Here is a 115343-nt window from a genome sequence, read left to right as displayed (position 1 = left end):
CGTACAAATCTTCTTCATTCTCACGAATGATGACCACATCCATTTCTGGATGTTTAGTTTGAACAAATGGATGTAGACTACTGCATGGTCTAATATTAGAGTACAAGCCTAATGTTTTTCTCATCGTTACATTTAAGCTCTTGTAACCACCTCCTTGAGGCGTTGTGATTGGTGCTTTGAATAAAATTTTATTCTTTCTTATGGTTTCCCATGCATTGTCAGAAATTCCCGTGGTATGACCATTTAAATATTTCTTCTCACCTACCTCTATCTCTTCAAAAGTGATATCTGCTCCTGCGGCATTTAAAATACTTAATGTAGCATCCATAATTTCTGGACCTATCCCATCTCCTTTAGCTAATGTTACTGTTATCATCTTATTTGTTTAAATATTACATTGCAAAGATGTAAAGTTTTTTTCATATATTTTTATATATGTTTTTTATGTTATGTATAAATATATTTTATGTATAAATAAAAAAAGGAGCTATTAAATAGCTCCTTTTTTTTAAATATTAACACCGTTTATTTCAAGCTCTCCAAGCTAGATTTAATAGTATCTATTTTGGCTAAAGCATCAGCTTCTTTTTTCTTTTCTGATGCAACGACTTGTTTAGGTGCATTGTTTACAAAACGCTCATTAGATAGTTTCTTCTGAACAGAATTTAAAAAGCCTTCAGTATATATCAATTCATCTCTTAATTTCTTAATCTCTGCTTCTACATCAATACTTCCTTCCATAGGTATGAAGTACTCGTTAGATTTTACACGATAGGTTAAAGCACCTTCAACTGGCTCTTTCACATAATTGTAAGTATCAAGATTTCCTAGTTTTGAGATAACCTCGTCAAAAGTATCTGAAACATTTTCATTATTTACCACAGAAAATTGAATAGCATCTTTAGACGCTATATTTTTTTGTTTTCTAATGTTTCTTATACCAGAAATTACTTCAGAAGCAAATTCAAATTCAGCAATTAAACTCTTATTAACTGGTTTGATCTCTGGCCATTTAGCAACGATTAATGCTTCTTTTGGGGATCGCTCTTTGATAAAATGCCACAACTCTTCTGTTAAAAATGGCATAAATGGATGAACTACTTTTAATACATCCTCAAAAATTTTATAAACGCTTTCTAATGTTTTAGAGTCTATTGGTTTTTGATAAACTGGTTTTACCATTTCTAATAGCCAACCACAGAAATCATCCCAAACCAGTTTATAAATAGTCATTAATGCATCACTTAATCTATACTTACTAAAGTGATCTTCAATTTCGGCTAAATCATTTTGAAACTTTGACTCAAACCACTCAAGCGCTACTTTACTAGCATTTGGCTGACTTATACTTTGATCTATTTCCCAACCTTTAACCAGCCTTAACGCATTCCATATTTTATTGGCAAACTGTTTTCCTTGTTGACAAAGTGCTTCATCAAACATAAGATCGTTTCCAGCTGCTGAGCTTAATAACAATCCTACACGTACTCCTCCTGCACCGTATTCTTCTATCAGCTTTAGAGCATCAGGAGAATTTCCTAATTGCTTAGACATCTTTCTACGCTGCTTATCTCTAACTAAACCCGTAAGATATACATTTTCAAAAGGCCTTTGGTCTTTATATTCATATCCAGCTATAATCATTCTGGCAACCCAGAAAAATAAAATATCTGGCCCCGTAACCAAATCGTTGGTTGGGTAGTAGTATTTAATTTCTTCATTTTCAGGGTTACGAATACCATCAAATACACTTATTGGCCATAACCAAGATGAAAACCACGTATCTAAGGCATCAGAATCTTGTGTAAGATCACTTACGGTTAGATTAGAATTTTGTGTTTTATCTTTAGCCAGCTTTAAAGCTTTATCTATTGTTTCGGCAACAACAAAATCTTCTTTTCCATCTCCATAGTAATAAGCTGGAATTTGTTGTCCCCAAAGTAACTGACGTGATATATTCCAATCGCGTATATTTTCCATCCAATGTCTGTAGGTGTTTTCAAATTTCTTTGGGAATAACTTAACCTCTCTATTTGACAGTACAGCATCTATAGCAGGTTTAGCTAGGTCTTCCATCTTAAGAAACCATTGATCACTTAAACGTGGTTCTATAACTGCTTTGGTACGCTCAGACGTTCCAACCTTATTGATATGTTTTTCAATCTTAACTATAATTCCAGCTTCTTGAAGTTCTTTAACTATAGCTTTTCTAACTACAAAACGGTCTTGACCTTCATAATGCATTCCATAACTATTTAATGATGCGTCATCATTAAATATATCAACAACTTCCAGTTGATGTTTATCTCCTAATACTTTATCATTTTCATCGTGAGCTGGTGTTACTTTAAGACAACCCGTTCCAAACTCAACATCTACATATTCGTCTTCTATTATAGGAATTATTCGTTCACAAATAGGAACTATTGCCTTTTTCCCTTTTAAATGCTTAAAGCGATCATCATTTGGATTGATACAAATAGCTGTATCTCCAAATATAGTTTCTGGTCGTGTAGTGGCTATAGTTAATTTTTGATCACTTCCTTCAATTTTGTATTCTAAGTAATAAAGCAACCCTTGCTTTTCAACATGTATCACTTCTTCATCAGATAAGGTTGTTTTTGCTTCTGGATCCCAATTGACCATACGATATCCTCTGTATATCAATCCTTTATTGTATAAATCAACAAAAACTTTTATCACAGACTCACTCATATCGTCATCTAGGGTGAATTTGGTTCGATCCCAATCACAAGAACATCCAAGTTTTTTTAGTTGTTCTAGAATAACACCACCATAAGCTTCTGTCCAATCCCAAGCATGCTTCAAAAATTCTTCACGAGTAAGATTATTCTTATCAATACCTTCTGCTTTTAGCTTTGCAACTACTTTCGCCTCAGTAGCAATAGAAGCATGGTCTGTACCAGGCACCCAACAGGCATTTTTACCTTTCAAACGCGCACGGCGAATCAACACATCTTGAATGGTATTGTTTAACATATGTCCCATATGCAAAACTCCAGTGACATTTGGTGGAGGAATAACTATCGTGTATGGTTCTCTTTCATCTGGTACAGATTGAAAATACTTATGCTCCATCCAGTAATTATACCACTTACTTTCTACACTAGAAGCTGAATATTTTGTTGGTATGCTCATGTTTTGGTACTGTTTTTGTGTAACAACCTACAAAAGTACTTATATTTCTTTTTTTGCGAAATTAATGTGTAGATATTATTGAATGATTTTTCATAGGTGTTGTTAATATTAATGTAATACAACTAATTAATTTTGCAAACTGGTAAAAAGTAAGTAGTTTTGATTTGTATCAATTTAAAATTAAGATGATGAAAAATTTAATACTAATTTTATTTGTTGGCTTGTTGAGTCTTGGTGTAACAGCACAAGAGAAGGTTGCCAAAATTGAATTTAAAACGGATGTAATTGATTACGGTACTATTGAAAAAGGATCTGATGGTGTTAGAGTATTTGAATTTACAAATACTGGAAACGCACCATTAATTATTTCTAAAGTTAAATCTACATGTGGTTGTACTGTTCCAAAAAAACCAGATGGTCCGATTATGCCAGGTGAAACAGGTGAGATCTCTGTAAAGTACGATACTAACAGAGTTAACCCAATTAGAAAGACTATTACTGTTACGTCTAATGCTGAAACGCCTACTGTTGCTTTAAAAATTAAAGGATTAGTTGTAGATTCAAGCAAAAAAAGTGTTTTAGAGAAAACAGATAAAAGTGTAATGCAGCAATAAGTAAAAGCTTTTTTACAAAACAAAACAAAAAGAACTTCCAGATTATGGAAGTTCTTTTTGTTTAAATACATCTTCAAGTCTGAACTCAAACTGCATAATAGTTCCTTGTCTATCAACCTTTAGTTTTATGAGCTTTCCAATCTTTGACTTAAAGTAATTAATAACGTTTTCAAGTGCCAATAAATGGGTGTCTTTACCATTAATAGAGAGAATGATATCATTAATTTGAAGTCCTGCTTTTTCAGCTGGTGAACCTTCTCTTAGCTCGACTATAGTATAAGCTGGTTTTAATGAATATTTGAAATTAGTAACAATATCAATTTGCACACGTGAATTGTCTGTGCCAGAAGAATAGCCCATATTTTTATTGGCCTCTTTTTCTTTAACGACGATAACTCCATTTTGTTCTAATACAATTCCGCTTCTATTGTAATAAAAAGGAGTTTTGAAGTTTGAATTCTTTTTAAGTGTAAGTTTTGCATTTTTATAATCAACAATCAAGTTGAACCGCTTTAATAATTCACCCGAAATACTACCATTTCGCTCTTTGAATCGTTTAGCGTAGCTAATTGCACTTGAATCCGGAAAAGCCGTATTAACGTTGTCTAACCTGAAACTCTTCAACTTAAATGCCTCAATTTTAGAACGTTTACCAAACACATTCCCGCTAAGCCCTTTCCCAAGAAAGTCCTCGAAATAAATATCATTAAATGGAGTTAGACCTAAAGAATCATCTTCAAAAAGCCATAATGCGTCGCTACTTCCAGTATCAATTAAAAGTTTAACAGGAATAAATTGAGAATCTACCAATACCTCACCAGTTATATAAGGTTTATTCCTATAAAAGGATAAATCTAATGTTTCACATTTGTTACATTTTTTATACTTATATGTCTCTGGTTTGTGTAATTCTATATATTTAGAAGCATAGTTAATTTCTACAGTGAAGTTTTTAAATAAGTCATAACCTACAATACCATGAATTGGTGTTCCTAACCGTGGCGTAAAATTCAAACTACTGTCAAATACCACATAGATATCTTGATTGATATTTATAGCATTACCAACTCTAAAAAAATTGTTTTTTGATTTCATAGCCTCAACAGGTTCTCCACCTCCTAAACCCCTTAAAAATATTTTTTCTACATGACGAATTTGTAGAGAATCTACATTGGCCAAATTAAATAAGATAGGCTTACTTACGCCAGAATCTAAAACAAAGGAGAGCTTAACGCCATTTACTTCAACAGGTAAAATGATTAGATTCCCGATGAGTTTAAAATGAATTCTGTCACTATCACTTCTTGGCAAATTGAAGTTTGATTGTCCCAAACAATATGAAGAGATCATTAACAAAATTAGAATTACAGTAATCTTTTTTGACATGCTATGGATTATATCTAACAAACAATTTACAAATCTTTAACATAAGTATTATTTTTAGGTCTGTTTTTTAAATAAAATTTAAGATAATTTTCAGAACTTTACCTTCTAAATTTTTTCCTGATGCCAACAATTTCTCAAAAAGGGCAATTAATGCCTGAATCTCCAATACGTAAATTGGTCCCTTATGCTGAAAACGCATACAAACAAGGAAAAACCGTTTACCACTTAAACATTGGTCAACCAGATATTAAAACGCCACAAATTGCTTTAGATGCAGTGAAAGTTCACTCATTAGATATATTAGCATATACAAGGTCAGAAGGGTCTGAGGGTTATCGTAAAAAAATCGCAAACTATTACTTAAAAAATAACATCCATGTGGATCACGACGATATTATCGTTACCACAGGAGGTAGTGAGGCATTATTATTTGCTTTTGGCAGTATCATGGATACCGATGATGAAATTATAATTCCCGAGCCTTTTTATGCTAATTATAATGGCTTCTCAACGGCTTCTGGTGTGAATGTTGTTCCAGTTATTTCTAAAATAGAAGACAATTTTGCTTTGCCTCCTATAGAAGAGTTTGAAAAATTGATCACTTCAAAAACCAAAGCCATTCTTATTTGTAATCCAGGAAATCCAACTGGATATCTATATTCAAAAGAAGAAATTAAAAAACTGGCCTCAATTGTAAAAAAGCACGACCTGTTCTTAATTGCTGATGAAGTCTATAGAGAATTCGCCTATGATGGCGCCACCCATTATTCTATATTGCAAGAAAACGAGTTAGAAGATTATGCTATTGTAATTGATTCGGTATCTAAACGGTACAGCATGTGTGGCGCTCGTATTGGCTGTTTAGTCTCAAAAAACAAAGCGGTTATTAAAACGGCTTTAAAGTTTGCTCAAGCTAGGTTAAGTCCACCAACATTGGCTCAAATTGCCAGTGAAGCCGCTCTTGAAACACCTCAAAGCTACTTCGATGATGTCATTAAAGAATATGTAGAACGTAGAAATGTGTTAATAGAAGAACTTAACCAAATTGATGGTGTTAAAGTAGCTAACCCAAAAGGAGCTTTTTATTGCATTGCTCAACTTCCAATTAAAAATTCTGATGCATTTGCTCAATGGCTACTAGAATCCTTTGATGTAGATGGTGAGACCATTATGGTAGCTCCAGCTGCAGGATTCTATAGCTCACCTGGTGTTGGCCTAAATCAAATTAGAATTGCGTATGTTTTAAATGTAGATAGCTTAAAAAAAGCAGTTAATATTTTAAAACAAGCTCTTAAGGTATATAAAGATTAGTGCATATTAAAAATAATATATCGTTAAAACCTTTCAATACATTTGGAATTGATGTTAAAGCAAAGCAGTTTATCTCTGTTTCTACAACGGAGGAGTTAAAAACTATTTTCTCATCAAAAGATTTTCCAAATAAATTCATTTTAGGAGGCGGCAGTAATATGCTTCTCACTAAAGATATTGATGCACTCGTTGTTCATATAAACTTAAAAGGCAAACAAGTTATCTCAAAAACTGATACTAGTGTTTTAGTTGAAAGCCAAGCAGGTGAAAATTGGCATGACTTTGTACTTTGGACTTTAGATAATGGTTTTGGAGGTCTAGAGAATCTATCTCTCATTCCTGGTAATGTTGGCACGAGCCCAATTCAAAATATTGGTGCTTATGGTGTAGAGTTAAAAGACACATTCTATTCTTGCACAGCTTTAAATTTAGAAACCCTAGAAGCTGAAACGTTTACTAGTTCTGATTGTGAATTTGACTATCGTAACTCTGTTTTCAAACAACAGGCAAAAGGGAAATACATCATTACAAGTGTTATCTTTAAATTAACAACCAAAGATCATATACTGCATACTAATTATGGTGCAATTTCATCAGAACTAAAACAGATGAATATTGATAACCCAACAATTAATGACATTTCAAAAGCAGTTATTAACATAAGGGAAAGCAAACTCCCTAACCCAAAGGAAATTGGAAACTCAGGAAGCTTTTTCAAAAACCCAATCATCTCAAAAGATGCGTTTATAGAATTACAAAAAAACTTTCCAAATGCGCCACATTATATCATTTCTAAAAATGAGATTAAAATACCAGCTGGTTGGTTAATTGAGCATGCTGGTTTTAAAGGAAAAACCTTTGAGAACTACGGTGTTCATAAAAAACAGGCACTAGTTTTAGTTAATTATGGAAACGCTAAAGGCAAAGATATTTTAAAACTATCTCAACTAATTCAAATAACAGTATTGCGATTATTCGATATTAATATTGAAACTGAAGTGAATATTATATAAAAAAAGCCTCAATATTTTGAGGCTTCTGTTACTGTAGATTTTGAAAAAGCTATTAATCAATTTCTTAAAAAAGAAAGTATATGTCCTACAGAAATTTTTAAGTTTTTAGTGTAATTTTATATTGGTAAGTTTTAATTAACTTTACCAACTTATTTTATGTACGAATACATTAGTGTATTTAGATGTTTTAAATTCACTTTTTTTAAAATTTAACCTTTTGACCACTCCTTTAGAAAAACGAATAGTTGAATTACTTGCAAATGGCGACAAACAAGCCATTAATTTACTTTATGAAAATTATGCAGATAGTCTCTATGGCGTTATTCTGAAAGTAACTATTAACGAAGAAATTGCTCAAGATGCGCTTCAAGAAACTTTTGTAAAAGTTTGGAAAAACGCTAAAAAGTACGATTCAAAGAAAGCAAAATTATTTACTTGGCTATACCGTATTGCAAAGAATACGGCTATAGATAAATTAAGAAGTTTTAATAATAGATTTGAAAAAGAAGTCCAAATTGACAATTCTAACGTATATATCTTACCAACAGGTAGTTTAAATCAAGATGTTTTAGATTTAAAGTCGCATGTTGCAAGACTAGACGAGAAATATCAAATTGTATTAAAAGCCTTGTTTTTTGAAGGTATGACACAACAAGAAGCTAGTGAGGAATTAGATATTCCACTTGGCACCATCAAGTCTAGATTAAAAATTGGACTACGAGAACTCAAAAAAGTTTACGATCCAGAAACAAATTAAATATGGAAAAAAAATTACATACTTTTTTTCAGTCTGGTTTACTTGATAAGTATATACTAGATGAAACCTCTAGTTCAGAAAGCCTGAAAGTAGAGCATTATATAGATACTTATCCTGAAGTCAAGGAAGCGTATATAAAGCTACAAGGTAATCTTGAAATCTTAGCCAAAGTAAATGCTGTAGATGCTCCTATGTCTGTTCTAGACCGTATCAAAAGTGAATTAAATGTCGTAGAAAATCAATCAATAATTAGTATTGATAGAACACGACGCACAATGCCATGGTACAGTATTGCCGCAAGTATAGTTGCACTACTTTTTGCTGGTGGATATTATATGAAAAGTGAACAAAATAAAGTATTACTTGAGGAGAATCAAGTTGTCGTTGATGAAATCTTTGATCTTAGAAGTGATATTGAGGACAATAATAAAAAGCTAGACAATTTGATGCGTCAGTTCATGAAACTAAACAATCCTGAAACTGAAAAATATGTCATGAGAGGAAATGATCGCGCTAAAGACCTAAAAACAGTTGCTTACATCAATCCAGTTGATAAAACATCAATGATCGATGTTGTGTCTTTACCTCAGTTACCAAAAAATCAAACGTTTCAAATTTGGGCTGAAATGGAAGATAGAATGGTTAATCTTGGTATTCTGGATGCGTCTCAAAAGAATTTACAATCTATCCCTTACATGGAAAACGCACTTGGTTTAAGCATCACGATAGAACCTAAAGGCAATTACAATGAAGTATCTACTGATAGTGCTGTAGCTGAAATAGTACTAAAAAATAAAGCAAACAAGTAAGTAGACGATCTTAAAAATTAAATAAAAAGCCACTTTTGAACTATCAAAGTGGCTTTTTATTTAATTTTTAAGATCGTTATGATTTATCAAACAATGCTTTATGAATAAAACCAGCTACAATAGCACCTGCAATAGGAGCCAACCAAAACAACCATAATTGAGATGTAAATTCACCTCCAGCAAAAATAGCTTGACTAGTTGATCGAGCAGGATTAACCGATGTGTTGGAGATTGGAATACTAATTAAATGAATAAGCGTTAATGCTAAACCGATGGCAATTCCAGCAAAGCCTTTAGGTGCTTTTGGGTAAGTACTTCCTAGAATAACCAATAAGAAGAAAAGTGTCAGAATAAATTCTGCAATTAAAACAGACATCATACTGAAACCTCCAGGAGACAAATCACCATAACCATTAGCAGCAAAACCACCAATATCGACAAAATCAGACTTTCCTGAAACAATAAGATATAATACACTAGCTGCTGCTATAGCACCTATAACTTGAGCCAATATATAGCCCAATAAGTCTTTAGCGGGAAATTTTCCTCCAGCCCATAAACCAAGAGATACAGCTGGATTAAAATGTGCACCAGAAACATGTCCAACGGCATATGCCATGGTAAGAACAGTTAAACCAAAAGCCAGCGAAACGCCTACAAAGCCAATACCCAATTCTGGAAAAGCAGCTGCGAAAATTGCGCTACCACAACCTCCAAAAACCAGCCAAAATGTACCAAAAAACTCTGCAAATAATTTTTTCATAAGTAATAAATTGTTAGTTAGTAACTTAAATTTAAAGTAATTATATGTAAGACACTAAAATTGTTGAAAAGTCACGACGCTATTAATTAACACTTTAAGCTATAAATTATACGATAAAGCATTAGAAAATTATATCTTTGCAACATATTACTCTAGTTAAAACTGAATGAAACTCGTTATTATCACATTAATTCTTCTTGGTCTCGGTGTAGCTGGTATCGCTATAAAAATATGGGCAAAGAAAGACGGTAAATTTGCTGGCACTTGCGCGAGTCAAAACCCAATGCTTAACCAAGAAGGTGAAGCTTGTGGGTTTTGCGGCAAAACTCCAGATCAATTTGAAAACTGCAACGAACCTCAACACACATAAGGGTTAATGATTGTTTTAGAAGTTGTATTCTATACTTTCATAGTTATAGTTTGTATTCAAATTTTATTTTACAGTTTCATTTTTAGTAACTTCTCACGTTATAGATTATCTAGACCCAATTCAAAAAAAATTTCAGTTTCTGTAATTATTTGTGCTAAAAATGAAGCAAATAACTTAAACGCATTTTTACCATCTATCATAGCTCAAAAGTATCCCGATTTTGAAATTGTTTTAATCAATGACAATTCAAACGATAACACTTTAGAGGTGATGAAGTCTTTTGCAGAGAAACATCCAAATATTAAAATCGTTGACGTAAAGCCAATAGAAACGTTTTGGGGAAACAAAAAGTACGCATTAACATTAGGCATCAAAGCAGCTTCAAACGCTTTTTTGTTGTTTACTGATGCTGATTGTAAGCCCGTCTCAAAAAATTGGATTTACGAGATGAGTTCTCGCTTTTCAAATGAAAAATCTATAGTAATAGGTTATGGTGCTTATAACAAGGTAAAAGGTTCTTTTTTAAACAAACTTATTCGTTATGAAACATTCTTAACAGCAATTCAATACTTATCTTATGCAAAATTAGGACAACCATATATGGCAGTTGGACGCAATCTTGCCTATAGAAAAGAACTGTTTTTTAAAGCAAATGGCTTTATGAAACACATGCATATAAAATCTGGAGACGATGACCTATTTATAAATCAAATTGCCAATAAATCTAATACAACAATCTGTGTGACCAAAGATAGTTTTACAGAATCAATCCCGAAACAATCATTTAAAGAATGGTCTCTTCAAAAACGAAGACATATTAGTACGGCTCATCATTATAAATTCCAGCATCAATTCTTTCTTGGTCTATTTTACTTATCACAGTTTTTGTTTTGGGCATTAGCTATTTTTTTATTAGTATTCAATTACGAATGGAAAATTGTATTGGGGTTAATAATCTTAAGAGTTGTTATTCAATTTATTAACCTGCATGCAGCTTCTAAAAAACTCAATGAAAAAGATCTAGCTTTTCTAGCACCTTTAATTGAAGTCTTCTTAATTGCTTTTCAATTCTTTATATTTATAAAAAATATGCTATCAAAACCTAAGTATTGGAAGTAAAAGAAGCCATAAAAAAAGCAAAGGTCAACGATCAAATCGCATTTAACTTTTTGTTAGACAGCTTTTGGAATAGCGTGTATGGCTTTCAATTAAAACGTACCGAAAATGAAAATGATGCTGAAGATATTACTATACAAACATTTTCAAAAGCATTTGACAAAATTCATACCTTTAATGATAAATACGAGTTTAAAACTTGGTTGATCACAATTTCTAAAAACATACATATTGACTTAGTACGTAAGCGAAAATCAACTATATCTAATACGTTAAACAGAAATGAAGATGACGAATTTTACGCAATAATAGATGAATCGCCTTCTCCAGAAGACAAAATAATTACCGAACAAAACCTAGCTAAACTACTTAGAGATATTAAAAAGTTAAAACCACACTATCAAGAAGTTATCAATTTGAGATACTTTCAAGAATTGAGTTATAAAGAAATATCTCACCAACTTGATGAACCAATTAACAATGTAAAAGTTAAATTATTAAGAGCCAAAAAGTTATTAGCTGAGATCATTAAAAAGGAATAATTTAAATGTGAATTTTAGTCTAAAAAAAATTGGTCCTGGACTTCTCTTTGCTGGAGCAGCAATAGGTGTTTCTCATCTAGTACAATCAACTAGAGCGGGAGCAGATTTTGGCTTTGGACTTGTTTGGGCATTGCTTTTGGTTAATGTTTTTAAATACCCTTTTTTTCAATTTGGCCCTAGATACGCAATAGCTACAGGTGAGACGCTTTTAGATGGTTATAAAAAATTAGGCAAAAGTGTTTTGGTGGTTTATATTGTTTTGACATTCGCTACAATGTTTACCATTCAAACTGCAGTAACAATTGTTACAGCTGGATTGGCCTCATCATTATTTGGTGATTTCATTTCAACTCAAGCATGGACATTTATTATTCTAACTATTTGTTTTATTGTTCTGGTTATAGGTAAATATCGTTTTTTAGATAAGCTTATGAAGTTTATCATTATCATTCTTACCATAAGCACTATCGTAGCTACAGGATTTGCTCTTAAAAACCCTATTGAGTCACTAACCATTTCTCAGGTGTTTCCAAATGCTATGGAATTTGGTTTCTTAATCGCATTTATGGGCTGGATGCCTGCCCCTTTAGACATCTCTGTTTGGCACTCCCTTTGGGCAATAGAAAAACAAAAAGCAAACAAAAATTTTGATGTAAAATCATCGCTATTTGATTTCAATGTAGGTTACACCACAACAATCATTTTAGGTTTAGGTTTTTTGACCTTAGGCGCTTTAGTTATGTATCAAAGTGGCGAGAGTTTTAGCGGAAAAGCAAGTGTGTTCTCCAACCAACTTATTACAATGTATACTAAAAGCCTAGGTAATTGGTCTTATGTAGTAATAGGTGTTGCTGCATTCACTACAATGTTTAGCACCACACTTACTACATTAGATGCGTCGCCTAGAGCAATGTCTAAAAGTGTACAATTGCTCACAGTAAACAAATTAAAGTATGGTTATTTATTCTGGATTATCATTTTAATAACTGGCACAAGTATCATCTTTTTTTACTTCATCTCTGAAATGGGATTGCTTATTAAAATAGCAACCGTGCTTTCCTTTTTAACAGCACCATTCTATGCTATAATTAATTACAAACTCATCAGTAGTAAGCATACACCTAAAGAATGGCGACCAACACTAAAGATTCATGTTTTGAGTTGGTTAGGTATACTTTTCTTAATTGGGTTTAGTATCTGGTACCTCACTACATTATAACATTTTTTTATAATTATACTTCGTATCTTTGTATTCGAAATTTAAAAGAATGAATACAGACACAGCTTCAAATATAGTTACTGAACGTCAACCAAAACCTAAATGGCTTCGCGTTAAACTTCCTACTGGAAAAAAATACACTGAGCTAAGAAGTTTAGTAGATAAATACAACTTAAATACCATTTGCACCTCTGGTAGTTGTCCAAATATGGGTGAATGTTGGGGAGAAGGTACAGCAACATTTATGATTCTTGGGAACATCTGCACACGTTCATGTGGTTTTTGTGGTGTGAAAACTGGAAGACCTGAAACCTTGGATTGGGATGAGCCAGAAAAGGTAGCACGTTCAATTAAAATCATGAAAATAAAACACGCTGTTTTAACAAGTGTTGATAGGGATGACTTAAAAGATATGGGAAGTATTATGTGGAGTGAGACTGTGAAAGCTGTTAGACGCATGAATCCTGAAACCACGCTAGAAACTTTAATTCCAGATTTTCAAGGTATTGAACAGCATATTGATAGAATAATTGACGTTGCACCAGAAGTTGTATCACATAATATTGAAACCGTTAGACGCTTAACACGTGAAGTTCGTATTCAAGCAAAATACGATAGAAGCATGCACGTTCTTAAATATCTTAAGCAACAAGGGCAACGACGAACTAAATCTGGTATCATGCTTGGGTTAGGCGAAACTCGCGAAGAAGTTATTGAAACACTTCATGATTTGAGAGCAAATGAAGTTGATGTAGTAACCATTGGTCAATATTTACAGCCGAGTAAGAAACATTTACCTGTAAAACAGTTTATCCTACCTGACCAATTTGAAGAATATAAGCAAATAGGCTTAGATCTAGGTTTCCGCCATGTAGAAAGCAGCGCTCTTGTAAGATCTTCATATAAAGCACAAAAACACATCAATTAAATGATTAATGTAGCTATTAACGGATTTGGTCGTATTGGCAGGCGTGTTTTTAGACTTATTCAAGATCGAGATGATATTCAAGTAGTTGCCATAAACGATTTAGCAAATGCTAAAACACTAAGCCATTTATTAAAGTATGATAGTATACATGGTGTATTATCAAAAATAGTTACATACAACAATCATGGCATTGTCATAAATGACCTAACGATTCCTTTATTAAATGAAAATCACCCTAAAACTATAGATTGGAGTCCATTTAAAGTTGATTATGTAATTGAATCTACAGGAAAATTCAAAACTACTTCTAATTTAAAACACCATATTAAAAATGGAGCAAAACAAGTTATACTATCTGTTCCTCCAATTGAAGACAACATCAAAACTGTTGTTCTTGGTATAAATGATATTGAGGTAAAAGGTGATGAAAAAATCATCTCAAATGCATCATGTACAACAAACAATGCTGCACCAATGATAGCTGTTATTAACGACCTTTGCGGTGTTAAACAAGCCTATATAACTACAGTTCATTCGTATACTACAGATCAAAGCTTACACGATCAACCTCATAAAGATTTGCGAAGAGCTAGAGCAGCTGGACAATCTATTGTACCAACAACTACAGGTGCTGCAAAAGCATTAACAAAGATCTTTCCAAAGTTATCTAATGTGATCGGTGGTTGCGGTATTAGAGTGCCTGTTGCTAATGGATCATTAACCGATATCACTTTCAATGTTGAAAAAACAGTTAGTATAGATCAAATTAATGCTGCTTTCAAAACAGCATCTCAAAACCATTTAAAAGGAATTCTCGAGTATACCGAAGACCCAATAGTATCGATAGATATTGTAGGAAATATGCATTCTTGCATTTTTGATTCTCAAATGACATCAGTAATTGGGAACATGGTGAAGATTGTTGGTTGGTATGATAACGAAACAGGTTACGCATCAAGAATTTTAGATTTAATTTGCAATTTATCGATGAAATCACTACGTTTATCGAATAAATAATTATATTTGTCCAAATAAAGCGGCAAAGCATGTCCCAAATTAAGTACTACATAATTGCTTTTTTAATCAGCTTTTCTTCCTTGGTTTCAGCTCAAGTTGAATCTGAAGAAGATATAGATGTATTAAAGATGCGTATTGAAAACCTCATCACACAATCAAACTTTTACAGTGAAAGAGGTGATTACTTCAATGCTAAGGACGACCTCGAGAAAGCTTTAGCAATTGCAACAAAAATTAATGAAAGAGAAAGGGAAGGCGAGATTTATACGAAAATCGCTAAACTTCAATATACTGTAAATCAGTATGAAAATGCTTTAGTGTCTTTAACAAAAGCCGCAGAGATACAAAGAGAAACAAGCGATTATGGTAACTTGGCCATGACCTATAGTATTAGAGGTGTATTACACGCTAGTAAAAAAGAATACCCAACAGCTCTTGATTATTTCAATTCCGCTAAGACAAAATTTGAAGAGGAAGACCTTGAACAGTTCATTCCAGAGGTTACATTGAACGAGGCTAAAGTGAACTTAAAACTAAAAGATTACAAAGCTGCTAAATCGTTGTTAGAACAAACCATTATACTTTCAAAAAAATATGACCTTAAAAATGTATTATCAAGTGCACTTATATATAGTGGTAAAACCATTGATAAATTAGGAAATAATAAACTTGCCATTTCTATGACCAAAGAAGGGTTAGAAATAGCAAAGGAGAATGATCTTATTGAAAATATAAACGAAGCCTATCTTACGCTTAGTAACATTTATGAGAATGAAACAGACTACAAGTTGGCCCACAGCTTTCTTGCTAAACATGTGCATCTTTCTGATTCCATTTTAAATATCAAAAGAGAGAATTTATCTCCAGAAAAGAGGGTACAATATATAGATGCATATAATGCAGCAGATTACGAGAAATTAAAAACAATTATCGAAGAACAAGAATCTGAAAGCAGTTTAGCAAAGATTACCACTATATTAAGTATTGCATTAATTACAATTCTATCATTATTAACCTTAGCCTTATACAAAAACAATAACATTAGATTGAAATCTAATAATATGCTTCATGAGAAAAATGATGATCTCATTGAAGCCATGCGCAAAGCAGAACAAGCTTCAAAAACTAAAGCTAACTTTTTATCAACAGTTACTCACGAACTTAGAACGCCACTTTATGCTGTAACAGGGCTAACTAATATGCTCTTAGATGAAGATCCAAAAGAACACCAAATACCGCATTTGAAATCGTTGAAGTTTTCTGGTGACTACTTACTTACCTTCATTAACGATATCCTTCAAATCAATAAAATTGAGGCCAATAAAGTTGAGTTAGACCCAGTACTGTTTAATCTTAAGATGAAAGTTGAAAACGTAGTTTCAGCGCTTAACAATTCTGCATTAGACAATAACGTAATCATGCATTATGAGTACCAAAAAGATCTTCCACACACATTTATTGGCGATAACCTAAAGCTATCTCAAATATTGATCAATCTTATTGGTAATTCTATCAAATTTACCAAAGACGGAGATATTTGGGTAAGGGTGTACAGCATCTCTAAAAAAGGAAATGACCATGTACTTAGATTTGAGATTGAAGATAATGGCATTGGTATCTCTAAAGAAAAACAAGAAAACCTATTTGAGAGCTTCTCCCAAGGCTCTATACAAATCAATAGAAAATATGGTGGCACAGGACTCGGTCTTTCTATTGTTAAAGGTCTTATCGAAATATTAAAAGGAAAAATCTACTTAAAAAGTGAACTTGGAAAAGGAACAACATTCTTTTTCGAAATACCATTAACCTACGCTCCAGAAGAAGTTAAAATAGTAAAAGAGGATTACTCTAAAAACATTAGCAAATTGGACATTAGCAACATTAATATCTTGATTGTAGAAGACAACAAGATTAACCAAATGATTACCAAGAAAATCTTGAATAAGATGAATCTTGAATGCGAAATTGTAGATAACGGTGAAGCAGCAGTAGAGAAAGTGAAACAAAACAACTATGATGTTGTACTCATGGACATTCACATGCCAGGAATAAGTGGTTTAGAAGCTACAAAAATTATTAGAACCTTTGACAAAGAACTAACTATCTTTGCCCTTACAGCTGTAACGCTTGAAGATAAGATGCATGAGTTTGATGAAGCAGGATTTAATGATATTATTTCTAAACCTTTCAAGCAGGAGGATTTTGAGAAAAAACTTTATGACGTCCTTTCTAAAAATCAAAAAACCTCACCATCTGTTTAAGCTGAGGATATAAAGTTTCTTATAGTATTTTCAAAACGCTTTGGTGAATCAATTACAAACTCTATTGGTAAATAGAATAAATGCTTCTCTCCTTCAAAATAAGGATATAATCTCATATAATCTTTTTCTGTAGTCAAAATAAACGCCTTCTGTTTTAATGCCTTAATTTCAGAAAGAGAAAATACATGATGGTCCTTAAAATTTAAATGCTCAAATTCCAAAGCATTTGATTTCAAATAATCTAATAATGGTGTCGGATTTGCAATACCTGTTACTAATGTCACTTGTTTTTCTTTTAAAGAATTTAGTAAAAAGGCTTCACCCTCATTATAAATATACTTAGCATATTTAATTGAACTAAAATAAACGTGTTGGCGTGGTAATGCTTTTATTTTTTTTAAAATAAGCTCTTTTTCTGAAGACGTTATCGAAAGAGGACATTTAGTAACAATGATGGCATCTGCCCGTTTAGCTCCAGATTTTGGCTCTCTCAGGTTTCCTGTTGGCAATACGATATCATCACAATACAAATTGTTATATGCTGTTAATAAAATAGAGTAGCCTGCTTTTACTTTTCTATGTTGATATGCATCATCCAACAAGATAACATCGGGTTGCTCTTTCGCTATTAGTTTTGTTATACCATGTCGCCTATTTGCATCAACACTTATTACGACATTTTCAAATTTTTTATAAAACTGAAACGGTTCATCACCTATAGTCTTTGCAGATGCAGCCTCATTAGCAATAATAAAGCCTGACGATTCACGTTTATAACCTCTACTTAAAGTCGCAACTTTGTAATTGTCTTTTAACAACCTAATTAAATACTCAATAGTTGGTGTTTTACCAGTACCTCCAACACTTAAATTCCCGACACAAATAATTGGAAGCTCATACGTGTAAGAAGATTTCCAACCTAGGTCGTATAATTTGTTTCGTAACCAAGTCACTATATAGTAAATAGGTACAATCGGGAAAAGTATTTTTCTGAGCAGCTTCATTAGAACGAAGTTAATATTTTATATTTGTTTTTAAACTCAACACCAAAAATAAAATGATAGTTCAAGAGGTCATCAATTACTTAGAAGAATTAGCACCTATAGCTTATGCAGAAGACTTTGATAATGTAGGGCTTTTATTAGGAAATAAAAATGCTCAAGTTTCTGGCATCTTGGTAACGCTAGACACTTTAGAAACTGTAGTAGATGAAGCAATCGCTCAAAATTGTAATCTCATTGTTAGTTTTCACCCAATCGTATTTAAAGGTTTAAAAAAAATTACTGGTAAGACTTACGTAGAGCGAACTGTTTTAAAAGCAATAAAGAATGACATTGCCATTTATGCTGTTCATACTGCGTTAGATAATGCGCTTAAAGGCGTCAATGATATTATCTGCAACACTCTAGGTTTAAGTAATAAAAAGATCTTGATTCCGCAAAAGGGAACCATAAAAAAACTAACAACTTATATTCCATCAGCAAACGCTCAAGCATTACGAGCGCAACTATTTAAAGCTGGCGCTGGCAATATTGGAAATTACGATAATTGCAGTTTTAACTCTGAAGGTGTTGGAACATACAGAGGTAACGAAAATTCAAACCCTATACTGGGAAAAAAAGGTGAAGAACATCAAGAGTGTGAAACACAAATTTCTGTCACCTTCAACAAACACATAGAGTCAAAACTTTTAAATACTCTTTTTAAGTATCATCCTTACGAAGAAGTTGCATTTGAAGTTACTTCACTTGATAATTATAACCAAAATATAGGTATAGGTATGATTGGTGAATTAGAAAGCAAACAAGAAACAGAAGTCTTTCTTAATTTCGTAAAACAAAAAATGAATGTATCCTGTATAAAACATTCAAAATTAATTAAAGACAAGATTTCAAAGGTTGCTGTATTAGGTGGCTCTGGCAGCTTTGCTATTTCTGCCGCAAAAGCTTCAGGAGCCGATGTATTTATTACATCAGACCTTAAATATCATGATTTCTTTTCAGCTGAAAATGATATTATTTTGGCAGATATCGGACATTATGAAAGCGAACAATTCACAAAAAACTTTTTAGTAGACTATCTCTCAAAAAAAATTACTAATTTTGCAGTCGTTTTATCAACGACAAATACAAATCCGGTAAAGTATTTATAATTATGGCAAAAAAAGCTGAAGCATCTGTTGAAGATAGATTAAGAGCGTTATACGATCTACAATTAATCGACTCAAGAGTAGATGAAATTAGAAACCTAAGAGGAGAATTACCTTTAGAGGTTCAAGATCTAGAAGATGAAGTTGAAGGTTTGAATACAAGGCTTGAAAAACTAAGCACTAGTTTAGATCTTATCGATGACGAAATCAAAGGTAAGAAGAACTTAATTGAAGAAGCCAAAGCACTTATTAAAAAATATAGTGAGCAACAAAAAAATGTTAGAAATAACAGAGAGTACAATTCTTTAACAAAAGAGATCGAGTTCCAAGAGTTAGAAATTCAGTTGGCAGAAAAGCACATCAAAGAATTTAAGGTTCAAATTGAGCAGAAGAAAGAGGTGATTTCTGAAACTAAAGATAAACTTAAAGATCGCCAAACACACTTAAAACATAAGCGTGGTGAGTTAAATGAAATTTTAGCAGAAACTCAAAAAGAAGAAGATGCTTTACTTCAAAAGTCTGAAGATTTCCAAAAGAAATTAGATGAACGTTTAGTGAATGCTTACTTACGCATCAGGAATAATGTGAAAAATGGTCTAGCTGTTGTACCAATTGAAAGAGGCGCTTCTGGAGGTTCATTCTTTACGATTCCACCTCAAGTTCAAGTAGAAATTGCATCTCGAAAGAAAGTAATTACAGACGAACACAGTGGTAGAATTCTAGTTGATGCTCAATTAGCTGAAGAAGAAAAAGAAAAAATGAATAAACTATTTTCTAAACTTAACTAGTTATCATTTTTAATATATAATTAAAGCCTTCATATAATGAAGGCTTTTTATTTTAATATAATTTTCACAAACTTCATATTAAGGTTTCTCATCTTTTATCGACTTTAAGAAAAAGAAAAAATAAACCATGAAAACATTTATTACAACATTAGTTATTACACTTCTGTTTAGCTGCCAACATACAGCACAAATAAGCAAAGAACAACAACGTGTAATTAATTCTGAACCTATTGAAGTTCCCATAGAGAAAGGGAAAGCTCGAGCCTATTTTGCCAGTGGCTGTTTTTGGTGTGTAGAGGCCATATATGAAAGCGTAAAAGGTGTTGAAGAAGTCATTAATGGCTACTCTGGAGGTCATACAAAAAATCCAACTTATGAGTCAAGCAATACTGGAAGAACAGGTCATGCTGAAGCCGTTGAAATCATTTACGACCCAAATGCAGTAAGTTTTGCCACCTTAGTTGACATCTATTTTGCTTCACAAAACCCGACACAAGTTAATGGTCAAGGACCAGACCATGGCTCTCAGTACCGCTCAATCATCTTTTATCAAAATGATGTACAAAAGAGCATTATAGAAACTAAAAAAGCAAATTTAGCTCAAAAATTGAATGCAACTATTGCTGCTGAAATATATCCATTTCAGAAATTTTGGGTTGGTGAAGATTACCATCAAAATTATGAACGCTTACACCCTAATCAAAGCTATATAAAAAACGTATCCATACCAAGACTCAGACGCTTTCAAGCTAAAATGCCTGAAGTTTTAAAAGCTAATCATTAGACCTTTGTTGCTTTAATTTCAAAAATAAGTGGGTATAATTTATCCTTAGTTACATATTTGCCAGATTTGGTTTTTATCAAATCTGGCAAAACATTATAAGGGCTTTCGTCATACTCATTTAAATAATCAATTTGTAATCCAGCTTCAATAAGCGCATTAATAACTTCACTCAAACCGTGATTCCAGTCATATTCTTTGCTTGTCATTTTTGAATTTTGATTGGCGTAGGTTCCTTCATATTCTTCATAAATAACCTCTTCTTGCATGTAACCATATTTCATCAAAGGTTTCTTGCTTGAATAATCAAACATCCAAACAATAGGATGAAATTCAGCCATATAAAAAACACCTCCCTGTTTTAATCGCTCAGCAATCATCTTTCCCCAAGGTTTTAATTTTGGCAACCAACCTATCACGCCATAAGACGTAAATACGATATCAAAAGTGTCTTTTACAAATTTTGACGTGTCTAAAACATTACATTGTATAAACTCTGCATTAAGTTTAAGCTCTTGATTTAAAGATTTTGCAAGCACTATACCTTCATTGCTTAAATCTACTCCAACACATTTCGCTCCTGCTCTACTCCAACTTAAGGTATCCTGACCAAAATGACACTGCAAATGCAATAAAGATTTTCCTTTAACATCACCTAATGCTTTTAACTCATAAGACATCAAAGATGATTTTCCATTCTTAAAGGCCTCTAAATCATACATCTTACTTTTGGAGTGAATTTTTACTTTTTCATTCCATGTTAGTCTATTCACTTCAAAATATTCTTTGCTCACAGTTAAAAATTTAGACTCTAAAATAAACATTCTTACTTAACATTTCTTAAAGCTTTCAAAAACCTTATCAATAAGAATATCTAAAGACGTAATTTTGTAAAAAAACTAATCAATGATAAGACAATTAAACTTTCTGTACATACTTACAATAGCACTTGTAGGTTGTAAAACAGAAACAAAGCAAACAACTACAGAAACTCAAACAGTTTTAGAAGAAAACAAAGAAGTCACAACTGCAGAAAGAATTGCCCAAGCTCATGGTTATGACAATTGGAAATATATTGACTTAATTGATTTTACATTTAATGTTGATAGAGGTGATAGTCATTTTGAACGTTCATGGTCATGGTCACCTAAAACCAATACCGTACGCTTATCAACAACTGAAGATACAATAAAGTACAATAGAGCATCCGTTGACAGCCTATCTTTAAATGCAGACAAAGGTTTTATAAATGATAAGTATTGGTTACTAGTACCATTTCAACTGGTTTGGGATGAAGGCACTACTATTTCAAATCCAATTAAAAAAACTGCTCCTATTTCAAATGCCGAATTAAATATGATCACTTTAACTTATAGCGATGAAGGCGGTTACACGCCTGGTGATGCCTATGACATCTATTTTGATGATGAATACATCATTAGAGAATGGGTGTTTAGAGAAGGCAATAGCGAAAAACCGTCAATGACTACTACTTTTGAAAATTATCAAGATTTTGGCGGTATTAAAATTGCCAAAGACCACAAAATGACTGACGGTAATTTCAATTTGTACTTTACAAATATTGAAGTGAACTAAGTTTTAATTTGAGTAAAGTCTTAAAAAAATATTAAAGTTGATGATTTCCTGTAATTAAAAGATCCAACTCACGACATAAAGACGTATATATAACAAATATTCCGCATTAGCGTCCATATATATTCAAAGCGCTTCATCTCCATAGTTGAAGCGCTTTTTACTTACCCTACAAAACCATCTTTTACATGCGTGCCATCACAATAAGGCTTGTTATGAGATGCACCACACCTACAAAATGCAGTAGTTTTATTCTTGGTTTCTTCACCACCATCTTTATGTGTGACCTTAAGTGTTCCATACACCAATAGCGGCCCATCTTTTAAAACTTCGACCTTAGTTTCTAACCGCTCAGACTCTTTATTATCTGAAGCATTCATGTAATATCCTAAAGCACCAGATGGACAAGCTTTCACTTGATTAACTAATGCATCAGTAGATGCGGCATTGATCTTTATCCAAGGACGTTCCTTAGGTTGAAACACCTTTCCTAAGCCACGCACACAAATTCCAGAATGTATACATTTTTCAGCTTCCCATGTCACAGTTACTTCTCCATTAGTATATTCTTTTAGCTTTCCCATAATCTTATGTTTTTCTTAAAGATAATAAAAAAAGTGTTTTCTTTTTTTGGTAGAAAATGCAGGTTTCAACTGTTTCGTCCTAGCATAATTATTCTTATTTTTGTTTGATACCATAAAATCTATAATCTTGTCTAACTATAAATTAGGTCTTGAATATGCTCAGCAACAAGATCAAAACGATGAACTTTCATCATTTAGAGAACAGTTCCATATTCCTAAAGACAACTCAGGAAACGAACTTATCTATATGACTGGAAACTCACTAGGTTTGCAACCAAAAATCACAAAAAATTATATTGATCAAGAACTTGAAGACTGGGCAAAACTTGGTGTTGAAGGCCACACAGAAGGCAAAAATCCTTGGCTTCATTATCACGAATTCTTAACCAATACCATGGCACATATAGTGGGTGCTAAGCCACTTGAAGTAGTTGTAATGAATTCACTTACTGCCAACCTCCACTTTATGATGGTAAGTTTTTATCAACCCACAGCAAAGCGTTACAAAATACTAATTGAGGCTGATGCTTTTCCTAGTGATAAATACGCTGTTGAATCTCAGCTACGACATCATGGCTATGATGATAAAGAAGGCCTAATTTTATGGAAAGCAAGAGAAGGTGAAGAGTTAGTAAATTACGATGACCTAGAACACATTTTAAATACTCAAGGTGATGAGATTGCTTTAATTATGATTGGTGGTGTAAACTATTACACTGGTCAATTTTTTAATTTAAAACAGATCACACAATTGGGCCACAAAAAGGGTTGTGTTGTGGGTTTTGATTGCGCTCATGGTGCAGGAAATGTACAATTAAACTTGCACGATTCTGGAGCAGATTTTGCTGTTTGGTGTACGTATAAGTATTTAAATTCAGGACCAGGAAGCTTATCTGGAGCCTTCGTTCATGAACGCCACGCCAATCGAAAAGACTTAAATCGTTTTACAGGTTGGTGGTCGCATAATAAACAAACTCGTTTTAGAATGCGTGATGATTTTGATCAATTACAAGGCGCTGAAGGTTGGCAATTGAGCAACCCTCCAATTTTATCAATGGCAGCTATTAGAGCATCTCTTGATGTATTTGAAAAAGCAGGTTTTGAACGATTATGCCAAAAATCGAAACAACTTACTGGCTACTTTGAGTTCTTATTGAATGCACTTAATAAATCGGACATCAAGATTATCACACCTCACCATCCTGATGAACGTGGTTGTCAATTATCTATACAGGTAAAGAATGCTGATAAAAGCCTCCATCAAAAACTAACTCAAGTTGGTGTTGTAACAGATTGGAGAGAACCTGATGTTATTCGTTGTGCTCCTGTTCCCTTATATAATTCATATATGGATGTGTACGGTTTTGTAGAACGATTGAAACAAATTTTAAATTAAAATGCGCTGAAAGTTATTCAGTATTATTACTATATGAAACAACAAAACATACTGATTATTGGTGCTGGTCTTTGCGGAAGTTTATTAGCATTGCGTTTAGGTCAACGCGGCTATAATGTTTCCGTTTACGAAATGCGTCCTGACCTTCGTAAAACTGATATTTCTGCAGGTCGCTCTATTAATTTAGCCTTTTCAGATCGTGGTAATAAAGCTATGAAATTGGTAGGCATTGAAGATAAAGTTAAAGCGCTTTGCATCCCAATGAATGGTCGTATGCTCCATGACAAAGAAGGCAATTCATTTTTGTCTAATTACAGCGGAAGACCTCATGAACATATTAATTCTATTTCTCGAGGTGGTCTCAATGCATTATTACTAGATGAAGCTGAAACTCATGAAAATGTCACCATTTATTTTAATAAAAAATGTTTGTCAGTAGATTTTGAAAATACCACTGCCTTATTTGAAGACCATGAATCCAAAAATGAATTTGTTGAGGATGCTGACACAATTATTGCAACAGATGGCGCAGGTTCGGCATTACGCAGAAGTTACTATTTGGAACGCAAATTCTTATTTAGTTTTTCACAAGACTATCTAACTCATGGCTATAAAGAACTCACCATTTTACCAAATGAAGATGGTAGTTACAAAACCTATAAAAATGCTTTGCACATTTGGCCAAGAGGTGATTTCATGGTAATTGCTTTACCAAATTTAGATGGTAGTTTTACCGTGACTTTATTTTTGAGTTATGATGATGGCGAATACAATTTTAACAACCTTACTACACCAGAAATCGTTACCGAATTTTTCCAAAAAGAATTCCCTGATGCTCTAGAACTCATGCCAAACTTAGTCGATGATTTCTTTGAAAATCCTACTGCGCCTTTGGGAACCGTAAAATGTACTCCTTGGCACTACAAAGGAAATACTTTACTCATGGGAGATTCTGCTCACGCAATTGTCCCTTTTTACGGACAAGGAATGAACGCCTCTTTTGAAGATGTTGTAGTATTTGATGCAATTTTAGATCAATATGAAGGAGATTGGAATAAAGTTTTTGAAGTGTATGAAAACACTAGAAAAAAAGATACTGATGCTATTGCAGATCTTGCCATCGATAATTTTCATGAAATGAAAGACCATGTAGCTAACCCAATCTTTCAAGACAAACGAAAAATTGAAATGGTTTTAGAAAAAGAATTTCCTAACGAATATTCTTCCAAATATAGTTTAGTTACTTTCAACGAACACATTGGGTACCGTGAAGCTATGCTAAGAGGTCGTGCTCAAGATAAAGCCATATTAAACATGTTGACTGATGGTTTAATATCTCTATCAGACAACACAAGAGATATTTTAAATAAAGTAAAAAAAGAAACTGAAGCTATTCTTGAAGACGATAGAATTGCTGGATTACATTAAATTATGAGCGAAAAAACTGTAACACCAAGAGGCGCCTATCCTCACGTTAAACAAGTAGGTGACTTTATTTTTGTGTCTGGGACAAGTTCTCGTCGACCAGATAATACCATAGCTGGTGTAGACATTATTGATGAAATGGGAACCAAGCGTCTAAATATTGAAACACAAACGCGTGAGGTACTTAAAAATATTGAAAGCAATCTAGCTAAAGTTGGAGCCTCTCTAAAAGATGTCGTTGATGTCACTTCCTTTTTAGTAAATATGAACGATTTTGCTGGCTACAATAAAGCTTATGCTGAATTCTTCGATAAAGAAACTGGCCCAACAAGAACCACAGTAGCAGTGCATCAATTACCGCATCCAGATTTAGTGGTTGAAATTAAAGTGATGGCTTACAAAAAAACATAAATTAAAAATAACCCATTGAATGAAAGCATTATATTAATTAATCACTGTGACGCATTATAAAATGAATATACAGAACTACATAAACGGTAATTTTCATAAACCTATTCAAAACAATTGGATAGACAACTATAACCCTTCAAATGGTGAAGTTTACGGGCAAATACCCAACTCTAATAAAGACGATGTAGAAAAAGCTTACAATGCTGCCAAATCTGCTTTTAAACAGTGGTCACAAACCACTCTAGAAAAACGCAGTCGCATTCTCATTAAAATCTCTGAATTACTAGAAACTAACCTGCAACGTTTCGCTGAAGCAGAATCTAAAGACAATGGCAAACCTGTGTCATTAGCAAAAGCTGTAGATATCCCGAGAGCAGCAAGTAATTTCAGATTCTTTGGAAATGCCATCACACAATTTGCAAGTGAAAGCCACGAAAGTGTTGGTCAACAAGCCATTAATTATACCTTACGTCAACCCATTGGTGTTGTTGGTTGTATTTCTCCTTGGAACCTTCCACTCTATCTTTTTACTTGGAAGATTGCTCCAGCTTTGGCTGCTGGAAATTGTGTGGTTGCTAAACCAAGTGAAGTCACACCAATGACTGCGTATTTATTAGGCAAAATTTGTAATGAAGCTGGTTTACCAAAAGGTGTTTTAAATATTGTTCACGGTTTAGGAATTACAACTGGACAAGCCATTATTGAACATCCAGACATCAAAGCCATTTCATTTACTGGTGGCACTACAACTGGTTCTCATATCGCTAAAGTAGCCGCTCCAATGTTTAAGAAATTATCATTAGAGTTAGGTGGCAAAAACCCAAATATTATTTTTGGAGACTGTGACTATCAAGACATGCTTAATACAACGGTTCGTTCGTCGTTTGCTAATCAAGGTCAAATTTGTTTATGTGGAAGCCGAATCTTTATTGAAGCTCCCATCTATGAGAAATTCAAGACAGATTTTGTAGCAAAAGTCAAACAACTCAAAGTTGGTCATCCATCTCAAACCGAAACTAATATTGGTGCTTTAGTATCAAAACCACATTTAGAGAAGGTAAAAGAACACATTCAAATTGCTAAAAATGAAAATGGCACTGTTTTATGTGGCGGTAATGAAATTACAGTTGAAGGCTTTGAAAATGGTTATTACCTCGAACCCACCGTTATCGAAGTGCCTTCAGATGAATGTCGCGTTAATCAAGAAGAGATCTTCGGGCCTGTAGTAACTATCATGCCATTTCATACCGAAGAAGAAGTCTTAGAAATGGCAAACAAAGTAAAATATGGACTTTCGGCAACGCTGTGGACCAATAATTTGAAACGCACCATGCGTATGAGTCATCAACTTCAAGCAGGAATTGTTTGGGTGAACACTTGGATGATGCGAGATCTACGCACGCCTTTTGGAGGCGTGAAAGCTTCAGGCGTAGGTCGTGAAGGCGGTTTTGAAGCCTTACGCTTTTTTACTGAAGCTAAGAATGTTTGTATAAAATATTAATTGAAATGAATCTACAACTTAACAACAAATACGCATTAGTCTGTGGAAGTACTGCAGGCATTGGAAAAGCCACTGCTTTGGCTTTAGCAGAAGAAGGCACTATTGTTACCTTAATAGCAAGAAACGAAGATAAATTAAAAACTACCCTAGCTGAATTACCTCAACATAGAAACCATGATTATATTGTTGCCGATTTTTCTAACCCATTAGAATTAAGAGAGAAGGTGAACGACTATATTAACAAACACCATGGGTTTCACATTTTAGTAAATAATACTGGCGGCCCAAAAGGCGGCCCTGTTTTCTCTGCAAAAGTTGAAGAATTTGAAAATGCTTTTACCCAACATTTAAAATGTAATCATGTCTTAGTACAGGCTATTGTTCCTTTTATGAAAACCGAAGGTTATGGTCGTATAATCAATGTGATCTCCACATCAGTAAAGCAGCCATTAGATGGTTTAGGCGTAAGCAATACCATTAGAGGTGCAGTTGCCAATTGGAGTAAAACGCTTGCTAATGAGCTTGGCCAATTTGGAATAACAGTTAATAATGTACTTCCTGGTGCAACTGGAACAGAGCGATTAACTGAAATTATTAAAAATAAATCGGCTAAAACTGGTAAAACCGAAAATGAAGCCACTAACGCTATGAAAAGTGCTGTGCCAGCAAAACGTTTTGCCAAACCAGAAGAGCTGGCATATGCTATTACATTTTTAGCTAGTGAATGTGCCGCTTATATAAATGGAATTAACTTGCCTGTAGATGGCGGAAGAACAAAAAGTTTGTAACTTTATAACATCATCGAACGATAAATATTAGAACTCATGAGCAAATTATTTCCACCGATAAACTTTAAAGCTTGGATTGAAGAAAACCGACACCTCTTAAAACCACCAGTTGGCAACAAAGTCGTATGGAAAGATGGTGATTTTATTGTGATGGTTGTTGGAGGGCCAAATAGCAGAAAAGATTACCATTATAATGAAACCCCTGAGTTTTTCTATCAAGTAGAAGGTGATATTGTTTTAAAGGTAATAGATAAAGGAACACCAAAAGATATTCATATTAGAGAGGGCGAGATATTTTTATTACCACCAAAAGTGCCACATTCTCCTCAACGAGGTGCTAATACAGTTGGATTAGTTATTGAATACCCTAGAGAAGAAGGTATACAAGATGCACTATTATGGTTTTGTGAAAACTGCACAACAAAATTATATGAAGAAGATTTTACATTAGATAATATTGAAACTGATATGCCAGCAATATTCGACAAATATTATGGCGATAAAGATAAGCGCAGTTGCCCAAATTGCGGCGAAGTTATGCAACCACCAAAAAAAGTTCAATTAGAAGATTAGATCTGTATGAAAAAAAAACTTCGCATTAATGGTCATTCGCATCTACTTCCTTATCCAGAAGAGATTCCTGAATTTATGAAGAACAAAGGCATTTTTTGGGTTGATAAGGACCGTAAATTTATGCTACAAAAAGATTGGAATCGCCCTATAACAGACTCTAGTTTCTTTTTAAATGAAAAGTTAGCATGGATGGAACATTTCAAAATTGATCATGCTATAGTTTTAAACCTTTCGCAATTATATGGAAATGGTTTGCGTCTAGAAGAGATGAAACAAGCCTTGCGTTTTCAAAATGATTTTAACGCAAAAATTCAGAAAGAGAATCCGAGTAAATTCACAACTGGCTTTGTAGTGCATCCTGGTTTTGTTAGAGGTGCTTGCTGGGAAATTGAACGCTGTGTTGAAGAGTTAGGGATGCAACTTTTATGTTTACCAACTCATTATATGGATACTATTGGCACTTGGCGTTGTATTTTTGATGAAGAAAATGAGCCTATTTTTGAACTCGCAAACAAATACAACTTAGCTGTTGAAATTCATCCTTATGATGGTGAGAAATTTATAAAACTTGAAAACACTTCTTGGCGTTTTCATTTAATCTGGATGTTAGCGCAATGTGCTGATGCTTATCACTTTTTAACCTTGAATGGGTATTATGAAAAATATAAAAATATGCGTATCTGCTTTGCTCATGGCGGACAGTTGGCTCAAATTAATTTAGGAAGACGTATTCAAGGATTTGATGGCAGACCAGATTTGTTTGAAGGCAAAACACACCCTAGAAAAGCGGTTGGACATAAAAACATTTTCTTTGACACTTTAGTTCATGACACAGGTGGTCTTGAATTACTCATCAAGAATCAAGGGTCTAACCAAGTACTAATGGGATTAGACGATCCTTATCCGTTAGGCGAGATGGAAAGCGAACAACAAAGTTCTTATCCTGGCAAAATATTAGATCTTGCAATGGAGCGAAAAATCATAACCGAAACTGAGCGTGACGCTATTTGGGAAGATAACGTGATCCAATGGTTGTGCGGTGATGATGACAATGCAAAACAAAAATTAGTAGATAGGATTTTATCTTAAATAAAAAACCTTTCAATACTGTTTATAACAAGTTATTGAAAGGCTTTTAATACAATTTTATAATATTCTACAACCCAAGTTCGGAAACTCCTTGATCAAAAATTACATCAACGGGAATATTCGCATCGCTTAAGCGATCTAAATCTGCTTGTAATTCTGAAGTTATAACACCTTTATCAGCCACCAAACTTGCCACACCTTCGTAATCTCCATCGCCTTGAAGTGTTAGAATAAGGTTGGACAAATCTCTCATTGCAGTCTCCATCTTATCAAAATTTACTTTGTAAGTACCATCTTCATTTCTAGAAAATGCGCCCTTTTCTTTAAAGAAATTAAAACGGATCATGTTAGCTTTACCATGAGCTGATGAGGCTCCAAAACGAACAGAGCGGAAAATACCAGCCATAAAAGTGACCATATTATCTTTTAGGTTTTGTTCTAATTCACCTTTGGCATGCAACTGTTGGATCATGTATAGACCTAAAATATCTGCTTTACCTTCTTCTAAGGCACTTGCGTGTTCTTTCAATGCTGTTCTAACTGTGCCTTTACCATCAATAGTGTTTTTTATTCCTAAACCATGAGCTACTTCATGAAACATGGTATTAGCAAAAAAAGCATCAAATGTTATATGTTGACGCTGACTTTCGTCTATCAATTCTTCAGATATAGGCACTAAAATCTTATCAAATTTAGCTCGCATGGCATTTTTTAGTTGTAATCTACGTGTCCCTTTTTGCAATTGCACTTCTTCATCATTTGGCAAATTAATGGCTATTGTCTTACTTCCAGAATTGCAATCGCCTGCGTAATAAACAACATCATATGCATTGAGGTCACTATCGGTTCCTGGTGTTTCTTTTTTGTACGCTTCATCTACTGGCAATCCCAATTGGAGTTCTGGGAGATATGCGCTAAACTTTGCTAAACGCTGACTCCACTCTTGGTCTTTAATAAGCACATAACCTTCATGAGCCGCTTTGTTTCCAAAAAGTTGATCTTCATAGGTTTCTATAGGACCAATAACAATATCTAGTGTATTGGTTTTCATATCCATCCACGCCAAATCACTTGGTTGGTAATTATCATCGAGTAACGCCTGTGCTCTTAATTCTAAATAGGTTTTCAATCCAGAATCTTCAGCTAGTTTAGAAGCCTCTAACAATAAATTTGAAACTTCTTTTACTTCTTTCTCAAACTGCTTATGATAAGGAATTGAATACAATTTGCCGTTTTCATCACGACGTACAAAATTGTAGATACTAGACTTATCTTTAATGTCTGCAGTTTCAAATTCGTCTTTAGTCATATCTTTAGGGTAGAAATTTGCTCCAGCTGGTTTTTCATCTATGTCTTCTACAAAAGGTGAGTTTCCGTCTAACCTGTCCCAAGGCCCATAATTTATCTTTACAAACTTTTTAGTGGCCTCATCAGAAATAGATGCCAATAGTTCATCCTTATCACCATAAGCCTCGTACCAAAACAAATCGTTCATCTTATCTGCTGCTTTGATTAATAAAGGCAACATTTGACGCTCTTTTTCGGATAATTTAGATACATCTGAAGTTAATTTAAAACTTACATATTTACTAAGGTTCTTTTCCATTTTAGTCATTTTTGAGTCTTCAGTAACGACATTTACTTCTTTGTCTACTTTACATGAAGTTACTATTACCAAAAGCAATAGTATGGCTGCTATTTTTTTCATAAATTTTAATGAGTTGTTTTAAGTTTTTCAAAGTTAATTAAATAAAAGTTTTTTGTGGGCTGTGTGTTTATTTTTTCAAATATAATCTGTTAGTTGAAAAATTTTAAAAACACATCAGCAAATGGATCTTGACCTACTACAGTATAATAGAATAAAGCACCCAACCAACCATGAATTAAGCCGAGCACATATAAATTTTTAACTTTTAGGTATATATAACTGTAAAACAAAGCTAGAATAAAGGTGCCAATCATTAACCAATACGATGGATAATGGACTAAAGAAAATAGAATAGCAGTAATCAAAATTATATCTAGTTTATTGAGTTTTCTAGATTTTAGTGTGTTTAAATTACCAGTTACCAAACCAATAATTAAAAACTGTTGTATTGTTCCCCAAATGGGATACGTGATCAATAATGGTAACACATGCCAACTTACATTAATAGTTTTTTGAAAAAAACCGATAATTACAAACAATAGCAAAGAAACCAATGAGAAAGGTAGAATTAGTCTTAGTACATATTTGAAATTATCTGTACGAAATCCCAATCTTTTAAAACCAATTTATCGTTCTTATAACGATATCTAACGTAAGTGAACCAAATCAAAATAGAGACTACTACAAACACTAGTCTCAAATTGAGATAATCCATAAAAATGAATTTACCTATGCCTGTTAAAGCCACAGCAATAATCTCTAGTATTCGAACTTTATCAGAAACTGGCCTAACTAGATTAACATTTGAAAATTCTATTAAATATTTGGTGAGTTTAGACTTCATGGTGGTGTTATGATCTAAACCCCACAGACATAATATCTGTGAGGTTAAGGCTTATAGAGCCTTTCATTAAAACTAATTTTTAATCGTTAGTATTAGATGTCATTTCTTTGTCGATATATACAACATCTCTTGTGTTTTTTTGAACTGCAATAGCAGAGAAAAGGCTTAATGTAAATGACATTCCGTAGAATCCTTTTTCACTTAACTCTAGATCAGCATTCCAAAGTCCAATGATTAATAATACAATTGCGGCAATAGAAGTAAACCAACTAATACTATAATAGATTTCAGTGACCTGGATACCCTCTAATTTATCTCTAACTGCTTTTTGTACAGAAATGACAGAAAATAAACCAAATAGTAATATGGTAAAATAATATCCTTTTTCATTGAGCATCATATCGGCATTCCATAAGCCAATGCAGTAAGAAATCATACCAATGAACAAAGCTGTCCATGAAGCACCAATAAAAGCAGGTGTTGGTTTTTGGTTATATACTTTTTTTTCTTTCGCCTTTGCTTTTAATTTTTCTTCGTCTTTTAACGAAACTGTTGTTTGATAATTCATAATGTTTTGTTTTAATGATTACAGTACAAAAGTGAAAACATTTTGATTGTTACAAAACACATATTTCTAAAAAAACTGACGATAAAATACAATAAACTATTCATATAACATTTATATTTACTTAAACTAATACATATAAACTGACGAATTAATGAATAACTTAAACGCTATAGTATCGACACTTAGCCTTGAAGATGAGCAACGTTTTATTTCCTATTTAAAGAAAAAGAATAAACGTAATGACACAAAAAATATTCAGCTTTTTAAACTTTTAGCTCAAAATGAATTGTCTTCAAGTGAGATTTGCAAAAGACTATATAAAAACAATGGAAAATCTGCTTATCATGCCTTAAGAAAACGTTTATATAGAGCTTTAATTGATTTTATTGCTAACATCAATTTAGAAGAGGAAAGCTCTATAGACATGCAGCTTATAAAATACATTTTAGCATCAAGAACCTTTTTGATTAACAATCAAGCTAAAATAGCTTATTCAATTTTAGACAAAGCCGAAACTATAGCAATTGAACACTCCCTATTCACAATATTAAATGAGATATACCATACAAAGATTCAATATGCTTATTTAGAAGAAACAGTAGATATTGACACGCTAATTCATAAATTCAAAGCCAATCAAAAAAACCATTACTTAGAAGAAGAACTTAATATTGTATACGCCAAAATCAGACAAACATTAAACCAAATCTCATACGAAGGAAAAGTTGTGGATTTTCAAACCATTTTAAGACTAACCTTAGCAGAACATAATATCAGCATTAGTGATTCAATGTCGTTTAAATCATTATACCAATTGATGAGAATAGTTAGCATTTCAGCCTTTGTAACCAACGACTATTTACAGATTGAGCCGTTTCTTATTAACACATATTCTAATATTCAAATTCATAAGCTGAATAACAAGCAGTTATATTATCACATTGAGGTGATATATATGATTAGCAATACACTATTCAGAAATAAAAAATTTGAAGCCTCATTGCGTTATTTAGAACAAATGAAACAGTTGATGGAGAGACAACAACAGAAGTACTATAACACTTTTAAACTTAAACACGACTTACTTTTGGCATTAAACTTAAACTACCAAGGCAAACAGGATCAAGCCATATCATATCTTGAGAATTCTAAACAGCCAAAACATGGAGATATTGAATCTGTCTTAGACATCAATTTAAGTTTAGTAATGTTTTATATACAAAGTTCAAGATTCAAAGATGCCTTACGTGTTTTTTCAAAATTCTATCACACAGACAAGTATTACATTCAAAAAGCAGGAAAGGAATGGGTACTTAAAAAAAATCTAATAGAAATCATTCTCCACATTGAGCTTCAAAACATAGACCTAGTAGAATCTCGAATGTTGAGTTTTAAAAGAAATTACAGCATGTATCTTAAACAGATTGATCAAGAACGCGTACTCATTTATTTGAATCTTGTAGAAGATTACTATAAACGACCTGAATTAGTAACGACAAGTGAATTTAAAGATAAAGCCGAGAATTCATTTACATGGATTGAAGCAGAGCAAGAAGATATTTTTGTAATGAGCTTCTATGCCTGGTTAAAAAGCAAAATAGAACGCAAGCCACTTTACACTACAACACTTCAACTTATAGCGTTTGCATAAAAAAGTTAAGCAGAAGTTAAAAACCTCTATCTCTTAAACCTTTTCGTAGTCGAATAGTCTTAAATACATCAATTAAAATAAAACACATAGATTATGAAAAAATTAATGTTTATCGCTATTGCTTTAATCACTTTAAGCACCTTAGCTCAAGACAAAAGGCGTGAAGACTCAAATGAATTTCACAAACAAAAGGCATTCCATAAAGATTTAACTCCTGAAGAAATCGCAACATTGAAGACAAAGAAAATGACTCTACATTTAGATCTTACAGATGATCAACAATCGAAAGTCAAGGTGCTTGCGCTTAATGAAGCTAAGATTAGAAAGGAAAAAATGGAAGCTCACGAGAAAAAATCTAACACAGAAACCGCTCAAGACCTTTCCAAAGACGAGTATTACAAATTATTAAATGAAAAATTAGATCGTCAAATCGAGATAAAAAAACAAATGAAAGTAATACTTGATGACGAACAATACGAAAAATGGGAAAAGTCACTATCAGAAAAGAAATTTAGAAAACGTAAAAGAGGCTCAAAAGAAAAATCTAAAAAAGAACATTAAGCAGGTAGATTAGTTTAGTTTAGTTTTAAAAAGGCATTGGTTTTTGAATCAGTGCTTTTTTATTTGCCATTTTAAATTAAAAATTATTAATTTAGTGACTTAAATTACCTTTCAAAAAATCATGATGATGAAAAAATTAATTACTCTATGCGTTTTTACACTTGCCCTATTGTTTAGTTCTCAAGGACTAAATGCTCAAAGTAAAATAGAAATAAATGGTGCAGCTTCAGAAAAAGCTAAAGAACTACGAAGTGTTATTAAATTTAACAACACTCAATTAGAACAGGTTTATCAAGCATACAAAGTATACGAAACAACCTATCAAACTATTAACAACGATTTAGAAGCTAACAAAAAGTTATATGACAAAATCAATGTTGATTTAGACAATAGACTGAAAGAAATTTTTAATGAAGAGCAATATGATACTTATATCGCTATATATAGAAATGAGAATCAAAATCCTTAAATGAATACCACATATAAAAAAGCCTGTTTTATTAAAGCAGGCTTTTTTTATATCATAATGTTTCAGCCACTTTTCTAACAGCAGCTATTGTTTCATCAAGGTCTTTATAAGACAATGCATCAGTGATAAACCAAGTTTCAAAAGCACTAGGTGCAATATAAATACCTTCATTCAACATTCCATGAAAAAAATGTTTGAATGTATCGTTATTTCCTCTAGCTGAACTTTCAAAATCAACAACTGCTTCCTCAGCAAAATGTATAGAGATCATAGAACCTACTCTATTGATCGTGTGCTTGACTCCTAAATCATTTAGTGCTTCTGTACATCCTTTATGCAAATATTTGGTTTTTTTTGATAAACGGTCAAATAAGTCCTTTTGAGCATTAATAGCCTTCAGCATTGCTAGTCCTGCTGCCATCGCCAATGGATTACCACTCAAAGTACCTGCTTGATAAACACTCCCTAGAGGCGCCAAATGATTCATAATTTCATTTCGAGCTGCAAAAGCACCAACAGGCAAACCTCCACCTATTACTTTCCCAAAGCATACAATATCTGCATTAACGCCATATAACTCTTGACATCCACCTTTGGCAAGCCTAAAACCCGTCATAACCTCATCAAAAATCAACAAAATATTGTTGTTATCACATAAATCTCTAAGCGCACGTAGGAAATTATCCTTAGGAGGAATACAGCCCATATTCCCAGCCACTGGCTCCAAAATAACACATGCTATTTCATTTGAATTGGCCTCAATTAATGCTTTCACATGGTCAATATCATTATACCTTGCCAACAATGTATCTTTAGCAGTGCCTTGTGTTACACCAGGACTATTTGGACTACCAAAAGTAATAGCGCCACTTCCAGCTTGAATTAAAAACGCATCACTATGTCCATGATAACAACCTGCAAATTTTATCATCTTGTCTTTCTTTGTAAAACCTCTTGCTAAACGCACAGCGCTCATACAAGCTTCAGTGCCAGAGTTCACAAAGCGAATTTTATCAATATTTGGTACCATAGATACTGCCAACTCAGCAATATGTGTTTCAATCTCTGTAGGCATACCAAAAGAAGTGCCTTGTTTCGCTTTTTCTATAACAGCATCAACAACCGGTTCGTAGGCATGACCTAAAATCATTGGACCCCAAGAATTAATATAATCTATATACTTATTTCCATCTTCATCATAGATGTAAGCGCCTTTAGCAGATTTTGCAAAAATTGGAGTTCCTCCAACGGCTTTAAATGCTCTAACTGGAGAGTTCACACCACCTGGTATTACAGCTTCTGCCTGCTTGAACAGAGCACTGCTTCTTTTGTACAACATATTATTATTTTATAATGAGTATTTGACCAATAGACAAGTCATTACTTGTTAGGTTGTTTAAGCGCTTAATATTTTCTACCGTTGTATTATATAATTTAGATAAAGAATAGAGCGTATCTCCTTTGGCCACCTCATGATTATTTTGGTCTATGACTATTCTTTCTTTTGTTTGTCCTAAAACTTCATCATCAAAACGATACAGTTCAAAACGTTCTATTAGACTAATGAGCTTTTCAGGATATTTTCTATCTGTTGCATATCCAGCAGCTCTTAGTCCTTTGGCCCAAGCTTTATAATCATCTTCTTTTAGTTGGAATAATTTTGAATACCTGCCACGCGTGGTTAGAAACACTGAGTGATCTTCATAAGATGTCTTAGCATAGTTATATTTTCTGAAACACTCTTGAGACTTATCATCATCATGATAAATCTTAGCACCTGTCCAACCATGGCATTTAATTCCAAAATGATTGTTAGCTTCAACAGCCAAGCGGCCTTTACCTGATCCTGATTCTAAAATACCTTGTGCTAAGGTAATACTTGCTGGTATTTTATACTTTCGCATTTCTTCTTTAGCTATGACACTATAATTAGCTATATAAATCTCAGTTGCGTTAGCATACGAATTAGTTTTTGGAGTACTTGAAACTTCTCTTTTGGTTGTTTTAGGTGTTTCTGAGCGCGTAGAAATTTGCTCAGTTTTTTCTTTATCTCGCTTTTTTTTAGTTACAATTTTTCTTTTAGAACTACATCCAACAATTAAAAATGCAATCAAAAAAACAATACTAATATTCTTCATAAATTTTTAAACGATTATTGGCATATTTTGTTGTCTTAACTTCTCATTCATACCATCAATTCCTTGTAATCCACCTGTATGAATGGCTAAAATTTTTGACCCTTTTTTAAAATACCCTTTATCTAATAGGTCATAAATTCCAAACATCATTTTTCCAGTATAAATAGGATCTAAAGCTACTTTATGCCTAGATTTAAATTGATTTATAAAATGAACTAATTGCTCATTGATCTTAGCATAGCCTCCAAAATGATATTCTGAAATTAACTCCCAATTGGAATTATTTGCAAATTTAATGATTTCTTCTTGCAAAAAGTCTCCTTTTAACGCAGGAAAACCAATAATTTTTTGAGTATTGTAACTAGAGTTAATCAAACCCGAAATAGTACCACCAGTCCCTACGGGACAACAGATATAGTCAAATTTTTTATCAGCTACGGTTAAAATCTCTTCGCAGCCTTTTACAGCTAGAACATTAGTGCCTCCTTCAGGTATAAGGTAAAAATCTCCAAATTCATTGCGCAATTTCTCAATAAACAGTACATCAGTTTTGGTTCTATACTCATGTCTTGAAATAAATTTAAACGTCATACCACATTCCCTAGCGAAAGCTAATGTAGGGTTTAGTTTAGCACTATTAACTAACTCTTCACCTCTAATAACACCTATAGTCTCAAAGCCGTATTCTTTTCCTGCGTAAGCTACCGCTGCAATATGATTTGAAAAGGCGCCACCAAACGTCAATAAAACATTTTTTTTTAGCCGCTTAGCTTCCTTAAGATTATACTTTAATTTTCTAAGTTTATTCCCAGAAATGAATTCATGATTAAGATATTCTGGTTTTATAAACACATGATTATCAATAACAATAAGTGTTTTATCCATATTATATAACCGTTTAACAAAATTTTTAATAAATATTAAAAATTTTGTTAAAACTATGTATTTTTTATTACATTAGTCGGTAATTCAATCCCAATCATATTAGAACTTTTTCTGCTTATCACTTTGTCTTATGCACAAGCATAGCAAAGGAATGAAAACATTTTCTATTATGATTAAAAAATTACATTCTTCGAGTCTAACAATAACTCTATTACTTTGCTTTTTTAATACAGGATTAACTTGGTCTCAATCTGCTTCTAACTGCATTAATGATTATTCAGCACAGGTTAATAAACTTGAATCTGAAAGTTCCGCTATTGATGATATTGAAATCATTTTAGACTTTTCACAATCTGAACATAAGGAATCTGTTAGTTTGAAAATTGAAATTCAACCACTAAATGAATGCTGGAAACAATTAGAAGGTTCTGATAGATCTGAAAGTATAACTCAATCTATTAATGAGCTTAATAATTATCAGGGGAAATTAAGGTTGAAGTTTGATACTTATAATACTAAATGTTTCAAATGGCGCGCCATTATCAAAAACACAGATAATGGATGTGAAACCAGCTCTGAATGGGCATTTTCAAGCTTTTTGTAACCTTCAAAAAAAATATTGTGATGAGAAACATTACGCTACTATTAATATTTTGCTCTATAATTCAAAACAGCTATAGTCAAGGTACTTCGGTTACTACTGCAGAACCATTTTGCTCTGGAGGATCAGAATTGGTTTTTCCAAATATTTCAGGTCAACCAGATGCAACCGATGTAGGTTGTCTTGGTTCAATCCCTAATGCAGCCTATTATTATTTAACTGTTGACCAGCCAGGTGATTTGATATTTACTATTTCACAGGAAGATACAGGTGGTAATCCAATAGATGTTGATTTTATAGCTTGGGGGCCTTTTGCCAGCATTGCTGCTGCTGATGCTGCTATTACACTAACTGACTGTCCAACTTGTCCAAATAACACAACAAACCCAACTTTTTACCCTTATGCTCCAGATAATATAGTTGACTGTAGTTATGACATAGCTCCAACAGAATCGTTGACTATCCCTGGTGCTACATCTGGAGAAATATATGTTGTTTTAATAACCAACTTTAACGGTTCTGCTGGCACAATCTCTTTACAGCAAACAAGCGGAACAGGAACAACGAGCTGCAATGGGATACCTACATGTGGTGGAAATTACACTGATAGTGGTGGAGATACTGGCAGCTATTCAAATAATGAGAACAATACTACTACAATATACCCTTCTGTAACTGGTGGCATTGTTACTGTTAATTTTACCAGTTTTAACGTTGCTGCTGGAGATGTTTTAACAGTCTATAATGGGCCAACTGATGCTTCTCCAAGTTTAGGCACTGTAACTAGTGCACCTGCTTCATTCACATCCACTGATGCTTCAGGCGCTTTAACTTTTGTATTTACTAGTAATGCTTCAGGTGTTGCTGCAGGTTGGGAATCTGATGTTACTTGTACTATTCCTCCAACTTGTGGCTCTTCATTTTATGATAGTGGCGGATTATCTGGAAATTATTCAAATAACGAAAATCAAATTAGTACATTTTATCCGGACACACCTGGAGATGCGTTAACAATCAACTTTACGGCATTTGACCTTGAAAATAATTTTGATTACTTATATGTTTATAATGGACCTAATGTAACATCACCTATTCTTGATATTCTAACCGGGAATGCTGTAGCTCCTATCTCTTTCACCTCTACTGATCCTTCAGGCGCTTTGACATTTAGGTTTACAAGTGATTTTTCTAACGTGAATTCAGGTTGGGAATCAAACATAACATGCGCTCCTTATGTTCCTCCTGTTGTATGTGGATCTACATTTTATGACAGTGGAGGCGTAGCTTCAAATTACTTTAATAATGAAAATACAACAACAACATTGGTTCCGGATAACGCTAATGGGTATCCAGTAACCGTTACATTCACTAGCTTTGATTTAGAATCCTGTTGTGATTCATTAACCGTTTATGATGGTCCAGATGCTACGTCTCCAAGTTTGGGAACTTACACTGGAACCGGTATTCCTGGTCCATTTACCTCGAGTCATGCAAGTGGTGCGTTAACTTTTGTCTTTACTAGCGACATATCTATAACAGGTTCTGGTTGGTCTGCAGATATAACTTGTGTTGACCCATGCAACCTTATAATAACAGATACCATATATCCTTTAGGTGCAGACTCATGCAATCTAGATTACACAGAACTTACTACAAACGCACCAATACCTGGACCAACGAACACGGTTTTTCTAGAAGAATTTAATAGTGTAAATATGCCAGCAGGTTGGACCATTGTAAACGAAACTACTAATACAGAGTGGGTCATAGCTACAACCAACAATGCTGGTGGAATAGCGAACGAAGCTGTACTAGAGTGGAGTTCAGGGTTTGATATTGGAACATGGTCATTGACATCACCTTTAATAGATATTACAGGTGCGACAGGCTTAATGCTAGAATATAAACAAGAATTAGACCATTGGAGCAGTTTCTATCCATATTCATTATTCGTTGAAACCTCAACTGATAATACTGTTTGGACGGTTCAAAATTCGACGATTAACCCAACTAATGATATAGCAGCTAGCACAGTAAATATTGATATTTCTGCTTTAGATGGAAACACTTCTCTTTACATAAGATTTCGGTTTACTGGAGAGGCTTTTGGTATATTTTCGTGGTCTATTGATGATGTTTTAGTGACCTCAATTGGTGCAGGAGGAACCCCAGAAATTACTTGGACTCCTATAACTGGACTGTATACTGATGCTACTCTTACCACACCTTATGTAGCTGGTGATTTTGCAGGTACAGTATATGCCGCTCCAAATGGATTTATGACCTATCAAGCAGAAGATCAAAACAACTGTACAGATACGGCAGATGTTCAACATGATAAGAAAATATGGAATGGTTCTGATCCAGCTGATGGTACCAACTGGTATGTAGCAGATAATTGGACGCCTGTAGGCGTCCCAACAAACACCAATTGTGTGGTAATTCCTGATCCTGCTTCAAGCAATGGTAATTCACCAATTGCAGATATCATAAACTTAATTCCGCTTCCACCTCAGCCAGCTTTAGCTAGAAATTTAACTGTACAAGCCAACGGTTTTCTTGAAATCGAATCTGATACTAGTATTGAAGTTGTTGACTGGATCAATGTTAATGCCAACGGAACATTACTGTTAAGAGACAGTTCTAGCCTTATACAGATTACTGAAGGAGCTGCAAACACCAACAACAACACTGGAAACATAAATATGCAACGCTCTGTTAGTAACTTGAATGCAATCGACTATGTATATTGGTCGTCACCAGTTGAAAATTTTAACGTGGAACTTATATCGCCTAACACAGCACTTGGACTAATATGGAAATGGCTTCCCACACAAACAGCAGGTGGAGGCATTGGAAATCATGGCGATTGGAGAAATCCAGCAGCAAATGAACAAATGCCAGTAGGCGCAGGTTATATTGTTAGAGATTTAGGAGGAGCTACACTCATTCCTAATACACCTGCTCTTCCTACAAATACTACTGAATTCGTCGGAAGACCAAATAATGGTGTGTTAACCTATCCAATATCTAGAGGCACTCACTTAATTACTGATGGCGATTATACTGGAGATAATGGAGTTGTTAACGGAACAACACACCAAGATGACAATTGGAATCTTGTTGGAAACCCTTTTCCTTCAGCTATATCCTATGTTCAATTCATGAACGCAAATAGCACTATTATTGATGGAACTATTTATTTATGGACACATCAAAATGCACCTAGCGCAATTGCAAGTCCTTTCTATGAAAACTTCATATATAACTACAGCGATGATTATATCGATAATAATTATACAGGCTCAAACCCTCCAGGTTTCAATGGGAATATTGCATCAGGTCAAGCTTTCTTTGTACAAATGTTAGATACAGGTGGTACAACTGAAAACCTAACGTTCAATAATAGTATGAGAAGTTCTACAAATGACAATAGTCAATTCTATAGAAATTCAAGTTCAAATTCTAATACCATTGAACGACATAGAATATGGCTGGATCTAATTACTGCAAATGACCAAGCCACTTCTACTTTAGTCGGTTATGTTGAAGGAGCTACTAACCAAAAAGATCAACTTTTTGATGGTTACGATTTTGAAGGATATTATACTAGCTTTTATTCTATTATTGATAATGAGAAAATGGCCATTCAAGGTAGGGCTTTACCTTTTGTCGACACAGATACTGTTCCTATGGGAATTATAGTTTCTCAAGCAGGAAATTACTCTATAGCAATCAATACGTTAGATGGATTATTTGAAAGTACAGGTCAAGACATTTATATTGAAGATACTTATAACAACATTATTCATGATTTAAGACTTACACCATATAGCTTCACTACTGAAAGTGGTACATTTAATGATCGCTTTATTTTAAGATATACTAATGATACATTAAGCCTTAATCAAAATGAAATAGAAAAAGAGATAACTATCATAGCTCCTAATGGGAACTATATAAAAGTAAATTCTACCAGACATATTATTGATTCTGTTACAATCTATGATGTAATAGGAAGAACTCTATTTGATAAAGAAAATATTAATTCAAATGAAGTTATCATTGAAGACAATAACCTTTCTAATGGTACTTACATCGTTAAAGCGACTACAAGTAATGGATCATCAAAAACCCAAAAGGTAGTACTTAACCATTGATGTTTTTAGAGATATTTTATAAAACTCCAAAAAGGCCTAATTTTTAAATAATTAAGGTCTTTTTCTTTTAAATAAGCTTCTCGTTCAAAAGCTAAATTCTTATATGCAAGATACCAATTTCGATATCTAATCAAACGTATTAAAAACTCGATCGTATACCACAAATAAAACAAAATAATGAGTAATTCTAATTGTTGTCTAAGATGAATTTTCTCATGGTTAATCAATAAAGCGTTTTTTTTCAAATGTCTATATTTTAAAAACACAAACGGGAATAACGTAATTCCTATATATCCTTTTGGGACAATATATTTAGAGATCAAAATCATATTTTCAAGCATTCAAAAATCAATCCAATTTTACATTATCTTTGTAAGATATGAAGAAAATCATTCCTTTAGAAGCAGGCGATTATTATTTAACGCCTGAAGGCTATAGATGCTTCACTGAACAGTATCATTTAAAAAGAGGCTACTGCTGTGAAAGTGGTTGTAGACATTGCCCATATGGATTTAATAAAAACACATTAAAAAAAAAGTAATGCAAGCAATACGTTTATCATTCCAAGAGCAAATAAAAGAAGGAATACCAAGTATATTACCTCAGCCAAAACCTTTTGACCCTTCAATTAATCATGCACCAAATCGAAAAGATATTCTTAGTAATGAAGAAAAAAAATTAGCTCTAAAAAATGCATTGCGCTATTTTGATAAATCACATCATAACGAGTTGCTTCCTGAGTTCAAGAATGAACTAGAAACTTATGGAAGAATATACATGTATCGTTTTAGACCAGATTACAAAATGTATGCAAGACCTATTGATGAGTATCCAGCAAAGTCAAAACAAGCTGCTGCAATTATGCTAATGATTCAGAACAACTTAGACTATGCAGTTGCTCAACATCCACATGAATTAATTACTTATGGTGGAAATGGAGGTGTGTTTTCTAATTGGGCGCAATATCTATTAACTATGAAGTATCTGTCTGAAATGAATAATGATCAAACCTTAGTTATGTATTCTGGACATCCAATGGGATTATTTCCAAGCCATAAAGACGCTCCAAGAGTTGTAGTAACAAATGGTATGATGATACCTAATTATTCAAAACCCGATGATTGGGAAAAGTTTAATGCACTAGGTGTAACACAGTACGGTCAAATGACAGCTGGAAGTTATATGTACATTGGCCCACAAGGTATTGTACACGGCACAACAATAACCGTCTTGAATGGATTTAGAAAAATAAAAAAAGAGCCTAAGGGCGGATTGTTTCTTACTTCAGGATTGGGCGGAATGTCTGGTGCTCAACCCAAAGCTGGAAATATAGCTGGCTGCATTACTGTTTGTGCAGAAGTAAACCCTAAAATTGCTCAATTGCGTTTAGACCAAGGTTGGATAGATGAAAAAATCAATAATTTAGATGAATTAGTTAATCGTGTAAAAAAGGCTAAGGTAGAAAATGAAACCGTTTCTATAGCATATTTAGGTAATATAGTTAATGTTTGGGAAAAATTTCACAGAGAACAGATTCATGTCGATTTAGGAAGCGATCAAACATCACTTCACAATCCTTGGGCTGGTGGGTATTACCCAGTTGACATTTCATTTGAAGAAGCTAACGAGATGATGTCTAACAACCCAAAACTATTCAAGGAAAAAGTACAAAAAACTTTAAGGCGCCATGCTGCGGCTATAAACAAACATACTAAAAAAGGCACTTACTTTTTTGATTATGGCAATGCGTTTCTATTAGAAGCCTCTCGTGCAGGAGCAGATGTCATGGCAGAGAATGCTATAGATTTTAGATATCCAAGCTATGTTCAAGATATCATGGGACCTATGTGTTTTGATTATGGTTTTGGCCCTTTTCGTTGGGTTTGTGCTTCTGGAGATCCAGCTGATTTACAAAAAACTGATATGATTGCTTGTGATGTTCTAGAAGAAATAAGAAAAAATTCTCCCAAGGAAATTCAACAACAAATGGCTGATAATATCCAATGGATAAAAGGTGCACAAGAAAACAAATTAGTGGTCGGCTCGCAGGCAAGAATTTTATATGCAGATGCTGAAGGGCGAATGAAAATAGCAAAAGCGTTTAATGATGCTATAAAAGACAAGAATATTGGTCCAGTAATATTAGGTAGAGATCATCACGATGTTTCTGGCACAGATTCGCCATATCGTGAAACTAGTAATATTTATGATGGTTCACGCTATACTGCAGACATGGCAATTCATAATGTTATTGGAGATAGTTTCAGAGGTGCTACGTGGGTAAGCATACATAATGGTGGAGGTGTCGGCTGGGGCGAAGTCATTAATGGTGGATTTGGTATGGTTCTTGATGGTAGTATTGATGCCGAAAGACGCTTAAAATCTATGTTATTTTGGGATGTGAATAATGGCATCGCAAGGCGAAATTGGGCTAGAAATGAAGGTGCTATTTTCGCAATAAAACGTGCTATGGAAATCGAGCCTAACTTGAAAGTAACCCTACCTAATATGGTTGATGAAAATTTACTGAACTCATTATAATAAAAAAAGAAAAATACTATGAAAAAATTGCTAAACATTATACCTATTGTGCTTGTAGCTTTGGTATTAAACTCGTGCAGCTCTGTAAAAGTAGCTGCTGATTATGATAAGAATGCTGACTTTAAATCATACAAAACGTTTGCTTTCTTTAAAACAGGAATAGATAAAGCTGAAATAAGCGACCTTGATAAACGTAGAATTCTCCGTGCAATTGAAGGCGAACTCCTAGCAAAAGGTTTTACAAAATCTGAAAATCCTGATATTTTAATTAGCATATTTACCAAATCACAACAACGTGTCGATGTATATAACAATGCCTGGGGCTTTGGTGGCTGGGGCTGGGGAGGCTTTGGCCCTTGGGGTGGTTTTGGTCCTGGTTGGGGCTGGGGTTGGAACAACCAACCTATGGTGTCTACCAGATCTGAAGGAACTCTTTTTGTTGACTTAATTGATGCTAACAAAAAAGAATTGATATGGCAAGGAATGGGCACTGGCTTTATTTCTCAAAATGTAGAAAAAAAAGAGGCACGAATTAGGGAGTTTGTCTCTAAAATCATGGAAAAATATCCTCCAGAGATTAACCAATAAGAAGATATCATAAAAAAGCGTCAAGATTAATCTTGACGCTTTTTTTTAAATCAACCTCTAGTTTTAAGCTTCATATATAAAAGCTTATATTTGCCGACTTTTAAGTACAAGTATTATGATATTAGGTCAAAAAACTAGAAAAAACTTCACCCAAAATCCAAAAAATGATATTCTTTCAGGATTAACAGTAGCGCTAGCATTAGTACCAGAAGCTGTTGCTTTTGCATTTGTTGCTGGAGTAGACCCATTAGTCGGTCTTTATGGTGCTTTCATGATGGGTATAGTAACAGCGCTTTTTGGTGGTAGACCTGGAATGATTTCTGGAGCTACAGGAGCTATGGCAGTAGTAATGGTGCACCTAATTCAAAAAGGGAATCAAGTAGGTGTTAGCCTAGATACTCCAATTGAAAACCTAGGCCTTCAATGGTTATTCATTACGCTTCTTTTTGTAGGAGTCATTCAAATACTCGCAGGCATTTTCAAATTAGGTAAATTTGTTCGCCTTATTCCTCATCCAGTAATGATGGGATTTGTTAATGGATTAGCTATAGTTATTTTTCTTTCGCAACTAGGTTTATTTCCTAATGCTGTACCTAAAGATATATCGTTTTGGTCAAGTACATCAGAATGGCTTTCGGCATTATTTACCAATTCGACTTTCTGGAAAATGATGGGTTTTATTGGTTTAACCATGGCAATTATGTATGGCTTACCAAAACTAACTAAAAAGATTCCTGCAGCTTTAATAGCCATTATAGTTGTTGCATGTATTACTATTTTTGGTGGTATTGAAATGAGTACTGTTGGCTCATTTATTAAAGATGGTGGTGGCGAAGGCTTACAAGGTGGATTGCCTACATTCCAAGATCAAATCTTTAACCTTTTTGGAACCATATCTGGACATTGGGGCTTGATATTCTCTACAGCCTTCATCCTAGCTGCCGTGGGCTTAATTGAATCATTAATGACGCTAAATCTTATTGATGAAATGACAGAAACAAGAGGTAATGGAAATAGAGAATGTATAGCGCAAGGTAGTGCAAATATGCTTAATGGTCTTTTTGGAGGAATGGGAGGATGTGCAATGATTGGACAATCTATAATAAATGTTGATTCTGGAGGGCGTGGTCGTTTATCTGGTGCTGTAGCTGCAATTGCATTGTTATGTTTTGTGCTTTTTGGAGCCCCATTGATAGAGCAAATCCCAATCGCGGCACTGGTTGGTGTAATGTTTATGGTAGTTATTGGCACGTTTGCTTGGAGTAGTTTCAGAATAATTAGGAAAATTCCTTTGTCTGATGCCATAGTACTAATAGCCGTTTCTGCTATTACTGTATGGCAAGACCTAGCTATTGCTGTAATTGCAGGTGTAATTATTTCTGCTCTTGTATTTGCTTGGAAAAACGCTACGATGATTAGAGCTCGTAAACGTATTCAACCTAATGGGACTAAAACCTACGAAATTTGGGGACCACTTTTCTTTGGCTCAATTCAAAACTTTAATTCTAAGTTTGATGTAAAAAATGATCCGCAGCATGTTGAAATAGATTTTGTTGAGTCTCGCGTAAGTGATCACTCTGCTTTAGAAGCCATATTTAATATGGTTAACAAATATGAAATAGAAGGAAAGACGATTAAATTAAAGCACTTAAGTGAAGATTGTAAGCGATTAATGTATAAGGCTAGCCCAAAATTTAAGGAAGTAATAATTGATGCTGTAGATGATCCTAGATATCATTTAGCAGCAGATCCTGAAAAATTCACTAAACCTTTATCTGAATATAACATATAAAAAAAGCGACTCATTCTGAGTCGCTTTTTTTATATTGCCTAGAATTTAATTTTTTCTTTTCGACATTCCCATGTAAGTTTCAAATTGTTCTTGGGTAAGAATATTTTTCATTTCAGTATCAATATAAGACTTCACTTTTGCTCTTGCATCTATTTTCTTCTGCTTATCTTCAATATTTTCAACACTAATTGCTTTATCCTCTACATTTTGTAAGAGTTTATAAACCGCAACTTGTTGTTTTTGACTTAACCTTAGTGATCTTGTTAAGTTGTCAGTCACTAATCTTGCGCTGCCCTTCGAACTTAATTGAGTTACAGATTGAAACTCATTATTCGTTCTTTCTTGACCGACAACAGATGTAGTACATAAAAGAAAAAATAAGGTCACACTTAAAAATAATAATTGTTTTTTCATGATTTAGCTGGATAAATTAAGACTTCAATATACAAAATTTGTACTATTTACAATTACATTACAATATCATTTTTCCATTCGTATGGTTCAGGAATATCAGTATCATCAATAAGCTGTCTGATGTCAATCTCAATACCTCTGCTCATATCAGTGATAGGCACATCATTTGGACCACCTTCAAACGGGTTTTCAGTATTTTCTCCAATAGCTTCCATGGTATGAAATACCCACGCAATTAAAGCGCTAAAAGGGACTGAGAACCAAACAAAGTGCTTTGCAATGTATTCTTGAACACGATGAGCAAAACTTAAATGTGTTTCATGCGTATCTAAATCTGTAAGCATGTGTGTTCCTATTTCTTCAAATCCTTCCATAATTCCGAATGGAAGTAATAAAATAAAGATCCAAACAAACATATAATTCAATGTTGCAAATTGACGTGGATATGGAAAATTTTTTATACGTTCACTTTTGCCTTGAAGTGTATATAACTCGACTAAAACATTTGCCATCTCCATATGTCTAAAATCTTCAATTAAACCTTCATTCATTAACTCTTTTAAACGCTTTGATTGAATTCCAATTAATTGAGACGCCTGATTTCCTTTGGCAGAAATTTCATTAAATTCTGTTGGTGTGAGATATGGTTTAATTGCTTCTTCTACAGGAATTTCATCTTCACACACTCTAAAAAAACTACTTCTAAATTCTCTGTTTGACTTTGTTTCTTTTAGGTGCATTTCCCAAGGTTTGTCTTCCCTTAATTGATAACGTAATGCCGTTAACCAAGCCACATGCCTATGTACTAATTCACGTTTTATTTCTTGTAATTCTTTTTCATTTAATTTAGATTTTGCATGTGTATTGGTAATAAAGTCCTTAACCATAATAGTCCAAGAACGTGAAGCATTTACAATGCCTCCCCAAATTTTCCGCGCTTCCCATAACCTATCATAAGAAGCATTGTTCTTAAAACTAACAATGAAAGCGACAGCAGTACCCAAAACACCTAGAGGCAACCATGGTACGTGTAACCATTTTAGACCAACAACATCAAATAAAACTACAGGTATGAGTGCTATAAATAAAAATAAGAATATATGCCTTCGAGTCCATTTTAAAACTCCTTTAACAGGAAATATGCGCCTTGTATACATAAACTAAATTTAGAAAATGTAAGATACAAAAAGCTAATAATTAAGCAATGCCATTATTTTTTGCTTTACTTTCTCTGTTGAAGGAATCATGGTTTGCTCTAGAGTTGAGTTTAAAGGTATTGCAGGCATGTTCTCACTACCAATAGTTGTTACTGGTGCATCTAGATACTTAAAGCATTCTTCCTGAATTTTTCCAGCTAAAGCTCTAGCAAAACTATTATTAGAAGGCTCTTCAGTTACCACTAAGCACTTACCTGTTTTCTTAACTGAAGTCATAATTGTGTCTTCATCGAGCGGAAATAAAGTTCTCAAATCTATGATTTCGATCTGATCTCTCATTCCTAATTCGCCTGAAGCATTATAAGCCCAATGCACACCCATACCGTAAGTAACAATCGTTATTGTTTCTAGGTCATCTTGTTTCCATATCTCTTGCAATAACCATGCTTTACCAAAAGGTAACACATAATCTTCAGAGGGTTCAACTGACGTTGCTGTTTGCGTACCAGGTACTTTTGACCAATACAGCCCTTTATGCTCCAAGATAACTACTGGATTTGGATCGTAATATGCTGCCTTCATTAAACCTTTTAAATCTGCTCCATTACTAGGATAGGCAATTTTAATACCACGAATATTTGTAATTACACTCTCAACAGAAGAGGAATGATAAGGCCCTCCACTTCCATAGGCTCCAATAGGTACCCTGAGAACCATACTCACTGGCCATTTGCCATTAGACAAGTAACAACTTCTACTTACCTCAGTAAATAATTGATTCAATCCAGGCCAAATATAATCTGCAAACTGTACCTCAACTATAGGTTTTAATCCTACAGCACTCATCCCAACGGTCGATCCAACTATAAAAGCTTCTTGTATTGGTGTATTAAACACACGGTTGTCACCAAACTTTTGCGCCAAGGTTGCCGCTTCTCTAAATACACCACCTAATCGTCCACCTACATCTTGTCCATAAAGTAAACATTCTTCATGTTTTCTCATTAACTCTTCAACAGCAAATAAAGCACAATCAACCATTACCACCTTATCAGCACCTTCAGGAACACGTGTCCCTTGTTCTTCAGTTATGGGTGTTGGCACAAAATCGTTAGTAAATAAATCTTCAGGCTTTGGATCTTCTGCTTTTAAAGCCTTTTTGAAGTCTTTTTCTACTTTCGCTTTTGCAAATTCTTCTATATTGTCAACTTCCTTTTTAGAAAAATTATTATCCAGCAATTGCTGTTTTAAAACGGGATATGGATCACGAGACCTGGCTTCGTCAAGGTCATCACGATACCATTCCATTCTTACTCCAGAAGTATGGTGATTCAATAGCGGAACCTTTGCATGAACAAGAAATGGTCGTCTTTCTTTCCTAATGGTTTTAATAACCTTCTCAATAGCTTGATAACTTTCTATAAAATTAGCACCATCAATAGAAATAGCCTCTAAGCCATAAAACCCTTGCGCATATTCATAAGCGTTTTGCGCTCTAGTTTCTTCTGCATTAGCAGAAATATCCCAACCATTATCTTGTATCAAATAGAGTATAGGCATTTGTTTTAAAGCAGCCATTTGAAAAGCTTCAGCAATTTCACCTTCGGTTACAGATGCATCACCTAAACTACATACTACTAATGGTAATTCTTTGATTGTTTTATCATCAAGCCCTTGAAGCTCTTTGTATTGCATTCCCATAGCAACACCAGTTGCTGGAATAGCTTGCATGCCAGTTGCAGAAGATTGATGAGGAATCTTTGGCTTATCATCATCTTTTAAACTCGGGTGCGAGTAATAAGTACGTCCACCCGAAAACGGATCTTCTCTCTTTGCTAACAACTGTAACATGAGATCGTAAGGTTTTAAGCCGAATGATAACAACATGGCATCATCTCTATAATATGGAAATGCATAATCTTGAGGTAATAATTGCATGCCTAAAGCAGTTTGAATAGCTTCATGCCCTCTAGAAGTGGCATGCACGTATTTAGACACTTGCTTAAAATTTAACTCATATAATTCTGCCATTGCTTTGGCAGTACAAAGGTTTGAAAACCCTTTTTTTAAGATCTCTTTATTCATAATAATTGCTACAAAGCAGGTATATCTTTTATTATATTTTTCTCTTCACATCAAAGTGTTCAAAATAATCAGCCACACGTCGAACGAAACTGCCGCCTAAAAAACCATCAACAACTCGATGATCAAAAGACAATGATAAATACATCATACTTCTAATAGCAATTTCATCTCCTTTTTTGGTAGTAATGACTTCAGGGCGTTTTTTTATAATACCTAAAGCTAGAATAGCTACTTCTGGTTGATTGATAATTGGTGTACCCATTACACTTCCAAAGGTTCCAACATTCGAAATTGTAAAGGTACTACCTTGAATATCATCGGCTTTCAAATTATTTTCTCTTGCTTTATTGGCAAGATCATTAACATCTGCAGCTAACGTTTTCAAATCTTTCGTATCAGCATTTTTAACTACAGGTACAATTAAGTTTCCGCTTGGCAAAGCAGTTGCCATTCCTATATTAATAGCTTCTTTTACGATAATATTCTTACCATCGACAGATGCATTGATATTTGGAAAATCTTTAATCGCTTTTGCAACTGCTTCTAAAAACAAAGGCGTAAATGTTAATCGTTCTCCATATTTATCTTGGAATGCTTTTTTATTGGCATTTCGCCAATGTACCATATTGGTCAGATCGGCTTCAACATAAGCCGTCACATGTGGTGAGGTGTGTTTAGAATACACCATATGATCAGCAATCATCTGGCGCATACGATCCATTTCAATCACCTTTCCTTTTCCTTTATCGAAATTTAATTGCGGAATACGATAGGCTGTTGGGTCTTGCTGAGTAATGGGTTGCGCAAACTTATATGGGCGCCCTTCTTCTATATACTGAAACACATCACTTTTACGTAGACGCCCTTCATGACCAGTTGCAGGAATTCTTGTCAACTCTTCAAAACTAATATGATGCTCTTTTGCTATTTTGATAATTAGTGGCGAAAAGAATGCATTGGTATTTGACACACTAAATCTTTCGGTAGACGACGCTATAGGTTCTAACCTTGACCGTTTAGATGCTTTTGGTTGTTCTTTTTTGACTGTTTTAAGTGCCTCTTTTTTTGCTTTAGTTTCCTTTTTAGAAGTTAGAATTTTACTACCATCTGTTTTAATAATAGCAATAGTTTCCCCTATCTTAATAACGTCATTTGCATCGTATAAGATTTCTTCAATAACTCCAGATACATTTGATGGCACTTCAGAATCTACTTTATCTGTAGCAACTTCAAGAAGCATTTCATCTTCTTCAATAGTATCTCCAACATTTTTAAACCATGTTATGATAGCGGCTTCGGTAATACTTTCGCCCAATTTGGGCATTTTAAATTCTACTTTTGTCATCTTATTTTTTCATAAAATCGCGAAGTGTTTTATAAACATCTTCTTGAACTTTCATATGATTAGGAACCACTCTTAAGGGCTCAACTTCTTTCAAACTCTCATAACATTCTGAAGGTAATTGTTGATATAATTCTGTGCCTTTGGTCTTCCAAGCTATCATTTGGTCACTTACCTGTTTAATTACCTTAGCCGGATTACCTACAACCAAACTTCGCTTTGGAATTTTAGTTTCAGCTTTTACAAAAGCCATTGCACCAACGATACATTCATCACCTATTTCGGCATCATCCATAATTACCGTATTCATACCTATAAGACAGTTTCTACCTAAATTAGCGCCATGAATAATAGCACCATGACCTACATGAGTACTTTCTTTTAATGTGATAGATTTACCAGGAAACATATGTACTGTACAGTTCTCTTGAACATTCACTCCATTTTCTAAAATGATTTGTCCCCAATCACCTCGAATAGCTGCACCTGGTCCGATGTAACAATTTTTTCCAATGATTACATTTCCAGTAACGGCAGCCAGAGGATGCACAAAACTACTTTCGTGAACCACTGGTATATATTCTTTAAAACTGTAAATCATTTTTATTTAAACCCTTTCAATTTTTCTTTTGTAAAATCACTCAATACTAATCGTCCACTTATTTGTGCACGTTCAGCCAAAAGCTGGTCCCAATCATCAGTGCCTTTCCAAAATACTTTTTTCATTTCTAACATAGCTTCAGTGTTATATGTACATAAATGCTCTGCAGTTGCTTTCACCGCTTCATCTAGTTCTTCTGTACTTTCATATACATAGGTAAATAAGCCTTTTTGTTTTGCCCATTCTGCTGGGTAGAAAGAATTAGCATCTATAGCAATTTGTGACATCGCACTTGATCCCATTTTACGCTCTATAGCTGGTCCAACCACAAATGGTCCAATACCAATATTGAGTTCACTTAATTTTATGGCTGCAAATTTTGTAGCCATGCAATAATCGGTTGAAGCTGCTAAACCAACACCTCCACCAACGGTTTTTCCTTGTATGCGCCCAATAATGAATTTTGGACATTTGCGCATCGCATTAATCACATTAGCAAAACCAGAAAAAAAGGCTTTCCCTGTTTCGGCATTATCTATATTGATTAACTCTTTAAAGCTCGCTCCTGCGCAAAATGTTCGGTCACCTCCACTTTTTAGTACAATCACTTTAATAGCATCATTTAGTCCAGCATTAGTTATTGTTTGAGCCAACTCGGCTAAGATGTCTCCAGGTAAAGAGTTATGAGCAGGATGAAAAAACTCAATGTATCCTACTTCATTTTCTATGGTTTGTTTTACGTATGGTTGTGTCATAATTATAGTAATCCAAATTGTTCAAAGTGATGATTTAAATGTTTACGCTCCATCAAATACCACTCGTATCTATTTAACTCTCCAAATACCATATTATTCAATTTGGCATCAGTATGTGTTTTAAAGTATTCTAAATATTTTTCTCTTTGGGTCTTAAATTTATCAATTGCAGTTGGTAAATCTTCATGTTTTAAATTGTCAAGCGTATCTTTTTCTAATAGTGGGAACTGTGAATTTTGAGGAAACTTCGTATAGTTATATAAACTATTTTTAACTTTCTCTAAAATTCGTTCTGGAGTTGAAACCTCAAAGTCTTGAATTTCTCCAGCTGCAATTTTGTAGGTGTATTCTAGATGTTCAATCATGTGCTGAGGCGTCATGATTCCCCATTTTGGTTTTGTGTTTTCAGAAAGTTTAGACAGACATTCGTCAATTTTTTCACCTGTCATTTCAACAAAGACCTCTTGTTTCTTTTGAACCATAGTTAAAATCGTAGCAACTGCAACTAGAGGACTATCCTTTTCGTTTTTTTGACGCTTAGGTTTGCTTTCAAAATTAGCATCAAACACTTCTACATGCCATTTTACGATACCGCTAGGATGTTCTGCTGAAGCAACATCACGATCTACTTTTTCTTTGCATGTTAATCGTACATAAATGGTGTCATTATGATACAATGGTCGTAAGAACCGAATGCTATCTAAACCATAATTTGCAGCTACAGGTCCTTTATTAGGGTAGACGAATAATCCTGCTGCTGCAGAAATGATGAAATAACCATGAGCAGTTCGCTTTTCAAAAATACTACCATCTAAAGAGGTAATATCTGTATGTGCATAGAAATGATCCCAAGTGAGATTTGCAAAATTAATGATATCTGTATCAGTAAGTGTACGCTTATGTGTTTTTAATGACATTCTTGGCTGAATGTCTTCCCAATGGTATTTAAAAGGGTGTTGCTCTACTTCTTTATACTTTGCATTCTGCTGATAAACACCTGTGATTTCGGTAATGGTCGTTGGCGAACCTTGAATTGCTGTACGTTGTAGGTAATGCTTAATTCCTCTCATTCCTCCCATTTCTTCTCCTCCACCTGCACGCCCTGGACCACCATGTACCAGATAAGGTAACGGCGAACCATGACCTGTACTTTCTTTTGCACTTTCTCTATTGAGTATTAATATTCTACCATGATGACTTGCAGCATTGACGACATAATCTTTAGCAATCTTATCATCATTAGTGACTATTGAAGACACCAAAGATCCTTTGCCCATTTGCGCCAAGGTTATAGCTTCATCTAAGTTTTTATAAGGCATTATGGTGCTTACAGGTCCGAAAGCTTCACGTTCATGGATGATTGTATTCTTGAATGGATGATCTGTTCGCAATAAAATTGGACTAATGAATGCTCCTTTTTGAGCATCAGCACCTATAACTTCAATTTTGTCTAAATCACCATATACAATTTGAGCTTCATTAGCTAGATCATTTACGGAGGACTTAACTGCTTGAACCTGTTGATGGCTAACCAAAGATCCCATTCTTACTTCTTTTAATCTAGGGTCTCCAATCGTCACTTTATCTAATGCTTTGCCTAAAGCAATTTGAACATCTTCAACTAAATTTTCTGGTACGATAATACGTCTAATAGCTGTACACTTCTGCCCAGCTTTAACAGTCATTTCTTTTCTGACTTCTTTAATAAACAAATCAAATTCAAGTGTTCCAGGTAATGCATCTTCACCTAAAATAGAAGCATTTAGAGAATCTGCTTCCATAGTAAAAGGCACAGACTCTTCAATTAATCTTGGATGCGCTTTTAGTAATCTACCTGTTGCTGCAGAACCTGTAAACGTGACTACATCTTGAGATTCTACAGTATCTAAAATGGTCTTTACCGTCCCGTTGATAATTTGAAGTGCTCCTTCAGGTAAAATTCCAGATTCAATGATAGCTCTAGCGACAGCTTCAGCTAAATACGAAGAAGAAGGCGCTGGTAAAACTACTGCAGGAACACCAGCCATCCAGTTTACTGCACATTTTTCTAACATGCCCCAAACTGGAAAATTGAACGCATTAATGTGTACGGCAACGCCTTTTTTTGGCACCATGATGTGGTGCGCCATAAAGCGCCCACCTCGAGATAAATCTATTGGATCGCCTTCAACATGATAAGGTTGATTAGGAAATAACTTTCTTAAAGACGCATTAGCAAACAGGTTCCCGAAACCGCCTTCAATATCTATCCAACTATCAACTTTGGTGGCTCCTGTACGATAACTCAATTCATAGAAGACACCCTTGCGTTTGGTAAGATAAAGTGCTAGCTTTTTTAACATGTTACCTCGTTCTTGAAAGGTCATTTTACGTAATTGTTCACCGCCTTTAGCTCTTCCATAGTTTAAAATTTCAGGAATATCTAATCCTTCGATTGCCACACTAGTAAATGCTTCACCTGTAATAGCATCATGAATTGGTGTACCCTCTTCTTTACCTGTTGTCCAATCGCCTTGAACGTAATGTTGTATTTTTTTCATAATAACTTATGCCATTATTCTTACTATTCTTCCTGTGATTTTCCCTTCGATTGATTTTACGTAACCATCTACAATTTTGTGCATTGGGACTGGTGTATTTCCTGGAAAATAATCCTTATATTTTTCAAAAGAATCTTCGACTAAGTCTGAACACACCACATTAATACGTTTTCCATCTTCTAGCTCTAAAGCAACAGCTTTTGTAAAGCTATTAATAGCGCCATTTACCATGGCTGCACTAGTGGTCATATCTACAGGATCATCTGCTAAAATTCCAGTAGAAAGTGTTATAGAACCATTAGGATTTAAATAATGCTTTCCTATTCGAACCACATTGACCTGTCCCATCATTTTACTTTTAATGCCTATATAAAAATCCTCCTCAGATAGATTATCTAACTTATCCCATTTAGCATCACCAGCAATAGCTACAATGGCGTCTAATTTTCCAACAGACTCAAACATGCTTTTTATGGATCCAGAATTAGAAAAATCAACAAGAATATCACCTGAATTCCTTCCAGCAATAAGCACTTCATGCTTTAGAGCTAATCGTTGACTAACCTTTTTCCCAATAGTTCCGTTTCCTCCTATAACTAAAATCCTCATCTATACTTTTTCTATAATTGCGGCATACCCTTGACCTACGCCAATACACATAGTTATTAAAGCATATTTTTTATTTTGCTCATGCAATTCTAAAGCCGCAGAATAGGCTATTCTTGTTCCTGTAACTCCCAAAGGGTGACCAATAGCAATCGAACCTCCATTTGGATTTAATCGCGAATCATCATCTGCTAACCCCCAAGCGCGTGTGCATGCTAATGCCTGGGCGGCAAATGCCTCATTAAGTTCAATTACATCCATATCATCCATAGTAAGACCCGCTTTTTCTAAGGCTTTATTAGATGCTTGAACTGGACCTATTCCCATAATTCTTGGTTCTACGCCAACCACAGCAGAGCTCACTATTCTTGCTAGCGGTTTTAGATTATACTTCTTGACCGCATCTTCAGAAGCGATAATCGTTGCTGCTGCACCATCATTCAACCCAGAAGAATTACCAGCAGTAACACTTCCTCCTTCTTTTTTAAATGCAGCTCTCAATTTACCAAGAATTTCAAACGAAGTGTTAGGTTTTATAAATTCATCTTTGGAGAACTGAATAGAGTCTTTTTTACGCTGTGGTATTTCAACCGTTATAATCTCTTTTGCCAGTCGCCCATTTTCTTGTGCTTTAGCGGCTTTCATCTGACTCCAATACGCAAATTTATCCTGATCTTCTCTTGAAATATTATATTTTTCTACAAGATTTTCAGCAGTATTGCCCATACCATCAGTTCCATACATCTCGCGCATTTTTGGGTTTACAAAACGCCATCCAAAACTTGAATCATACATTTTAGAATCATTTCCAAAAGCGCTCGATGGCTTAGCGATTACATATGGACCTCGTGTCATATTTTCAACACCTCCAGAAATAAAAAGATCACCATCACCGGCCTTGATCGCTCTGTTGGCATGAATGATTGCAGATAGTCCTGAACTGCACAAACGATTGACCGTTTCTCCTGGCACTGTAAATGGTAAACCTGCCAAAAGGGACGACATTCTAGCTACATTGCGATTGTCTTCACCAGCTTGGTTGGCACAACCCATAATAACATCGTCATACGCCTCTTTCGGAATGTTAGGATTACGTTTTACAACTTCTGAAATTACCAAAGCTCCTAGATCGTCTGTTCGAACAGCAGATAATGTGCCTTTATAATTTCCTATTGGTGTTCTTACACCATCAATGATATATGCTTCTTTCATTTGATTTTATTATTCTTCCCATTTTTTTTGTGTTCTATAGACTATTCCTTTGAATAAAGCCACTAATTCATCACCACGCTTCACTTCAATGATATTAAATCCCAACTTATTATTCACCTTTTCTATGACCGATTCTGCCACTAAATAATCGCCTTCATCTAATGCTTCGATATGGTTGATACTTGTCTCAATAGACACTGCATATTTGCCATGTGTGTTTGCTGCAAACCCAAAAGCTGTATCAGCTAACGAATAACTTATTCCTCCATGAGCCTTATTCATACTGTTGAGCATATTTTTTCTGATGGTCATAGCTACTTTACAGCGTCCTACTTCACATTCTAATATCTCAATTCCTAACCATTGGCTGTAGGCATCTTGACTTAACATTTTATATGGAATGGCTTCACCTTTCATTTAAAAAAACGTCTTATTGGCTTTATTCATTTTTCGCAACAATGGGCTACAACGGTAGCGATCTTCATGATACTCATTGTATAATTCATCAAGTTTATATACACACCAATTGATTCCTTTTTCATCTGCCCAAGCCAATAATCCTTTTGGATAATTTACACCTTTTGTCATCGCATTATCAATATCTTCTGCGGAAGCAATATTTAAAAACAGAGCGTCTGCAGCTTCATTAATCAACATCACTAAAACACGATCAAAAATATGTAATGCTAGTTCTTGGTCTTCTTTAGGCTTTGGTTTTACTGTTCCTTCAGCATAATCGTAATAACCTTTTCCAGATTTACGGCCTAGATAGCCTGCTTCGGCAAAACGTTTTTGAGTAAAAGCCGGTTTATATCTTGGGTCGAAATAGAATGCTGTAAATACCGTTTCAGTTACTGTATAATTAACATCATTACCAATAAAATCCATAAGTTCGAATGGTCCCATTTTAAAACCTCCTAGAGTCTTTAAACTCCAATCAATCGTTGCAAAATCAGCAATTCCTTCTTCATAAATCCTTAAGGATTCGCCATAAAATGGTCTTGCGACTCTATTTACGATAAATCCAGGAGTATCCTTTGCAACAGCTACTACTTTTTTCCAATCGGAAATAATTTTTACAGCAGCATCTAATACCTCTTGAGAAGTTTGGATTGCAGGAATCACTTCAACTAATTTCATTAAAGGCGCTGGATTAAAAAAATGAATCCCAACACAACGATCTGGCTTTTCCAATGATGCTGCTATTGAAGCGATAGACAAACTAGATGTATTAGATGCAATTATACAATTGTGCGCTACATAGCTTTCCAACTCTGAAAATACTTTTTTCTTAATCTCTAAGTTTTCTATTATAGCCTCTATAGTTAAATTAGAATCTGATAAATCGCTTAGACTATCTACATATGAAATGTTAGATTGAATCCTTGTTTTCTCTTCAAAATCAATTCGTCCTTTTTCAATTAGACGATTCAGTATTTTTTCTAATACAGTTTTGGCTTTATCTAAAGCAGCCTGATTGGTATCGTATAATTTAACTTGACAGCCAGCAGTAGCAGCAACTTGTGCTATTCCGCTTCCCATGGTTCCTGACCCTATAACTCCTACGTTCATATCACTTCCCTTTGAATTCTGGTCTACGCTTTTCAATAAATGCAGCTACACCTTCAGCATAATCTTCACTCTGCGCAGCTTCAATTTGTAATTTAGACTCTAAGGCCAATTGCTCATCTAAGGTATTGGTCATTGATTGATTGAACAGTTGTTTGATAAAACCTAAAGCTTTAGTTGGCATATTTGCTAGTTTGAAAGCTAGTTTGTTCACTTCCTGATCAAAAATTTCTAAAGGAATGAGCTTATAAATCATACCCAATTGTTCGGCTTCAGTAGCAGACACTTTATCTCCTAACATGGCTAAAGCCGATGCTTTTTGGAATCCAATCAATCGTGGCAAAAAAAAGGTTCCAGCACTATCAGGAACTAAGCCAATTAAGCTAAATGCTTGAATAAAGCTTACGTTTTCATGTGCTACAACTATATCACAAGCTAAAGCAATATTTGCTCCTGCTCCAGCAGCTACACCATTTACTGCAGCTATAATTGGTTTTTTAATTGATCGTATTCTTGTAATGATAGGATTGTAATGCTCTTCAAGTATTTTTTTAAACCCTGGATTTAATTCTGTATCTGTTACTTCTTTTAGATCTTGACCAGCACAAAATGCTTTTCCATTACCTGTAAGTACAATAGCTCTAACTTCATCACTGGCTTCACAATCGTCCATAACATTTTGTAGGTTCAGTGCCATTTCACGGTTGAAACTATTGAATACTTCTGGTCTGTTGAGCGTAATGTACGCTACTTTTTTTTCAATTTTTAAAAGAATTGAATTGTTACTCATACCTATGTTCTTATTGTCTACTTAAGACATTTAAAATAATCAAACGGTTCTTGACAATCTTCACACTGAAATTGTGCCTTGCATGCCGTAGAACCAAATTGACTCACTAATCGTGTATTTTGTGAACCACAATTGGTACACTTGACAATACGTTTTCCATGTAATAAAACATCTTTATCTGCTTCGGCTTCTAAGGGTGGGGCTATTCCATAGTTTTCTAACGCTTCTCTTCCTCTGGGAGTAATCCAATCGGTAGTCCAAGCAGGATATAAGATTAAATCTATTTCAGATTGGTAGCCAGCATCACTTAATGCTTTTTTGATGTCATCTCCGATAACATCCATTGCAGGACAACCACTATAAGTAGGCGTAATCTCAACTTTTGCAACACCATCTATAACTACTGCTGAACGCACAACTCCCATATCCATAATTGACAAGACTGGAATTTCAGGGTCTGAAACCTGTTCCAAAATTGGAATTAAAATATGGTCAATACGTTGTTGTGTAGTTGTCATAATTTTGAACTATCATTCTTATAGCAATACAATATTACCATTCCATATTTGGATAAGCTCGCTGCATATATTGCAAATCACTTAGTAAATATCCTAAATGTTCAGTATGGATTCCTTCTTTACCTCCTTTTTGAAACCATTTCAGTTGCGGAACTTTAAGCGTTGCTTCTTCTAAAAGTCTATGTACTCTTTTATAGTAATCTTCTTTTAGTTTTGTAACGTCAACACCCACACCTTCAGCTACCATTGCTTTATCAGCTTCTGTTTGATGAAATAATTCATCTGTATAGGTCCATAGATCGTCAATAGCTTCTTGCATTTTGACACAACTCTCTTCTGTACCATCACCAAGACGTTTTACCCAATCTGAAGAAAAACGTTCATGATAACTTACCTCCTTAATACATTTGTTTGCTATTGCAGATAAGGTTAAATCAGTACTTTTTTGTAATTCTGAAAGGAATGCCAAATGATAAGCATCAAATAGAAACTGGCGAGCAATAGTGTATGCGAAATTTGTGTTAGGTTGTTCAACAAGTAATACATTTTTATAGTCACGTTCTTTACGAAGCATGGCTATATCATCTTCTGTTCTTCCGTCACCAGAAACCTTTGCAGCGTATTGAAAATAACTACGAACTTGGCCAAATAAATCTAAGGAAATATTTGTACAAGCAATATCTGTTTCTAAACTTGGTCCATGACCACATAGTTCTCCCATACGCTGACCTAAAATGAGACTATTATCGGCAATACCAAGTATGTAATTATATAAGTTTTCTTTCATCACATGTGTTTTACTTCATCTGGTAAATCATAAAATGTTGGATGACGATAGACCTTGTCTTGAGCAGGTTCAAATAGTTCACCATTATTTTCAGGATTGGAAGCAGTAATGTGTTTTGATTCTACTACCCAAATACTAACACCTTCATTTCGTCTTGTGTAAACATCTCGTGCATTCTCAAGAGCCATCTCAGCATCTGCAGCATGAAGACTTCCAAAATGCCTGTGCTCTAATCCGTTTTTACTTCTTACGAAGATTTCCCAAAGAGGCCAATTTTTTGTTGACATAATTATAGTTTTAAACTGCTTGTTTTTGTTTTCTTTGTTGTTTCTTTTCTGCGTGAGCCATTGCTGCATCTCTGACCCACTCACCGCATTCCCATGCATTAATTCGAGCTCTCATTCGTTCTTTATTCATTGGACCATGCCCTTTAACAACTTGCCAAAATTCATCCCAATTGATTTCTCCAAAATCATAACTTTGACGCTCTTCGTTCCATTTGAGGTCTGGATCTGGAATTGTTAAACCTATCAAATCTGCTTGAGGCACTGTTTGGTCAATAAACTGCTGACGTAGTTCGTCATTAGTTTTACGTTTCAATTTCCACTTCATAGATTGTGCTGTATGAACCGACTTGTCATCTGTTGGCCCTAACATCATTAAGCTAGGCCACCACCAACGATTCAACGCATCTTGAGCCATTTCTTTTTGTTCAGGTGTTCCGTTAGCTAATTTCATCATGATTTCATAACCTTGACGTTGATGGAAGCTCTCTTCCTTGCATACTCGAATCATAGCTCTCGAATATGGACCATAAGAGGTGTTACACAAAGGCACTTGGTTAATGATAGCTGCACCATCAACCAGCCAACCTATAGCTCCCATATCTGCCCAAGTTAGTGTTGGATAATTAAAAATACTTGAGTACTTAGCTTTTCCTGTATGCAATTGTTCATACAACTCTTCTCTTGAAATACCTAAGGTTTCGGTTGCTGAATATAAATACAAACCATGACCAGCTTCGTCTTGCACTTTGGCTAATAAAGCAACTTTACGTCTTAATGAAGGTGCTCTTGTAATCCAATTGCCTTCAGGCAGCATACCAATTATTTCAGAGTGCGCATGTTGCGACATTTGCCTGATATGCGTTTGACGATACTTTTCTGGCATCCAATCTTTAGGTTCAATTTTCTCGTCTCTTGCGATGCGTTCTTCAAATTGTTTTTCAAGATTTTTAATCTGTTCTTCACTCATAACTTTTTGTTTTTAGTGACTCAATTCTTCTTTTTCAATATATGTTTGGTTTGATGTTATTGCATAACAATTATACATCAAAATCTACCACTACTTTTTCTGATGTTGGTACAGCTTGACAGCTCAACACGTAATTTTGTAACACTTCTTTATCTTCGAGTGCATAATTGATTTTCATCTCTACCTTACCTTCTTTTACTTGACATTTACAGGTGCTACAAACACCGCCTTTACATGCAAATGGCAAATCGGCTCCTGCGCCTAGTGCTGCATCTAAGATATTATCGTATTCTTTTGTCATGGTAAATAGAAATTCTTTCCCTCCATCTACTATTACAACTTCTGTTCCCTCAACATTTTGCTTAGCTAAACGTTCTGCTCTTTTAATATCTTCTTCGGACAATCCTGTGACAAAGAGCTCAAAATGAACTAAATCTTTTGGCAATCCTGCATTAATTAGATAATTGCTTACATAATTCACCATTTGTTCTGGACCACAAAGGAACACTTCACTTGTATCAGGAATGTCAATAAATGTCTTAGTCAACACTTGCATTTTTTCGTCATCGAAACGACCATTAAATAATTCGATATCTCTTCGCTCTTTGGTCAAAAAATAGTAAATCTCTAGACGTCCGAAATAGGTGTTTCTGAGTTGTTCTAATTCTTCCTTAAAGATAATGGATTTTGCTGTTTTATTGACGTAAAATAGTTTACAAGTGGAATTAGGTTCTTCAGAGAGATGTGTTTTTATCATTGATAACACAGGAGTAATTCCGCTTCCGGCCGCAAAGAACAAGTAATTTTTAGCTTTTTCTGGCTGTACTGAAACTCCAAAGGTTCCACTAGGTGCCATAACTTCTAACAAATCTCCAGACTTCAAGGTTTCATTTACATAAGTTGAGAATTTACCACCAGGAATCAACTTTACAGCCACTTTCCATTGGTTCTCATCTGGACTTGAGCATAATGAATAAGAACGACGTACATCGTCACCATTAATGTCAGCTTTTAAGGTTAAGTGTTGCCCTTGTCTAAATTGGAATTGCTCCTGTAATTCTTGAGAAACTTCAAAAGTCACCACAGATGTATCCTCTGTTTCTTTATAGATATCTGCTACTCTTAAATTGTGAAATTCTGCCATAAGTAACCTTTAACTAACAAACTAACGTTTGTTAGTTTGTTGAACAAAGATACAAAATATTATTCTTAATCAGATGTTAATTCCTTCTATTAGAACTTCACTTAGACTATGAGCTAAATCGTTTGCACTAAGATCTTCTTTTTTAGGAATCCATAGATATAGTGACCGTAATGTTGTAAGCATAGAAAACATAATAATTTCTGGATTGTTGGCTTTGATCTCTAAAGATGAAATACCTCGTTGAATGATACTTAGAAAATTAGTTTCATATTCGTTTCTAAGCTGCAAATAGTAGTCTAATTGATCTTCAAGGTGCATCCAATCGTTATTTAAAGAAGCCATTCCATTGGTGTTGTTTGACGTTATATTTATATGCAATGCGACAATTTTTTTGAGTTTTTCAATATTAGAGGCATCAGAATTCATGATAGCATGCATTCCTGCTGTGAATTCTTCAGCAATGGTAATAATTATAGCTTTGAGAATGTCTTGTTTTGAAGTAATGTGGTTGTAGAGACTTGCTGCTTTTATTCCCATTGCAGTGGCCAAATCTCTCATTGTTACTGCACTATAACCCTTTTCTTTAAAAAGCTTTGCGGCTGTGTTTATGATTTCGTTCTTTCGTGTTTCTTGTGTCATCTAAAACTTGATACTTTGCAATGTTTCAGTATCTATAATTGGTTGTTGATTATATTGAAGTGTCCAACCTAAAGAATTTGTTAAAATATAAAATTTAGAAAGCTCACTAATCAATCTGTTCTTTGCATTTGATTTTAATTCTGAAGCCTCGATCTTTTTCATAAGTGACGCCTTTACGGTTTCTTTTATACTGTTGTAATCTTTTGCTTCGAATGGATTCAAAAAATCGGCTTGAATATCGTAATATTCAAAATCGGGATTGATTGTTATTTCTTCTTCTGGAATATTTACTATTTGTAATGTTTTGTTTGTGTAATCTATTTTAAATTCAATTTTTCTTAAATCATAACCTATAGTTACATTTGCATTAACAACTACGAGAGCTTTCTTCTCTACTTCAATCAAATCTCCAAAAACTGCCTTTGAATTTTTATAGCTAAAAACCTCACTAAAATGACCCTCGGTCACGACTAGTTTACCAACATTACTAATTTGCTCTTGAATAAGTGCAGAATTTTCTTCAAGCGTGATTCGATCTTCACTTTTGTCATTACAATATTTAAACGTAAACAAAACAACTAGCGTAATAACTACACCAAATAGAATTTTTCGCATACGCTAATGTACATAAAAAAACATTAGTTTCCTCCGACATAAGAAGTCTAACTAATGCTTAATTGTATTGATTAATAGCACTACAAATCTAGTTTTAAAAACCCATGCTAAAGTAACGCTAAAGTTATTGAACCATTACTAAATTGAGTTTATGACTATTTTTTCAACTCAAGCTTTTCAGCAAAATAATCACAAAAGTCCATCATTGTTGCAGACATCTTTTCATCTTGCGTTGCTCTATGAAAGGTTTTACTCATCTCTACCAGAGTTTGGTGAAAAAACAACTTCATTTCATCAACTGGCATATCTTTGGTCCAGAGATCAATTCTTAATGTTTCTTGAGCTTTACTATCCCAAACGGCAAGCATCATTGCTTTAGCTTCAGCATCAGTGATTCCTCCATCTTCAGCAGTCCATTGAAGTTTTTCTGGAACTCTATTTTCGTCAAGTTCAACAGTGAGTTCTATTTTTGAGGTATGGTTTTTTGCCATTATTTTGGTGGTTTATAATTTGATTTATTAAATATTTCTATAGCATCTTTTTGCATCATATTTTGCAAAGACACGTCATTGTTCTTCATGTAAGCTCTTACGATTTGCCAACCTATATATTGACCTAGTCGTCCTGGTGTTTGATTATCTAACTCGAGATAGAATTTAGAAAATGGCGCATCTGCAATAAATCGAGCAGGTAAACTACTGTCTGTACTATAAAGCATTTCATTTTGAACAAATTGAGTCCAGATCATCTCTTCATTAACTTGTGCAAATTCAAGTTCATCTTGTATATATCCTATTTTTTCGGCATCTGTTTTAAATGGAATGACTTTGTCTTTGAAATAAAGCTGTTTTCCAAAATAGATCATATCATCAAGAAGTGTTTTCTTTTCTGACTGAAAAATTTGTTTTTCACCATAAGCTTTAGCTAGATCAACGACAATCTGAGAAGGCTTCATGTTTTTAGTAATGTACCTAGCGATTCCGGAGTAAAATTCATGTTCACTTCCTAAGTAATTATCGATTGCTATCAAAACTAAACTATCTGTAACTACAATTTTATTTCTGTAATCTACAAAATTGGTCAAGGTAATAACTCTAGGTTCTGTAAACGTTTGATCATAATATCTTAAATGTTGAAATAAACGTTTGATATCTTGTGTTGGCGTATTGAAATCACCTAATTCTTTAATTATAGCATCGTTTAAGGCTACTTGAAAAGAATCTGTCATTCGCTCGATCCATAACGAATCTGGAATACGTTTTGAAAATAAAAACGGAAAGGTTTTCTTTAATTGAGTTAACGATTCTGGTTTTGCGCTAGCAAAAACCTTATCAAAGCGTTCCACAACAAAATTAGACTCAATTTTTAAAATTTCTGCTTCAATAGCATTATCGCTTTTACAACTTAAAAAAGTTAGTATGATTATACTAAATACAACTATTTGTTTCATAGGTTATGTTTACAAAAACTTAATCTTAGTAAATTTTTATTACTAACGCTATTACGTTATTTTTGTTACGCAAAGGTACTATTATTAGATAAAAAACTCATTAAAATGCAAACAGAAAAAGTTGTTGATTACATTGTAAATTGGCTTAAAGATTATGCCACAAATGCTAAAGTAAATGGGTTTGTTATTGGTATTTCTGGTGGTATTGATTCTGCAGTTACTTCAACACTATGTGCAAAAACCGGATTAGATTTACTTTGTATTGAAATGCCAATTCATCAAGCCGAAAGTCATGTTAGTAGAGCGCAAGAACACATTTCTCAATTAAAAGAGCGTTTTTCAAATGTTAAAGACACTAGAGTAGACCTTACACCTGTTTTTGAAGAGTTTAAAACTGAAGTATCGCTTGACGGTAAACAAACAATTGTAGATATGGCGCTTGCCAATACTAGAGCTCGACTTCGTATGACAACATTGTATTATCATGCAGGTCTATTAGGATTATTGGTTGCTGGCACAGGTAATAAAGTAGAAGATTTTGGTGTTGGTTTTTATACAAAATATGGAGATGGAGGTGTAGATCTAAGCCCGATTGCTGACTTATTAAAATCTGAAGTCTACGCAATAGGAGAGTTCTTAAACGTCCCTGACTCTATAATGAATGCTGCTCCTAGTGATGGATTATTTGGTGATGCAAGAAGTGATGAAGATCAAATTGGCGCTTCATATCCAGAATTAGAATGGGCTATGGCACAAAAAGATAGTGGGAAAACTATAGGTGATTTTGAAGGAAGACAACGAGAAGTATTTGAAATATTCATGAGATATAACTCGTCTAATCAACATAAAATGAATCCAATACCAATTTGCGAAATTCCTAAAGAATTAAAATAATCATTGAATTTATATTTTAAAATCAACGATATTGTTGATTTTTTTATTAATTTTGATCTTCAGATCTCCACATTATTGAATTTATCTTATTATAAGTTCTGGCACTCTATACTAACTAACCAATAAAATTATGTATTATGATTAAGGTATTAGTTGTTGACAACCACCCAATCGTAACTACTGGCTTTCGCCTATTGTTTGAAAACCATCAAAACATTCAAGTGATAGGATTTGTGGGAAGTGGAGTTGAAATTTTTGAATTCGTAAGACGTCATCCCGTAGATGTTATTATATCAGAAATCGACCTCCCTGAGCTTAATGGCATCACTGCTTTGCGCGCCATTAAGAAAGAACATAATAATATCAAAATCATTATGTTTAGCTACCATCCTGAAGAAATTTATGCAATTAGCACCATAAAAGCTGGAGCTTCAGGTTATGTGTCAAAAACGGAATCTATTGAAGTTATTGAAAAAGCTATCATTATTGCCAATAAAGGAGACATCTATTTAAGTGAGAAAATGTTGAAACATTTTAAATATGATGACACAAAAAAATCAAGAGGCAGGATTTATAAACGCTTATCCACTCGTGAAGTTGAAGTTTTAAAATTGTTATCTTCTGGTAAAAAGAATAAGGAAATAGCTTTAGAATTAGATATTAATGAAAAAACGGTAAGTACCTACAAAGCACGATTGTTTAAAAAATTGAACGTAACCAATTTGATCGATCTCGTTAACCAAGGAAAACAAATGGAACTCACTTAAATTTTGCCGCCAATGACTTTTCCAAGTTTTCTTGACAACAACATTTTAAGACCTAAATAATCCTTAACATCTTCTAAAACACTTTTGGTATTTGACGTATTGTTAAGGGTTTCATTTTGATATTCAGATACTTTTTTATCTATTAAAAAGCAACGCAACGTCAATATGGTTTGATTAACCAATTGTGCTATACTATGGTTCTTTTCTTTTGGAATAATATGATTTCGTTCCCAATCGTGTAAGTTATAACGTTCGTCATCCATTAAGATCGTCGTGACCTCTGCTGCTAAGTCTTGATCTAGCTTATTCACAAAATTACGTGTTGAGAATTCTGGTTCTTGATTGAGTGTATCAATAATTGTATAATATAGTGTTTTAAAGGTTTCATTAGTAAATTGCATCTCATCTTCTTGCAAATCTAAATATACCTTTTCAAAAACTTTAGCATTATGAACAACAGGTTCTAATTGTAAATCGCCATCTTCTCCTTCTTTAAGCACCAAATCTTCAAAATCTTCAGTTTTATTCCCATAAAGCAATAAAATTTCGATAATCTTTCTTTCTAACTCGTATTGCAGATCTATTTTTCTAGTTGGCTGATCTTTTTTAATAACATTAAAAGCCTTTTGTTGCGACTTGTATGTTTTACTTGCTTCTTGGCTTTCCTTTTTATTGATTTGCGCTAATGTACTAAACAATACATCTTCGCTAATATCCATAATACGAGAACATTCTTGGATGTATATTTCTTTTTTAATTTGATCAGGAATCTTAGAGATACTATTAACAATGTCTCTTATGGTTTCTGCTTTTTTTATTGGATCGTTATTCGATTCTTTAATAAGCAATGATGCTTTAAATTGAATAAAATCTTTAGCATTTTGATCAAGATAGGCTGTGAGCTCCTCAAGTGTATTTTGCTTAGCAAAGCTATCAGGATCTTCACCTTCAGGAAACGTGCACACTTTAACATTCATCCCTTGCTCCAAAATCAAATCAATACCACGGATGGATGCACGTATACCAGCAGCATCGCCATCAAAAAGTACAGTTATATTTCTGGTAAGTCTATTGACAAGTCTTATCTGCTCTGGAGTTAAAGCTGTACCAGAAGACGCTACTACATTTTTTACACCTGTTTGATTAAACTGAATTACATCGGTATAACCCTCAACCAAATAGCAGTTATCTTCTTTTGCTATACTTTGTTTAGCATGATATATTCCATAAAGAATTTTACTTTTATGATAAACTTCACTTTCAGGAGAATTAAGATACTTTGCTGCTTTTTTATCTGTTTTTAAAATTCGACCTCCAAACCCTAAAACACGACCACTCATACTATGAATTGGAAACATGACTCGACCTTTGAAACGGTCAAACTTTTTATCAGATTTAACTATGGTCAATCCTGTTTTTTCTAAAAACTCTAGTTGAAAACCATTCTTTAAAGCCTCATCTGTAAAAGCCTGCCAATCATCAAGTGAATATCCTAAATTGAACGTTTTTATCGTTTCATTTGTAAACCCACGTTCTTTAAAATAACTCAATCCTATGGCCTGACCTTGATCTGTTTTAAATAAGATTTTTTGAAAATATGTATTTGCAAACTCATTAACCAAATATAAACTCTCACGCTCATTTGCTTCTGCTTTTTGCGCATTGGTTTGTTCAGTTTCCTCAATTTCAATATTGTATTTCTTGGCCAAATATTTTATAGCTTCAGGGTAAGTAAAATGCTCATGTTCCATTAAAAATGTAACTGCATTACCTCCTTTTCCACTGGAAAAATCCTTCCAAATTTGTTTTACTGGTGAAACCATAAAACTTGGTGAACGCTCATCACTAAACGGACTCAATCCTTTAAAATTACTTCCTGCTTTTTTCAATTGCACAAAGTCTCCAATCACCTCCTCAACTCGAGCAGTTTCAAATACTTGTTCTATGGTAGACTTTGATATCAATTCTTGATTAAACTATAGCTTAGCTTGATTATTTTTATAAAGTGTAAATGTAAGATAAATCAAAACCAACTAAAAAAATATTATCTTAGTAACTCAACCTTTCAACCCAACCATAATGAAAAAAAATATTCTAACCAGTGCATTTCTATTGTTTAGCTTAAGTTTAGCTTTTGCACAAGCAATTTTTGATTCTACAATTCATACAGCAACTGTATTTGGTTCTGTTAATTCTCCAGGAGGAGAAGGTGTTCAGAATGTTATCGATCAAAACTCAGCAACTAAATATTTAGATTTTAATGCCTTAGATGGTATTGGTTTTGAGGTAGATCTCTTAGGTGTAGCGCAAACAGCAAGCTCAATAGAGATTGTAACTGCAAATGATGCACCTGAAAGAGATCCAACAGCATATGAAATCTTTGGTTCTAATAATGGAACAGATTATACAAGCATCACTACTGGAACAATTCCATGTGTTACAGATCGTTTTTTTTCTAGAACATTCTCTTTTAATAACACCACTGCATACTCATTTTACAGAATAAATTTTACAGGTTTTTGCGGCTCAAGTACTATTAATCAAATTGCAGATGTTCAACTTTATGGTATCATAGGAACTGCTCCTAATTTAAACTGTCCTGGAGACATTACTATAAATAATGATAGTGGACAATGCAATGGAAGTACCACATTTAGTGTTACTGCAGATGATGATGAAGATGGTGCTTTAACGCCAACTTTAACGAATGGTTTAGCATCGGGTAGTGATTTTCCGTTAGGTGTAACTACAAACATATATTCGATTACAGATACTGATGGAAATACAGTGAGTTGCACTTTTACTGTAACAGTAGTTGACAATGAAGATCCAGTAATTGATTGTCCAGCTAATATTATGGTTGATACCAATGTTGGTGAAACTACAGCTGTTGTAAATTATACAGTCAACGGATCAGATAATTGCTCCACCATTAATCCTTTAGCAAGTTTTACGCCTTTAGGCACTATAGCAGATAGAGCCTATTATTTATCTGATAATTTTTTCACTCCTCAAAATGCTTATACAGATGCCCTTGCTCAAAATGGATTTGTAGGTACAATTAGAAATGCTTCCGATGGTACATTCATCTTAAATGCTATAGCTATGATAGGCTCTACAGGAGATGTTGTTATAGGTTATAGCGATACAAATACCGAAGGCTCATTTGTATGGCAAAGTGGTGACCTATCTACCTATACTAACTGGAATCCTGGTGAACCTAATAATGCGGGAAATGAAGACTACACAGTGATGCAATCTTCAGGTGGTTGGAATGATGTTTTCGGAACTACTGGTAGCTATAGGTACATTTTAGAAATAGATTATCAACCAGAGCAAACAGAAGGTTTAGCAAGTGGCAGCGATTTTCCTATAGGAACAACAACCAATACTTTTATAGTTACTGACATAGCAGGAAACGCTGTTACATGCTCGTTTGACGTTATCGTATCTGAAGCTTTAGGTGTGGATGAATTTGATTTGAACAATGGGATCGTTCTAAGTCCAAATCCAGCCGAAAATATTTTAACAATAAAAAACACCTCTAATCTCAATATTGAAATAGCAACAATCTACGATATTAAAGGTCGTGTCGTTAATACAATATATTTTAATCAGTCTTCGCAGAATAAGACCATTAACACTTCTAAATTCCAATCTGGAATGTATTTAATTAAAGTTGATGCTTTAAATGGGAACTCAGCAATAAAAAAGCTTGTGATAAAGTAAGTTATTAACACAGTCATAATTAAAAAAAGCAGTTTGAAATTCATCAAACTGCTTTTTTTAATTAAATTTATCTACAAAATTGTTACTATGAAACTTCTGATACGCCTACTCGTATGTTTTGCTATGACTTTAATTTATTACAGCTGTAATAATGATGATGATACAAACACTCAAGAAGAACAAGATGTTGAGCTTACCATTAATGTTGAAGTCTATGAAGAAACTCTTATTGATGATGGCTATATCTTAGCCGTTGAGAATGGTGCAACTACATCATATTTGTTGGATAGAACCGGTCAGAAAGTCAAAGAATGGAATTTTGACGATAATCTTGGTAATGACCTTCAACTTTTACCAGATGGCAAACTGCTTGGGCTTTTTAAATCACAAAACCCCGATCTAAGCTTTGGTGGTTTTGGAGGTTTATTAAAGATCATTAATGCTGATGGCACAACCGATTGGGAATATGTATATGCTACGAGCAACCACATTGCTCACCATGATGTAGAAATGCTTCCCAATGGTAATGTTTTATTTATTGCTTGGGAACGTATTGGTGCCTTTGACCTTTTTGCAGAAGGCGTAGCAACCAATATTGATATTTTTCCTGAAGCACTATTAGAAATAAATCCACAAACAAATCAAATCGTATGGGAATGGCATAGTTTTGACCATATTATTCAAGATCAATTCCCTGCTGCTAACAATTATGGCGTTATCTCTGAACACCCTGAATTAATTGACATTAATTATAATTTAGCAGAAAATGGCGATATAATGCATGCCAATGGTATTGACTATGACCCAGTAAATGACATTATCTTTTTGAGTGTTAATTACTATCACGAAATCTGGGTAATTGATCATAGCACTAATACTTCTGAAGCAGCCTCACATAGTGGAGGTAATTATAATAAAGGTGGTGATTTATTGTATCGATTTGGTAATCCAGAAGTATATCACAATACTGAAGGCGAACGTTTATTTTATAATAATCATTTTCCAAATCTTCTTGAAGGCGACCAACCAGGCGCAGGAAATGTATTAGTTTACATGAACGGAAATAACATAAATCAATCTACCGTTTACGAACTACAAATGCCAGCCAATTATGAACTCATTCCAAATGTAAACACTGAACCATCAGTAGTTTGGAGCTTTACTGATGAGGATTTATTCTTTGGTAGAATCTCTGGTGCAGATAGACTTACTAACGGAAACACAATCATTAGTGAAGGAGACTATGGTATTTGGGAAGTTACTCCCTCTGGTAATGTGGCATGGAAATATAATGGTTTAGGCCCTAAATTTTGGAGGTGTTATGGTTATGATCAAGAAGACCAAGAAATTATAGATTTAAATTTAGAATAAAAAAAACAGGCTTGAAAACAAAATTTTTAAAGCCTGTTTTTTAAAAGCTAATCAAAATCAAATCTTAAACCTAACGAAACATTGTTTTGATCTGTAACTTGATCCTTAAACACCGTGTTTAGATCATATTTAAAATATAAACTTGTGTTTCCTACACCAATATAAGTGCTTAGTCCATATACAAAATCTGATGTATTGTAATTACGTTTAATTTTTTGTTTAACACGATCTCCATCTTCCTTGAATCTTAGTTTTTGCTGAGTACCAATATTGAATCCTGCATAACCTCCTATACCAATTTTGAATTGTTTACGCGTTGAATATCTAAAATACGTTTTCTTTTCAATCTTTTTTGATGGTCCAAACTCAAAGTGAATAGGAACAACCAAATTTGTAACTCTAAATTCAGATTCTCTTAAATCACTTGGAAATTGATCGAGCATTGTGGTATTACCATCTTGAACAAAATACCTATCATCTTTAGGTGAGAACTTATTCCATTGAAAAGAAAATCCATATTTTAAACGAACCGCATTAGAATTTTGAAATACTCTCGTTTTCCACGCCAAACCCAACTCTACAAAACCTGAACCTAAGACACTATAAGAATCTCCTATAGATTCGCCATCAATAAAAGCATTATTAATACCAATAGCGAAGACTAAGTCAGTTGTGGTTCGTTTGTCAAATTTTGGTGTTTTTCTCTTCTTCTCACCAGGTCTGATATTAATATATAAACCGTCTTTTCCTACACTAAATGCTAACTCTTCGGTTCCTTCATCTAAATCAACTTGCTTATACTCATTTCTTTCAATTAAAGCAATTTTAGTATCAATAATCGCGATACGGTCTTCAATATTTGCAGCACGTTTTTGAGCTGCTTCCTGCTTGAGTTTATCTGCCTCAAATTGTGTGATCTCTTTTTTTTCTAAACGAATATTTATAGCTTCAACTTCAGATTTCAAAAACTCGCGTTCTTCGGTTTGAATTTGATCTTTCAACTTTTCTAACTTTGAAATCTGCATTCTCTTAAAAGTATGATTATCAGTTATTATTGAATCTTGTTGTTGTTCTTGTGCGCTAATTGTATTTGCTATAAGACATAAGAAGATTAGCACTACTTGTTTAGTAATGGTGTTCATAATGTTTGTTTTTTAATTGTTCTAGAGTTTAAACTTTCGTTTTCTGATTGAAATTCTTGTAAATGAAACCTCTATAAAAACGCTTTAGTTATTGCGTTCAGCAACTGCAGTTTTTACTGTTCCATAACTCGCTTTTAGAGCTTCAAATACCTTTGTTCTAAATGATTGATCCAAATCGGCTTCAACGTCTTGAAGCAGTACATTGGCGTCAACTGTTCTTGTGGCTTTGTTATGTAAACGTTGTTTTAAAATTTCTTTCTCTGCTTGTTTCAAGAGCATGTCGATTTCTTCATCTGTAACTACATTTCCGTTAGCTTGTAATTTGTTGATTTGTGTGACTACCTCTAAGACTTTAGTGTCTTCAGGCGATAAGGTTATGGCAGTAGCCTTCTCCATTTCATTTGTGCTAGCAATGACTTGATTTTGATTTAAAATGATCTTTTGATTGTGAGTAGGATTAGATTTTGTTTCAACACTTTCGATACGTTCAGCAACTGTAGTAGGTGATTTAATTATTGTTTTAAAAGGCTTATGTGAATTCATCTCATTGCTATTAGATTCTTCTATGGTTTCCTTAACATTAGATTCAGTGATAATCTCATTTGATGTTTCATTATAAAGTTCAGTATTTACAATATGTTGTGAATCTTTTTCAATATCAGAGTTTCCGAAGAACTGAATTGATATAAAAAGTATTCCAATAAAACTTGCAGCAATGCCTAACCACCAAAAATACATTTTATTACTGCTTCGCTCATGCGTATCTAAACGATTAGACAATTGATCCCAAGCAGTAGGTGTTGGTTGCAAATTTCGCTTTTCAAGGCGCTCCTTTAATTTATCTTCAAACTTAATTGGTGCCATAACTCGTTGTGTTTAATTCTTTAATCTTTTTCTGAAGCAACTGTCTTGCCTTAAATAATTGTGATTTTGAAGTCCCTTCTGTTATATCAAGCATCTTAGCTATTTCGAAATGCTTATACCCTTCTATCGCATACATTACAAAAACCATTCTATAACCTTCTGGAAGCTCATCAATTAATTGCTGAATTTGAGCAACTTCTATTTCTGTATCAATATTGTTAGAATGATTTTGAGGTATGACAACATCTTCAACTGAAAATTCTACTTTCTTTTGCTGCCTTAAAAATGTAATGGATTCTCTAACCATTATTTTTCTAAGCCAACCTTCAAAACTTCCTTTATGTTTAAAGCGCTTCAAATTAACAAAAGCCTTAAAAAATGCGTTAAGCATAACTGACTCTGCATTTTGAATATCTTTTATGTAATATCTGCAAACGCTTAACATTTTCGGTGCATGCACTTTAAACAACTCGTGTTGTGCTTCACGATCATTTTTTGCAGCTTTTTTTAAAAGTGTAGTGTTATTATTATGTAACTGAATAACTTTCAAATTAGTTGTTTTTAGGTCTTCTATTTATAAAGACGCAGGTATGATGAAAAAGGTTGCCTGATGATCTTTTTTTTTGCAAAAACCACAGTAATCAACTGAAAGTAAACTAGTTATTTTTTTCTATCAATAACATAGTTCACCATAAGTTCTAGAGCATCTCGATATTCAGATCTTGGATATGTGCTTAAAATTTGAAGCGCCTCTTCTTGAAACGACTTCATTTTTGTTATGGCATAATCCAGTCCATTATTCTGCTTTACAAAAGCAATAACTTCTTTTACTCTTTTTTTATCTTTATTATGGTTTTTTATTGAGTTGATGAGCCAATATTTTTCTTTTTTGCTACAGTTATTAAGTGCATAAATGAGTGGCAAGGTCATTTTTTGTTCTTTTATGTCAATCCCTGTTGGCTTACCTATAGCTTCATCGCCATAATCAAATAAATCATCTTTAATTTGAAATGCCATACCGATGAGCTCACCAAATTTACGCATTGTTTCTACTTCAGATGTGTTTGGTTTCACTGAAGCAGCTCCAAGACTACAACAAGCAGCAATGAGTGTTGCTGTTTTTTGACGAATAATATCATAATATATCGTTTCAGTAATATCGAGTTGTCTAGCCTTTTCGATTTGAAGCAGTTCCCCTTCACTCATTTCCTTAACCGATACGGAAATAATTTTCAGAAGATCAAAATCGTTATTATCTATTGATAAGAGTAAGCCTTTTGATAAGAGATAGTCGCCAATAAGTACGGCTATTTTATTTTTCCAAAGTGCATTGATAGAGAAAAAGCCTCGTCTTCGATTACTATCATCAACCACATCATCATGCACTAATGTTGCGGTATGAATCAACTCAATAACTGAAGCGCCTCGATATGTACGCTCACTAACTTGTCCATTAGCAACCATTTTTGCGACTAAAAAAACAAACATAGGCCGCATCTGCTTTCCTTTGCGGTTAACGATGTAATGTGTAATTCTATTTAATAGTGCCACTTTACTCGACATTGAAAGTAAGAACTTTTGTTCAAAAAGCTCCATCTCGTAAGCTATTGGCTGTTTTATTTGTTCGGTTATTTTCAAGGAAAACTCTGCATTTTTTCTAAAGACAAAATTACTAATTAACTTAGACTTGCCTTACTTAAGACTCAGATTTATTATTAAGATTACGCTAATAAACAGAGTATCGCATTGATTTTTTTGTATATTTATTTTTAGAATCAATTATAAAACATAATCTTATGAAAAAAATTACTTTATTATTTTTTACTTTTTTAGCATTTACAATAAGTAATGCTCAAGACACTTGCGCTACTGCTTTGGCAGTAACAGCAGGTACTACAACAGTTGCTGCTGTTGATGGTACAGATATACCATTACCAGAGTGTGCTGCCAATGCTGGTGGCGCTAGAAGTGCTGGTGAATGGTTTTCGTTCACTGCAACTACAGATGGTGTTGTTAATATTAACACTAACTTACCTGCCAATGCAGGTGGTGATACCAGATTACATGTTTATGAAGGTGCTTGTGGTGCCCTTACGTGTATCGCTGGAAGTGATGATGTAGATGTAGCAAACATGAACTATCTCTCTAATGCAACATTTCCAGTAACAAACGGAACAACATATATTTTTGCATTTGATGATCGTTGGGATGCTGGAGGTTTTGATTTTGAACTCACAGAAACTCCTGTTGATTGCTCTACGAACCTTCCGTATTCTTATAGTTTTGGAGACATTAATACTTTAATTGCCTGCTACACTATTGAAAATGTTGATGCCGATGGTGCTGCTTGGGGACTTAATAATGGCAATGATTTAGATGGAGATGGCACTAACGATAGTGTTGGGCTTATTTTCCCTCCAAATCCAACAGTAACAAAAGATGATTGGTTATTCTTGCCTGTATTTAATGGCGTTAATGGTACTGAATATTCAGTTACTGTTAACTATAACGCGCTTGATAATCCAGTCCCAGCTAATGAATCTTTTGACATTGTTATTTTAGACGCTCCTTCGTCAACTGCTGCTAGTCAATCAGTTATAGGATCTTACTCTAATATAACTGCAGTTGGTACTTTTGGAGATACAATGGGAAATGACCCAATATCACAAGCTTACACAGACACAGCAACTTATACACCAATGGCTGATGGCGATTTTTATGTTGGTATTCATGCTACAACTCCAGTATTATCGAGTGGTATATTATTTCTTTTTAGTGTAGAAGTTGACGCTGCTTTAAGTGTAAATGAATTTGATGCTAACACATTTACACATTCGTATAATAAAGATACTGATGATTTAACGCTTAACTCATCAAGTTTACCTTTAGATAATATTGAATTATATAACATTCTTGGACAACAAGTAATTAATAAGCAATTATCTCAAAACACTGAAGTTGTTGGGATGGCTGAGTTACAAGATGGTGTATATTTAGCTAAGGTTACTATACAAGGTAAGACACAAACCATTAAGATTTTGAAGCAATAAACAAAATTCTCACAAATATAAAAGAGCTACTTTATGGTAGCTCTTTTTTTATATTCTGGTTTCTATATAACGACTTATCAATACATGATTTCATTTTATCCTTATCTAATGGACGACAAATAAATGACATCACTTTATCTATTATAAGGTTTGTATCATTTAGTACATCTTTGTAGTTTATATAAATGAGTTCTACATTAGGTTCTTTATTCTCCCATATACGTATCTGATTAAGCTGTTTCTTGTAAGCTTCAAAAAGTTTTAATGGTAATTCATCAGGAGATTTTCCTATCATTTTTTGTTGTGACTTAACTAGTTCTGTTAGGTCTCTATTCATAAATACTACTTTATATCTATACTGTGGATCAAGGAATTTTAATAATGGTGCTACGACTTTTACTGTTTTATTTTTAGCCAACTCCAACCAGGAGTTATCTTTGTGTATAGACATCACAGGGTCATATTCAAAATATCCTTTTGGATTAGACGCATCTGGTTTTCTATTCTCATCTGTAAGAACTTCTAAACCTCCCTTGTGAAGCATTTGCATCATTAATGAGGTTCCAGAACGTGGCAACCCTGAGACGATTACTATTTGATCTTTTCTATGCTTGTAATTTGGCTTTTGGCTTATTAGTGATGACTCTAACCGTTTTTCATCTAGGTTATCAATTGCAGCTTTAGCTCTAACATGTTCTTTAGGCTTTAATTTTGATGCCATTTCATAAGCAAGCTTAGCATTATCAAGATCTCCTAGCTTCTCTAAAGCCTCTCCTAAAGCATAGTGCGCTTCAGGAAAATATTTAACCAATTCAATAGCTGTAAGCGCATGTTCTGCTGCTGTTTCAAAATCATCTAAACGCAATAGAACTGTTGCTAATGCTTGGTGATATTTTGCCCTATCTACTTCAAAGTCTATAGCGTTTTCAAATGCTTCTTTTGCTTTTTCATAATCGTTCAATTGAACATAGATTTTTCCTATCTGATACCAAACATCTCCATTTGGTCTTTTATCTTTTGCCTTCTGGAGCAAATTCAATGCTTGGTTAACCTTCCCTTTAGCCACTAGAATCTTAGCTTCAGAAAAATAAGTATTCAATTCGAATTTTTTATCTAAAATTCTTAACTTACTTAAATAATGTTCAGCTTTATCAAACTTATTTTGAATTAAACTGATAGTGAGCAAATCCATATAAAATGGAATCACATCAACTACAGAGTCTCCTTCTTTAATACCTTGTATTATTGATCTCTTTTTATTCTTGCCTTCAACATCATGTTTTTGATAGGTTGGGTAATCTGTCTCAATTAACTCTAGTAGAAGTTTATTTGAAGTGTTATAATCCTTTTTACCTAAATAAACCCTTGCCAAATTATGCTTTAGCTCACATTGAGTTTTCAAAATCGCTATTTCAATGTCCTCATCTGGTTTGTCTATATAACCAAGATCTACCAATTGCTGCATGGTTTCTCGATCGCTTAATAAATCATTACTATTAATATCATTTTCAAGTTCTGCAAAATCACCTTTAACAGTCTCCCAGCTATCAATATATGTTGGCAATTGTGTGCTTTTAAAAATATCTAATGCTACCTTTCCATCCATATCGTTACCAATAGGTAAATTGAACATATGTAAAATAGTAGGCGCAATATCTATTAATCCCAAACCAAATACTTTTTGATTTTTTTTTATATTAGGTCCAGAAGCAACAAAAATCCCAAACTGTCTATGTTCTAGAGCAGGAGCAGCTGGATATTTTGGCATTTTCGAAATTCGCTTTTTAGCAGACTCAAAACCATGATCAGACATAAGTATTATAGTTGTATCATCATCTACTAAATCCATTGTGCGTTCAAGCATCATATCTTGAATTTTATAAGCACTCACCACAGCATCCTTATAGATATCAAACTTATGTTGTGAAACAGAGTTTTGTTTGGGTGGATGGAATTTCATAAAAGCGTGACAGAAATGATCTATTAAATCATAATAAACAGCCATGAAATCCCAATTAGTAGTTCTAATTAGATTTGTTGCAGCAGCATGTACAGATGTGTTCTCTGAAAGGATCTTAGCGAATGTATTGAGTCCATTATCTTTATCTTGGTCTATTTCTCTTGCTTTTGGAATACAAGGCAAAATATGTGCTTCAGTAACCTCATAAGGAAACATTCTTAGATCATGAAGTTTTTCAACAAAAGATTCAGGGTGAATTGTTCCTTTTAATATTGGGCTTTTTTTGTTAGGATCTTTATTTACTTTTTGGAATTTATCAGAAACTACAACACCATTTATTGGTTCTGCAGGAAAACTAGGCCACCATCCTACCAAATTACTTTTATATCCTTGATTGTGTAGAATGTTCCAAAGCGCTCTTGATTTTCTTGAATTAGTAGTAACTGGTTGTATTCCTTGTAGGTTAGGCTTTAATTCGATAAAACCTAGAACACCATGCTTATCTGGTGTCTTACCAGTGGCGACAGATGACCACAGCATAGGTGAGTATGGAGGATTCATCGTACTCATGTTACCATATACGCCATTGCTTATGAGTTTCTTAAGTGCTGGCATCTCTCCTTTGGCAATCAATGGCCATATTAATTTCCAGTCTGCTGCGTCCCAGCCTATTAACAACACTTTATTCTTCTTCATCTATCTTTTTTGCAGCATTATTTTTATTTTTAAACTTTCTCCATTCACGCAAACCTATATCTCCAAAGGCTAAAAGTCCTAAAGACCCTAAACTATCTATTACATAATTGTTATTTTTCTTATCTGAATGGTCCATATTAGTAAAAACTTGCAAATGATTATAACTTTCACTAAGTTTAGTAGTTATTTGTTGTCATAAAACAACAAAAGTTTAGAATCAAAACCTAATTAATCATGAAAAAAACTACTCGCAATCATTCAAATAAATTAACCCAAAAGCTCTTACAATATAGCGCATTGTCAGTTGCTTTAGCTGGTGTTTCGGAGGCTAGTGGTCAAATTATCTACACAGATGTTGATCCTGACATAACTGAAGGTAATGCTGCATCTGCTACATTTATCGATCTAAACAATGATGGCACTGACGATTTTGGTATAGGGACAATCGATGCTCCAGCTGTTGGTTTTAATGGTATTAATCCTACAGATTCTTGGCTAGGTTCCGCTGGTACTTATTTATATCCTTTTGCATTAAATGCTGGAGACCCAATAAGTTCAGGACAAACTACATGGTATGGTAGTGGTGCTGTAGGAACATTAAATTATACTAGTTGTTACAATGGTATTGGTGGTAGTAACTGGTGTGGTGTGACTGACAAATATTTAGGCTTGCGATTTAATATTGGACTTGATACTCATTATGGTTGGGCTCGACTAGATGTAAGTGCTTCTGGAGACAGTATGACCTTAAAGGATTTTGCTTACAATTCAACTCCAGGGGAAGCTATTAATGCTGGTCAAACCTCTTTAAGTGTTGAAGAGTTTTCTGCTGACAGGATAAAGATTGTATCATTAAATAAAAGTATCGGACTATACAACATACCTGAAGCAACAGCGTATAGACTACTTGATATGTCTGGCAAATCTGTATTAAGTGGCTCTACTAATGGAAGCAGTTATGTAATTGAAGGTAATAACCTAACAACTGGAGTTTACATCATTGAAATTTCAGATGCGAATTCTAAAGGTGTAATTAGAAAAAAAGTTGTTTTATAATATTTTATTAAAGCGTTACAATTGTGACGCTTTTTTTATGACTTATTAGCCAATTGACCGCAAGCAGCATCTATATCTTTACCACGAGATCGCCTTACAGTTACTGTGATATTATTAGACTCTAACATAGAAACATACATCTCTATAGCTTTATTGCTAGCTTGTTGAAATTCGCCATCATCAATAGGATTATATTCAATTAAATTCACTTTACTAGGTGCAAACTTGCAAAATTCTATCAAAGCTTCGACATCTTTTTTTGTGTCATTGATGCCATCCCAAACTACATATTCATATGTGATTCTATTTTTGGTTTTAGCATACCAATACTCTAGTGCTTCTCTAAGGTCGCTTAACGGAAATGTAGCATTGAAAGGCATAATTGAGGTACGAATCTCGTCTATGGCTGAATGCAACGAAACAGCTAATTTAAACTTTACCTCATCATCTGCCATTTTTTTAATCATCTTTGGCACGCCAGACGTCGATACTACGATACGTTTTGGAGACATCCCTAAGCCTTCAGGAGATGTTATTTTATCTATTGCTTTACGTACATTATTATAATTCATAAGTGGTTCTCCCATACCCATGAATACAATATTCGTTAACGGCCTATCATGATATAATCTGCTTTCTCTATCTATAGCAACAACTTGATCATATATTTCATCAGGGTTAAGATTTCGCATTCTTTTCAATCGTGCAGTGGCACAAAATCGACAATCTAAACTACATCCTACTTGACTAGACACGCAAGCTGTAGTTCTATTTTTTGCTGGAATTAATACAGATTCAACAATTAAATCATCATGCAAACGAACAGCATTTTTTATAGTTCCGTCAGAACTACGCTGCAACTGATCAACTTTAATGTGATTAATCACAAAGTTATTTTGAAGCAGTTCTCTAGTTTCAAGAGATATGTTGGTCATATCATCAAAACTATGAGTACTTTTATTCCAAAGCCATTCATAAACCTGATTTCCTCTAAAGGCTTTATCACCTTGCTTAACAAAGAAATCTCTCAATTGTTCTTTAGTTAATGCTCGTATGTCTTTCTTTTTTGTTTTCATTTTACTTTGCAAAAATAGGCAAAGGATTTGATTGGTGAACTATATCAAAACCTCTTAAAAATTAAAGCCTTATCATAACTGACAAGGCTTTAATTACTTCATTATAATTTTGGCGATTATATGATTAACATTGCATCACCATAAGTATAGAATCTATATTGTTCTTTAACTGCTTCTTCATATGCTTCTTTAATAAAATCATGACCAGCAAAAGCGGAAACCATCATAAGCAGTGTAGATTTTGGCGTGTGAAAATTAGTTACCATACTATTGGCTATACTAAAATCGTATGGAGGGAAAATGAATTTATTAGTCCATCCTGAGAATTCGTTCAACGTTCCATTTGAAGACACAGAGCTCTCAATAGTTCTCATAGATGTTGTTCCAATGGCACAAACCCTTTTTTTGTTTTTTATACCATTATTAATAACATCTGCAGCGCCTTTTAATATTTCGATCTCTTCGCTATCCATTTTGTGTTTAGATAAATCTTCAACCTCTACCGGATTGAAAGTCCCTAAACCTACATGAAGCGTGACCTCTGGCAAGTGAACGCCTTTAATCTCTAAACGTTTAAGTAAATGTTTAGAAAAGTGTAAGCCAGCTGTTGGAGCAGCTACAGCACCTTCTTTCTTTGCAAAAATAGTTTGATAGCGCTCTTCATCTTCTGGCTCAACATCTCTTTTGATGTATTTTGGCAATGGTGTTTCACCAAGTTCTGTTAACTTACGTCTAAACTCTCTGTACGAACCATCATATAGAAAACGTAATGTCCTTCCTCTAGATGTTGTGTTGTCAATAACTTCAGCTACCAATGTATCATCATCACCAAAGTATAGTTTATTTCCTATTCTTATTTTTCTAGCTGGATCAACTAAAACATCCCAAAGGCGTTGCTCTTCATTTAATTCTCTGAGTAAGAACACCTCAATTCTAGCACCAGTTTTTTCCTTATTGCCATACAAGCGAGCAGGAAAAACTTTAGTATTATTTAAAATCATCACATCGCCTTCATCAAAATAATCAATAAGGTCTTTAAAAAGCTTATGTTCTATAGTTTGATTCTTTCTATCCAAAACCATTAATCTAGCCTCATCTCTTATATCTGATGGTCGGTCTGCTAATAATTCTTCTGGAAGTTTAAAATTGAAGTGTGATAATTTCATATATATTATATTTTTTGAAGTTGCAAATATACAATCTCAAAGTAGGCGTTGTCAAGTAAATGGCTGTATTTTATTTAGAAATTTTAAATCCAAGTTTTTTTAGATCATCCCAATAAGCAGGATAAGATTTAGAAACCACGTTAGCGTCATTAATTTGTAATGGTGTTTTCAAGGCCAATGGAGCAAAGGCCATTGCCATTCTGTGGTCATTATAGGTGTCTATTGCTATATTTTTATTTAATACCTGATTTGGTTGTAAATGTAACATTTGATTGGTAACGTGTATTTGTCCGCCTAATTTTTCAATTTCAGTCTTTAAAGCTACTAAGCGATCAGTTTCTTTAATTTTTAACGTGTGTAAGCCAGAAAGTTGACACTCAACTCCTAATCCAAGACAAGTTACAACAATAGTTTGAGCAATATCTGGTGAATTGATAAGGTTATATGCTTTAGGCGTCAAATCTTGAGCCTTCTTTTTTAAGGTTATAGAGGCATCACTAAATGAGGTAGCAACGCCAAAATCTTTATAAATATCTGCCAGAATCGAATCTCCTTGCAAACTATCCTTTTTGTAAGAAGAAAGTGTGATTTGTGTTTCAGGCGGACTTAGGGCAACTAAACTATAAAAATAAGATGCAGATGACCAATCTGACTCTACAGTAAATACTTGAAATGTTTCCATTTTTTGTTTAGGTTCTACAGTAATTACCTGTTCTTTAAACGTTGTATTTACACCAATTTGCTCTAATAAGTTCAATGTCATTTTTATATAAGGTACAGATGTGATGTTGCCTTCTAATATTAACTGTAAGCCATTTTTAAGTTGTGGTGCAATGAGTAATAATGCTGAAATATATTGACTACTTACATTTGCTTTTAGAGTTATTCTATTTTTTGTGAGTATGCCTCCATTGATCTTTAGTGGTGGGCAATCGGCATTTTCGAGATATAAAATATTAGCTCCTATAGTATTAAGTGCATCTACTAGAACCTTGATAGGTCTTTGTTTCATACGTGAAGAACCTGTCAAGATTATCTCCCTATTGTTTTGAATTGCAAAGTATGCTGTTAAAAAGCGCATTGCTGTGCCTGCATGATGAACATCAATTAAGTTTTCATTTGTTTGTAATGCGTGCTGCATGACTTTTGTATCATCTGAATTTGAAAGATTTTTAATCTTAATTTCAGGATATAAAGCTTGCAAGAGCAACAGTCTGTTAGATTCGCTTTTTGAACCAGTAATAGTAATTGCTATATCATGACTTTTAAGTAAAGATTTTTGAAGTTTGATATCCATATTAAAATTCCTTATCCTTAGGAATGCTATTTTAACTTCTTGTTATTGTGATGCCTATCATGATCCCTTTGGGTCTTAACATCCATTTTTTTATCAAAGGCGTCTTGTAGATCTGTTCCTGTTTGATTAGCCAAACATAAGACTACAAATAACACATCAGCAAGCTCTTCACCAAGGTCTTTACTTTTGTCACTTTCTTTTTCACTTTGCTCACCATAACGACGGGCAATAATACGAGCAACTTCTCCAACTTCTTCAGTAAGTTGTGCCATGTTTGTTAGTTCATTGAAATAACGAACACCATGTGCCTTTATCCAATCATCAACGACTTTTTGTGCCTTTTTTATATCCATCATTATATTTTTGTCAAAACTACTTTTTCTTTTTCTTTTTCAATAAGTAATTTAAAATATTCTTTTAAAGATTTGTAGTAACTAGGCGCAATAATTGCTGCATTTATGTAAGAATCGACAGACAGCTGTATGTTGGTATCATTAGTTGTGATATTATACTTAAAAGTTCCTAAACCATCAGGCAACTTCAATTCTAAAACTTCAGGAACACTTTCAACTTTGTAACCTTCAGGAATTGCTATATTGATACTATACTTAGAGCCAGAAGGGTATCCAAAATCTACAGGAAACTCTCTAGTTTCAGATTTGAAAGGATTTTCTTCAGAAGCGAAAAAGAACATTGGTGAAACGTAAAGTTTATCCCCAATACTTTCAAATTGCTCTTCAGCTTCGAAATTATAATTTGTTATCACCGGTTTTGATAGGTCTAAATCATTAGTGACTTTAAAATCTGAAACTTCTATGCCTCCATACCTGTTTTCCATACTTTCAAGATAATTGTCTTGGTTTCGGTTAATATATGCTTCTCTGAAATTCATAGCGTTATGATTGGTTTTCATGTTTCTAATCTTCCCTGTAACACTTCCATCTTCTTTAAGTTTGACATTCATAAAAACCGTTGTCTTAGCTTTGACTTTAGGATATAAGTTAGTTGTGGTAGCACTCCCTTGTTCTCGTATAATCCTTCCTTCCCAATTTAAGGCCCTAAAGGGTAAAATATTGAAAGTACTATACTTTGAAGTAGCATCAAGTAATATATTACCACTTGGCGATTCAATAATACAAATCACATAATTATAGCCATGTCTAGTGGCAGCTATAGGGATACCATTATTTCTTGTACTAACCAAAACAGGATTAGCGTTTAAACCTGCATCCCTTAACATGGCTGTAAGCATTAAATTAATTTCGGCTGCATTACCAACACGTACTTTGTAAGCATTTTTCACTCCTTGATCGGTAAATTTACCCACATATCCATTCCATTTCATATGAGATTTGACATGACTAAATATAAGTTTGGCTTTTTCTGTTGGATCTTCTACATTTAATAATAAGGTTTTAAGATTACTTTTGAAGTAATTATTTTTTTTAAGTTCTTCTCCAAAGTTTTCACTTGCATAAATATTTTTAACAACATCAAACCAAGTTTTAGAAAAATTTTGCTTTTGCCCATTATATTCTATTGAAGAAAGCTCAAATTCGGCAGAAGCACGATAATTATCTATATTATTAACATAAGGCTCATCTTTTAATGCAGGCACATTATTTAAAGTAATTGTTGTTATTAAAACATCTTCTGAGTAATCTTTACGAACAATTGTAGTTGGATTTATATCTATATAACCTTTAAGATTCAGTTTGTACTTGTAATATCTTGGAGCTTCAAATTTTACTTTTAGATGCTTTATTGGTACTTCTTTTTGTAAAACAAATTCATCGGCAACGAAAGGGGAATTAATAAGATATTGATACTCAATAACACAACCTTCTTTAATGTCTGGCAATGTCACTTTTGTTTCGGTAATGCGTTCAGAAAGTTCTGTTTCAAAAATCCCAGAATCATTTAACTTAGTTCGTTTTATTTCACCATCAACTAGATTGTGTGTATAGGCTTCAAAACCTTTCAGTTTTTCTTTATCTTTTCCATTTCTATATAGTTTAATAACCTTTGTTGCATAATCAAATCCTTCTTTATTATATATTTTTATGCGCTCAAAGACTTCTGTTTCTTCTTTGAAGGTTCTTCTAAATTTAAGTAAATAAGTAGCATTAGCAGAGGAATCTTTTGGGTTAAACTTTTCAACAAGTTCTTCTTTACTTACTTTACCAAACTCGAAGTTTTGCGAATAAGTGCTTAAGCTAATTAAAATTATAATTAAGTAAATTCCTCTTCTCATTACTGTTTTATTAGTATCCATCTATTTTGAAATGTACAACCTTGATCCCTATAATTAATTTACGCTTTTGTTAACACTACTTTTTCTTTTTCTTTCTCAACAAGTAATTTAAAATATTCTTTCAAAGACTTGTAATAGTTAGGCGCAATAACAGATGTATTGATATCTACATCTACTACTAATTGTATCGTTGTTTCATTAGCTATAATATTATATTTGAATGCGCCTAAATTATCAGGTAGCTGTATGGCTACTTTTTCAGGGATACTTTCAACTTTATACCCTTCAGGTATAGCAATATTAATACTGTACTTTGAACTTGATGGGTAACCAAAATCTACAGGAAATTCTCGAGACTCGAGCTTAAATGGGTTTTCATCTATTGTAAAGAAAAACATTGGTGAAATGAATAATTTATCTCCAATGCTTTCAAATTGCTCTTCAGCTTCAAAATTATAATTAACCATCACAGGTTTTGACAAGTCTAAATCATTAGTTACTTGAAACTCTGAAATTTCAATTCCGCCATATCTATTTTCTAAATCTTCAATGTATTCATCTAAATTTCGATTAATGTAGGCTTCTCTAAAACTCATAGCATCATGATTGGTTTTCATATTCCTAATCTTTCCAGTAATCTCTCCATCTTCACTAAGAGTTGCATTCATGAAGGTCGTCGTCTTAGCCTTAATTCTTGGGTATAGATTCACAGTCGTTGTGCTTTCGTTTTCTCTAATAATTCTTCCTTTCCAATTTAATGTTCTATAAGGCAACAAATTAAAAGAGCTATATTTTGAGGTGGCATCAAGTAAGATCACAGCATCTGGCAATTCAATAGCACTAATAACATAGTTATAGCCTTCTCTAGTAGGAAATAAAGGGACACCATTATTTCGGGTACTCACCAAAACAGGATTAGCATTTAAACCAGCATATCTCAACATGGCTGTTAGCATGAGATTGATCTCAGCTACGTTACCAACATGATCCTTATAAGCTTTCTTAACGCCCACTTCAGTATATTTCCCATAATATCCGTTCCATTTCACATTTTGCTTAACATGGTTGTAAATCATACTTGCTTTCTGAACAGGATCTGTAACTCCAGATAACATCGCATCAATATCATCTTTAAAATAGTTTAATTTATTGAGCTGACCTCCAAAGTTTTCGCTTCTGTATATGGTTGTGATCACATCTTCCCAGCTAGTAGTGTAATATTTTAATGTAGTATTAGGAAGCTTTCTGTATGATAGCTCATATTTAACAGCAGATCTGTAATTGTTAATATTGTTAACGTAAGGCTCATCATTAAGCGCTGGTATGTTGTTTAAATCATATTTTGAAATATTTACCTGATAATCAACCTTGCTTTGGCTAAATTGTGTAGTGGTAGGATACAATCCTCCTCCTCCATCAGTTCTTGTTTTATTAGTAAAGCTTATCGAAGCCGATCTGCTCTCTTTAGTTGGAATAGCTTTTAAATAGCCTTTGATATTAGACTTATAATTATAATATTCTGGAGCTTCAAATAAAGCCACTAATTTTTTGATTGGTATTTCAGCTTGTAACTCAAACTCGTCAATATTATATACAAATGGCGACCTTAATTCATATTTATATTCAATCACACAACCTTCTTTTACATCTGGCATGGTAAATTTGGTTTGTTTTGTGTATTTCGATATTTCATTCTCAAAAACACCTGAGCTTTTAAGTTTAATATCATCTACCTTACCATTAACCAAATTATACGTATACGCTTTAAGACCTACAATAGTTTCTTTGGTACCGCCATCAACAAATCTATTTATTGTTTTAGTAGCATAATCAAACCCTTCTTGGTTATAAATTTTGATACGATCGTGTATATCTGTTACCAAAACAAAACCATCATTTTCATTATAAGTAAAATATGTTCTCCTGTATTTATATAAATACGCAGCATTTGCCGAAGAATCTATAGGGTGCAACTTTTCTTTAAGCTCTTCTTCATTTACTTTCCCAAACTTGAAGTTTTGAGAAAATGAGTTAATACTTATTAAAAGTACAATGCTGCAAATAATGTTTTTCATCTTTTATTACTCTTTTATTAAAGCCATTTTGGCATTATCTAATTTAGCTACGGTTTTATAAAAATCTCTAAACTTTTTATAGTCTTCTTTTGGAAACTCTCCATTGTTAACTATCAGCTCTCGCCTGTACACTAGTGTTTTTTCATCTTTCTTCTCTATTTGAAGTGTGTAACTTCCAAACTTATTGGTTAGTACTTCATTATTTGGTAACGCTTCAATATTATAACCTTCAGGCAACTGAATTTCAATTTCATCTACATCTTTATAACCACGATTAATTTTGAGCGGAAGTTTTCTATTTCGATACCTATCTGGCACGTAAGTATTTCTATTTATTGTATTTAAAGCGACTAACATTCTGTCGCCAACGATGTTCCCATAGTTAGTTGCTTTGAATTTAACAGACTCATTAAATGCTATAGTTGACTTGTCATTTTCAATATTGTATTCCTCAATCGTGACATTGTTGATATAGTCCCATCTGTTTTTGTAATGTTTATCAATATCTCTACTGGTTTCTGCTTCAAGGAAATACTTACGATTATATTGAATCCCCTTTGAAACCATTTCTAATGACACCTCTAAACCACCATCACTCAATATATGACTTGTACTTTTAGTTGTTTGTGTGTTTTCTTGTGTAGTATATTGTTTGGTATGTTTAATTTGCCCTCCTTCAGGTGTAATAACCAGCACATCTCGATCATCGGTAAAATCACCTATAAAACCAAAAGGTGTTTTTTGACTTGTACATTCAAGCCATGTTGTTTCCTCTTCTCCTGGAATAGACAAAATCACATGGTTTCCTTGAATAGATGCAAAGTCTGGCTGAATGTCTTTTTTATTACTTCCCGAAAATACTACTGTATAGTTTGACTCAATGCCCACAGCATCTAATAATGCCATAGTGTAGTTTGTAAGTGCCTTACAATCGCCATAGCTAAGCTTATCAACCTCAGAAGCCTCATAAGGTTTCCAGCCTCCAATGCCAACTTGCACACTAATGTATCTTGTTTTATTCTGTACGTACTCGTAGATCTTTTTTGCTTTTTCAAGCACCTGTGTTTCATTCTGAACCAATGCACTGATCTCGGTAATAGTGCTTTCTGGAAGCGATTGATTACCATCAATTAAATCTCTATACATCCATTTGCCAAAATCATTCCAATTTTCAACGTAACCTTCAACACCTTCAAGTGTAAATGTACTTGCAGCAAACATTACTTTAGGAGCCATTTCAGATAATAATGGACTATGATCTTCTGGTTTAATAGCTTTTAAATGCTCAACCGCATATTGGTAATCTGTAATATTTTCACCTCTTTTAATATTAAAATCTTCACAATTAAGTTCTTTGAAACGGATATTTATACCAGTAGGATTATTTAATCTATATATACTTTTTTGAATACTCAAATAGTATGCATCTAAAGGATAAAACCAAGGAATAAAAGCAGTGTTCTTTGTAACTGTTTCATAAGTCACCTCAACGGTATACGGATAGCTTATTGCGGTATAATCTAAGTACTTAACTCTTGCGTCTGAATATAAAGTACCTCCATCTACTGCACTCTGATCTACAAAATCTTTCTTTTTTATTTTCTTGATCTCTTTTCCAAAGGCATCATATATCTTCGCTTCTAAACTATTAACTCCCAGCCCTTTATCGTAATTCACATAAGCGTCAATATTACGTTCTCCTTGCTTATTAAAAACTGTAATTATACGCTTTACGCTAACCTCCATTTTGCTTGAAGACTTCAAATCTACATTCATTTCGTTTAACCTTACAACAGCATTGGCTTGTTGTTTTAGTTCTTCAGGAATAGATAGTACAGTGTATAAGTTCTCTTGGGTAGAACCACGTAAATAAAAGCTTAAAAAAAAGATAAAGATTAGACCAATACGTTTCATGTTAGATATGAGTAGATTTGTTAGAGTTTTTAGTTATTCTTTTAGTAATAAATATTACCATTAATAACAAAGTACAAGGCAATAATATGAATTTTATTTCACTTAAAATGACTTGAATTCCCCATTCTGAAAAAAAATTTTCGATCCCAATTGGTGATACTTTTATTACTCTAAATGGAAAGAAATAACGATCATCATTGAACGGAATAAGAAACCCAATACCTTCTCCTCCTGTAGTCATTGCATCCAAAATTCCATGAGATAAGGTTGACAAAAACAAAACTATAAAAAATGATAATCGATACGTTTTAGAAAAAATAAAGGTTAACAACGAAGACCATAACACCGCAAACACTATTGAATGTGTAAATCCTCTATGTCCAAACATATGTTCATATGGAATATTAAAACAGAATGCTAATACATCAATATCGGGTAATATTGATGATAAAATTGCCAATATGGTCAAGCCTTTTAAATTGCTATGATTTAAAGCTTTAGATAGTGTGAATGCTAAAATACCATGACCAAAAATTGATGCCATCAGATTTTATTTTTGGTATCAATTATAATTGTTACTGGTCCATCGTTTAAAAGTTCTACTTTCATATCTGCACCAAACTCTCCTGTTTGAACAGGCTTTCCTAAATCGTTCTCCAATTGATTAATAAAAGCCTCATAAAGTGGGATTGCGACTGTTGGCTTAGCTGCTTTTATGTAGCTAGGCCTGTTTCCTTTTTTGGTACTGGCGTGAAGAGTAAATTGGCTCACCACAATAGCATCTCCATTAGCATCTAGTATAGAATGATTCATTACATTATCTGTGTCACCAAATATGCGAAGATTGACAATTTTATTAGATAGCCACTTGATGTCTTCTGGTGTATCTTCATCAACAATACCTAGCAGTATAAGCATGCCAGACTCTATACTTGCTACTTCATTAGCATCAATGGTTACCGACGCGTTTGATACACGCTGAATAACAGCTTTCATAGTACAACATTATTATTGTTCATCCCAATTATCTGTTCTGTAGTGTTCATCTTCACCTTCTAGGATTTGAAGGTAGCTCCTATATCTAGAATAGGAAATCTCATCATTATCTAATGCTGCTTTCACGGCACATTTTGGTTCTTCTAAGTGTAAGCAATTATTAAATTTACAATCTTGTTTGAGTTCAAAAAATTCAGGAAAATAATCTCCTACTTCCTCTTTATCCATATCTACAACACCAAAACCCTTAATACCTGGTGTATCAATAATCTTAGCGCCAAAACTCAAATCAAACATTTCAGCAAAAGTTGTTGTATGTTGACCTTGACTATGCTGCATTGAAATAGCCTTTGTTTTAAGATCTAAATCTGGTTCAATAGCATTAACTAGTGTTGACTTACCAACTCCAGAATGGCCTGCAAACATACTTACCTTATCTGTCATTAAATACTTTACCTTTTCAATGTGTTTTCCTGTTGTTGCAGAAATACCAATACATTCGTACCCAATCTTTCTGTAAATATGAGCTAAGTAACGCACTTCACCTAAGGCCTCTTCATCATAAGTATCTATTTTGTTAAATAGTAAAATAGTTTTCACTGAATATGCTTCAGCTGTTACCAAAAATCGATCGATAAAACTGGTAAATGTTGGTGGATTATTGATAGTAATCAATAAGAATACCTGGTCGATATTAGATGCAATAATATGTGTTTGCTTAGATAAATTAACCGATTTTCTTACAATGTAATTTTTTCGATCATGGATGCTATTGATTATTCCTGTCGTCTCATCGTTATGTGTTTCTAATTCAAAATCTACAACGTCACCTACTGCTATTGGATTGGTACTTTTAATACCCTTTAAACGAAACTTACCCTTTATGCGGCATTGATATACAGCACCAAGATTTGTTTTTACGGTGTACCAACTGCCTGTAGATTTATAAACGGTTCCTGTCATCAAAAAAATTATAAGGCAAAATAACGATTTTAATTTTTATGAAATCTTATATTAGCGCCTTAATTTAAAAACTCAACAACATGAAAAAACTAGTACTTTTAATTGCCATTGCTTTTTTATCATATAGTGACGCATTTGCTCAAGTAGAATACAAGATCATTACCAGTGTAGAGTCTATTGTGCCTAATGGATTAGGTAGATCTAGAATTGTATCTGCAACTGAAGAAAGAAATTATAAAGATTATACATCTGAACGAAGTGATGATAAAGAAAAAGATAAAAGAAATAAATCTGACAGAAGTGAGATAAGAGTTAAGAATTTTGAAGAAACAAAACTTTTAAACTTCTATAATTTGGGAGGTATTCGTTTCCAGAATATAGCTGCTAATGATGCTGTATTGTCATCTAAGATAAATACAATGATCGAAGAAGGTTGGGAATTGGCTTTTGTAACTAGTGCTGTTGAAAGTGAAGGTGGTAAAGGTGATGGTAAAGGCATCTTTATTACACGTTTTATCTTCAAGCGAAATAAACAATAAAGCTAAAAAAAAGCTGTCTATTTTAGACAGCTTTTTTTTAATGATTAATGATCTTTTCTTGGTGATTAATAGACTCTTGGTGAATGGCCTTGAACACCCTTAAGATAAATTCTTCACTTAGGTTTTTTTCTTCGCCTTGAAGAATCATTTTTCCTAAAATTTCATTCCAACGCTTTGTTTGTAAAACCGCTACGTTTCTAGATTTTTTCAACTCACCTATATCATCTGCAACAGTCATACGTTTTCCTAACATTTCAATCAATTGATGATCAATTACATCTATTTTGGTACGTAAGGTATTTAGCTTGTTTTTAAACTCGGCCTCATTATCTGTTTCTTTTCTTATGCGCAGATCCTTTGTATATTGGATTAAGGTTTCTGGAGTAATTTGTTGTGCTGCATCACTCCATGCCTTATCAGGATCATGATGTGTTTCTACCATTAAACCATCGTAATTAAGATCTAATGCTGTTTGGCATAAATCAAAAATAATATCTCTTCGGCCAGCGATATGAGATGGGTCTAAAATTAATGGCAAATCTGGAAAACGATTTTGCAGATCTACTGCAATTTGCCATTCAGGATTATTACGATATCTTGTTTTCTCGTAGGTTGAAAACCCTCTATGGATAACTCCTAAATTTTTAACATCTGCAGTATAAAAACGTTCTACTGCTCCTAACCACAATGCTAAATCAGGATTCACAGGGTTTTTAATTAAGACTGTTTTATCTGTGCCTTTAAGGGCGTCTGCAATTTCTTGAACTATAAAAGGGCTTACAGTTGTTCGCGCGCCAATCCATAGTATATCTACATCATGCTGTAAAGCTAAATCAACATGATTAGCATTGGCAACTTCTGTAGTAGTTAACATTCCTGTTTCTTCTTTAGCCTTTTGCAACCATTTTAAGCCAAGTGCTCCAACTCCTTCAAAATTTCCAGGTCGTGTTCTAGGTTTCCAAATACCTGCTCTTAATACCGTTGCATCACTGTCTTTTAGTTGATGTGCTATTTTAATTACCTGAGCTTCTGTTTCTGCACTACATGGACCTGCAATTACCAAGGGATGATCTAATCCAAAATCATCTAACCAAGATCTTAATTCTTTTTTGTTTTCCATCATTATTCTTCTCTAATTCAATTTTATTCTTCTTTCAAAATTCGTAAGTCGCTCAAAATATGATGCGCTTACGATTGTATTCCATTTAAAATATCTTTTATATGATTTGTGTTCTCCATCTCGTTATAGATCTCATCAAAATCATCAGACTCCATAAAGGTTTTAAACTGTTTTAGGTTATTGATATATTCGTTTAAAGTTTCAATAACATTAATCTTATTTTGTTTGAAAATTGGCGTCCACATCGCTGGTGAACTTTTGGCCAACCTAACTGTACTTTCAAACCCACTACCAGCCATATCAAAAATATCGCGTTCGTTCTTTTCTTTTTCAATAACTGTTTTTCCTAACATAAAAGAGCTAATATGTGACAAGTGTGATACATATGCAATATGTTTATCATGTGCTTCAGGATTCATATAACGAATACGCATCCCTAGATCTGAAAATAGCTTTAATGCTTTTTCTTGAAGTTTGAAAGCCGTTTTTTCTACTTCGCATATAATATTGGTCTTTCCTTGAAACAAGCCTTTAATAGCTGCTTTTGGTCCTGAAAATTCAGTACCAGCTATTGGGTGAGTTGCTAAAAAATTTCTGCGTTTAGGATGTGTTTTAACAGCGTCACATATAGGTAGTTTTGTGGAACCTACATCAAGCACCAGAGTAGTATCTGATATATGATCTAAAATCTTCGGAAGTTCAATAACTGCTTTGTCAACAGGTATTGCCAATACAACTAAATCGGCATCATACAGTGCTTCATAGGTTGCTTCACTCTCTATTAACTCTAATTGTAATGCATATTTGATATGATTGTTATTGGTATCTATTCCAAAAACATGCGTATTAGATTCTAAACCTTTTATATCTAAAGCCATACTACCTCCAATCAATCCTACTCCAATAATGTATATCTTATTCATTCTTTTATCTCAATCGTGCTAAGGCTTCTTCTAGTTGATCTTGAGGTGCGCAAAGCGATATTCTTATATATCTATTTCCATTGGTGCCAAAAATGGTTCCAGGTGTAATAAAAATAGATTTCTCTTTTAATATTAAATCGATGTATTCTTCAGCGTTTAGATAATCTGGCAATTTTGCCCATACAAATAATCCAGTAGCATTTGAGTCATAGGTACAATTCAAAGCTTCAGCAATTTGCCATACAATTTGGCGTCTTTGCTCATAAACACTATTTAAACTTAGATACCACATGTCTGAACAATTTAGCGCTTCAATTGCTCCTTTTTGAATGCCTAGAAACATGCCTGAATCCATATTACTCTTCACACGCAAAACAGCATTGACATATTCACTTTTCCCTAACAACATTCCTACTCGCCATCCAGCCATATTGAAAGTTTTACTCAGCGAATTTAGCTCTAAACAGACCTCACTTGCATCTCGATATTTTAAAATACTTCTTGGGTAACGGTTTAGAATAAAACTGTAAGGGTTATCATTAACGATTAAAATATCATTGCGTTTAGCAAATGCTATTAAATCTTCAAAAAGTTTATTCGTAGCATTGGCTCCTGTTGGCATATGAGGATAATTTACCCACATTATTTTTACATTTTCAACACCTTTCATTTCAAGCGCTACTAAATCTGGATGCCAGTTATTATCTTCATCTAAATCATAATACACAGGCTTTGCTCCAACCAATTTGGTTACTGAACTGTACGTTGGATAACCTGGATTTGGTATAAGCACCTCATCACCTTCGTTTAGAAAAGCCATTGAAATATGTAAAATACCTTCTTTGCTTCCCATAAGAGGTAATACTTCAGTTAAAGGACTTAAAGGTACATTAAAGTGACGTTTATAAAAACCACATATGGCTTCTCTTAATTCTGGAACACCTTGGTAACTTTGATATTTATGAGCGCCATTTTCATTAAAGGTCTCAACTAATGCATTGAGCACACGCTCTGGCGGATTTAGATCTGGGCTTCCAATACCTAAATTAATTATAGGTTTACCTTGGGCCTTTAAAATATTGACCTCTCTCAGTTTTTTTGAGAAGTAATACTCTTCAACACTTTGTAATCGGTTAGCTAATTGGATCATCGCTTTGCATTTTTATATTCACCTAAAACTTTAAACTCTTCTGCCATTAATTTAACAATGGCTATTGCTTTTTCGTAGTCGTTGTATGACTCAAAACACACATCTACAAAAAAAGCATATTTCCAAGGTGTATCAATTTTAGGTAAGGATTGTATTTTAGTTAAATTTAACTTACAATCGCTTAAAACATTTAAAATAGTCGCTAAACTTCCTCTTTTATGGTCTAATTCAAATTTTAGAGACGCCTTATCTATATTTTTACTATTATTAGAAGTATTAGGTTTTTTTACTACCACAAACCGTGTTTCATTATGAGGTATGGTTTGAATACTTTCTGCTAAAATATCTAATTCAAAAATATCTGATGCTAATTTAGACGCTATTGCAGCTATATTTTTAAGTTGCTTTTCTTGAATTCGTTTTGCAACTTCAGCAGTGTCTTTATCCTCTATGAGTTTGATATGTGGATAATCTTTAAAAAATGCTTTACACTGCAATAATGCCATAGGATGAGAGTACACCTCTTCTATATCATTAATAGATTGATTAGGTAGTGCCATTAAGTGGTGCTGCACGTCTAAATAATGCTCTGCCACTATAATTAAATTATGTGCATCTATTAGCGCATAATTAGGAATAATAGATCCTGCAATAGAATTCTCTAACGCCATAATAACCGCATCACTATGATTGTTTAAAAGACACTCAACAGCATTTTCAAATGTGAGACATTCTTTCACAGTAATGTCTTTTTTAAAGTATTGCTGCGACACAATATGATGAAAAGACCCCTTAACGCCTTGTATAGCTACAGATGATATCAAATTTTACTTTATTTTTAATGCGTTACGAATCAATATTTATTCAAAAAAAAAATCCCGATTTTCATCGAGACTTATATTTAATTTATGTTTTAAAACTATACATACAACGTCTCGTTCTTTTCAGAAAAAAAGAAATAAAACCAGTTATAATATGTATGATTTGTCGTATTCATGTTAATTGTTGAAATGCTAAAGTAGGTAATATTTTTTCAAATCAAAATTGTTACTCATTTTTTTTTGTTTAGTTACTTATGTTTTGAAGAATTCATTATTAAATGGGTTAGCAATATGTATAATTGTTATTTTTGAATATTAAAATTAAGAATATGTCTATTGAAGTTGAAAATTTATCGAAAACTTATGGAAAACAATTGGCTCTTGACACCATTTCATTTACTGTAAATAAAGGTGAAATTGTAGGTTTTCTAGGTCCTAATGGTGCAGGAAAATCAACTTTAATGAAAATCTTAACAACCTATATCAACGCTTCTGATGGGCATGCAAAAGTTAATGGCTTTGATGTTTTGGATAAAAAACAAGAGGTACAAAAAAGTGTTGGTTATCTGCCAGAGCACAATCCGTTATATTTAGAGATGTTTGTTAAAGAGTATTTGAACTTTAATGCCAGTGTATACAATATTTCAAAACAACATGTAAATAAAGTGATCGAACTTACTGGATTAACACCTGAAGCACATAAAAAAATAGGGCAACTTTCAAAAGGTTACCGTCAACGTGTTGGTCTTGCCAATGCATTACTGCATGACCCTGAGGTTTTAATTCTTGACGAACCTACTACTGGACTTGATCCAAATCAATTGGTAGATATTAGACACTTAATCACTACAATAGGCAAAGACAAAACAGTATTTTTATCAACCCATATCATGCAAGAGGTTGAGGCCATATGTGATCGAGTCATAATAATCAACAAAGGAAAAATTGTTGCAGATAAAAAGCTAAAGAATTTACGTGAAGAAAAGGAGCAAATAGTTATTGTAGAGTTTGATTATCGAGTAGAAGATGCTTTTTTACTGAAACTTCCTAATGTAAAAAATGTAAAGAATACGCATGCCTTTATCTATGAAATTACATTTTCTACAACTGAAGATATGCGATCACATGTATTTGATTTTGCACATGATAACGAGTTGAAAATTCTTCAACTAAATCAAAAAAATGCAAGTTTAGAAAGTTTGTTTAGAGAGTCGACCTCAGAATAAAATTATTCAAAAACAAGTTCACCTGTATAAAATTGTTGAACATCTATTACTGGAGGAATGTTGACTAAAATGACATCTCCCGTGCTTCTTATTTCACCTGTAATAGACTGTTGCGGATTGAGTATCATGTCATTACTACTACGTTGAAAAATATCTATATGTTGCGCAATAAGGTTTCGTCCTTCAAAACGTGCGTCGCCAGAATAATATCCAACAAATAAATTATTTACTTCACCACTTATAAACATGCTCGATAAATTATTAATGGCACATTCTAATTCAATACAATCAACATTGAGATCAAAATTACCATCAGAATTTCCCTCAGAATTAAAATCTTCTGACACCAATTTTAACCTGTTATAACTTAAGACGCCTTCGCTCAATACTGTTAAACCAGAACTGTTTCTAATTTCAATAAGATTAGGTGCGCTTACATAAACTTTTGTTATTCCGTAATCTCGAGTAAGGTTACATGCATTGTTGTTAGCTATTATTAAACGATCATTTTCAACCTTTACCTCAATATCATTTAATAAGTATTCGCCTGTTTCTACAATAACGCTTTGAGTAGGTGCATCGGTAACTATGAGTTGTACACGTTCTAGAACTGTAATCCTTAGAAAGGAGCTTACATCAAACTCTTGCTGAACAATGTCTCCAGAGTTTTGTAAGCAATCAGGCACATCTTCACCATTGCAAGAAATTAGTAATACTGTAAATAGTATGTAAAGTATTTTTTTCATAATCTAACGCCTATCCCAAATTCTACAGCTTCAGCTTTAGCGCCATGAGATTTTAAGGTTATTGCTCCAAAAAGCTTATCTCCGAAATAACGCTTTAGCCCTATTCTATTATATACTTGCCCTTCAAAATCGTAAGGATAATATACATAATAGCCTAACTGAGTAATGATAGACATTTTGTTGATAAACAACTCATGTCCTACAAAAACACCAACACGTTTCCAGTCTTCATCTCCGCTTACATCAAGCTCAGGAAAAGCAACAGAATAAAAATAGATCAATTCTTCTAAAAACTTAGAAAAGAAGACATCTGTTCCTAATTGTATGGCGCTTTTTCTATTCAATCGTTTATCTGCATAAGCTGAGACTATATAAAATGGAAATTGACCAACGCCAATAATATCACTTTCATTAACACCTGTTCTAAATGCAATATTGTATTTAATCTTTTCTTTAAACTTCTTCTCTTCTGTAGATTGGATGTACTCAGGCTCATTTTCATAATCTAGTAAATAATTAGCCCCAATATTAAATGCTAAAGTATTTGTTGATGTATTTGGTGCTTTTATATTTGCATTAGAATAATGAATCACTGAAATTCCGGCTTGCAGACCAAAACCTTTAACGATGTTCTCTTTTTTATAATTGAGCATCATATAGGTAGTACTCAACAGGTCAGATCCATAAGCATTATTAGCAAAATTAGTTTCCTTATCGTAAGGTTTGGTAGTGTATGCAATACCTTGACCCACTCTTAAATTTAAGTGACGTTTAAAAAAATAAAAATTATAGTGTGCATATACGCTGTAATTCTCTCCTAGATTATAGTTTTTCATATCTTGATATATGAATGAAAATCCCCAATCAGGATAGTTATATCTACTTTCCCAGTCTTTAAAACCGTACGTTTTTCTATTATAACTTAAAATCAATCCTGTTGGATGATCTGTGATGAGATGAGAAATATCTGAATTATGCTCTAAAATAGTGCCATAGAACAAATTTACATCTAAGGTAAACCTGTTGACCGCTTCATCTTGAGAAAACAAGATACCATAGCATAATGATAAAAGAATAGCGAGGTAAAGTTTCATTGGTTTTATTCTGAAACAAAAGTAACAGAATAATTGAAATAACAGTTATGATAATTCTTTAAGAGCGGTCTTTAACAATTTAAATACGGTGACTATGTCTTCTTGTTTTGAAGTTCCGACAGATAATCTAAACCAGTTGGACGTTCTTGATGTTCCAAACGCATAAAATGGCACTATGGCTAATTTTGCTTGGCTTAACAAATAGCTCGTCACTTCTTCAATGGAGTTTAACTTGTGTCCGTTGGCTGTTGTTTTTCCAACTAGGTCAAATTGTACCGTTAAATATAGTGCTGCTTGAGGTTCTATAGCGTCTACTGAGAATCCCTCTTTTTTTAATAATTTGAATCCTTTATAAAACGTGTTCAATCGATTATTGAGTGCACTTTTGATTTGCTCTAAATAGTTAGAAACCGCTTGTGTCTGTTGCAAATAAGCAGCTGTAGCCATTTGTTCTGCCTTTGGCGACCAAGCACCAATATGGCTTAACATGGCTTTCATTTTATTAATGACATGGCTAGGACCAAATGCCCAACCTACACGAACACCAGTGGCTGCAAAAGCCTTAGAGATACCATCTACAAAAATAGTATAGTCACGCATTTCAGGCACTAATTCAACTGGATTATAATGCACAGTAGTGCCATAAGTTAATTGCCAATAGATTTGATCGTATAATACGTATAATGGTTTGATACCTAACTCTGCTCTACGCTTATTTTCGGCGACTACTAACTGTGAAATTTCTGTTAGAGTTACTTTATCAAATGTAGTCCCTGTTGGATTTAAAGGGGAACACAGTGCAATTAAATTAACATTTTCAAGATGTGGTTTTAAATCTTCAGCTGTTGGCATAAACTTATGCTCTGGTAGCGTTTCAACTATTACGCCTTTATTTCTTGCTAAGTAAGTGTAGGCATCGTTATTCCACGAAGGTACCGGATAGAGTACTGTATCTTCTACGTCTAAAACTGTTTGGTAAATGGCATATATTAATGGTCTAGCGCCTCCTGAAATTAAAATCTCATCTTTAGAATACACTAAACCTAAGTTTTTGTCTAAATAATCTGAAACCGTTTCTCGAAGCACTTCCATACCATTTGCTGTAGGATAATTGGTATGATCATTATGATAAGCTGATACAATCGCTTGCTTAAGTTCTTTCGGAATTGGAAAAATACTAGAATCAAAATCACCGATAGTTTGATTATATATGATTTCGCCTTTAGCTTTAAGAGCATTGACCTCTCCTGCAATTTTTATGATTTCCGATCCTTTTAAACCTTCAGACAATTTTGATGTTTTCATACCTATCTACTATAACGTTTTCGTGCTGCAAAAGTAAGGTTTCTAAACCTATTTTAGAAGTAGATTTGTCTTTTTTAAATTCACAATTAAGACCGTTATTTACCACAAAACCCTTAAGCGTTGACTAATAACAGAATACAAACACAAACACGTGAAAATTAGCACAGCTTATTAGATAATTTAATGATATCAGACAACAAGCCTCTTGCTGTTACAACTAATCCTGCTCCTGCGCCTTGAATCACCAAAGGAGATTCTGCATAAGCTTCGGTGTAGATCTCAAAAACTGAATCTGAGCCTTTGAGTTGTCCTAAAACCGATTGTCGTTCTTCAGAAATAAGTTTCACCTCTAGAACCTCAGTTAATACATCAAGCTCTCCAACATAACGCAATACTTTATTGTCAGGTAAGCTTGATTTCAATTTCAAAAAAGGTTGGTCCAATTCTTTAACTCTAGAATTAAATTGATGTAATGTTGTTTTACCATTAAGTTGTTTAGGCAATAGAGACTCTATTTTAACTTGATCTAATTCAGAAGTCAAACCTAGTTCTCTTCCTAAAATGAGTAGCTTTCTGGCAACATCAGCTCCTGAAAGATCTTCTCTAGCATCTGGCTCAGTAAATCCTAAGCTAGAAGCCTTAGAGAGCACTTTAGAAAACAATTCATCAGTGTTTGAAAACGTATTAAAGATATAACTCATAGAGCCTGAAAACACACCTCTGATCTTGTATATTTTGTCTCCAGAATTAAGCAAATTATTCACGATCTCAATGACTGGCAAACCTGCTCCAACGTTAGTTTCATAATGAAAATGCTTATTATATTTCGTTAAGTTTTGACGCAAGTTTTTATAAAAATCAAAATGTAATGTATTGGCAATTTTATTAGCTGAAACCAGATGAAATCCACTTTGGATCAACGGTAAATAGTTTTTAACAAAATCTTGACTTGCTGTAGTATCAACTACCACTAAGTTTTCATAATTCTTGGTCTTCACGTAATTGATAACGTCTTCAATTTTGTAAGGAACTGAGAACGCTTCAAAATCTGTCTCCCAAGAATTGGAAACAGTTTCATCTCTAAAAAAAACCAGTCTAGAATTGGCTATTACAGGTATTTTCAAGCTTATCCCTTGATGTTGTTTTAACCTATTTCTAGATTGATTGATTTGATTGATAAGTGTACTTCCAACTTTACCAATTCCGAATATGATGATATGTATTGTTTTCATTTGTAATTGATGTATTGATTTTAAAAATTGGCCTCAAAATCTGTTTGAGTTGTTCATATTCGATTAAAAAAGCATCATGACCGTGAATGGATTTAATTTCAGAGATGTTAACATTTTCCTTAACTAGTTTTGCTTCAACATAGGTGTTCCAGTTTTCTTCGGTTTTAAAAAATAAATCACTAGAAATAGTTACAATATGAATGTTCGACTTGATGCTACTCACAACCTCATTGAATGTGCTGCGATGCTTTGTAATGTCAATTGTTTTTAAAATTTGATTCATTAACTTATATGCTGAAAGATTAAATCTAGCCTTCAATGTTTTTCCATGGTGATCCAGCCAACTTTCCACATTGAATTGCATCTTGGTTTTTTCACTACGCTGAAACTTGTTGGTTAATGATTCTGGCGTTCTATATAAGGTCATAGCATGCATTCTGGCATCTGTTAATGGTGTTTTTGAATGATTTAAGATCGCATCTTGAATGTGACAGTTGGCTATGATCCAATCGGTAGATTTCCAATCGGTTGCAATAGGAATTAGGTGTTGAATGAAATTAGGTAGCAAAGCAGCCAACTCCCAAGCAATCCCACCACCTACCGAACCACCTATGACAGCAAAAATCTTATTGATTTTCAACGCTTTAAAACCTTCACTAAAGATTTCTGCAATGGTTCTAGCTGTAAAATCTTTATAATTCTCTATGCAATGTGCTTCAATCGAATCAAAACCGTTACCAGGAATATTAAATGCCAAAACGGTGAACAGGTTGGTATCAATGCATCTATCATGACCAATTAAATCAGTCCACCAACCGTCTGTACCACATACATTAGAATTACCTGTTAGTGCATGATTTACCAATACAATTGGAGCGGTATGTAAAGGTTTTCCAAAGAGTTGATATGACAATTGGATATCTTGAACCTTTCTAGAATGAACTCTGAAATCTGAGATTGAAATGTACTTTAAAGATGACATAGTAATAGATTTTTTAGTCACAGATGCTATACGTTATAATTGATGTACAGCATCTGTTTTTAAACACTAACTAAGATGGTTAAGCTAATACTGTTTTTTTAATCACTTCAAACGCGCTTTTTAAATCTTCCTTTAAATCATCAATATTTTCAATTCCAACAGATAATCGAATTAAATCTTTAGTAACTCCAGTACTCTCTTGGGCTTCATCACTTAATTGTTGATGTGTTGTACTTGCTGGGTGAATGATTAAAGATTTTGTATCACCAATATTAGCAAGTAGAGAGAATAGTTTTGTTGTATCTGCTATCTTCTTAGCCGATTCATAGCCACCTTTAACTCCAAATGTTACAATACCACTTTGTCCTTCAGATAGATATTTTTTTGCTAAATGTTTGTATGGACTGGTTTCTAATCCTGGATAATTCACCCAGTTGACTTCAGGTTGTTCTTGTAACCATTTGGCTAATTCTAGAGCATTCTCACTATGTTTCTTTATTCTAAGTTCTAAAGTTTCTAAGCCTTGAATGATTTGAAATGCATTAAATGGGCTCAAAGCACCACCATAATCTCGTAAACCTTCAATTCTTACCTTAGCAATAAATGCAGCAGCTTCTAAAGCATCACTGTAAACTAAACCATGATAACCTGCTGAAGGCTCAGTGAATTCTGGGAATTTTCCATTGGTCCAATCAAACGTACCAGCATCAATGATAACACCTCCTAAAGCTGTACCATTGCCATTAATATATTTTGTTAGTGAATGAATAACGATATTAGCTCCATAACTTATTGGGTTTAACAAGTATGGTGTAGCTACTGTATTATCAACAATTAAAGGCACTTTATAGGTCTTAGCATGTTTCGATATAGCTTCAATATCTAAAATATCTAATTTAGGATTTCCAAGAGATTCAATAAAAAAAGTACGTGTGTTTTCTTGAGCTGCTTTTTCAAAATTTTCAGGATCTGAAGGATCGACAAATGTTGTAGTAACACCATGTCTAGGTAGTGTCACACTTAACAAATTATAAGTACCTCCATACAAACTGTTAGAAGCCACAATATGATCACCGGCTTTTAAAAGAGTTAAAAGGGTTGTTGAAATAGCTGCGGTTCCTGAAGCCGTTACTACTGCTGCTATTCCACCTTCTAGTGCTGATAAACGTTCTTCAAGAATACCATTAGTAGGATTGTTGATTCTTGTGTAAATATGACCTGTTTCAGCTAAGGCAAAAAGATTAGCTGCATGATCAGCATCATTAAAAACATAAGCTGTAGATTGATAAATTGGTACTGCTCTAGTGCCTCCATTTTGATTTACATCATGACCTGCATGCAACGCTTTTGTTGCGAATTTTTGTGTACTCATTTTTCTAAGTTTTTGAGTTAATAACTAATTAAATCAAAAGTCAAATAAGCTCCGTTTGAAGCGTACTTATTAGAAAAATGTTAAAAAGAAAAAGGTAAATACAGATGAGTATTTACGCTGAGTTATCTATCCGAATGCAATAAATGAATTGCATTTCAAGTAGAATTTAGCACCTTCTTAATTGCTTAAGGGTTGCTAAGGCTTCTTCGGGTCTATTCCCTCCGCCTTTCTTGATAACATTTCAGTAAGTTTTTGAACTTTATGAACACAAATATTGCAACAGAAAAATTTAAAATCCAAATATTTCATAAAAAATTTAAATTAAATTAACTTTCTCTTTTATTTTTTTACTTTTGCCAAGGACTGAATTTAGAGGAAAAATTTGTCTGATTGCAACCTCATAAAAAAATGCTAAAAGCAGTTAGTTTACAACTTCTATAGCGACAAAGCAATCTCAAATATTTTCCAGAAAATATAATTATAGAACGTAATTTATGGCATATTTATTTACTTCAGAAAGTGTCTCTGAAGGTCATCCAGATAAAGTAGCAGATCAAATTAGTGATGCGCTAATAGACAATTTTTTAGCATTTGATAGTGACTCAAAAGTAGCTTGTGAAACTTTAGTTACCACTGGTCAAGTTGTACTTGCTGGCGAAGTAAAGTCTAACACATACTTAGACGTACAGAAAATTGCAAGAGATACCATAAATAAAATTGGCTACACTAAAAGCGAATACATGTTTGATGGAAATTCGTGTGGTGTATTCTCTGCTATTCATGAACAATCTGAAGACATCAATCGTGGTGTAGACAGAGCCAATAAAGAAGAGCAAGGTGCTGGTGATCAAGGAATGATGTTTGGTTATGCTACTAGAGAAACAGACAATTTTATGCCATTGGCTCTAGACCTCTCGCATAGAATTTTGAAAGAATTAGCCGAATTGAGACGTGAAAACAAAGAGATTACTTATTTACGTCCTGATTCAAAAAGTCAAGTTACTATAGAATACAGTGACGATAATATACCTCAACGCATAGATGCTATTGTAGTTTCGACTCAACATGACGACTTTGGAAGCGATGACGAGATGCTTGCTCGAATTAGAAAAGATATCATAGAAATCCTGATTCCTAGAGTTGTTGCTAATTTGCCTGAACACATTCAAGTCTTATTTAATGACAACATCACTTACCATATCAATCCTACTGGAAAATTTGTTATTGGTGGCCCTCATGGAGACACAGGTTTGACTGGACGAAAAATCATAGTTGATACTTATGGTGGAAAAGGAGCTCATGGTGGTGGCGCATTTTCTGGTAAAGATCCTAGTAAAGTTGACCGAAGTGCAGCTTATGCCACAAGGCATATTGCTAAAAATATGGTAGCAGCTGGCGTGTGTGATGAAATTTTAGTTCAGGTTAGTTATGCCATTGGTGTGGTTAAACCCACTTCAATTTTTGTAGACACTTATGGTACTTGTCCATTCAACTTGACAGATGGTGAAATTGCAGATAAGATTACTGAAATTTTTGATATGCGTCCTGCAGCAATAGAATCGCGTTTAAAATTACGTCAACCTATGTATAGTGAAACTGCAGCTTATGGTCATATGGGAAGAGAAACTGAAACCATTAGTAAAACCTTTGATCAACCTTATGGTGATCCTATTACTATGGATGTAGAATTATTTACTTGGGAAAAATTAGACTATGTAGATAAAGTTAAAGCTGCTTTTGGAATATAACACCTAGAAAACTTATTAATTAAAGCCTCAAAATTATATTTTGAGGCTTTAATTTTTGTTCGTAATTTGATAACATATACTTGTTTTTATATTCATTTAATAAACAACGGTATCAACTCCAATAAACAATTTCATGAAATTTAAAGCTCACATTCTAAATCCTCCTCTAAGTACTTATGTAGAATCTGTATTTCATTTTAAAGATTTCATGCCAGATCACTCAGTAGAACGAGTAATTCCAACAGGTCATCTCTATATTATTTTTGAATTAGACGGTTTTGAACGCTATACCTATGACAATAAAACATTAGAACCCAATGAGAGTTATAGTAAAGTCTGGGTCTCTGGGATGCATAAAAATCATATTTCGATCTCTGCACATCAAAATTCTGAGATGTTTGTTATTCAGTTTAAACCTTTTGGGCCTTATCCCTTTTTTCATTTTCCAATTCACGAATTGAACGAGAGCATAGTTCCTGCCGAGAACATCTTAGGTAAAGAAATACTTGAACTAAGAGCTTTTATATTAAATAAGCAATCAATAATTGAAAAATTCAAATGTGCTGAAGAATGGTTGACCATGAGGTATGATTCAAATAAAATACCTCCAGAAGAATTATTAGAAGTTATAAAAAAACTACAAGTAGAATCTGTATCTAATTACGGAAAGATTATTGACAACTACTCAAAAACACAAAAGCATTTAATTAATCAATTTAAAAAATATGTTGGTCTCACTCCTAAATATTATCAGCGTATTTTAAGATTCAATGAAATTTTACAACAAATTTATAAGTCAGAAAAAATTGAGTGGTCACAAGTCGCTTATCAATGCGAATATGCTGATCAATCACATTTTATCAAAGAGTTTAAACATTTTTCAGGGCTTAATCCACAGAAATTTATTCAACATGATTTTCATAACGACGAGCCTAACTTTTTTCCTTTAGACAGAAAAGGTTAATTTTTTACTATCCTACGTTTTTTTATTGAAGTAGTATTGTACTTCAATTTAAAAATAATCAAACTATGGATTTAATTGCAGCGCTTGAAAACATCAACTGGCTATCAGTTATTATAGCCGCTATTTCATCATTTCTTATCGGTGGTATATGGTATGGCCCAATCTTCGGAAAAGCTTGGATGACAGAATTTAACTTTACTGAAGAAGATCTAAAAAAAAGATCGCCTACAAAAACATTCGGACTTTCACTTCTTTTAGCTTTTATAGCTGCTTTAATTCTCGAAATGTTCATTGGCACAAAAGCCGATGTGATTTTTGGGACTATGGCAGGATTTTTTGCAGGTATAGGTTGGGTGAGTACGATGCTTGGTATTTTATATCTTTTTGAAATGAAATCGCTTAAAGCATTTTCTATAAATGCAGGCTATTGCACAATAACATTAACATTAATGGGCACCATCTTAGGTGCTTGGTAAACACATAAAATCATGGAAAAAGGGCTCTTAGAAAAAACAGGTAAATCTCTCGACTACTGGATAAAAGTTGTGAAAGCATCACAAATTGATAAACATAAAGCTATAATTGAATTTTTAAAAAACGAATATGGGTTTACGCATGGTTACGCTAATTTTGTATCATTAAAGGCTAGAAAAGCTGATGCTGAATCAATTGATGATAAGGATTTATTAAATAATCAATATAAAGGCAAAGCAAATTTGAGGCCAATTTATAATCAATTACTAGCAAACATATCTCAATTAGGGAATGATATTACCATAACACCCAAAAAAGATAGTGTAAGTTTTATTAGAAAACGGCAATTTGTTTTAGTAAAACCAGCTACTAAAACACGTATCGACTTAGGGTTGAAACTTAAAGGCGTAGATACTACTTCGAGACTTGAAAATTCAGGTCCATTTGGCGCTATGTGTACACACAGGGTTAGAATAAGCAGTCTAGAAGAACTTGATGAAGAACTTTTTTCTTGGATTAAAGAAGCTTATGAAAAGGCTAATTAGTGCTTCTTTAAAAAAGCTTTCTTTTGAATGAGAAAGCTTTTTTATTTCATTAATGTTTAAAAACTAAATCCAAAACTTCCTGTAATACCAAAACGTCTAGCATCAGGATTATCAAGATAGTTTCCTCTAAAGTTGAAATCTATTCGTAATATTTTAAAAATATTACCTACACCAAGACTATATTCATAATATATTTTTTCATCAGGTGCTATTAATGGGAATTCTAATGGATTTCCTGTAGTACTAAGTGCAATATTATCTTGAGACAATTCCCCCCAAACACCTCTTAAGCCTACAATGGCTCTTAAGTTATATTTCTTTAAAAAAGGGATTCTAGAGAAAATACGTCCATTAAAATTATGCTCTATATGCATAGATGCATAAGTATCGGTTACAAATTCATAAAAATCTAATTGAGGAAATGTGTTATAAATTGAAAAATAAGTTTGATTTCCTGGTATCACACTTAATAATCCTAAAGGCACATCACCAAAGGTTTTACCTGCCTCAACTGTGGTATATAAGCGACCAAATCCTCCTACTTGCCAAGGTTGTAAATAAGAAAACTGTAGCTTGGTATAATCAAAATCACTATTAAACCAATCACGATCACCTCTACTTATCTGTGCAAACAATCTGGCAAAATTATCATTTGAAATTTTTCTTTCCACACCAAAACCTGTCATTTTACGTTGTGGAAAATAGGATACTGATAATGAAGACTCAAACTGTTTTATTTCTGAAGAAACTCCTGTGATAGATTCAGGGTTATTATAATCTAAACTAAATGTGGTTGACGCAGACTCCAAAGTTCTGTAATTTCCACTCCATCTTAACACTAAATTCTTAGCTGGCTCAATTTCAAGCGAAAGTACCGAAAGGTTAATATTGGTCAGCTTATCATTTGCACCTGTACCAACTACTGCAGAAGAGGCTAAACTTCTTCCTAAAACATCTGTAGAAGTAGTAAGACTAGCTCCAATTTGTTCTACATCGCGTCGGTTTCCACCTGAAATTATAAATCGGCTTTTCTTATCGAGTAACCATTTCCCAGAGATACCATACTTGAATTTATCGTCTCTAAAACCATAAGCTAAAAACCCTTCTAATCGCCAAAGATCATTTGCTCCAAAATAGGTGCGGCCTCCTGTTCGCAACCTCAGCCCTTCTACCTCATTAAATCCAACTGTAGAAAAAATTGGTCCATAATCAAAATTAATACTAGGAAATTCAATATAACCTGAAGCTAGTATACTTCCTAGATTATAGAGCCTTTTAAATTTTTTAACTGTTTTGAGGGTATCTAACATCTTGTAGACTCCTTTTTCATCTTTATTTAAAGATTCTAAACGATTTTGCTCCCAAAAACTATCATCACGATTATAAACGGCCTCATCAAAGCTAAAAACCTCTTGATCATAGAACTCTTCATCTTTTACTTCGTCAAAAACATAATTATCGTAAAGTGTAGTGCGCTTACCATAGACACCTCGAGATTTTTCTTTTTTATTCAACGCAAAATCTGATAACATATAATCGCGCTTGATAAGAAATATCGAATCGTTCAATACTTCAAACTCTTGTTCAATATAGATCTCTTTTACCCAGTTGATATTAGCACTTTTTGAAGCTTGCAAATTGATATCCTTAATAGCGTATGTAGAATCATTTACCCAAAAATCACCTTTAAATGTCAATTCATTTTTTCGCCTTGGGTAATAGATAATATTATAACACCACTTGTTATCTATATATGCGCTATCTGATAAGATATAATTATACGTTTGCACTCCTGTTCGTGATAATGGACTAACAAAACTCTTATCAAAAAATTTGAGATAGTTGTCGTAAATATCAAAATCTGAATATAAGTCATCAACAAAATCAATAATGATCTGATTATTACTAAAACCAGAATTTTTATTTCCTTTTAAGTCTTCTTTTTCTTTATTAAGCAAGTTATCACCATAGACCTTACTAAAGGCTTCATTAATAAAAATAGGCAAATATGTTTTTCCAGTTACCTTAGAAGTATCTACTTCCTCAAAGACAAACTCCATACCTCTAAATAACTTACTCTTAATAAGTGCACTATCAATTGTATTAAGATCAAATTCTACCTTTTCATACTTATCATAATTATATTGCTTGAATTGACGTAAGCCATTTTTTCGCTTACGCTCCCATATTTTCTTAAGGATTCTAATTGCAGGGTTTTCAGACGCTTTTTTAGATTGCTTTCCTGTAACAATAACGACTTCATTAAGTGCTGAAGCTTCTTCTTTTAAAATAAACTTAAGATCGTAGTTAACTTTTTTCTCAAGTGGAATTTCAAGTGTTTCATAGCCTAAAAAAGAAATAACTACTGTTTCCCATGTGTTTTCAGACTCCAAATAAAATCTTCCGTTCTCATTTGTTATCGTTCCCTCTGTAGACCCTTTGAATAAAACGTTAGCAAAGGCAACAGGCTGGTCTGAATCGTCCAAAACGTAGCCACTAACTTTGGTTTGTGCATTTACAGAAAAGATTCCGAAGAAAAAGAAAAAAAGAAGTAGTTTAAGGTTCATAGGCAATTAAACTTCATCAACAATCATGCAAAAGGAGTCAATGAAGTTTATTAACGTAAAAAATTACGATTTATTAGATGGTTTAATAAAACCATTATGTATTAATATACATTACTTTTTTAACAGCTTTTATTACATCTTCACTATTAGGCAACCATTCTTCTAGTAATACAGGAGAATAAGGCGCTGGTGTATCAGCAGTATTTATTTTTACAATTGGAGCGTCTAGATAATCAAATGCTTCGGACTGAACCAAGTATGTGATTTCTGTAGCAACATTTCCAAATGGCCAAGCTTCTTCTAAAACTACAAGACGATTTGTTTTCTTTACCGACTTAACAATAGCTTTTCTATCCATAGGGCGAACGGTACGCAAATCAATAATCTCGCAAGAAATACCATCTTTTTCTAATTCTTCTGCAGCTTTATAAGCTTCTTTGATTATTTTTCCGAACGATACAATAGTAACGTCTGTACCTTCACGCTTTATTTCAGCTACACCTAACGGAATAGTATATTCTCCCTCAGGAACCTCACCTTTATCACCATACATCTGTTCACTTTCCATAAAAATTACTGGATCGTCGTCTCTTATGGCAGATTTTAATAATCCTTTAGCATCGTATGGATTTGAAGGCACAACCACTTTTAGTCCAGGCGTATTGGCAAACCAACTTTCAAAGGCTTGAGAATGTGTTGCAGCTAACTGTCCAGCAGAAGCTGTAGGACCACGAAAAACAATAGGGCATTTAAATTGTCCTCCAGACATTTGTCTGATCTTTGCTGCGTTATTTATAATTTGATCAATCCCAACCAACGAAAAGTTGAAGGTCATATATTCAACAATTGGTCTATTACCAGTCATGGTAGAACCAATTGCAACGCCAGCAAAACCAAGCTCTGCAATTGGTGTGTCAATTACACGCTTTGCACCAAACTCATCCAACATCCCTTTTGAAGCTTTGTAAGCTCCATTATACTCTGCCACTTCTTCACCC

Annotated in this window: 108 protein-coding genes and 1 riboswitch (2 of these 109 cut by a window edge); of the genes, 44 read left to right on the top strand and 64 right to left on the bottom strand. The window is 33.7% G+C overall.

The genetic code is table 11. From position 1 onward, the window contains the following. Positions 1-376: the start of an NADP-dependent isocitrate dehydrogenase gene (locus tag Q0876_RS10185; RefSeq protein ID WP_299227216.1), read on the bottom strand. It extends 1061 nt beyond the left edge of the window; the window shows 376 of its 1437 coding nt (coding positions 1-376); it begins with the start codon at positions 374-376; its stop codon lies beyond the left edge, outside the window. Between the two features lie 149 nt (positions 377-525). Further along, positions 526-3159 (bottom strand): valine--tRNA ligase, encoded by a 2634-nt coding sequence (locus Q0876_RS10180; protein ID WP_299227213.1) that lies wholly within the window; start codon positions 3157-3159, stop codon positions 526-528. 188 nt (positions 3160-3347) lie between these two features. On the opposite strand from Q0876_RS10180, the gene Q0876_RS10175 reads away from it, so the two are divergent. Continuing rightward, complete coding sequence (locus Q0876_RS10175; RefSeq protein WP_299227210.1) at positions 3348-3773, top strand: DUF1573 domain-containing protein; 426 nt, start codon at positions 3348-3350, stop codon at positions 3771-3773. Positions 3774-3815: 42 nt separating this feature from the next. Here Q0876_RS10175 and Q0876_RS10170 read toward each other — a convergent pair whose 3' ends face one another. After that, positions 3816-5159 carry an aspartyl protease family protein gene (locus tag Q0876_RS10170; RefSeq protein WP_299227205.1) on the bottom strand — a complete coding sequence of 448 codons (1344 nt, stop codon included), beginning with the start codon at positions 5157-5159 and terminating at the stop codon, positions 3816-3818. A gap of 120 nt (positions 5160-5279) precedes the next feature. Between Q0876_RS10170 and Q0876_RS10165 the strand changes: the two genes are divergently transcribed. The 4 genes from Q0876_RS10165 to Q0876_RS10150 all read left to right on the top strand — a co-directional run bounded on the left by Q0876_RS10165 (position 5280) and on the right by Q0876_RS10150 (position 9049). Further along, on the top strand, positions 5280-6470 hold the full coding sequence (locus tag Q0876_RS10165) for a pyridoxal phosphate-dependent aminotransferase (protein ID WP_299227202.1): 1191 nt from the start codon (positions 5280-5282) through the stop codon (positions 6468-6470). After that, positions 6470-7483: a UDP-N-acetylmuramate dehydrogenase gene (gene murB, locus Q0876_RS10160; protein ID WP_299227199.1), complete on the top strand. Its 1014-nt coding sequence runs from the start codon at positions 6470-6472 to the stop codon at positions 7481-7483. Before Q0876_RS10165 ends, murB begins: the two co-directional genes overlap by 1 nt. A gap of 217 nt (positions 7484-7700) precedes the next feature. Further along, complete coding sequence (locus Q0876_RS10155; RefSeq protein WP_299227196.1) at positions 7701-8240, top strand: RNA polymerase sigma factor; 540 nt, start codon at positions 7701-7703, stop codon at positions 8238-8240. A 2-nt stretch (positions 8241-8242) separates the two neighbouring features. Further along, positions 8243-9049: an anti-sigma factor gene (locus Q0876_RS10150; RefSeq protein WP_299227193.1), complete on the top strand. Its 807-nt coding sequence runs from the start codon at positions 8243-8245 to the stop codon at positions 9047-9049. Between the two features lie 76 nt (positions 9050-9125). Here the strand turns inward: Q0876_RS10150 and aqpZ are convergent, their stop codons facing one another. Continuing rightward, the gene (aqpZ, locus tag Q0876_RS10145) at positions 9126-9812 is read right to left on the bottom strand and encodes an aquaporin Z (protein ID WP_299227190.1); all 687 of its coding nucleotides are present in this window, start codon (positions 9810-9812) and stop codon (positions 9126-9128) included. A gap of 166 nt (positions 9813-9978) precedes the next feature. Here aqpZ and Q0876_RS10140 point away from each other — a divergent pair, with 166 nt between their 5' ends. The 7 genes from Q0876_RS10140 to Q0876_RS10110 are packed head-to-tail and all read left to right on the top strand — an operon-like array spanning position 9979 to position 17265. Continuing rightward, a complete protein-coding gene (locus Q0876_RS10140; protein WP_299227187.1) occupies positions 9979-10182 on the top strand; it encodes a membrane or secreted protein in 204 nt (67 codons plus the stop codon). A gap of 6 nt (positions 10183-10188) precedes the next feature. Then, positions 10189-11301 (top strand): glycosyltransferase, encoded by a 1113-nt coding sequence (locus Q0876_RS10135; protein WP_299227185.1) that lies wholly within the window; start codon positions 10189-10191, stop codon positions 11299-11301. Beyond that, complete coding sequence (locus Q0876_RS10130) at positions 11292-11840, top strand: sigma-70 family RNA polymerase sigma factor (protein ID WP_299227182.1); 549 nt, start codon at positions 11292-11294, stop codon at positions 11838-11840. Before Q0876_RS10135 ends, Q0876_RS10130 begins: the two co-directional genes overlap by 10 nt. 7 nt (positions 11841-11847) lie before the next feature. Then, complete coding sequence (locus Q0876_RS10125) at positions 11848-13059, top strand: Nramp family divalent metal transporter (protein WP_299227179.1); 1212 nt, start codon at positions 11848-11850, stop codon at positions 13057-13059. Positions 13060-13108: 49 nt separating this feature from the next. Next, entirely contained in the window at positions 13109-13987 is an 879-nt protein-coding gene (gene lipA, locus Q0876_RS10120; RefSeq protein ID WP_299227176.1) for a lipoyl synthase, read from the top strand. Next, a complete protein-coding gene (gene gap, locus Q0876_RS10115) occupies positions 13988-15004 on the top strand; it encodes a type I glyceraldehyde-3-phosphate dehydrogenase (RefSeq protein WP_299227174.1) in 1017 nt (338 codons plus the stop codon). Positions 15005-15033: 29 nt separating this feature from the next. Then, positions 15034-17265 (top strand): ATP-binding protein, encoded by a 2232-nt coding sequence (locus tag Q0876_RS10110; protein WP_299227173.1) that lies wholly within the window; start codon positions 15034-15036, stop codon positions 17263-17265. On the opposite strand, the gene lpxK is transcribed toward Q0876_RS10110, so the two are convergent. Continuing rightward, on the bottom strand, positions 17262-18269 hold the full coding sequence (gene lpxK, locus Q0876_RS10105; RefSeq protein ID WP_299227171.1) for a tetraacyldisaccharide 4'-kinase: 1008 nt from the start codon (positions 18267-18269) through the stop codon (positions 17262-17264). The two genes, Q0876_RS10110 and lpxK, sit on opposite strands and share 4 nt — an antisense overlap. Positions 18270-18322: 53 nt before the next feature. Here lpxK and Q0876_RS10100 point away from each other — a divergent pair, with 53 nt between their 5' ends. The 3 genes from Q0876_RS10100 (at position 18323) to msrA (ending at position 20986) form a co-directional block, all read left to right on the top strand. After that, entirely contained in the window at positions 18323-19417 is a 1095-nt protein-coding gene (locus tag Q0876_RS10100; RefSeq protein ID WP_299227168.1) for a Nif3-like dinuclear metal center hexameric protein, read from the top strand. A 2-nt stretch (positions 19418-19419) separates the two neighbouring features. Beyond that, positions 19420-20202 (top strand): C4-type zinc ribbon domain-containing protein, encoded by a 783-nt coding sequence (locus tag Q0876_RS10095; RefSeq protein ID WP_299227165.1) that lies wholly within the window; start codon positions 19420-19422, stop codon positions 20200-20202. Positions 20203-20329: 127 nt separating this feature from the next. After that, positions 20330-20986 (top strand): peptide-methionine (S)-S-oxide reductase MsrA, encoded by a 657-nt coding sequence (msrA, locus tag Q0876_RS10090; protein WP_299227162.1) that lies wholly within the window; start codon positions 20330-20332, stop codon positions 20984-20986. Here msrA and Q0876_RS10085 read toward each other — a convergent pair. After that, on the bottom strand, positions 20983-21807 hold the full coding sequence (locus Q0876_RS10085) for a class I SAM-dependent methyltransferase (protein WP_299227159.1): 825 nt from the start codon (positions 21805-21807) through the stop codon (positions 20983-20985). The genes msrA and Q0876_RS10085 overlap by 4 nt on opposite strands. Before the next feature lie 82 nt (positions 21808-21889). On the opposite strand from Q0876_RS10085, the gene Q0876_RS10080 reads away from it, so the two are divergent. Next, on the top strand, positions 21890-22579 hold the full coding sequence (locus Q0876_RS10080) for a hypothetical protein (RefSeq protein ID WP_299227156.1): 690 nt from the start codon (positions 21890-21892) through the stop codon (positions 22577-22579). Positions 22580-22740: 161 nt separating this feature from the next. On the opposite strand, the gene Q0876_RS10075 is transcribed toward Q0876_RS10080, so the two are convergent. After that, positions 22741-23160 carry a (4Fe-4S)-binding protein gene (locus tag Q0876_RS10075; protein ID WP_299227154.1) on the bottom strand — a complete coding sequence of 140 codons (420 nt, stop codon included), beginning with the start codon at positions 23158-23160 and terminating at the stop codon, positions 22741-22743. A 127-nt stretch (positions 23161-23287) separates the two neighbouring features. Here Q0876_RS10075 and kynU point away from each other — a divergent pair, with 127 nt between their 5' ends. The 7 genes from kynU to Q0876_RS10040 all read left to right on the top strand — a co-directional run bounded on the left by kynU (position 23288) and on the right by Q0876_RS10040 (position 30343). Continuing rightward, positions 23288-24556 (top strand): kynureninase, encoded by a 1269-nt coding sequence (kynU, locus tag Q0876_RS10070; RefSeq protein WP_299227151.1) that lies wholly within the window; start codon positions 23288-23290, stop codon positions 24554-24556. A 33-nt stretch (positions 24557-24589) separates the two neighbouring features. Continuing rightward, the gene (locus tag Q0876_RS10065) at positions 24590-25984 is read left to right on the top strand and encodes an NAD(P)/FAD-dependent oxidoreductase (protein WP_299227148.1); all 1395 of its coding nucleotides are present in this window, start codon (positions 24590-24592) and stop codon (positions 25982-25984) included. A gap of 3 nt (positions 25985-25987) precedes the next feature. Further along, the gene (locus Q0876_RS10060) at positions 25988-26392 is read left to right on the top strand and encodes a RidA family protein (RefSeq protein WP_299227145.1); all 405 of its coding nucleotides are present in this window, start codon (positions 25988-25990) and stop codon (positions 26390-26392) included. Positions 26393-26453: 61 nt separating this feature from the next. After that, complete coding sequence (locus tag Q0876_RS10055) at positions 26454-27893, top strand: aldehyde dehydrogenase (RefSeq protein ID WP_299227142.1); 1440 nt, start codon at positions 26454-26456, stop codon at positions 27891-27893. A gap of 5 nt (positions 27894-27898) precedes the next feature. Next, on the top strand, positions 27899-28681 hold the full coding sequence (locus Q0876_RS10050) for an SDR family oxidoreductase (protein WP_299227140.1): 783 nt from the start codon (positions 27899-27901) through the stop codon (positions 28679-28681). 36 nt (positions 28682-28717) lie between these two features. Next, positions 28718-29254 carry a 3-hydroxyanthranilate 3,4-dioxygenase gene (locus Q0876_RS10045; RefSeq protein WP_299227137.1) on the top strand — a complete coding sequence of 179 codons (537 nt, stop codon included), beginning with the start codon at positions 28718-28720 and terminating at the stop codon, positions 29252-29254. A gap of 6 nt (positions 29255-29260) precedes the next feature. Then, positions 29261-30343 (top strand): amidohydrolase family protein, encoded by a 1083-nt coding sequence (locus Q0876_RS10040; RefSeq protein WP_299227134.1) that lies wholly within the window; start codon positions 29261-29263, stop codon positions 30341-30343. A gap of 67 nt (positions 30344-30410) precedes the next feature. On the opposite strand, the gene Q0876_RS10035 is transcribed toward Q0876_RS10040, so the two are convergent. The 4 genes from Q0876_RS10035 to yiaA form a co-directional block, all read right to left on the bottom strand. Continuing rightward, positions 30411-32051 (bottom strand): Zn-dependent hydrolase, encoded by a 1641-nt coding sequence (locus Q0876_RS10035; protein WP_299227131.1) that lies wholly within the window; start codon positions 32049-32051, stop codon positions 30411-30413. A gap of 89 nt (positions 32052-32140) precedes the next feature. Next, positions 32141-32530: a CPBP family intramembrane glutamic endopeptidase gene (locus Q0876_RS10030; RefSeq protein ID WP_299227128.1), complete on the bottom strand. Its 390-nt coding sequence runs from the start codon at positions 32528-32530 to the stop codon at positions 32141-32143. Positions 32531-32565: 35 nt separating this feature from the next. Further along, positions 32566-32835, bottom strand: coding sequence for a hypothetical protein (locus tag Q0876_RS10025; protein WP_299227125.1), 270 nt, complete (start codon positions 32833-32835; stop codon positions 32566-32568). A gap of 79 nt (positions 32836-32914) precedes the next feature. Then, positions 32915-33403, bottom strand: coding sequence for an inner membrane protein YiaA (gene yiaA, locus Q0876_RS10020; RefSeq protein WP_299227122.1), 489 nt, complete (start codon positions 33401-33403; stop codon positions 32915-32917). A 151-nt stretch (positions 33404-33554) separates the two neighbouring features. Between yiaA and Q0876_RS10015 the strand changes: the two genes are divergently transcribed. From Q0876_RS10015 to Q0876_RS10005, 3 genes are all read left to right on the top strand, one after another. Then, entirely contained in the window at positions 33555-35054 is a 1500-nt protein-coding gene (locus Q0876_RS10015) for a hypothetical protein (RefSeq protein WP_299227118.1), read from the top strand. A gap of 93 nt (positions 35055-35147) precedes the next feature. Then, positions 35148-35615 (top strand): hypothetical protein, encoded by a 468-nt coding sequence (locus Q0876_RS10010; protein ID WP_299227116.1) that lies wholly within the window; start codon positions 35148-35150, stop codon positions 35613-35615. Between the two features lie 127 nt (positions 35616-35742). Continuing rightward, positions 35743-36084, top strand: coding sequence for a hypothetical protein (locus Q0876_RS10005; RefSeq protein WP_299227113.1), 342 nt, complete (start codon positions 35743-35745; stop codon positions 36082-36084). Positions 36085-36136: 52 nt separating this feature from the next. On the opposite strand, the gene hemL is transcribed toward Q0876_RS10005, so the two are convergent. From hemL to Q0876_RS09990, 3 genes are read right to left on the bottom strand one after another with little or no spacing between them, the layout of a single operon-like run. Further along, positions 36137-37423: a glutamate-1-semialdehyde 2,1-aminomutase gene (hemL, locus tag Q0876_RS10000; protein WP_299227110.1), complete on the bottom strand. Its 1287-nt coding sequence runs from the start codon at positions 37421-37423 to the stop codon at positions 36137-36139. 4 nt (positions 37424-37427) lie between these two features. Continuing rightward, on the bottom strand, positions 37428-38222 hold the full coding sequence (locus tag Q0876_RS09995) for a glucosaminidase domain-containing protein (RefSeq protein WP_299227107.1): 795 nt from the start codon (positions 38220-38222) through the stop codon (positions 37428-37430). 6 nt (positions 38223-38228) lie between these two features. Further along, positions 38229-39107, bottom strand: a complete 879-nt coding sequence (locus Q0876_RS09990) for a 1-aminocyclopropane-1-carboxylate deaminase/D-cysteine desulfhydrase (protein WP_299227104.1) — start codon at positions 39105-39107, stop codon at positions 38229-38231. Positions 39108-39276: 169 nt separating this feature from the next. Here Q0876_RS09990 and Q0876_RS09985 point away from each other — a divergent pair, with 169 nt between their 5' ends. The 6 genes from Q0876_RS09985 (at position 39277) to Q0876_RS09955 (ending at position 48789) form a co-directional block, all read left to right on the top strand. Beyond that, positions 39277-39711: a hypothetical protein gene (locus Q0876_RS09985; RefSeq protein WP_299227102.1), complete on the top strand. Its 435-nt coding sequence runs from the start codon at positions 39277-39279 to the stop codon at positions 39709-39711. Between the two features lie 20 nt (positions 39712-39731). After that, on the top strand, positions 39732-43868 hold the full coding sequence (locus tag Q0876_RS09980) for a CUB domain-containing protein (RefSeq protein WP_299227100.1): 4137 nt from the start codon (positions 39732-39734) through the stop codon (positions 43866-43868). 379 nt (positions 43869-44247) lie between these two features. Continuing rightward, a complete protein-coding gene (locus tag Q0876_RS09970; protein ID WP_299227094.1) occupies positions 44248-44409 on the top strand; it encodes a DUF5522 domain-containing protein in 162 nt (53 codons plus the stop codon). Further along, the gene (locus tag Q0876_RS09965) at positions 44409-46409 is read left to right on the top strand and encodes a urocanate hydratase (RefSeq protein WP_299227091.1); all 2001 of its coding nucleotides are present in this window, start codon (positions 44409-44411) and stop codon (positions 46407-46409) included. The genes Q0876_RS09970 and Q0876_RS09965 overlap by 1 nt, the downstream gene beginning before the upstream one ends. 18 nt (positions 46410-46427) lie before the next feature. Next, positions 46428-46997, top strand: a complete 570-nt coding sequence (locus Q0876_RS09960; protein ID WP_299227088.1) for a DUF4136 domain-containing protein — start codon at positions 46428-46430, stop codon at positions 46995-46997. Between the two features lie 115 nt (positions 46998-47112). Continuing rightward, a complete protein-coding gene (locus tag Q0876_RS09955) occupies positions 47113-48789 on the top strand; it encodes a SulP family inorganic anion transporter (protein WP_299227085.1) in 1677 nt (558 codons plus the stop codon). Between the two features lie 45 nt (positions 48790-48834). Here the strand turns inward: Q0876_RS09955 and Q0876_RS09950 are convergent, their stop codons facing one another. The 21 genes from Q0876_RS09950 to gldB all read right to left on the bottom strand — a co-directional run bounded on the left by Q0876_RS09950 (position 48835) and on the right by gldB (position 68267). Then, on the bottom strand, positions 48835-49203 hold the full coding sequence (locus tag Q0876_RS09950) for a hypothetical protein (RefSeq protein ID WP_299227082.1): 369 nt from the start codon (positions 49201-49203) through the stop codon (positions 48835-48837). 53 nt (positions 49204-49256) lie between these two features. Next, the gene (locus Q0876_RS09945; RefSeq protein WP_299227080.1) at positions 49257-50360 is read right to left on the bottom strand and encodes a bestrophin family protein; all 1104 of its coding nucleotides are present in this window, start codon (positions 50358-50360) and stop codon (positions 49257-49259) included. A gap of 33 nt (positions 50361-50393) precedes the next feature. Further along, positions 50394-52445 (bottom strand): thiamine pyrophosphate-dependent enzyme, encoded by a 2052-nt coding sequence (locus tag Q0876_RS09940; RefSeq protein ID WP_299227078.1) that lies wholly within the window; start codon positions 52443-52445, stop codon positions 50394-50396. A 31-nt stretch (positions 52446-52476) separates the two neighbouring features. After that, positions 52477-53790 (bottom strand): dihydrolipoamide acetyltransferase family protein, encoded by a 1314-nt coding sequence (locus Q0876_RS09935; RefSeq protein WP_299227075.1) that lies wholly within the window; start codon positions 53788-53790, stop codon positions 52477-52479. 1 nt (position 53791) lies between these two features. Next, the gene (locus tag Q0876_RS09930) at positions 53792-54388 is read right to left on the bottom strand and encodes a transferase hexapeptide repeat family protein (RefSeq protein ID WP_299227072.1); all 597 of its coding nucleotides are present in this window, start codon (positions 54386-54388) and stop codon (positions 53792-53794) included. 2 nt (positions 54389-54390) lie between these two features. Then, entirely contained in the window at positions 54391-55143 is a 753-nt protein-coding gene (locus Q0876_RS09925; protein WP_299227069.1) for an enoyl-CoA hydratase/isomerase family protein, read from the bottom strand. 2 nt (positions 55144-55145) lie between these two features. Continuing rightward, positions 55146-57683: a phenylacetic acid degradation bifunctional protein PaaZ gene (gene paaZ / locus Q0876_RS09920; protein ID WP_299227066.1), complete on the bottom strand. Its 2538-nt coding sequence runs from the start codon at positions 57681-57683 to the stop codon at positions 55146-55148. A 6-nt stretch (positions 57684-57689) separates the two neighbouring features. Next, positions 57690-58292 (bottom strand): short chain dehydrogenase, encoded by a 603-nt coding sequence (locus tag Q0876_RS09915; RefSeq protein WP_299227063.1) that lies wholly within the window; start codon positions 58290-58292, stop codon positions 57690-57692. Further along, positions 58293-59501, bottom strand: a complete 1209-nt coding sequence (pcaF, locus tag Q0876_RS09910; RefSeq protein ID WP_299227060.1) for a 3-oxoadipyl-CoA thiolase — start codon at positions 59499-59501, stop codon at positions 58293-58295. 9 nt (positions 59502-59510) lie between these two features. Beyond that, a complete protein-coding gene (locus Q0876_RS09905; RefSeq protein WP_299227058.1) occupies positions 59511-59918 on the bottom strand; it encodes a PaaI family thioesterase in 408 nt (135 codons plus the stop codon). Continuing rightward, the gene (locus tag Q0876_RS09900; RefSeq protein WP_299227055.1) at positions 59919-61073 is read right to left on the bottom strand and encodes a 3-hydroxyacyl-CoA dehydrogenase NAD-binding domain-containing protein; all 1155 of its coding nucleotides are present in this window, start codon (positions 61071-61073) and stop codon (positions 59919-59921) included. A gap of 1 nt (position 61074) precedes the next feature. Continuing rightward, the gene (locus Q0876_RS09895) at positions 61075-61860 is read right to left on the bottom strand and encodes an enoyl-CoA hydratase-related protein (RefSeq protein WP_299227052.1); all 786 of its coding nucleotides are present in this window, start codon (positions 61858-61860) and stop codon (positions 61075-61077) included. A 17-nt stretch (positions 61861-61877) separates the two neighbouring features. Beyond that, entirely contained in the window at positions 61878-62378 is a 501-nt protein-coding gene (gene paaD / locus Q0876_RS09890; protein ID WP_299227049.1) for a 1,2-phenylacetyl-CoA epoxidase subunit PaaD, read from the bottom strand. 34 nt (positions 62379-62412) lie between these two features. Continuing rightward, entirely contained in the window at positions 62413-63165 is a 753-nt protein-coding gene (gene paaC / locus Q0876_RS09885; protein ID WP_299227046.1) for a 1,2-phenylacetyl-CoA epoxidase subunit PaaC, read from the bottom strand. Further along, complete coding sequence (gene paaB / locus Q0876_RS09880) at positions 63165-63452, bottom strand: 1,2-phenylacetyl-CoA epoxidase subunit PaaB (protein ID WP_230937016.1); 288 nt, start codon at positions 63450-63452, stop codon at positions 63165-63167. The genes paaC and paaB overlap by 1 nt, the downstream gene beginning before the upstream one ends. A 10-nt stretch (positions 63453-63462) precedes the next feature. Beyond that, a complete protein-coding gene (gene paaA / locus Q0876_RS09875; RefSeq protein WP_299227042.1) occupies positions 63463-64419 on the bottom strand; it encodes a 1,2-phenylacetyl-CoA epoxidase subunit PaaA in 957 nt (318 codons plus the stop codon). Between the two features lie 70 nt (positions 64420-64489). Next, complete coding sequence (gene paaE, locus Q0876_RS09870; protein WP_299227039.1) at positions 64490-65563, bottom strand: 1,2-phenylacetyl-CoA epoxidase subunit PaaE; 1074 nt, start codon at positions 65561-65563, stop codon at positions 64490-64492. A gap of 69 nt (positions 65564-65632) precedes the next feature. Continuing rightward, positions 65633-66202, bottom strand: coding sequence for a TetR/AcrR family transcriptional regulator (locus tag Q0876_RS09865; RefSeq protein WP_299227037.1), 570 nt, complete (start codon positions 66200-66202; stop codon positions 65633-65635). After that, a complete protein-coding gene (locus Q0876_RS09860; RefSeq protein ID WP_299227035.1) occupies positions 66203-66817 on the bottom strand; it encodes a DUF4230 domain-containing protein in 615 nt (204 codons plus the stop codon). A gap of 155 nt (positions 66818-66972) precedes the next feature. Beyond that, positions 66973-67308, bottom strand: a complete 336-nt coding sequence (gene gldC / locus Q0876_RS09855; RefSeq protein ID WP_299227033.1) for a gliding motility protein GldC — start codon at positions 67306-67308, stop codon at positions 66973-66975. Further along, positions 67308-68267, bottom strand: coding sequence for a gliding motility lipoprotein GldB (gene gldB / locus Q0876_RS09850; protein ID WP_299227031.1), 960 nt, complete (start codon positions 68265-68267; stop codon positions 67308-67310). Before gldB ends, gldC begins: the two co-directional genes overlap by 1 nt. A gap of 105 nt (positions 68268-68372) precedes the next feature. On the opposite strand from gldB, the gene nadE reads away from it, so the two are divergent. Then, complete coding sequence (nadE, locus tag Q0876_RS09845) at positions 68373-69161, top strand: NAD(+) synthase (RefSeq protein WP_299227028.1); 789 nt, start codon at positions 68373-68375, stop codon at positions 69159-69161. Between the two features lie 137 nt (positions 69162-69298). Continuing rightward, positions 69299-69928, top strand: coding sequence for a response regulator transcription factor (locus Q0876_RS09840; protein ID WP_299227025.1), 630 nt, complete (start codon positions 69299-69301; stop codon positions 69926-69928). Here the strand turns inward: Q0876_RS09840 and dnaG are convergent. Then, complete coding sequence (gene dnaG / locus Q0876_RS09835; protein WP_299227022.1) at positions 69925-71892, bottom strand: DNA primase; 1968 nt, start codon at positions 71890-71892, stop codon at positions 69925-69927. The two genes, Q0876_RS09840 and dnaG, sit on opposite strands and share 4 nt — an antisense overlap. 115 nt (positions 71893-72007) lie before the next feature. On the opposite strand from dnaG, the gene Q0876_RS09830 reads away from it, so the two are divergent. Both Q0876_RS09830 and Q0876_RS09825 read left to right on the top strand, forming a co-directional pair. Next, complete coding sequence (locus Q0876_RS09830) at positions 72008-73657, top strand: HYR domain-containing protein (protein ID WP_299227019.1); 1650 nt, start codon at positions 72008-72010, stop codon at positions 73655-73657. 87 nt (positions 73658-73744) lie between these two features. Further along, a complete protein-coding gene (locus tag Q0876_RS09825; protein WP_299227016.1) occupies positions 73745-75028 on the top strand; it encodes an aryl-sulfate sulfotransferase in 1284 nt (427 codons plus the stop codon). Between the two features lie 47 nt (positions 75029-75075). Here Q0876_RS09825 and Q0876_RS09820 read toward each other — a convergent pair whose 3' ends face one another. From Q0876_RS09820 to Q0876_RS09805, 4 genes are all read right to left on the bottom strand, one after another. Further along, entirely contained in the window at positions 75076-76170 is a 1095-nt protein-coding gene (locus Q0876_RS09820; protein ID WP_299227013.1) for a hypothetical protein, read from the bottom strand. A gap of 84 nt (positions 76171-76254) precedes the next feature. Then, positions 76255-77034, bottom strand: a complete 780-nt coding sequence (locus Q0876_RS09815) for a hypothetical protein (protein WP_299227010.1) — start codon at positions 77032-77034, stop codon at positions 76255-76257. After that, complete coding sequence (locus tag Q0876_RS09810) at positions 77021-77584, bottom strand: RNA polymerase sigma factor (RefSeq protein ID WP_299227007.1); 564 nt, start codon at positions 77582-77584, stop codon at positions 77021-77023. Before Q0876_RS09810 ends, Q0876_RS09815 begins: the two co-directional genes overlap by 14 nt. 110 nt (positions 77585-77694) lie before the next feature. After that, positions 77695-78672 (bottom strand): polyprenyl synthetase family protein, encoded by a 978-nt coding sequence (locus tag Q0876_RS09805; protein ID WP_299227004.1) that lies wholly within the window; start codon positions 78670-78672, stop codon positions 77695-77697. Positions 78673-78830: 158 nt separating this feature from the next. Here Q0876_RS09805 and Q0876_RS09800 point away from each other — a divergent pair, with 158 nt between their 5' ends. Continuing rightward, complete coding sequence (locus tag Q0876_RS09800) at positions 78831-80084, top strand: T9SS type A sorting domain-containing protein (protein WP_299227001.1); 1254 nt, start codon at positions 78831-78833, stop codon at positions 80082-80084. A gap of 31 nt (positions 80085-80115) precedes the next feature. Here the strand turns inward: Q0876_RS09800 and Q0876_RS09795 are convergent, their stop codons facing one another. Beyond that, complete coding sequence (locus tag Q0876_RS09795; protein ID WP_299226998.1) at positions 80116-82740, bottom strand: alkaline phosphatase family protein; 2625 nt, start codon at positions 82738-82740, stop codon at positions 80116-80118. Further along, positions 82727-82876 (bottom strand): hypothetical protein, encoded by a 150-nt coding sequence (locus Q0876_RS09790; protein WP_299226995.1) that lies wholly within the window; start codon positions 82874-82876, stop codon positions 82727-82729. Before Q0876_RS09790 ends, Q0876_RS09795 begins: the two co-directional genes overlap by 14 nt. Positions 82877-82974: 98 nt before the next feature. On the opposite strand from Q0876_RS09790, the gene Q0876_RS09785 reads away from it, so the two are divergent. Further along, positions 82975-83796, top strand: coding sequence for a T9SS type A sorting domain-containing protein (locus Q0876_RS09785; protein ID WP_299226992.1), 822 nt, complete (start codon positions 82975-82977; stop codon positions 83794-83796). Positions 83797-83831: 35 nt separating this feature from the next. Here the strand turns inward: Q0876_RS09785 and rlmN are convergent, their stop codons facing one another. The 10 genes from rlmN to rsgA form a co-directional block, all read right to left on the bottom strand. After that, positions 83832-84872 carry a 23S rRNA (adenine(2503)-C(2))-methyltransferase RlmN gene (gene rlmN / locus Q0876_RS09780; RefSeq protein WP_299226989.1) on the bottom strand — a complete coding sequence of 347 codons (1041 nt, stop codon included), beginning with the start codon at positions 84870-84872 and terminating at the stop codon, positions 83832-83834. 116 nt (positions 84873-84988) lie between these two features. Beyond that, complete coding sequence (gene queA, locus Q0876_RS09775; RefSeq protein ID WP_299226986.1) at positions 84989-86038, bottom strand: tRNA preQ1(34) S-adenosylmethionine ribosyltransferase-isomerase QueA; 1050 nt, start codon at positions 86036-86038, stop codon at positions 84989-84991. A gap of 70 nt (positions 86039-86108) precedes the next feature. Beyond that, positions 86109-87335 (bottom strand): 3-phosphoshikimate 1-carboxyvinyltransferase, encoded by a 1227-nt coding sequence (locus Q0876_RS09770; protein ID WP_299226983.1) that lies wholly within the window; start codon positions 87333-87335, stop codon positions 86109-86111. Positions 87336-87361: 26 nt separating this feature from the next. Next, positions 87362-87688, bottom strand: coding sequence for a nucleotide pyrophosphohydrolase (locus tag Q0876_RS09765; RefSeq protein WP_299226980.1), 327 nt, complete (start codon positions 87686-87688; stop codon positions 87362-87364). 2 nt (positions 87689-87690) lie between these two features. Then, the gene (locus Q0876_RS09760) at positions 87691-89610 is read right to left on the bottom strand and encodes a DUF3857 domain-containing protein (RefSeq protein WP_299226977.1); all 1920 of its coding nucleotides are present in this window, start codon (positions 89608-89610) and stop codon (positions 87691-87693) included. Between the two features lie 38 nt (positions 89611-89648). After that, on the bottom strand, positions 89649-91664 hold the full coding sequence (locus tag Q0876_RS09755; protein ID WP_299226975.1) for a transglutaminase domain-containing protein: 2016 nt from the start codon (positions 91662-91664) through the stop codon (positions 89649-89651). A 6-nt stretch (positions 91665-91670) separates the two neighbouring features. Beyond that, positions 91671-93578: a DUF3857 domain-containing protein gene (locus tag Q0876_RS09750; protein ID WP_299226972.1), complete on the bottom strand. Its 1908-nt coding sequence runs from the start codon at positions 93576-93578 to the stop codon at positions 91671-91673. 1 nt (position 93579) lies between these two features. Continuing rightward, the gene (locus tag Q0876_RS09745; protein WP_299226970.1) at positions 93580-94122 is read right to left on the bottom strand and encodes a metal-dependent hydrolase; all 543 of its coding nucleotides are present in this window, start codon (positions 94120-94122) and stop codon (positions 93580-93582) included. Then, complete coding sequence (gene dtd / locus Q0876_RS09740; protein WP_299226967.1) at positions 94122-94574, bottom strand: D-aminoacyl-tRNA deacylase; 453 nt, start codon at positions 94572-94574, stop codon at positions 94122-94124. The genes Q0876_RS09745 and dtd overlap by 1 nt, the downstream gene beginning before the upstream one ends. 12 nt (positions 94575-94586) lie before the next feature. Next, a complete protein-coding gene (gene rsgA / locus Q0876_RS09735; RefSeq protein WP_299226964.1) occupies positions 94587-95537 on the bottom strand; it encodes a ribosome small subunit-dependent GTPase A in 951 nt (316 codons plus the stop codon). Positions 95538-95617: 80 nt separating this feature from the next. Here rsgA and Q0876_RS09730 point away from each other — a divergent pair, with 80 nt between their 5' ends. Further along, positions 95618-96076: a hypothetical protein gene (locus Q0876_RS09730; RefSeq protein WP_299226961.1), complete on the top strand. Its 459-nt coding sequence runs from the start codon at positions 95618-95620 to the stop codon at positions 96074-96076. A 37-nt stretch (positions 96077-96113) separates the two neighbouring features. Here Q0876_RS09730 and Q0876_RS09725 read toward each other — a convergent pair whose 3' ends face one another. From Q0876_RS09725 to Q0876_RS09710, 4 genes are all read right to left on the bottom strand, one after another. Then, positions 96114-97196, bottom strand: coding sequence for a bifunctional 3-deoxy-7-phosphoheptulonate synthase/chorismate mutase type II (locus tag Q0876_RS09725; RefSeq protein ID WP_299227699.1), 1083 nt, complete (start codon positions 97194-97196; stop codon positions 96114-96116). 68 nt (positions 97197-97264) lie between these two features. Next, positions 97265-98119 (bottom strand): prephenate dehydrogenase, encoded by an 855-nt coding sequence (locus tag Q0876_RS09720; protein ID WP_299226958.1) that lies wholly within the window; start codon positions 98117-98119, stop codon positions 97265-97267. Between the two features lie 4 nt (positions 98120-98123). Beyond that, complete coding sequence (locus Q0876_RS09715) at positions 98124-99269, bottom strand: aminotransferase class I/II-fold pyridoxal phosphate-dependent enzyme (protein WP_299226955.1); 1146 nt, start codon at positions 99267-99269, stop codon at positions 98124-98126. Beyond that, on the bottom strand, positions 99266-100093 hold the full coding sequence (locus Q0876_RS09710; RefSeq protein ID WP_299226952.1) for a prephenate dehydratase: 828 nt from the start codon (positions 100091-100093) through the stop codon (positions 99266-99268). The genes Q0876_RS09715 and Q0876_RS09710 overlap by 4 nt, the downstream gene beginning before the upstream one ends. A 326-nt stretch (positions 100094-100419) precedes the next feature. Between Q0876_RS09710 and gldA the strand changes: the two genes are divergently transcribed. Beyond that, complete coding sequence (gene gldA / locus Q0876_RS09705; protein WP_299226949.1) at positions 100420-101316, top strand: gliding motility-associated ABC transporter ATP-binding subunit GldA; 897 nt, start codon at positions 100420-100422, stop codon at positions 101314-101316. Between the two features lie 2 nt (positions 101317-101318). Here the strand turns inward: gldA and Q0876_RS09700 are convergent, their stop codons facing one another. The 6 genes from Q0876_RS09700 to Q0876_RS09675 form a co-directional block, all read right to left on the bottom strand. Then, entirely contained in the window at positions 101319-102062 is a 744-nt protein-coding gene (locus tag Q0876_RS09700; RefSeq protein WP_299226946.1) for a head GIN domain-containing protein, read from the bottom strand. After that, entirely contained in the window at positions 102059-103156 is a 1098-nt protein-coding gene (locus Q0876_RS09695; RefSeq protein WP_299226943.1) for an acyloxyacyl hydrolase, read from the bottom strand. Before Q0876_RS09695 ends, Q0876_RS09700 begins: the two co-directional genes overlap by 4 nt. A 45-nt stretch (positions 103157-103201) precedes the next feature. Continuing rightward, a complete protein-coding gene (locus Q0876_RS09690; protein ID WP_299226940.1) occupies positions 103202-104461 on the bottom strand; it encodes a pyridoxal phosphate-dependent aminotransferase in 1260 nt (419 codons plus the stop codon). 158 nt (positions 104462-104619) lie between these two features. After that, positions 104620-105693 carry an aspartate kinase gene (locus Q0876_RS09685; RefSeq protein WP_299226937.1) on the bottom strand — a complete coding sequence of 358 codons (1074 nt, stop codon included), beginning with the start codon at positions 105691-105693 and terminating at the stop codon, positions 104620-104622. After that, positions 105656-106675 carry an alpha/beta fold hydrolase gene (locus Q0876_RS09680; protein ID WP_299226933.1) on the bottom strand — a complete coding sequence of 340 codons (1020 nt, stop codon included), beginning with the start codon at positions 106673-106675 and terminating at the stop codon, positions 105656-105658. Before Q0876_RS09680 ends, Q0876_RS09685 begins: the two co-directional genes overlap by 38 nt. A 79-nt stretch (positions 106676-106754) precedes the next feature. Then, on the bottom strand, positions 106755-108047 hold the full coding sequence (locus tag Q0876_RS09675; protein ID WP_299226930.1) for an O-acetylhomoserine aminocarboxypropyltransferase/cysteine synthase family protein: 1293 nt from the start codon (positions 108045-108047) through the stop codon (positions 106755-106757). A gap of 119 nt (positions 108048-108166) precedes the next feature. Beyond that, positions 108167-108287: riboswitch (SAM riboswitch) on the bottom strand. A 254-nt stretch (positions 108288-108541) separates the two neighbouring features. On the opposite strand from Q0876_RS09675, the gene metK reads away from it, so the two are divergent. The 4 genes from metK (at position 108542) to Q0876_RS09655 (ending at position 111778) form a co-directional block, all read left to right on the top strand. Continuing rightward, positions 108542-109795, top strand: a complete 1254-nt coding sequence (gene metK, locus Q0876_RS09670; RefSeq protein ID WP_299226927.1) for a methionine adenosyltransferase — start codon at positions 108542-108544, stop codon at positions 109793-109795. A gap of 133 nt (positions 109796-109928) precedes the next feature. Continuing rightward, positions 109929-110759: an AraC family transcriptional regulator gene (locus tag Q0876_RS09665; RefSeq protein WP_299226924.1), complete on the top strand. Its 831-nt coding sequence runs from the start codon at positions 109929-109931 to the stop codon at positions 110757-110759. A gap of 65 nt (positions 110760-110824) precedes the next feature. Further along, positions 110825-111235, top strand: coding sequence for a DUF1761 domain-containing protein (locus Q0876_RS09660; protein ID WP_299226921.1), 411 nt, complete (start codon positions 110825-110827; stop codon positions 111233-111235). Between the two features lie 12 nt (positions 111236-111247). Then, complete coding sequence (locus Q0876_RS09655) at positions 111248-111778, top strand: DUF5655 domain-containing protein (RefSeq protein ID WP_299226918.1); 531 nt, start codon at positions 111248-111250, stop codon at positions 111776-111778. Between the two features lie 56 nt (positions 111779-111834). Here Q0876_RS09655 and Q0876_RS09650 read toward each other — a convergent pair whose 3' ends face one another. Both Q0876_RS09650 and Q0876_RS09645 read right to left on the bottom strand, forming a co-directional pair. Then, the gene (locus Q0876_RS09650) at positions 111835-114345 is read right to left on the bottom strand and encodes a DUF5686 and carboxypeptidase-like regulatory domain-containing protein (protein WP_299226915.1); all 2511 of its coding nucleotides are present in this window, start codon (positions 114343-114345) and stop codon (positions 111835-111837) included. A 94-nt stretch (positions 114346-114439) separates the two neighbouring features. Continuing rightward, positions 114440-115343, bottom strand: partial view of a pyruvate dehydrogenase complex E1 component subunit beta gene (locus Q0876_RS09645; protein WP_299226912.1) — the 3' portion only. The gene runs 80 nt beyond the window's last position; 904 of the gene's 984 nt are visible here — the last part of the coding sequence; its start codon lies off the right edge, out of view; it ends in the stop codon at positions 114440-114442.

It is taken from the genome of uncultured Psychroserpens sp., assembly GCF_947503375.1.
Lineage (GTDB): Bacteria > Bacteroidota > Bacteroidia > Flavobacteriales > Flavobacteriaceae > Psychroserpens.
Note: the sequence above shows the minus strand (reverse complement) of the source record. Positions and strands in the feature narration are given on the sequence as shown.

Coding starts and splice junctions, on each gene's coding strand:
- Q0876_RS10180 (WP_299227213.1), bottom strand. CDS start 3,159: ATGAGCATACCAACAAAATATTCAGCTTCTAGTGTAGAAAGTAAGTGG.
- Q0876_RS10175 (WP_299227210.1), top strand. CDS start 3,348: ATGAAAAATTTAATACTAATTTTATTTGTTGGCTTGTTGAGTCTTGGT.
- Q0876_RS10170 (WP_299227205.1), bottom strand. CDS start 5,159: ATGTCAAAAAAGATTACTGTAATTCTAATTTTGTTAATGATCTCTTCA.
- Q0876_RS10165 (WP_299227202.1), top strand. CDS start 5,280: ATGCCAACAATTTCTCAAAAAGGGCAATTAATGCCTGAATCTCCAATA.
- Q0876_RS10150 (WP_299227193.1), top strand. CDS start 8,243: ATGGAAAAAAAATTACATACTTTTTTTCAGTCTGGTTTACTTGATAAG.
- aqpZ (WP_299227190.1), bottom strand. CDS start 9,812: ATGAAAAAATTATTTGCAGAGTTTTTTGGTACATTTTGGCTGGTTTTT.
- Q0876_RS10140 (WP_299227187.1), top strand. CDS start 9,979: ATGAAACTCGTTATTATCACATTAATTCTTCTTGGTCTCGGTGTAGCT.
- Q0876_RS10135 (WP_299227185.1), top strand. CDS start 10,189: ATGATTGTTTTAGAAGTTGTATTCTATACTTTCATAGTTATAGTTTGT.
- lipA (WP_299227176.1), top strand. CDS start 13,109: ATGAATACAGACACAGCTTCAAATATAGTTACTGAACGTCAACCAAAA.
- gap (WP_299227174.1), top strand. CDS start 13,988: ATGATTAATGTAGCTATTAACGGATTTGGTCGTATTGGCAGGCGTGTT.
- Q0876_RS10110 (WP_299227173.1), top strand. CDS start 15,034: ATGTCCCAAATTAAGTACTACATAATTGCTTTTTTAATCAGCTTTTCT.
- lpxK (WP_299227171.1), bottom strand. CDS start 18,269: ATGAAGCTGCTCAGAAAAATACTTTTCCCGATTGTACCTATTTACTAT.
- Q0876_RS10100 (WP_299227168.1), top strand. CDS start 18,323: ATGATAGTTCAAGAGGTCATCAATTACTTAGAAGAATTAGCACCTATA.
- Q0876_RS10095 (WP_299227165.1), top strand. CDS start 19,420: ATGGCAAAAAAAGCTGAAGCATCTGTTGAAGATAGATTAAGAGCGTTA.
- msrA (WP_299227162.1), top strand. CDS start 20,330: ATGAAAACATTTATTACAACATTAGTTATTACACTTCTGTTTAGCTGC.
- Q0876_RS10085 (WP_299227159.1), bottom strand. CDS start 21,807: ATGTTTATTTTAGAGTCTAAATTTTTAACTGTGAGCAAAGAATATTTT.
- Q0876_RS10080 (WP_299227156.1), top strand. CDS start 21,890: ATGATAAGACAATTAAACTTTCTGTACATACTTACAATAGCACTTGTA.
- Q0876_RS10075 (WP_299227154.1), bottom strand. CDS start 23,160: ATGGGAAAGCTAAAAGAATATACTAATGGAGAAGTAACTGTGACATGG.
- Q0876_RS10065 (WP_299227148.1), top strand. CDS start 24,590: ATGAAACAACAAAACATACTGATTATTGGTGCTGGTCTTTGCGGAAGT.
- Q0876_RS10060 (WP_299227145.1), top strand. CDS start 25,988: ATGAGCGAAAAAACTGTAACACCAAGAGGCGCCTATCCTCACGTTAAA.
- Q0876_RS10055 (WP_299227142.1), top strand. CDS start 26,454: ATGAATATACAGAACTACATAAACGGTAATTTTCATAAACCTATTCAA.
- Q0876_RS10050 (WP_299227140.1), top strand. CDS start 27,899: ATGAATCTACAACTTAACAACAAATACGCATTAGTCTGTGGAAGTACT.
- Q0876_RS10045 (WP_299227137.1), top strand. CDS start 28,718: ATGAGCAAATTATTTCCACCGATAAACTTTAAAGCTTGGATTGAAGAA.
- Q0876_RS10040 (WP_299227134.1), top strand. CDS start 29,261: ATGAAAAAAAAACTTCGCATTAATGGTCATTCGCATCTACTTCCTTAT.
- Q0876_RS10035 (WP_299227131.1), bottom strand. CDS start 32,051: ATGAAAAAAATAGCAGCCATACTATTGCTTTTGGTAATAGTAACTTCA.
- Q0876_RS10025 (WP_299227125.1), bottom strand. CDS start 32,835: ATGAAGTCTAAACTCACCAAATATTTAATAGAATTTTCAAATGTTAAT.
- yiaA (WP_299227122.1), bottom strand. CDS start 33,403: ATGAATTATCAAACAACAGTTTCGTTAAAAGACGAAGAAAAATTAAAA.
- Q0876_RS10015 (WP_299227118.1), top strand. CDS start 33,555: ATGAATAACTTAAACGCTATAGTATCGACACTTAGCCTTGAAGATGAG.
- Q0876_RS10010 (WP_299227116.1), top strand. CDS start 35,148: ATGAAAAAATTAATGTTTATCGCTATTGCTTTAATCACTTTAAGCACC.
- Q0876_RS10005 (WP_299227113.1), top strand. CDS start 35,743: ATGAAAAAATTAATTACTCTATGCGTTTTTACACTTGCCCTATTGTTT.
- hemL (WP_299227110.1), bottom strand. CDS start 37,423: ATGTTGTACAAAAGAAGCAGTGCTCTGTTCAAGCAGGCAGAAGCTGTA.
- Q0876_RS09995 (WP_299227107.1), bottom strand. CDS start 38,222: ATGAAGAATATTAGTATTGTTTTTTTGATTGCATTTTTAATTGTTGGA.
- Q0876_RS09990 (WP_299227104.1), bottom strand. CDS start 39,107: ATGGATAAAACACTTATTGTTATTGATAATCATGTGTTTATAAAACCA.
- Q0876_RS09985 (WP_299227102.1), top strand. CDS start 39,277: ATGATTAAAAAATTACATTCTTCGAGTCTAACAATAACTCTATTACTT.
- Q0876_RS09980 (WP_299227100.1), top strand. CDS start 39,732: ATGAGAAACATTACGCTACTATTAATATTTTGCTCTATAATTCAAAAC.
- Q0876_RS09970 (WP_299227094.1), top strand. CDS start 44,248: ATGAAGAAAATCATTCCTTTAGAAGCAGGCGATTATTATTTAACGCCT.
- Q0876_RS09965 (WP_299227091.1), top strand. CDS start 44,409: ATGCAAGCAATACGTTTATCATTCCAAGAGCAAATAAAAGAAGGAATA.
- Q0876_RS09960 (WP_299227088.1), top strand. CDS start 46,428: ATGAAAAAATTGCTAAACATTATACCTATTGTGCTTGTAGCTTTGGTA.
- Q0876_RS09955 (WP_299227085.1), top strand. CDS start 47,113: ATGATATTAGGTCAAAAAACTAGAAAAAACTTCACCCAAAATCCAAAA.
- Q0876_RS09950 (WP_299227082.1), bottom strand. CDS start 49,203: ATGAAAAAACAATTATTATTTTTAAGTGTGACCTTATTTTTTCTTTTA.
- Q0876_RS09945 (WP_299227080.1), bottom strand. CDS start 50,360: ATGTATACAAGGCGCATATTTCCTGTTAAAGGAGTTTTAAAATGGACT.
- Q0876_RS09940 (WP_299227078.1), bottom strand. CDS start 52,445: ATGAATAAAGAGATCTTAAAAAAAGGGTTTTCAAACCTTTGTACTGCC.
- Q0876_RS09935 (WP_299227075.1), bottom strand. CDS start 53,790: ATGACAAAAGTAGAATTTAAAATGCCCAAATTGGGCGAAAGTATTACC.
- Q0876_RS09930 (WP_299227072.1), bottom strand. CDS start 54,388: ATGATTTACAGTTTTAAAGAATATATACCAGTGGTTCACGAAAGTAGT.
- Q0876_RS09925 (WP_299227069.1), bottom strand. CDS start 55,143: ATGACACAACCATACGTAAAACAAACCATAGAAAATGAAGTAGGATAC.
- paaZ (WP_299227066.1), bottom strand. CDS start 57,683: ATGAAAAAAATACAACATTACGTTCAAGGCGATTGGACAACAGGTAAA.
- Q0876_RS09915 (WP_299227063.1), bottom strand. CDS start 58,292: ATGAGGATTTTAGTTATAGGAGGAAACGGAACTATTGGGAAAAAGGTT.
- pcaF (WP_299227060.1), bottom strand. CDS start 59,501: ATGAAAGAAGCATATATCATTGATGGTGTAAGAACACCAATAGGAAAT.
- Q0876_RS09905 (WP_299227058.1), bottom strand. CDS start 59,918: ATGAAAGGTGAAGCCATTCCATATAAAATGTTAAGTCAAGATGCCTAC.
- Q0876_RS09900 (WP_299227055.1), bottom strand. CDS start 61,073: ATGAACGTAGGAGTTATAGGGTCAGGAACCATGGGAAGCGGAATAGCA.
- Q0876_RS09895 (WP_299227052.1), bottom strand. CDS start 61,860: ATGAGTAACAATTCAATTCTTTTAAAAATTGAAAAAAAAGTAGCGTAC.
- paaD (WP_299227049.1), bottom strand. CDS start 62,378: ATGACAACTACACAACAACGTATTGACCATATTTTAATTCCAATTTTG.
- paaC (WP_299227046.1), bottom strand. CDS start 63,165: ATGAAAGAAAACTTATATAATTACATACTTGGTATTGCCGATAATAGT.
- paaB (WP_230937016.1), bottom strand. CDS start 63,452: ATGTCAACAAAAAATTGGCCTCTTTGGGAAATCTTCGTAAGAAGTAAA.
- paaA (WP_299227042.1), bottom strand. CDS start 64,419: ATGAGTGAAGAACAGATTAAAAATCTTGAAAAACAATTTGAAGAACGC.
- paaE (WP_299227039.1), bottom strand. CDS start 65,563: ATGGCAGAATTTCACAATTTAAGAGTAGCAGATATCTATAAAGAAACA.
- Q0876_RS09865 (WP_299227037.1), bottom strand. CDS start 66,202: ATGACACAAGAAACACGAAAGAACGAAATCATAAACACAGCCGCAAAG.
- Q0876_RS09860 (WP_299227035.1), bottom strand. CDS start 66,817: ATGCGAAAAATTCTATTTGGTGTAGTTATTACGCTAGTTGTTTTGTTT.
- gldC (WP_299227033.1), bottom strand. CDS start 67,308: ATGGCAAAAAACCATACCTCAAAAATAGAACTCACTGTTGAACTTGAC.
- gldB (WP_299227031.1), bottom strand. CDS start 68,267: ATGAAACAAATAGTTGTATTTAGTATAATCATACTAACTTTTTTAAGT.
- nadE (WP_299227028.1), top strand. CDS start 68,373: ATGCAAACAGAAAAAGTTGTTGATTACATTGTAAATTGGCTTAAAGAT.
- Q0876_RS09840 (WP_299227025.1), top strand. CDS start 69,299: ATGATTAAGGTATTAGTTGTTGACAACCACCCAATCGTAACTACTGGC.
- Q0876_RS09830 (WP_299227019.1), top strand. CDS start 72,008: ATGAAAAAAAATATTCTAACCAGTGCATTTCTATTGTTTAGCTTAAGT.
- Q0876_RS09825 (WP_299227016.1), top strand. CDS start 73,745: ATGAAACTTCTGATACGCCTACTCGTATGTTTTGCTATGACTTTAATT.
- Q0876_RS09820 (WP_299227013.1), bottom strand. CDS start 76,170: ATGAACACCATTACTAAACAAGTAGTGCTAATCTTCTTATGTCTTATA.
- Q0876_RS09815 (WP_299227010.1), bottom strand. CDS start 77,034: ATGGCACCAATTAAGTTTGAAGATAAATTAAAGGAGCGCCTTGAAAAG.
- Q0876_RS09800 (WP_299227001.1), top strand. CDS start 78,831: ATGAAAAAAATTACTTTATTATTTTTTACTTTTTTAGCATTTACAATA.
- Q0876_RS09795 (WP_299226998.1), bottom strand. CDS start 82,740: ATGAAGAAGAATAAAGTGTTGTTAATAGGCTGGGACGCAGCAGACTGG.
- Q0876_RS09790 (WP_299226995.1), bottom strand. CDS start 82,876: ATGGACCATTCAGATAAGAAAAATAACAATTATGTAATAGATAGTTTA.
- Q0876_RS09785 (WP_299226992.1), top strand. CDS start 82,975: ATGAAAAAAACTACTCGCAATCATTCAAATAAATTAACCCAAAAGCTC.
- rlmN (WP_299226989.1), bottom strand. CDS start 84,872: ATGAAAACAAAAAAGAAAGACATACGAGCATTAACTAAAGAACAATTG.
- queA (WP_299226986.1), bottom strand. CDS start 86,038: ATGAAATTATCACACTTCAATTTTAAACTTCCAGAAGAATTATTAGCA.
- Q0876_RS09770 (WP_299226983.1), bottom strand. CDS start 87,335: ATGGATATCAAACTTCAAAAATCTTTACTTAAAAGTCATGATATAGCA.
- Q0876_RS09765 (WP_299226980.1), bottom strand. CDS start 87,688: ATGGATATAAAAAAGGCACAAAAAGTCGTTGATGATTGGATAAAGGCA.
- Q0876_RS09760 (WP_299226977.1), bottom strand. CDS start 89,610: ATGGATACTAATAAAACAGTAATGAGAAGAGGAATTTACTTAATTATA.
- Q0876_RS09755 (WP_299226975.1), bottom strand. CDS start 91,664: ATGAAAAACATTATTTGCAGCATTGTACTTTTAATAAGTATTAACTCA.
- Q0876_RS09750 (WP_299226972.1), bottom strand. CDS start 93,578: ATGAAACGTATTGGTCTAATCTTTATCTTTTTTTTAAGCTTTTATTTA.
- Q0876_RS09745 (WP_299226970.1), bottom strand. CDS start 94,122: ATGGCATCAATTTTTGGTCATGGTATTTTAGCATTCACACTATCTAAA.
- dtd (WP_299226967.1), bottom strand. CDS start 94,574: ATGAAAGCTGTTATTCAGCGTGTATCAAACGCGTCGGTAACCATTGAT.
- rsgA (WP_299226964.1), bottom strand. CDS start 95,537: ATGACAGGAACCGTTTATAAATCTACAGGCAGTTGGTACACCGTAAAA.
- Q0876_RS09730 (WP_299226961.1), top strand. CDS start 95,618: ATGAAAAAACTAGTACTTTTAATTGCCATTGCTTTTTTATCATATAGT.
- Q0876_RS09725 (WP_299227699.1), bottom strand. CDS start 97,196: ATGGAAAACAAAAAAGAATTAAGATCTTGGTTAGATGATTTTGGATTA.
- Q0876_RS09720 (WP_299226958.1), bottom strand. CDS start 98,119: ATGAATAAGATATACATTATTGGAGTAGGATTGATTGGAGGTAGTATG.
- Q0876_RS09715 (WP_299226955.1), bottom strand. CDS start 99,269: ATGATCCAATTAGCTAACCGATTACAAAGTGTTGAAGAGTATTACTTC.
- gldA (WP_299226949.1), top strand. CDS start 100,420: ATGTCTATTGAAGTTGAAAATTTATCGAAAACTTATGGAAAACAATTG.
- Q0876_RS09700 (WP_299226946.1), bottom strand. CDS start 102,062: ATGAAAAAAATACTTTACATACTATTTACAGTATTACTAATTTCTTGC.
- Q0876_RS09695 (WP_299226943.1), bottom strand. CDS start 103,156: ATGAAACTTTACCTCGCTATTCTTTTATCATTATGCTATGGTATCTTG.
- Q0876_RS09690 (WP_299226940.1), bottom strand. CDS start 104,461: ATGAAAACATCAAAATTGTCTGAAGGTTTAAAAGGATCGGAAATCATA.
- Q0876_RS09685 (WP_299226937.1), bottom strand. CDS start 105,693: ATGAAAACAATACATATCATCATATTCGGAATTGGTAAAGTTGGAAGT.
- Q0876_RS09680 (WP_299226933.1), bottom strand. CDS start 106,675: ATGTCATCTTTAAAGTACATTTCAATCTCAGATTTCAGAGTTCATTCT.
- Q0876_RS09675 (WP_299226930.1), bottom strand. CDS start 108,047: ATGAGTACACAAAAATTCGCAACAAAAGCGTTGCATGCAGGTCATGAT.
- metK (WP_299226927.1), top strand. CDS start 108,542: ATGGCATATTTATTTACTTCAGAAAGTGTCTCTGAAGGTCATCCAGAT.
- Q0876_RS09665 (WP_299226924.1), top strand. CDS start 109,929: ATGAAATTTAAAGCTCACATTCTAAATCCTCCTCTAAGTACTTATGTA.
- Q0876_RS09660 (WP_299226921.1), top strand. CDS start 110,825: ATGGATTTAATTGCAGCGCTTGAAAACATCAACTGGCTATCAGTTATT.
- Q0876_RS09655 (WP_299226918.1), top strand. CDS start 111,248: ATGGAAAAAGGGCTCTTAGAAAAAACAGGTAAATCTCTCGACTACTGG.
- Q0876_RS09650 (WP_299226915.1), bottom strand. CDS start 114,345: ATGAACCTTAAACTACTTCTTTTTTTCTTTTTCTTCGGAATCTTTTCT.